This is a genomic window from Gilliamella sp. X-60 (assembly GCF_057063585.1).
Genome location: NZ_JBXSQJ010000002.1, coordinates 57,672 through 173,014, shown reverse-complemented (window position 1 = coordinate 173,014; position 115,343 = coordinate 57,672). Strand labels below are relative to the sequence as shown.

At 37.0% G+C, this 115,343-nt stretch carries 117 protein-coding genes and 1 pseudogene (2 of these 118 cut by a window edge); 96 read left to right on the top strand and 22 right to left on the bottom strand.

The genetic code is table 11. The features are described from left to right. Nucleotides 1-998 carry the 5' portion of a cystathionine beta-lyase gene (gene metC, locus ACYIAM_RS01970; protein ID WP_483747050.1) on the bottom strand. Its footprint begins 220 nt before the window's first position, so the window shows 998 of its 1,218 coding nt (coding positions 1-998); the start codon lies at nt 996-998; its stop codon lies beyond the left edge, outside the window. Nucleotides 999-1,118: 120 nt separating this feature from the next. Between metC and ACYIAM_RS01965 the strand changes: the two genes are divergently transcribed. After that, nucleotides 1,119-1,736, top strand: a complete 618-nt coding sequence (locus tag ACYIAM_RS01965) for a 4'-phosphopantetheinyl transferase family protein (protein ID WP_483747049.1) — start codon at nt 1,119-1,121, stop codon at nt 1,734-1,736. A gap of 58 nt (nt 1,737-1,794) precedes the next feature. Here the strand turns inward: ACYIAM_RS01965 and ACYIAM_RS01960 are convergent, their stop codons facing one another. Then, a complete protein-coding gene (locus ACYIAM_RS01960; RefSeq protein ID WP_483747048.1) occupies nt 1,795-2,568 on the bottom strand; it encodes a tyrosine-protein phosphatase in 774 nt (257 codons plus the stop codon). Between the two features lie 103 nt (nt 2,569-2,671). Between ACYIAM_RS01960 and pepB the strand changes: the two genes are divergently transcribed. Continuing rightward, nucleotides 2,672-3,952, top strand: coding sequence for an aminopeptidase PepB (gene pepB, locus ACYIAM_RS01955; protein ID WP_483747047.1), 1,281 nt, complete (start codon nt 2,672-2,674; stop codon nt 3,950-3,952). A 60-nt stretch (nt 3,953-4,012) separates the two neighbouring features. Here the strand turns inward: pepB and ACYIAM_RS01950 are convergent, their stop codons facing one another. Further along, nucleotides 4,013-4,579: a peptidylprolyl isomerase gene (locus ACYIAM_RS01950; RefSeq protein ID WP_174796550.1), complete on the bottom strand. Its 567-nt coding sequence runs from the start codon at nt 4,577-4,579 to the stop codon at nt 4,013-4,015. A gap of 275 nt (nt 4,580-4,854) precedes the next feature. Here ACYIAM_RS01950 and ACYIAM_RS01945 point away from each other — a divergent pair, with 275 nt between their 5' ends. The 3 genes from ACYIAM_RS01945 (at nt 4,855) to robA (ending at nt 7,221) form a co-directional block, all read left to right on the top strand. Further along, nucleotides 4,855-5,526, top strand: a complete 672-nt coding sequence (locus ACYIAM_RS01945; RefSeq protein ID WP_174796551.1) for a phosphoribosyltransferase family protein — start codon at nt 4,855-4,857, stop codon at nt 5,524-5,526. Between the two features lie 106 nt (nt 5,527-5,632). After that, entirely contained in the window at nt 5,633-6,208 is a 576-nt protein-coding gene (nfuA, locus tag ACYIAM_RS01940; protein WP_174796594.1) for a Fe-S biogenesis protein NfuA, read from the top strand. 95 nt (nt 6,209-6,303) lie between these two features. Beyond that, nucleotides 6,304-7,221, top strand: coding sequence for an MDR efflux pump AcrAB transcriptional activator RobA (robA, locus tag ACYIAM_RS01935; RefSeq protein WP_174796552.1), 918 nt, complete (start codon nt 6,304-6,306; stop codon nt 7,219-7,221). Between the two features lie 45 nt (nt 7,222-7,266). On the opposite strand, the gene trpR is transcribed toward robA, so the two are convergent. Beyond that, nucleotides 7,267-7,557, bottom strand: a complete 291-nt coding sequence (gene trpR / locus ACYIAM_RS01930; RefSeq protein ID WP_483747046.1) for a trp operon repressor — start codon at nt 7,555-7,557, stop codon at nt 7,267-7,269. Between the two features lie 11 nt (nt 7,558-7,568). Continuing rightward, nucleotides 7,569-9,509, bottom strand: a complete 1,941-nt coding sequence (gene sltY, locus ACYIAM_RS01925) for a murein transglycosylase (RefSeq protein ID WP_483747045.1) — start codon at nt 9,507-9,509, stop codon at nt 7,569-7,571. Between the two features lie 164 nt (nt 9,510-9,673). Between sltY and iscR the strand changes: the two genes are divergently transcribed. The 35 genes from iscR to rplQ all read left to right on the top strand — a co-directional run bounded on the left by iscR (nt 9,674) and on the right by rplQ (nt 29,012). Next, complete coding sequence (iscR, locus tag ACYIAM_RS01920) at nt 9,674-10,129, top strand: Fe-S cluster assembly transcriptional regulator IscR (RefSeq protein WP_065638303.1); 456 nt, start codon at nt 9,674-9,676, stop codon at nt 10,127-10,129. Between the two features lie 44 nt (nt 10,130-10,173). Beyond that, a complete protein-coding gene (locus ACYIAM_RS01915; RefSeq protein ID WP_483747044.1) occupies nt 10,174-11,388 on the top strand; it encodes an IscS subfamily cysteine desulfurase in 1,215 nt (404 codons plus the stop codon). Between the two features lie 15 nt (nt 11,389-11,403). Next, complete coding sequence (iscU, locus tag ACYIAM_RS01910; protein ID WP_065586702.1) at nt 11,404-11,790, top strand: Fe-S cluster assembly scaffold IscU; 387 nt, start codon at nt 11,404-11,406, stop codon at nt 11,788-11,790. Then, nucleotides 11,790-12,113 (top strand): iron-sulfur cluster assembly protein IscA, encoded by a 324-nt coding sequence (gene iscA / locus ACYIAM_RS01905; RefSeq protein WP_065638305.1) that lies wholly within the window; start codon nt 11,790-11,792, stop codon nt 12,111-12,113. Before iscU ends, iscA begins: the two co-directional genes overlap by 1 nt. A 15-nt stretch (nt 12,114-12,128) precedes the next feature. Then, nucleotides 12,129-12,647, top strand: a complete 519-nt coding sequence (hscB, locus tag ACYIAM_RS01900) for a Fe-S protein assembly co-chaperone HscB (protein ID WP_483747043.1) — start codon at nt 12,129-12,131, stop codon at nt 12,645-12,647. Between the two features lie 36 nt (nt 12,648-12,683). Beyond that, complete coding sequence (hscA, locus tag ACYIAM_RS01895) at nt 12,684-14,543, top strand: Fe-S protein assembly chaperone HscA (RefSeq protein ID WP_483747042.1); 1,860 nt, start codon at nt 12,684-12,686, stop codon at nt 14,541-14,543. Between the two features lie 14 nt (nt 14,544-14,557). Beyond that, nucleotides 14,558-14,896 carry an ISC system 2Fe-2S type ferredoxin gene (fdx, locus tag ACYIAM_RS01890; protein WP_065638308.1) on the top strand — a complete coding sequence of 113 codons (339 nt, stop codon included), beginning with the start codon at nt 14,558-14,560 and terminating at the stop codon, nt 14,894-14,896. A gap of 374 nt (nt 14,897-15,270) precedes the next feature. Continuing rightward, a complete protein-coding gene (gene rpsJ, locus ACYIAM_RS01885; RefSeq protein ID WP_006120582.1) occupies nt 15,271-15,582 on the top strand; it encodes a 30S ribosomal protein S10 in 312 nt (103 codons plus the stop codon). 31 nt (nt 15,583-15,613) lie between these two features. Then, complete coding sequence (gene rplC, locus ACYIAM_RS01880; protein WP_065634454.1) at nt 15,614-16,240, top strand: 50S ribosomal protein L3; 627 nt, start codon at nt 15,614-15,616, stop codon at nt 16,238-16,240. 16 nt (nt 16,241-16,256) lie between these two features. Further along, nucleotides 16,257-16,859 (top strand): 50S ribosomal protein L4, encoded by a 603-nt coding sequence (gene rplD / locus ACYIAM_RS01875; protein WP_174796559.1) that lies wholly within the window; start codon nt 16,257-16,259, stop codon nt 16,857-16,859. Then, entirely contained in the window at nt 16,856-17,158 is a 303-nt protein-coding gene (gene rplW, locus ACYIAM_RS01870; protein WP_034885052.1) for a 50S ribosomal protein L23, read from the top strand. The genes rplD and rplW overlap by 4 nt, the downstream gene beginning before the upstream one ends. Before the next feature lie 18 nt (nt 17,159-17,176). After that, nucleotides 17,177-18,001: a 50S ribosomal protein L2 gene (gene rplB, locus ACYIAM_RS01865; protein ID WP_065558580.1), complete on the top strand. Its 825-nt coding sequence runs from the start codon at nt 17,177-17,179 to the stop codon at nt 17,999-18,001. Nucleotides 18,002-18,020: 19 nt separating this feature from the next. Continuing rightward, complete coding sequence (gene rpsS, locus ACYIAM_RS01860) at nt 18,021-18,299, top strand: 30S ribosomal protein S19 (protein WP_024496505.1); 279 nt, start codon at nt 18,021-18,023, stop codon at nt 18,297-18,299. 13 nt (nt 18,300-18,312) lie between these two features. Then, complete coding sequence (rplV, locus tag ACYIAM_RS01855; protein WP_034884235.1) at nt 18,313-18,645, top strand: 50S ribosomal protein L22; 333 nt, start codon at nt 18,313-18,315, stop codon at nt 18,643-18,645. Nucleotides 18,646-18,659: 14 nt separating this feature from the next. Next, nucleotides 18,660-19,397, top strand: coding sequence for a 30S ribosomal protein S3 (gene rpsC, locus ACYIAM_RS01850; RefSeq protein WP_065638310.1), 738 nt, complete (start codon nt 18,660-18,662; stop codon nt 19,395-19,397). Nucleotides 19,398-19,409: 12 nt separating this feature from the next. Next, a complete protein-coding gene (gene rplP, locus ACYIAM_RS01845; protein ID WP_034911153.1) occupies nt 19,410-19,820 on the top strand; it encodes a 50S ribosomal protein L16 in 411 nt (136 codons plus the stop codon). After that, entirely contained in the window at nt 19,821-20,012 is a 192-nt protein-coding gene (rpmC, locus tag ACYIAM_RS01840; protein WP_034902373.1) for a 50S ribosomal protein L29, read from the top strand. 1 nt (nt 20,013) lies between these two features. Further along, nucleotides 20,014-20,274 (top strand): 30S ribosomal protein S17, encoded by a 261-nt coding sequence (gene rpsQ / locus ACYIAM_RS01835; RefSeq protein WP_034911151.1) that lies wholly within the window; start codon nt 20,014-20,016, stop codon nt 20,272-20,274. Nucleotides 20,275-20,468: 194 nt separating this feature from the next. After that, nucleotides 20,469-20,840 (top strand): 50S ribosomal protein L14, encoded by a 372-nt coding sequence (gene rplN / locus ACYIAM_RS01830; protein ID WP_025314392.1) that lies wholly within the window; start codon nt 20,469-20,471, stop codon nt 20,838-20,840. A 10-nt stretch (nt 20,841-20,850) separates the two neighbouring features. Then, on the top strand, nt 20,851-21,165 hold the full coding sequence (gene rplX, locus ACYIAM_RS01825) for a 50S ribosomal protein L24 (RefSeq protein WP_065561017.1): 315 nt from the start codon (nt 20,851-20,853) through the stop codon (nt 21,163-21,165). Nucleotides 21,166-21,182: 17 nt separating this feature from the next. Continuing rightward, nucleotides 21,183-21,722: a 50S ribosomal protein L5 gene (rplE, locus tag ACYIAM_RS01820; RefSeq protein ID WP_065558584.1), complete on the top strand. Its 540-nt coding sequence runs from the start codon at nt 21,183-21,185 to the stop codon at nt 21,720-21,722. A gap of 11 nt (nt 21,723-21,733) precedes the next feature. Continuing rightward, nucleotides 21,734-22,039, top strand: a complete 306-nt coding sequence (gene rpsN / locus ACYIAM_RS01815) for a 30S ribosomal protein S14 (RefSeq protein WP_025314395.1) — start codon at nt 21,734-21,736, stop codon at nt 22,037-22,039. 17 nt (nt 22,040-22,056) lie between these two features. Next, nucleotides 22,057-22,449, top strand: a complete 393-nt coding sequence (rpsH, locus tag ACYIAM_RS01810) for a 30S ribosomal protein S8 (protein WP_065567155.1) — start codon at nt 22,057-22,059, stop codon at nt 22,447-22,449. Between the two features lie 11 nt (nt 22,450-22,460). Beyond that, nucleotides 22,461-22,994, top strand: coding sequence for a 50S ribosomal protein L6 (gene rplF, locus ACYIAM_RS01805; protein WP_065638311.1), 534 nt, complete (start codon nt 22,461-22,463; stop codon nt 22,992-22,994). A gap of 9 nt (nt 22,995-23,003) precedes the next feature. After that, nucleotides 23,004-23,357, top strand: coding sequence for a 50S ribosomal protein L18 (gene rplR, locus ACYIAM_RS01800; protein WP_025314398.1), 354 nt, complete (start codon nt 23,004-23,006; stop codon nt 23,355-23,357). A gap of 14 nt (nt 23,358-23,371) precedes the next feature. After that, nucleotides 23,372-23,872, top strand: coding sequence for a 30S ribosomal protein S5 (gene rpsE, locus ACYIAM_RS01795; RefSeq protein ID WP_025314399.1), 501 nt, complete (start codon nt 23,372-23,374; stop codon nt 23,870-23,872). 6 nt (nt 23,873-23,878) lie between these two features. Beyond that, entirely contained in the window at nt 23,879-24,058 is a 180-nt protein-coding gene (gene rpmD, locus ACYIAM_RS01790) for a 50S ribosomal protein L30 (RefSeq protein ID WP_025314400.1), read from the top strand. A 5-nt stretch (nt 24,059-24,063) separates the two neighbouring features. Next, the gene (gene rplO, locus ACYIAM_RS01785; RefSeq protein WP_065567153.1) at nt 24,064-24,498 is read left to right on the top strand and encodes a 50S ribosomal protein L15; all 435 of its coding nucleotides are present in this window, start codon (nt 24,064-24,066) and stop codon (nt 24,496-24,498) included. 8 nt (nt 24,499-24,506) lie between these two features. After that, complete coding sequence (secY, locus tag ACYIAM_RS01780; protein WP_483747041.1) at nt 24,507-25,847, top strand: preprotein translocase subunit SecY; 1,341 nt, start codon at nt 24,507-24,509, stop codon at nt 25,845-25,847. 26 nt (nt 25,848-25,873) lie between these two features. Next, nucleotides 25,874-25,987: a 50S ribosomal protein L36 gene (gene rpmJ / locus ACYIAM_RS01775; RefSeq protein WP_025314403.1), complete on the top strand. Its 114-nt coding sequence runs from the start codon at nt 25,874-25,876 to the stop codon at nt 25,985-25,987. Between the two features lie 169 nt (nt 25,988-26,156). Then, nucleotides 26,157-26,513, top strand: a complete 357-nt coding sequence (gene rpsM / locus ACYIAM_RS01770; protein WP_065638313.1) for a 30S ribosomal protein S13 — start codon at nt 26,157-26,159, stop codon at nt 26,511-26,513. A 15-nt stretch (nt 26,514-26,528) separates the two neighbouring features. After that, complete coding sequence (gene rpsK / locus ACYIAM_RS01765) at nt 26,529-26,918, top strand: 30S ribosomal protein S11 (protein ID WP_025314405.1); 390 nt, start codon at nt 26,529-26,531, stop codon at nt 26,916-26,918. A 41-nt stretch (nt 26,919-26,959) separates the two neighbouring features. Beyond that, on the top strand, nt 26,960-27,580 hold the full coding sequence (rpsD, locus tag ACYIAM_RS01760) for a 30S ribosomal protein S4 (RefSeq protein ID WP_065567150.1): 621 nt from the start codon (nt 26,960-26,962) through the stop codon (nt 27,578-27,580). A gap of 25 nt (nt 27,581-27,605) precedes the next feature. Then, nucleotides 27,606-28,595 (top strand): DNA-directed RNA polymerase subunit alpha, encoded by a 990-nt coding sequence (locus ACYIAM_RS01755; RefSeq protein ID WP_034911133.1) that lies wholly within the window; start codon nt 27,606-27,608, stop codon nt 28,593-28,595. A gap of 30 nt (nt 28,596-28,625) precedes the next feature. Next, the gene (gene rplQ, locus ACYIAM_RS01750) at nt 28,626-29,012 is read left to right on the top strand and encodes a 50S ribosomal protein L17 (protein WP_034884211.1); all 387 of its coding nucleotides are present in this window, start codon (nt 28,626-28,628) and stop codon (nt 29,010-29,012) included. 191 nt (nt 29,013-29,203) lie between these two features. On the opposite strand, the gene ACYIAM_RS01745 is transcribed toward rplQ, so the two are convergent. The 4 genes from ACYIAM_RS01745 to fabI all read right to left on the bottom strand — a co-directional run bounded on the left by ACYIAM_RS01745 (nt 29,204) and on the right by fabI (nt 31,877). Continuing rightward, nucleotides 29,204-29,407, bottom strand: a complete 204-nt coding sequence (locus tag ACYIAM_RS01745; protein WP_085247156.1) for a SlyX family protein — start codon at nt 29,405-29,407, stop codon at nt 29,204-29,206. Nucleotides 29,408-29,466: 59 nt separating this feature from the next. After that, complete coding sequence (radC, locus tag ACYIAM_RS01740) at nt 29,467-30,135, bottom strand: RadC family protein (RefSeq protein WP_483747040.1); 669 nt, start codon at nt 30,133-30,135, stop codon at nt 29,467-29,469. Nucleotides 30,136-30,308: 173 nt separating this feature from the next. Continuing rightward, nucleotides 30,309-30,884, bottom strand: a complete 576-nt coding sequence (gene slyD, locus ACYIAM_RS01735; protein ID WP_483747039.1) for a peptidylprolyl isomerase — start codon at nt 30,882-30,884, stop codon at nt 30,309-30,311. Between the two features lie 204 nt (nt 30,885-31,088). After that, nucleotides 31,089-31,877 carry an enoyl-ACP reductase FabI gene (gene fabI, locus ACYIAM_RS01730; RefSeq protein ID WP_174796563.1) on the bottom strand — a complete coding sequence of 263 codons (789 nt, stop codon included), beginning with the start codon at nt 31,875-31,877 and terminating at the stop codon, nt 31,089-31,091. Between the two features lie 193 nt (nt 31,878-32,070). On the opposite strand from fabI, the gene tehB reads away from it, so the two are divergent. Further along, complete coding sequence (tehB, locus tag ACYIAM_RS01725) at nt 32,071-32,931, top strand: SAM-dependent methyltransferase TehB (protein WP_483747038.1); 861 nt, start codon at nt 32,071-32,073, stop codon at nt 32,929-32,931. Nucleotides 32,932-32,974: 43 nt separating this feature from the next. On the opposite strand, the gene fmt is transcribed toward tehB, so the two are convergent. After that, complete coding sequence (gene fmt / locus ACYIAM_RS01720) at nt 32,975-33,937, bottom strand: methionyl-tRNA formyltransferase (RefSeq protein ID WP_483747037.1); 963 nt, start codon at nt 33,935-33,937, stop codon at nt 32,975-32,977. An 893-nt stretch (nt 33,938-34,830) separates the two neighbouring features. Between fmt and ACYIAM_RS01715 the strand changes: the two genes are divergently transcribed. From ACYIAM_RS01715 to ACYIAM_RS01705, 3 genes are all read left to right on the top strand, one after another. Further along, a complete protein-coding gene (locus ACYIAM_RS01715; protein ID WP_483747036.1) occupies nt 34,831-35,010 on the top strand; it encodes a hypothetical protein in 180 nt (59 codons plus the stop codon). Next, on the top strand, nt 35,004-35,285 hold the full coding sequence (locus ACYIAM_RS01710) for a hypothetical protein (protein ID WP_483747035.1): 282 nt from the start codon (nt 35,004-35,006) through the stop codon (nt 35,283-35,285). Before ACYIAM_RS01715 ends, ACYIAM_RS01710 begins: the two co-directional genes overlap by 7 nt. A 1,352-nt stretch (nt 35,286-36,637) precedes the next feature. After that, the gene (locus tag ACYIAM_RS01705) at nt 36,638-38,233 is read left to right on the top strand and encodes a hypothetical protein (protein WP_483747034.1); all 1,596 of its coding nucleotides are present in this window, start codon (nt 36,638-36,640) and stop codon (nt 38,231-38,233) included. A 386-nt stretch (nt 38,234-38,619) separates the two neighbouring features. Here the strand turns inward: ACYIAM_RS01705 and ACYIAM_RS01700 are convergent, their stop codons facing one another. After that, nucleotides 38,620-40,497, bottom strand: coding sequence for an SLC13 family permease (locus ACYIAM_RS01700; protein ID WP_174796595.1), 1,878 nt, complete (start codon nt 40,495-40,497; stop codon nt 38,620-38,622). A gap of 248 nt (nt 40,498-40,745) precedes the next feature. Between ACYIAM_RS01700 and ACYIAM_RS01695 the strand changes: the two are divergent. The 3 genes and pseudogenes from ACYIAM_RS01695 to ACYIAM_RS01685 all read left to right on the top strand — a co-directional run. Next, nucleotides 40,746-41,134 (top strand): annotated as a pseudogene (locus tag ACYIAM_RS01695) (thiamine pyrophosphate-binding protein); the annotation flags it as partial. 491 nt (nt 41,135-41,625) lie between these two features. After that, nucleotides 41,626-42,927, top strand: a complete 1,302-nt coding sequence (locus tag ACYIAM_RS01690; protein ID WP_483747033.1) for a PAAR domain-containing protein — start codon at nt 41,626-41,628, stop codon at nt 42,925-42,927. 14 nt (nt 42,928-42,941) lie between these two features. Beyond that, on the top strand, nt 42,942-43,262 hold the full coding sequence (locus ACYIAM_RS01685) for a hypothetical protein (RefSeq protein WP_483747032.1): 321 nt from the start codon (nt 42,942-42,944) through the stop codon (nt 43,260-43,262). A gap of 1,333 nt (nt 43,263-44,595) precedes the next feature. Here ACYIAM_RS01685 and edd read toward each other — a convergent pair. Continuing rightward, nucleotides 44,596-46,401, bottom strand: coding sequence for a phosphogluconate dehydratase (gene edd / locus ACYIAM_RS01680; protein WP_483747031.1), 1,806 nt, complete (start codon nt 46,399-46,401; stop codon nt 44,596-44,598). 42 nt (nt 46,402-46,443) lie between these two features. After that, nucleotides 46,444-46,971, bottom strand: coding sequence for a gluconokinase (gntK, locus tag ACYIAM_RS01675; RefSeq protein WP_174796571.1), 528 nt, complete (start codon nt 46,969-46,971; stop codon nt 46,444-46,446). A gap of 288 nt (nt 46,972-47,259) precedes the next feature. On the opposite strand from gntK, the gene gatA reads away from it, so the two are divergent. The 18 genes from gatA (at nt 47,260) to ACYIAM_RS01585 (ending at nt 68,718) form a co-directional block, all read left to right on the top strand. Then, complete coding sequence (gatA, locus tag ACYIAM_RS01670) at nt 47,260-47,715, top strand: PTS galactitol transporter subunit IIA (protein WP_483747030.1); 456 nt, start codon at nt 47,260-47,262, stop codon at nt 47,713-47,715. Nucleotides 47,716-47,730: 15 nt separating this feature from the next. Next, entirely contained in the window at nt 47,731-48,015 is a 285-nt protein-coding gene (gene gatB, locus ACYIAM_RS01665) for a PTS galactitol transporter subunit IIB (protein ID WP_483747029.1), read from the top strand. A gap of 4 nt (nt 48,016-48,019) precedes the next feature. Beyond that, complete coding sequence (locus tag ACYIAM_RS01660) at nt 48,020-49,402, top strand: PTS galactitol transporter subunit IIC (protein WP_483747028.1); 1,383 nt, start codon at nt 48,020-48,022, stop codon at nt 49,400-49,402. A gap of 101 nt (nt 49,403-49,503) precedes the next feature. After that, complete coding sequence (locus ACYIAM_RS01655) at nt 49,504-50,547, top strand: alcohol dehydrogenase catalytic domain-containing protein (protein WP_483747027.1); 1,044 nt, start codon at nt 49,504-49,506, stop codon at nt 50,545-50,547. Nucleotides 50,548-50,641: 94 nt separating this feature from the next. After that, on the top strand, nt 50,642-51,415 hold the full coding sequence (locus ACYIAM_RS01650) for a DeoR/GlpR family DNA-binding transcription regulator (protein ID WP_174796575.1): 774 nt from the start codon (nt 50,642-50,644) through the stop codon (nt 51,413-51,415). A gap of 181 nt (nt 51,416-51,596) precedes the next feature. Further along, entirely contained in the window at nt 51,597-52,541 is a 945-nt protein-coding gene (locus tag ACYIAM_RS01645) for a hexose kinase (protein WP_483747026.1), read from the top strand. A 21-nt stretch (nt 52,542-52,562) separates the two neighbouring features. After that, complete coding sequence (locus ACYIAM_RS01640) at nt 52,563-53,417, top strand: tagatose bisphosphate family class II aldolase (RefSeq protein WP_483747025.1); 855 nt, start codon at nt 52,563-52,565, stop codon at nt 53,415-53,417. Nucleotides 53,418-54,174: 757 nt separating this feature from the next. Further along, nucleotides 54,175-56,697: a type VI secretion system Vgr family protein gene (locus ACYIAM_RS01635; RefSeq protein WP_483747024.1), complete on the top strand. Its 2,523-nt coding sequence runs from the start codon at nt 54,175-54,177 to the stop codon at nt 56,695-56,697. A 3-nt stretch (nt 56,698-56,700) separates the two neighbouring features. Further along, nucleotides 56,701-59,292 carry a T6SS effector phospholipase Tle3 domain-containing protein gene (locus ACYIAM_RS01630; RefSeq protein ID WP_483747023.1) on the top strand — a complete coding sequence of 864 codons (2,592 nt, stop codon included), beginning with the start codon at nt 56,701-56,703 and terminating at the stop codon, nt 59,290-59,292. Nucleotides 59,293-59,295: 3 nt separating this feature from the next. Beyond that, complete coding sequence (locus ACYIAM_RS01625) at nt 59,296-60,039, top strand: T6SS immunity protein Tli3 family protein (RefSeq protein ID WP_174797928.1); 744 nt, start codon at nt 59,296-59,298, stop codon at nt 60,037-60,039. Between the two features lie 11 nt (nt 60,040-60,050). Next, a complete protein-coding gene (locus ACYIAM_RS01620; RefSeq protein WP_174797929.1) occupies nt 60,051-60,920 on the top strand; it encodes a T6SS immunity protein Tli3 family protein in 870 nt (289 codons plus the stop codon). Next, nucleotides 60,920-61,666, top strand: a complete 747-nt coding sequence (locus ACYIAM_RS01615; protein WP_483747022.1) for a T6SS immunity protein Tli3 family protein — start codon at nt 60,920-60,922, stop codon at nt 61,664-61,666. The genes ACYIAM_RS01620 and ACYIAM_RS01615 overlap by 1 nt, the downstream gene beginning before the upstream one ends. A gap of 11 nt (nt 61,667-61,677) precedes the next feature. After that, nucleotides 61,678-62,547, top strand: coding sequence for a DUF5110 domain-containing protein (locus ACYIAM_RS01610; RefSeq protein ID WP_483747021.1), 870 nt, complete (start codon nt 61,678-61,680; stop codon nt 62,545-62,547). A 139-nt stretch (nt 62,548-62,686) separates the two neighbouring features. Continuing rightward, nucleotides 62,687-65,314, top strand: a complete 2,628-nt coding sequence (locus ACYIAM_RS01605; RefSeq protein ID WP_483747020.1) for a T6SS effector phospholipase Tle3 domain-containing protein — start codon at nt 62,687-62,689, stop codon at nt 65,312-65,314. Continuing rightward, complete coding sequence (locus tag ACYIAM_RS01600; protein ID WP_483747019.1) at nt 65,315-66,118, top strand: T6SS immunity protein Tli3 family protein; 804 nt, start codon at nt 65,315-65,317, stop codon at nt 66,116-66,118. It abuts the gene before it with no gap. Next, nucleotides 66,108-67,037: a T6SS immunity protein Tli3 family protein gene (locus tag ACYIAM_RS01595; protein ID WP_483747018.1), complete on the top strand. Its 930-nt coding sequence runs from the start codon at nt 66,108-66,110 to the stop codon at nt 67,035-67,037. The genes ACYIAM_RS01600 and ACYIAM_RS01595 overlap by 11 nt, the downstream gene beginning before the upstream one ends. Before the next feature lie 32 nt (nt 67,038-67,069). Beyond that, entirely contained in the window at nt 67,070-67,333 is a 264-nt protein-coding gene (locus ACYIAM_RS01590) for a PAAR domain-containing protein (protein WP_065638604.1), read from the top strand. Further along, nucleotides 67,330-68,718: a hypothetical protein gene (locus tag ACYIAM_RS01585; protein WP_483747017.1), complete on the top strand. Its 1,389-nt coding sequence runs from the start codon at nt 67,330-67,332 to the stop codon at nt 68,716-68,718. Before ACYIAM_RS01590 ends, ACYIAM_RS01585 begins: the two co-directional genes overlap by 4 nt. A gap of 269 nt (nt 68,719-68,987) precedes the next feature. On the opposite strand, the gene ACYIAM_RS01580 is transcribed toward ACYIAM_RS01585, so the two are convergent. From ACYIAM_RS01580 to ACYIAM_RS01570, 3 genes are all read right to left on the bottom strand, one after another. Continuing rightward, nucleotides 68,988-70,145: an ABC transporter permease gene (locus ACYIAM_RS01580; protein WP_483747016.1), complete on the bottom strand. Its 1,158-nt coding sequence runs from the start codon at nt 70,143-70,145 to the stop codon at nt 68,988-68,990. Then, nucleotides 70,142-71,254, bottom strand: a complete 1,113-nt coding sequence (locus tag ACYIAM_RS01575) for an HlyD family secretion protein (protein ID WP_483747015.1) — start codon at nt 71,252-71,254, stop codon at nt 70,142-70,144. Before ACYIAM_RS01575 ends, ACYIAM_RS01580 begins: the two co-directional genes overlap by 4 nt. A 74-nt stretch (nt 71,255-71,328) precedes the next feature. Beyond that, nucleotides 71,329-71,826, bottom strand: a complete 498-nt coding sequence (locus ACYIAM_RS01570) for a MarR family winged helix-turn-helix transcriptional regulator (protein ID WP_085247173.1) — start codon at nt 71,824-71,826, stop codon at nt 71,329-71,331. A 289-nt stretch (nt 71,827-72,115) separates the two neighbouring features. Here ACYIAM_RS01570 and nirB point away from each other — a divergent pair, with 289 nt between their 5' ends. The 4 genes from nirB to cysG all read left to right on the top strand — a co-directional run bounded on the left by nirB (nt 72,116) and on the right by cysG (nt 77,376). Next, nucleotides 72,116-74,638 carry a nitrite reductase large subunit NirB gene (gene nirB / locus ACYIAM_RS01565; RefSeq protein WP_483747014.1) on the top strand — a complete coding sequence of 841 codons (2,523 nt, stop codon included), beginning with the start codon at nt 72,116-72,118 and terminating at the stop codon, nt 74,636-74,638. A gap of 1 nt (nt 74,639) precedes the next feature. Further along, on the top strand, nt 74,640-74,972 hold the full coding sequence (gene nirD, locus ACYIAM_RS01560) for a nitrite reductase small subunit NirD (protein ID WP_174797938.1): 333 nt from the start codon (nt 74,640-74,642) through the stop codon (nt 74,970-74,972). Between the two features lie 27 nt (nt 74,973-74,999). After that, a complete protein-coding gene (gene nirC, locus ACYIAM_RS01555; protein WP_483747013.1) occupies nt 75,000-75,770 on the top strand; it encodes a nitrite transporter NirC in 771 nt (256 codons plus the stop codon). A 232-nt stretch (nt 75,771-76,002) separates the two neighbouring features. Further along, nucleotides 76,003-77,376, top strand: a complete 1,374-nt coding sequence (gene cysG, locus ACYIAM_RS01550) for a siroheme synthase CysG (RefSeq protein WP_483747012.1) — start codon at nt 76,003-76,005, stop codon at nt 77,374-77,376. 179 nt (nt 77,377-77,555) lie between these two features. Here the strand turns inward: cysG and ACYIAM_RS01545 are convergent, their stop codons facing one another. From ACYIAM_RS01545 to narX, 3 genes are all read right to left on the bottom strand, one after another. Further along, nucleotides 77,556-78,578 carry a DUF4272 domain-containing protein gene (locus tag ACYIAM_RS01545; protein WP_483747011.1) on the bottom strand — a complete coding sequence of 341 codons (1,023 nt, stop codon included), beginning with the start codon at nt 78,576-78,578 and terminating at the stop codon, nt 77,556-77,558. Nucleotides 78,579-78,835: 257 nt separating this feature from the next. Beyond that, nucleotides 78,836-79,489, bottom strand: coding sequence for a two-component system response regulator NarL (gene narL, locus ACYIAM_RS01540; RefSeq protein WP_483747010.1), 654 nt, complete (start codon nt 79,487-79,489; stop codon nt 78,836-78,838). A 3-nt stretch (nt 79,490-79,492) separates the two neighbouring features. Then, nucleotides 79,493-81,301, bottom strand: a complete 1,809-nt coding sequence (narX, locus tag ACYIAM_RS01535; RefSeq protein WP_483747009.1) for a nitrate/nitrite two-component system sensor histidine kinase NarX — start codon at nt 81,299-81,301, stop codon at nt 79,493-79,495. Nucleotides 81,302-81,531: 230 nt separating this feature from the next. Between narX and rplU the strand changes: the two genes are divergently transcribed. From rplU to cgtA, 4 genes are all read left to right on the top strand, one after another. After that, on the top strand, nt 81,532-81,840 hold the full coding sequence (gene rplU, locus ACYIAM_RS01530; protein ID WP_025314436.1) for a 50S ribosomal protein L21: 309 nt from the start codon (nt 81,532-81,534) through the stop codon (nt 81,838-81,840). 15 nt (nt 81,841-81,855) lie between these two features. Then, entirely contained in the window at nt 81,856-82,116 is a 261-nt protein-coding gene (gene rpmA, locus ACYIAM_RS01525; RefSeq protein ID WP_034915250.1) for a 50S ribosomal protein L27, read from the top strand. 88 nt (nt 82,117-82,204) lie between these two features. Further along, nucleotides 82,205-83,170: a DMT family transporter gene (locus ACYIAM_RS01520; protein WP_483747008.1), complete on the top strand. Its 966-nt coding sequence runs from the start codon at nt 82,205-82,207 to the stop codon at nt 83,168-83,170. Next, on the top strand, nt 83,170-84,336 hold the full coding sequence (gene cgtA, locus ACYIAM_RS01515; RefSeq protein ID WP_483747007.1) for an Obg family GTPase CgtA: 1,167 nt from the start codon (nt 83,170-83,172) through the stop codon (nt 84,334-84,336). The genes ACYIAM_RS01520 and cgtA overlap by 1 nt, the downstream gene beginning before the upstream one ends. Nucleotides 84,337-84,685: 349 nt before the next feature. Here the strand turns inward: cgtA and smrB are convergent, their stop codons facing one another. Both smrB and nth read right to left on the bottom strand, forming a co-directional pair. Beyond that, nucleotides 84,686-85,228, bottom strand: coding sequence for an endonuclease SmrB (gene smrB / locus ACYIAM_RS01510; protein WP_483747006.1), 543 nt, complete (start codon nt 85,226-85,228; stop codon nt 84,686-84,688). A gap of 6 nt (nt 85,229-85,234) precedes the next feature. Further along, nucleotides 85,235-85,873 (bottom strand): endonuclease III, encoded by a 639-nt coding sequence (gene nth, locus ACYIAM_RS01505; protein ID WP_483747005.1) that lies wholly within the window; start codon nt 85,871-85,873, stop codon nt 85,235-85,237. Nucleotides 85,874-86,123: 250 nt separating this feature from the next. On the opposite strand from nth, the gene putP reads away from it, so the two are divergent. From putP to adk, 11 genes are all read left to right on the top strand, one after another. Continuing rightward, on the top strand, nt 86,124-87,617 hold the full coding sequence (gene putP, locus ACYIAM_RS01500; RefSeq protein WP_483747080.1) for a sodium/proline symporter PutP: 1,494 nt from the start codon (nt 86,124-86,126) through the stop codon (nt 87,615-87,617). Between the two features lie 50 nt (nt 87,618-87,667). Next, entirely contained in the window at nt 87,668-88,939 is a 1,272-nt protein-coding gene (gene tyrS, locus ACYIAM_RS01495; RefSeq protein WP_483747004.1) for a tyrosine--tRNA ligase, read from the top strand. A gap of 4 nt (nt 88,940-88,943) precedes the next feature. Next, nucleotides 88,944-89,816, top strand: a complete 873-nt coding sequence (pdxY, locus tag ACYIAM_RS01490) for a pyridoxal kinase PdxY (protein WP_174797693.1) — start codon at nt 88,944-88,946, stop codon at nt 89,814-89,816. Between the two features lie 54 nt (nt 89,817-89,870). Then, nucleotides 89,871-90,311 carry a helix-turn-helix domain-containing protein gene (locus tag ACYIAM_RS01485; RefSeq protein WP_483747003.1) on the top strand — a complete coding sequence of 147 codons (441 nt, stop codon included), beginning with the start codon at nt 89,871-89,873 and terminating at the stop codon, nt 90,309-90,311. A gap of 85 nt (nt 90,312-90,396) precedes the next feature. Continuing rightward, nucleotides 90,397-91,506, top strand: coding sequence for a flavodoxin-dependent (E)-4-hydroxy-3-methylbut-2-enyl-diphosphate synthase (gene ispG / locus ACYIAM_RS01480; RefSeq protein ID WP_483747002.1), 1,110 nt, complete (start codon nt 90,397-90,399; stop codon nt 91,504-91,506). Between the two features lie 24 nt (nt 91,507-91,530). Further along, a complete protein-coding gene (hisS, locus tag ACYIAM_RS01475) occupies nt 91,531-92,808 on the top strand; it encodes a histidine--tRNA ligase (protein ID WP_483747001.1) in 1,278 nt (425 codons plus the stop codon). A 17-nt stretch (nt 92,809-92,825) separates the two neighbouring features. Further along, complete coding sequence (locus ACYIAM_RS01470) at nt 92,826-93,518, top strand: YfgM family protein (RefSeq protein WP_483747000.1); 693 nt, start codon at nt 92,826-92,828, stop codon at nt 93,516-93,518. Nucleotides 93,519-93,544: 26 nt separating this feature from the next. Continuing rightward, the gene (gene bamB / locus ACYIAM_RS01465) at nt 93,545-94,717 is read left to right on the top strand and encodes an outer membrane protein assembly factor BamB (RefSeq protein WP_483746999.1); all 1,173 of its coding nucleotides are present in this window, start codon (nt 93,545-93,547) and stop codon (nt 94,715-94,717) included. A gap of 19 nt (nt 94,718-94,736) precedes the next feature. Next, a complete protein-coding gene (gene der, locus ACYIAM_RS01460) occupies nt 94,737-96,203 on the top strand; it encodes a ribosome biogenesis GTPase Der (protein ID WP_483746998.1) in 1,467 nt (488 codons plus the stop codon). Nucleotides 96,204-96,206: 3 nt separating this feature from the next. After that, nucleotides 96,207-96,458: a YfgJ family double zinc ribbon protein gene (locus tag ACYIAM_RS01455; protein ID WP_174797686.1), complete on the top strand. Its 252-nt coding sequence runs from the start codon at nt 96,207-96,209 to the stop codon at nt 96,456-96,458. A gap of 38 nt (nt 96,459-96,496) precedes the next feature. Next, on the top strand, nt 96,497-97,141 hold the full coding sequence (adk, locus tag ACYIAM_RS01450; RefSeq protein WP_483746997.1) for an adenylate kinase: 645 nt from the start codon (nt 96,497-96,499) through the stop codon (nt 97,139-97,141). A 289-nt stretch (nt 97,142-97,430) separates the two neighbouring features. Here the strand turns inward: adk and ybeD are convergent, their stop codons facing one another. Then, a complete protein-coding gene (gene ybeD / locus ACYIAM_RS01445; RefSeq protein WP_174797684.1) occupies nt 97,431-97,697 on the bottom strand; it encodes a DUF493 family protein YbeD in 267 nt (88 codons plus the stop codon). 193 nt (nt 97,698-97,890) lie between these two features. Here ybeD and gss point away from each other — a divergent pair, with 193 nt between their 5' ends. From gss to ACYIAM_RS01385, 12 genes are all read left to right on the top strand, one after another. Continuing rightward, nucleotides 97,891-99,765, top strand: a complete 1,875-nt coding sequence (gene gss / locus ACYIAM_RS01440; protein ID WP_174797683.1) for a bifunctional glutathionylspermidine amidase/synthase — start codon at nt 97,891-97,893, stop codon at nt 99,763-99,765. A 284-nt stretch (nt 99,766-100,049) separates the two neighbouring features. Beyond that, nucleotides 100,050-101,609, top strand: coding sequence for an SrfA family protein (locus ACYIAM_RS01435; RefSeq protein ID WP_483746996.1), 1,560 nt, complete (start codon nt 100,050-100,052; stop codon nt 101,607-101,609). A 9-nt stretch (nt 101,610-101,618) separates the two neighbouring features. Continuing rightward, the gene (locus ACYIAM_RS01430) at nt 101,619-104,645 is read left to right on the top strand and encodes a virulence factor SrfB (RefSeq protein WP_174797681.1); all 3,027 of its coding nucleotides are present in this window, start codon (nt 101,619-101,621) and stop codon (nt 104,643-104,645) included. Then, entirely contained in the window at nt 104,642-107,314 is a 2,673-nt protein-coding gene (locus ACYIAM_RS01425) for a putative virulence factor (protein WP_174797680.1), read from the top strand. The genes ACYIAM_RS01430 and ACYIAM_RS01425 overlap by 4 nt, the downstream gene beginning before the upstream one ends. Nucleotides 107,315-107,444: 130 nt before the next feature. Continuing rightward, nucleotides 107,445-108,446 (top strand): hypothetical protein, encoded by a 1,002-nt coding sequence (locus ACYIAM_RS01420; RefSeq protein WP_483746995.1) that lies wholly within the window; start codon nt 107,445-107,447, stop codon nt 108,444-108,446. A gap of 12 nt (nt 108,447-108,458) precedes the next feature. Beyond that, nucleotides 108,459-110,414 (top strand): vWA domain-containing protein, encoded by a 1,956-nt coding sequence (locus tag ACYIAM_RS01415; RefSeq protein ID WP_483746994.1) that lies wholly within the window; start codon nt 108,459-108,461, stop codon nt 110,412-110,414. 1 nt (nt 110,415) lies between these two features. Then, on the top strand, nt 110,416-111,132 hold the full coding sequence (locus tag ACYIAM_RS01410; protein ID WP_483746993.1) for an ABC transporter ATP-binding protein: 717 nt from the start codon (nt 110,416-110,418) through the stop codon (nt 111,130-111,132). Nucleotides 111,133-111,135: 3 nt separating this feature from the next. Continuing rightward, nucleotides 111,136-112,359: an ABC transporter permease gene (locus ACYIAM_RS01405; RefSeq protein ID WP_483746992.1), complete on the top strand. Its 1,224-nt coding sequence runs from the start codon at nt 111,136-111,138 to the stop codon at nt 112,357-112,359. Then, complete coding sequence (locus ACYIAM_RS01400) at nt 112,316-113,932, top strand: SUMF1/EgtB/PvdO family nonheme iron enzyme (RefSeq protein WP_483746991.1); 1,617 nt, start codon at nt 112,316-112,318, stop codon at nt 113,930-113,932. The genes ACYIAM_RS01405 and ACYIAM_RS01400 overlap by 44 nt, the downstream gene beginning before the upstream one ends. Continuing rightward, a complete protein-coding gene (locus ACYIAM_RS01395) occupies nt 113,932-114,621 on the top strand; it encodes a hypothetical protein (RefSeq protein WP_160431618.1) in 690 nt (229 codons plus the stop codon). Before ACYIAM_RS01400 ends, ACYIAM_RS01395 begins: the two co-directional genes overlap by 1 nt. A gap of 2 nt (nt 114,622-114,623) precedes the next feature. Continuing rightward, nucleotides 114,624-115,106 (top strand): hypothetical protein, encoded by a 483-nt coding sequence (locus tag ACYIAM_RS01390; protein ID WP_483746990.1) that lies wholly within the window; start codon nt 114,624-114,626, stop codon nt 115,104-115,106. A gap of 70 nt (nt 115,107-115,176) precedes the next feature. Then, nucleotides 115,177-115,343, top strand: the beginning of a protein-coding gene (locus ACYIAM_RS01385; protein WP_483746989.1) for a VWA domain-containing protein. 1,216 nt of this gene lie beyond the right edge of the window; only the first 167 of its 1,383 coding nucleotides appear in the window; it begins with the start codon at nt 115,177-115,179; its stop codon lies beyond the right edge, outside the window.

Here is a 115,343-nt window from a genome sequence, read left to right as displayed (position 1 = left end):
ATTGAGAAGTAAGTTAAATGATCAATAAATTCAGATAATTGTACGTCTGTTAATCGTTCTTTGAGTATAAATGAAAATAAGCCACTTGCGCCCGAAAAGTCACGTTTAAAAAATTCGTGTCCTTTACAACTTTCTAATGCAGGGTGATTGACGGTCGCTACTTTTGGGTGACTGGCTAACCATTTTGCTACTTTTAAACCGCTTTCGTGATGCTGTTTTAATCTTATTGCTAATGTGCGTAAACCGCGTGCAGCCATATAGGCGGTATCCGCATCACACATTTGTCCCATTAAGTAAGAACGTTCGCGCAAAGTTTCCCAACAGCGCTCGTTAGCAACCGCGGTACCTATCATAGCATCCGAATGACCGATCAGGTATTTGGTACCGGCTTGTATTGAAATATCAATATCATGCTCTAACGCTTTAAATAAAATCCCGGCGCTCCATGTGTTATCTATCATAATGATGATTTCAGGATTAACACTGCGAATGGCTTTCACAATGGCAGGTATGTCTTGAACTTCCATGGTTATTGAACTTGGCGATTCAAGAAACACGACTTTAGTATTTGGCTTAATATGATTTGTGATATAGCGACCAATTAATGGCGAGAAGTAATCGGTTTGAACACCAAAATCTTTTAAAATGTGTTGGCAAAAATCTTGAGTGGGTTCGTAAACGGCTTCTGATACTAAAATATGATCGCCAGTTTTCACAAAAGCTAAAATGGCATTAGCGATCGCAGCTGCGCCACAAGGGTAGAGATAGCAACCTGCTCCTCCTTCAATGTCAACCAGCGCATCTTGTAGCGCAAAATGGGTCAATGTACCACGACGTCCATAGAATAATGCACCATTAGCACGATTTTTTGTGGCCTCTTTTTGGGCTTCAATAGAATCAAAAACCAGTGATGATGCACGTTGAATAACCGAATTAACCGCACCTTGTGTATATCGCTTTTTACGTCCTGCATGAACTAATTTTGTTGGTAATGACATGATAAGACACCTTTGCTGCTATTTATTAATGTTGGTATTTTGATTAATTTTGATAACAGTTAGCATAGCATGCTGTTAAAATAGTAAAAAATAAATTTTATTAATATTCTCGTTCCGATTATGCTTATAGTTCAACTCGCTAATCTTAATGATGCCGACATTGATGTTTCACTGTTGTCACCCCAGCTTCTTGATGAAGCCAATAAATTACATGGTCAACGCAAAAAACAGTTTTTAGTTTGTCGTTCAATATTGGCTAGCTTACTTAAACTGTATTGTGATATTTCGGAGTTACCCGCTATTAAAGTTGGTGATAATGGACGTCCTTGTTTTTTACAGCAACCGCTACCCGATTTTAATATTAGCCATAGCCAAGATTGGGTGGCTGTCGCAATTTCGTTAACAGATAAGGTTGGTTTAGATATTGAAGTGGCGCGCCCACGTAAAAATTATCTAAATGTGGCTAAAAACTTTTTTGCGGATGATGAGTTTCAATGGATGATTAAGCAAGATGATACATTAAGAGCTTTTTGGCAATTATGGACATTGAAAGAGTCGGCATTAAAACTGTATGCCAAAGGGGTTTGGCAAATAAAATCGGTTAAAGTTGACTTAAACCAGCAGATGATTATAGCTCCTTTTGGGCAAGACTTTCATTATCAATATCGTCAAGTAGGCGATGTTCATCTATCTGTAAATAGTAATCAACCGATTTCTAAATTGATTTTGTTATCTTAATATAGCGTTTTGCTACTATCTATTAGGCTATTAGGGTAAAATAAAGCATTGCTATTTATTAAACTAAATAGATATCTTGGATTTTTTTTCTATTGTTTTCATTTAATTGATATTCCTGTGATAACCAATCATCAATGGTATCATAACGCGTTTTAATTGCGTCAAATGCGGCTGTTAAATACTCTTTTTTGGCGGCAAAAATTAATTTGCGGTTTTCAAACTCCTCAGGAGTCACTTTATGTTGGTATTGGCGTAATAGATTTTCACGATAATCTGCCAATAGCTGTTCAGTCAGTAAATAATCTTGCATGATAGCTTCTTCACTCACACCTAAAGCAAATAACGTTAATGCGACACCAACACCGGTACGATCTTTACCCACTGCACAATGTTGCACTAATGGTTTACCTTGTGAGTTCAGTAAGATTGACGAAAGTTTTTGGTATGCTGGGTTTTTAAATGGTAGAAGCTGGTATAGCTTAACCATAAAATCAAATGGTGCATTTTTTTTCAGTGTTTGGGTGTGATTGCTTAAGTCACTTGTTAAACTTGCGGTGACCGTATCGCTTAAAGGGTTAGCAGGTACGTTAATATAATGAGTGTTTTGCCATAATCTATCTGGGTGTCGGGTAATTTCATCGTGATCACGATAGTCTAAAATATAGTGTAGATTTAACTCATCAGATAAAAAAGATTGCTCTTCTGGCGTGATCAGTGAGAATGCACCTGAGCGATATAGCAGACCCGATCGAATTTGACGTCCATCGGTTGTTTTGATTCCACCTAAATCACGAAAATTAACTCCATTTTTTATTGGTACAACACACGTCATGACTACCCCTTAATTATATTTAACTTTACTTGCTATATTAACATGTTTCTGATTAGAATTAAGCCACTGTTTCTATTATTACGAATGATTTAAGGTACTTATTATGTCCATGTTATCTGTTTTACTGTCTGATAAAGCTGCGCCAACGCAATGGGGAAAAGATGCACTGCTGAGTTTTTCGAACGATACAATTACTATTCACTATAAACCGGAGCATCGCTTAGGGGCGATTCAACGTGCGGGAAGAAAACTTGATCAGCAAGGAATAAATTTGGTTAAACTAAGTGGCGAAAACTGGGATCTTGAGGCTTGTTGGCATTTTTGGTTAGGTTATCGTAATGCCAAAAAAAGCACCAAGGTAACTTGGCCAAAACTCAATAGCAAAGATAAGCAAGAATTAAAACATCGCTTAGCGATTATTGATTGGTGTCGGGACATTGTTAATGAGCAAGCCGAAACATTAAGTCCGTTAGCACTAGCAACACAAAGTGCAAAATTGGTCAGTGCCTATTCAGCTGATATCACTTATAACATCATTTCAGGTGAGGCTTTAAAAGAGCGCGATTATATGGGGATTTATACGGTAGGTAAGGGGTCAGATAGGCCGGCTGCGTTACTTGAGCTTGATTATAATCCCACTAAAGACCCTAACGCACCGATTACTGCTTGTTTAGTTGGCAAGGGGATTACGTTTGATTCGGGCGGTTATAGTTTAAAACCAAGTAGCTTTATGGAATCAATGCGTTCAGATATGGGCGGTGCTGCATTAGTAACGGGAGCTTTAGCGCTAGCGATTGCACGAGGGCTACATCATCGGATCAAACTCTATTTATGTTGTGCCGATAATTTAGTCAGTGGCAAAGCCTTTAAACTTGGTGATATTATTCGTTATCGTAATGGTAAAACAGTTGAAGTTGATAACACCGATGCCGAAGGGCGTTTAGTATTAGCGGATGGCCTGATTTGTGCTGATAATGACAAACCTCATTATATTATTGACTGCGCAACGTTAACAGGTGCTGCTAAAATTGCAGTGGGGAACGATTATCAATCCTTGCTCTCTTTTGACGATAGCTTCGCTAATCAACTGTTAGTGAGTAGCGATATGGAACATGAAGCTTTCTGGCGATTACCATTAGCCGAATTTCACCGTTCTCAATTTCCGTCATCGTTTGCCGATATGGCAAATTCAGGTTTACCGAATACCGCTGGTGCGAGTACTGCCGCAGCTTTTTTATCACATTTTATTAAAAACTATCAACAAAACTGGTTACATGTTGATTGCTCCGCAACATTCCGTAAAAGCGCTACAGCATTATGGGCAACAGGCGCAACGGGAATTGGGGTGAGGACAATTGCTAATTTACTTTGTCAGCTTAAATAATACTGAAAAAACCACTTGAAAAAGTGGTTTTTTATTTTTTTTTAAATAAGTAAATATTGTTTAGTTATTTTTAATAACAGCAACTTTTTTAATATAAATTGGTTCAACAGGAACATCTCTATGTGGACCCATACGTTTAGTTGGTACATTAACAATTTTGTCAACAACCTCCATACCTTTAATCACTTTACCAAACACCGCATAACCGTACCTTTCTGGAGATTGGTAATTAAGAAAATCATTATTGACTACGTTGATAAAAAATTGGCTAGTTGCACTATTTACTTCACTGGTTCTTGCCATTGCAATGGTGCCGCGATCATTTTTTAAGCCGTTATCTGCTTCATTTTTAATGGGTGGGTTATTGTCTTTGAATTTGAGTTGATCATCAGCACCACCACCTTGAATCATAAATCCAGGAATGACGCGATGGAAAGTTAAATTCTCATAGAAGCCACTATTGACATAATCAAGAAAATTTTTAGTGGTAATTGGGGCATGTTCGCTATCTAGTTCAATTTCAATGTCGCCCATGCTGGTTTGTAATAATACTTTGGTGTCTGCTAAAGCAACAGTAGAAAGCAAAGTTAGTAATATTGTAATAAATAATAGTTTGATTTTTTTCATATATTAATTCCTTGAACCTAGGAGGGAGGCTGATTATACCGAATATTTGATTATTATAAATAACTATTATGAAAAATCAGATAATTTTTTGTGTTGTCGATCGTAGAAGTATTTAATTGTGTGCAGTTATAAGATGAATTTGCTTATTATATTGGTCTTGCTTGATAAGAAAAGCAAAAGTCAGGAGTTATAAAAAATGGTTTTTATGAATTTAGTTTTTATATTGCAACGTCATGTTACCTGAAACTTTTTTACCAATAAGTATATAGGATCCTATGCGGTGTATTTTGTGTGATATGCCTTTATCTTTGCCTCATCAGGGTATTTGTTGTCAATGCGTTAAAAATTTACCTAAATTTAATAAGGTCTGTCATCAGTGCTGTTTGCCGCATTCTTTATCGACAGATATATGTTATCGGTGCCGTGCAAAGAAACCATACTGGGATGAGCTTATTGCTGTTTCTGAATATATTAATCCACTAAAAAAATTGATTCATCATTTAAAGTTCTATAGAAAAATTGAACTGAATACGGCATTGGCAAGATTGATGTTTTTAGCTTGGTATCAACGGCGAGAAGTCGATGCTTTAATTAAACCTGATTTGGTCACTTGTGTGCCATTGCACCATATTCGTTATTGGTCTCGTGGTTTTAATCAAGCTGAGTTATTAGCAAAACCGATTGCAAGATGGTTAAATCGTGATTTTTCTCCTTATTTGTTATCTCGACAGCCAACTATGCAAGATCAAAAAAATCTATCGCTTACCGAACGAATCGCGAATGTCGAAACACTTTTTATGTGCCACCAAGATCTTTCTCACAAATCGGTCATGCTTATTGACGATATCGTTACAACTGGTAATACGATTAATGCCATTAGTCAGCAACTAAAAAAATGTGGTGCAACAAGTGTTCATGTAGTTTGTTTATGTCGTACAGTATTGTAAAATCCTGAACAACCCCTATAATAACCAAGAAAGTTAGTCAACTATTATTATCAATGATATTAGGTCTGTTTATTACCTAATTACATTAAAGTGAGGGATTATGTCTATTATCACTATTTCTGAGTCAGCTCAACAGCATTTTAAAAAATTGCTTGCTAATCAACCTGAAGGAACACAAATTCGGGTCTTTGTTATGAATCCCGGTACGCCAAGCGCAGAATGTGGTGTTTCGTATTGTCCGGCTGATACTGTAGAAGATAGCGACATAGAAGAAAAGTTTGCTGATTTTTCTGTTTATATTGATGAAATGAGTGCACCATTTTTAGAGGAAACGGTTATTGATTATGTGACTGATGAGTTAGGTTCGCAGTTAACATTAAAAGCACCAAATTCAAAAATGAAAAAAGTGGCTGATGATGCACCACTTATTGAACGTGTTAATTATGCAATTCAAGCGCAGGTTAATCCTCAGTTAGCCAGCCATGGCGGGCATGTGAGTTTAGTTGAGTTGACCGACGATAATTATGTTATATTGCAATTTGGCGGTGGATGTAATGGTTGTTCAATGGTTGATTACACTTTGAAAGAAGGTATCGAAAAACAATTAATGGCAGAGTTTCCTGAACTTGCTGGTGTAAAAGATATTACTGAACATCAAGCTGGAGCGCATTCTTTTTGCTAAAAATGAAGAAAATAATTTTTATTTAAGCCTTGCTTATTGCTGGGATTAAGTCATAATCGGATGACGTTTGCCATTTGATATTCTGATGGGGTTATATGAATCAAGTGAGTATTATTTCAGATCTTATCGTTTGGATTGAAAAAAATTTGGAACAACCATTATCTATTGATCATGTTGCACAAAAATCAGGTTATTCAAAGTGGCATTTACAACGTATGTTTAAAGAAGTCACAGGCCAAGTTCTTGGTACTTATATTCGTCATCGCCGTTTAACGTATGCTGCACTTGCTTTACGTATGACAAGTAAACCGATTTTAGATATTGCAATGCAATATCGTTTTGACTCCCAGCAAACATTTACCCGATCTTTTAAAAAACAATTTAATGAAACCCCAGCAAGCTACCGGCGAGGGGAGTTTTGGGATCCTACAGGGCTAACACCAGCTATTGAGCTCAATAAAAACAGGCTTTCATTGCCTGAACCAAAATTTATTAATATGCCAAAACAAACTTTTTGGGGTATTACCTTTAAGAATAATTGTAATTTGAGCCAATTATTAGATGAAGAAAATAAACTAAGATCGCAATTTTTTTATAATTATATATCCCGCTGTAATCATAAATGTGAAAATCTACCAGATAAAATTTATGCTTTTAGTCGTATATTGAAAAGCAAAGAGAATGCTAATGAACAAGAGCTTTTTTATACCATTGCTTTAGATCATAATAATAATCTTGAAGGTATTGAACAGGTTGTGAGTGAAGGTGGTTTGTATCTTTGTTTTAAATATATTGGCTCTCCTGATGAGTTTAGTGATTTTATTTCGCAAGTGCATTTAGCCGCTATGCCAGCATTAAAAGTGCGTTTACGTAGCTCTAGTTGTGTAATTGAAATTCATCATAACCATCATGATGGCACCGCCGAATCGGTTAAGGATATCACACGTATGGAGTGTGATTATTGTGTGCCGGTTGTTACTGAAAGTGAAGTCAATATCCAATCCAATTTATAGTATAGTGTGATATAAAAATCGGTTAATAGATATTGACTGATGTATTTAATTATTTGAATTTAAAAAGATATCTTCTAACCATTTTTTGAATTCTGGGGTTACTTCTTTTAGACTGTTCGATCCACGTGTTACAGTTGCAATTCCTATCCCAAGTTGCTCTTTTAGTTGACGTTGATTGATTGAACCATCAAGTAATGAATGTACAATTTTGACGCGAGTAATTAAAGCATCGCGTTCATCAGCGGTCATTAATAATTTTAATATATCAAGTGAATAACCATCGTTAAATGCTTGGTGTAATATTGCAACTGTCTGTTTCCATTCGTTAGTTTTCATTATAATCACCATTAATATTGTTTATTAAATTCATTTGAATTAAGAATATTGACATTTTTTTGCCCTAAGATTATTTGGTAAATGTAATCATATACCAATACATTTTTCACATAATTACGCGTTTCGGTAAACGGTATGCTATCAATAAATGCAATAGCATCCAGTTTTCCATGACTATTATTAAGCCATCTTTTTACACGATTAGGGCCTGCATTATAAGCTGCTGAAGACAATATACGATTATTTTCATTTTGTTGATAAACAGTGTTTAAATAGGAAGTACCTAATTCTATATTCGTTTTAGGATCAAACAATTGTCCCGATGAAACATAAGTGACTGAATTAACTTTTTTAGCGGTTTCTTTTGCTGTCGCTGGCATTAATTGCATAAGTCCGCGGGCGCCGGCAGGGGATTTGGCAGTGGTATCCAGCGCACTTTCTTGACGAGAAATAGCTAAAGCATAAGATAACGCAATCGCTTTATCTTTTAATGCATTGTTATATAAGTCCTTGTACATAATCGGTAAACGTTCAGTCCAGTTATTCCAAAGCTTACCAACAATGGTTGCTTGAATACTAAGATCACCCCAGCCTTTTTGTAAGGCATATTGAGCTAATGCTAAATATTCATTTTTGTTGGTTTGTTTATTTAACATATATCGCCATTCGTTGCTTGATTCTGATACCATACCAAAATAATATAATTCGTTAATTCTTTTTACATAGGGTTGATTATCATATTTGGTTTTTAGTGTTGATATTTCAGATGGTGTAATCTTTTTAGATTGGTTATTGAGCGAATAAGGTTGATTAAGTGTTTGTGCACTTACCATACCATAAAATCCACGTTTGGTTGTTAGTGTTTGTAAAATTTGGTTAGCTTCATTTTTTTGATTTTTATTGAGTAATACTCGAGCTTGCCAATATTGCCATTCTTCTTTCAATTTATCTTCCGGCGATAATTGTGCTAGCCAATGGGCAATGTCAGTAAAGTTATAGGCATCGATAGCAAGGCGGATGCGCTTTTCGACTAATGTTGTATCATGATATTTGGCAATATAGTTATCACGCCATTTAATTTGTTCATCAGTTGCAGAATCTTTAAAGTAGTTGTTAGCCAAACTCTTTTGTAATGCAATTTGCTCAGCTTCACTTAACGTTTGCTGTGTAACCAGTTTTGGCAATAACGATGCCGCTAAGTTGCTATCTGCTTTTACTAAGCGAGAAAATGATGCTAGAACGATCTTTTTAGTGAAAGGGCTAGCTTTAATATTTTTTGAAAAAGCTTCTAATTTTTTAGGATTATCAAGTACAGCAAGTAAATGATTTTTGGTTGTTTTGTAGTTGTCATCAAGTAAGTTAGCTAGATGTCTGGCTAATTTTAAATTATTTGCTTCAATAGCCAGTTCAATACGTAATAGTACTAAATTAGCTGTTCGCTTACCTGCTTGAGCCCATGCGTCGAGTAATGGATCGCATGCAGAAGGAAGTTCTTTACCGGTCATCCAAAGCGATTCAATAGCACTAAAGGCCGCCTCGTTATTTCCTTGCTGTAGCAATGCATATTGATAGCGACAATTAGAGAGTGTGGAATTATCTTTGGGAAATGAAACGATTGTATTCCAATCTTGACGATTGCTTAATTCCGTTAGATAAGTTTGCGTTAATGTAGCGGTTAGCGGAAAGTCATTATATTTTTTGACAAAATCACTTACCATTTGTGGTGAAACTAATCTAATATTATTCTGAAAAAACTGTATGGCAGCATAAGGGTACAATGGATAATCTTTTATGGCAGTGAGCAATGTTTGCTGTTCTTCAAAAGTCAGTGATTGATAAGAATTAAGCCATCTTTGATAATGTTCTCGCAGCGCCTGTTGAGAATCAGTCGCGTAAGTGTTACTTGTGAACAGTAGGCTTATTATTAAAAAATAACGTAAAACTAATTTCATCCTTTAACCCCCTATGAGAATTCATTTTTATTAGATTAGCATATTAAGCTATGATTCGTCGATGATGAACTACCGCTTAATTCCTACTAAAACACTCAACTAAATACTTGACTAAATTAAGAGGATATATACAATAAGCGTTAACAAATATAGGGGAATAATCAATGAAACTGACATCAAAAGGACGATATGCGGTGACGGCAATGCTTGATGTTGCTCTACACGCTGATTCAGGACCGGTATCACTTGCTGATATTTCAGAGCGTCAAGAAATTTCACTTTCTTATCTGGAACAATTGTTTGCTCGATTACGAAAAAATGGTTTGGTTCAGAGTGTCAGAGGTCCTGGCGGTGGTTATATACTGAGCCGTTCTATGGATCAAATTGCTATTAGTTCAATTGTTAAAGCTGTCGATGAGACAGTGCATGCAACAAAATGTCACGGGCAAGATGGATGCCAAGGCGGTGTTAGGTGTTTAACTCATACACTATGGAATGATTTAAGTGAACGAATTGAGGACTTTTTAACGAGCATTACATTGAGTGAACTAGTTAATAATAAAGAAGTTAAAGCCGTAGCTAGTCGACAAAGTAATATACAACACGTTCAAATTAATTAATAAAATACAATATACAATACAGAATTTGTCATTGGGAGTACTTAATGAAACTACCTATTTATATGGATTACGCAGCGACAACGCCCGTAGATCCTAGAGTTGCTGAAAAAATGATGCAATATTTAACGCCAGACGGTATATTTGGTAATCCAGCATCTCGTTCCCATAAATTTGGTTGGCAAGCGGAAGAAGCCGTTGATATTGCACGTAATCAAATTGCCGATCTTATCGGAGCAGATTCTCGTGAAATCGTTTTTACGTCAGGTGCAACTGAAGCCGATAATTTAGCAATCAAAGGTGCTGCTCATTTTAATCAAGCCAAAGGTAAGCACATTATTACTTGTAAAACTGAGCACAAGGCTGTGCTTGATACTTGTCGCCAACTTGAGCGAGAAGGTTATGAAGTGACTTATTTAGCACCAGAATCTAATGGTATACTCGATCTAGATAAACTTGCAGCAGCAATGCGCAGTGATACAACCGTTGTATCAATTATGCATGTTAATAACGAAACAGGTGTAATACAAGACATTGAAAAAATTGGTGAGATGTGTCGTGAGCGAGGCATTGTTTTTCATGTTGATGCAACACAATCGGTTGGTAAATTGCCCATTGATGTGACCAACTTAAAAGTTGATTTAATGTCATTTTCGGGTCATAAGATTTATGGGCCAAAAGGTATTGGTGGGCTTTATGTAAGACGCAAACCACGTGTGCGCATTGAAGCACAAATACACGGTGGTGGCCATGAACGTGGGATGCGCTCAGGTACTTTACCTGTACACCAAATTGTAGGGATGGGCGAAGCATATCGTATTGCTAAAGAAGAGATGGCAACCGAAATGCCACGCTTATTAGCCCTAAAAAACCGTTTATGGAATGGTTTAAAAGATATTGAAGAAGTCTATCTTAATGGATCTTTAGAACATAGTGTGCCAAATATTTTAAATGTGAGCTTTGCTTATATTGAAGGTGAATCATTGATGATGGCTTTAAAAGATTTAGCCGTTTCATCTGGTTCAGCTTGTACATCTGCAAGTTTGGAACCCTCTTATGTACTTCGAGCATTAGGTCTGAATGATGAGCTTGCGCATAGTTCAATTCGTTTTTCTATAGGCCGTTTTACCAAAGAAGAAGAAATTGATTATGTTATTAAATTAATTAAAGAATCTATTGGAAAATTAAGAGATTTATCGCCACTTTGGGAAATGTTTAAAGATGGCATTGATTTAACAAAAATTAAATGGTCAGCACATTAAAATTAGGAGTAAATTATGGCATATAGTGAAAAAGTCGTTGATCATTATGAAAACCCACGTAATGTTGGTTCATTTGATCAAAATGATCCTAATGTTGGTAGCGGTATGGTTGGCGCGCCAGCGTGTGGCGATGTGATGCGTCTACAAATCAAAGTGAATGATAATGGGATTATTGAAGATGCTAAGTTCAAAACTTATGGTTGTGGTAGTGCAATTGCATCAAGTTCCTTGGTTACAGAATGGATAAAAGGTAAATCATTAGACGAAGCAGGAGCGATCAAAAATACGGATATTGCTAAGGAGCTTGCTTTACCTCCAGTAAAAATCCATTGTTCGATACTAGCGGAAGATGCAATTAAAGCAGCTATTGAAGACTATAAAACCAAAAAAGGACAACGCTAATGGCAATCACATTGACTAATAGCGCAGCTGATCGTGTCCAAGCTTTCCTTGCCAATCGAGGAAAAGGTATTGGGTTACGATTAGGTGTTAAAACATCCGGTTGTTCTGGTATGGCGTATGTTTTAGAGTTTGCCGATGTGATTAATGATGATGATAGTGTCTTTGAAGACAAACAAGTCAAAGTTATCGTGGATAAAAAGAGCTTAGTCTATATTGATGGCACTGAACTTGATTTTGTTAAAGAAGGATTAAACGAAGGTTTCAAGTTTAATAATCCTAATGTGCAACACGAATGCGGTTGCGGTGAAAGCTTTAATGTGTAATTGGACACAATAACTATGGTTAATTACTTTGAGCTATTTAATTTGCCGGTTCAATTACCGGTGAATACCGCTGAGCTAACGACTTGTTATCAACAATTGCAAAGGCAATATCACCCAGATAATTTTGCCGTTGCAACCGATAATGATAAAGTGGCAATTGTTCAAAAATCAGCAACCATTAATGATGGTTACCATACGTTAAAAAATCCAATCAAAGCTGCCGAGTATTTTTTATCTCTACAAGGTTTTGATGTGGCAACTGAACAAAATATTATTCATGATGTCGATTTTTTAATGGAGCAATTTGTTTTACGTGAAAGGCTTGATGAAATCGAGAGTAAAGGGAATTTTGAATTATTAGATGATTTTCAAGCTGAGGTTGTTGCGCGACAGAATATTGTTTATAACGGATTATTACAATTTATTGCTAATCAAGATTGGTCAACTGCACTTAATCAGATCTATAAAATCCGCTATCTTGCTAGGTTGATTGAACAAATCGAAAAGTTACAAGAAAAGCAATTTGATTTATAATTTAAAATAAGTAACGTATCGATAGAGATAGATTAAATGGTATTATTACAGATCAGTGAACCAGGGCAAACTCCACTACCACATCAGCGTCGCCTTGCGGTGGGGATTGATCTTGGTACAACGAATTCATTAGTAGCGACGGTTCGAAGCGGAAAAGCAGAGGTATTACCTGATTTAGAAGGTAATTTACTGTTACCATCCGTTGTGCATTATGGTGTTGATTATGATGATAACCCTATTATTACAATTGGAAAAAATGCTAAAGACAATGCCGTTAATGATCCGCAAAATACTGTCAGTTCTATTAAGCGATTAATGGGGCGAAGTTTATCTGATATAGATTTATCGTATTTTCCTTATACTTTTTCGCAAACTGAAAATGGTGTTCCTTTATTAAACTTGTCTAATGTTCAAGTCAATCCGATACAAGTTTCATCAGAAATTCTCACCGCTTTATCTGAGCGGGCAAAAGAGAGTTTGCAAGGTGAAATTGATGGTGTAGTTATTACTGTGCCAGCTTATTTTGATGATGCACAACGGCAAGCAACGAAAGATGCTGCAAAGTTAGCTGGCTTGCATGTATTGCGTTTACTCAATGAGCCCACAGCTGCTGCTATTGCCTATGGTTTAGATTCAGGAAAAGAAGGTGTTATCGCTGTTTATGATTTAGGTGGTGGTACTTTTGATATTTCTATTTTGCGCTTAAATAAAGGTGTTTTTGAAGTCCTAGCAACCGGTGGTGATTCTGCACTTGGTGGTGATGATTTTGATCGGTTATTGGCTGACTATATAAAGAGGGAATTAGGGTTAGTTAATAATATAGATCCTTATATTAATCAAAAAATCAGTAACCAAGCGACTGAAATAAAGATTTTACTGAGTCGTCAAGATTCGGCTGTATTGTCGCTTGATAATCAGTCATTGACTATTACCCGCCAGCAATTTCAACAATTAATTGAGCCATTGGTTAAACGTACTTTGGCCGTTTGTCGCCGAGCGTTAAAAGATGCAGAGATTAGTGTGGATGAAGTGGTTGAAGTTGTTATGGTTGGTGGCTCTACTCGCGTGCCATTAGTACGGCAATCAGTGGGACATTATTTCAAAACACATCCGTTAACATCTATTGATCCTGATAAAGTAGTTGCCATTGGTGCAGCTATTCAAGCTGATATTTTGGTTGGAAATAAACCTGATTCGGATATGTTATTGCTTGATGTGATCCCATTGTCGTTAGGCATTGAAATCATGGGCGAATTGGTTGAAAAAATCATTCCACGTAATAGTACGATTCCGTGTGCAAGGGCTCAAGAGTTTACCACTTTTAAAGATGGTCAAACTGCGATGATGATTCATGTTTTACAAGGAGAACGTGAAAGTGTCGCTGACTGTCGATCGTTGGCTCGTTTTACATTGCAAGGTATTCCACCAATGCCAGCCGGTGGTGCGCACATTAGGGTGACTTTTCAAGTTGATGCCGATGGTTTATTAAATGTTACAGCAATGGAAAAATCAACGGGTATTGAAGCCACTATCCAAGTAAAACCTTCATATGGATTAACTGATAATGAAATTGCTGATATGATTCAAGATTCAATCAGTAATGCAGAGCAAGATAAACAGATTCGAATGCTTGCTGAACAAAAAGTTGAGGCAGCTAGAGTACTTGAAAGCTTACAAAGCGCTTTAGATAAAGATGCTGACTTATTAAATGAAAAGGAATTGAGCCTGATTTTAGCAGCTAAGCATCAATTACAAGTAGCGAGTGAATCAGATAATAGTTACGCAATTGAAAAGCAAATAAAAATTGTTGATAACCTGACACAAGATTTTGCTGCCAAGCGAATGGACAGGTCTATTCGTCATGCTTTAACTGGTCATAGAGTTGATGATATTTAACTAACGAGATTATTATGCCAAAAATTACTTTTTTACCGAATGCCGATCTTTGCCCAGATGGAAAAACTGTTGAGGCGCAAGAAGGCGAATCTATTTTAGAAGTGGCATTGCGCAATGATATTGAAATTGAGCATGCGTGTGAAATGTCATGTGCTTGTTCTACATGCCACTGTATTGTTCGCAAAGGGTTCGATTCTCTAGAAGAAAGTGATGAGCAGGAAGATGACATGCTAGACAAAGCGTGGGGTGTTGAACCTCATAGCCGTTTAAGTTGCCAAGCTCGCGTCACGAATCAAGATCTAGAGGTTGAGATTCCAAGATATAGCCTTAATCACGCCAAAGAAGATCATTAACTTGCTATCATAATGACGAATGATACCCATTATAGTTCACTATAAAAATTAATCTTAAATCTGGTTATTTGATTGAAATTTGATGTTTGTAAATCAATAACCAGAAAAAACGCTTTATCTTTAAACCCAAATATCTGTATTTATTTCTTGCCGTTAGTTAACTAAAGGGGTATAATCCATCCACTTTGTTTATTGCCTTTATATAAGCAAATGATAAAAAGATATAATCGTTATGTAGAAAATAGCTAATTATATCAACAATACTCCCGATTTGGGGGTTACGAAAAAGAACGGATTACACTCTCCTGTCAATCGAAACAGGGAAAGAGGAGTAGTCTTTTGTTATAACTTTTAAATAATGGAGCTCTGGTCTCATGTCGAACCAAAGAATCCGTATCCGGTTAAAAGCGTTTGATCATCGTTTGATTGATCAATCAACTGCTGAAATTGTAGAAACTGCGAAGCGCACTGGTGCGCAAGTTCGTGGTCCTATTCCATTACCGACACGCAAAGAGCGTTTTACTGTATTGATTTCTCCGCACGTTAATAAAGATGCGCGTGATCAATACGAGATTCGCACTCATAAACGTCTAGTTGATATCGTTGAGCCAACTGAAAAAACAGTTGATGCTTTAATGCGTCTAGATCTTGCTGCCGGTGTTGATGTGCAGATCAGTTTAGGTTAATCCTAAGCTGAATGATTGAGAGGTCGAAACAATGATTGGTTTAATCGGTCGTAAAGTAGGAATGACACGTATCTTCACTGAAGAAGGTGTTTCTATTCCTGTCACCGTAGTAGAAGTTCAAAGCAACCGTATTACTCAAGTAAAAACCCTTGAGAATGATGGTTATCAAGCTATTCAGGTTACTACTGGCAGTAAAAAAGCAAGCCGCGTAAACAAACCTGAAGCAGGTCATTTCGCTAAGGCTGGCGTTGAAGCTGGTCGTGGTCTATGGGAATTCCGTTTTGAAGAAGGCGAATTTGCTGTAGGTCAAAGTATTAACGTTGATATTTTCACAGACGTTAAAAAAGTTGATGTTACTGGAACATCTAAAGGTAAAGGTTTTGCTGGCGTCACTAAGCGTTGGAATTTCCGTACTCAAGATGCAACTCATGGTAACTCTTTGGCACACCGTGGTCATGGCTCTATTGGTCAAAACCAAACTCCGGGTAAAGTGTTTAAAGGTCGTAAAATGGCAGGTCACCTAGGTAATGAACGTGTAACCGTTCAAAACTTAGATATTGTGCGTGTTGATGCTGAACGTAATCTTTTATTAATTAAAGGTGCAGTTCCTGGCGCAATCAATAGTGACGTAATTGTTAAACCGGCAATCAAGGCTTAACGTCGAGGAGATAGAGATGGAATTAGTAGTAAAAGACGCGCAAGCGCTTTCTGTTTCCGAAACTACCTTCGGACGTGAGTTTAATGAAGCGTTAGTTCACCAAGTAGTTGTTGCTTATGCATCTGCTGCTCGTCAAGGCTCACGCGCACAAAAAACTCGTGCAGAAATCGCTGGTTCAGGCAAAAAACCATGGCGTCAAAAAGGCACAGGTCGTGCTCGTTCAGGTTCTGTTAAGAGCCCAATTTGGCGCAGTGGTGGTGTAACATTTGCAGCAAAACCGCAAGATCATAGCCAAAAAGTTAACCGTAAAATGTATCGTGGTGCATTAAAGAGTATTTTCTCTGAATTAGTGCGTCAAGAACGTTTAGTTGTGGTTGAAACATTTACTGTTGAAGCACCTAAGACTAAATTATTAACTCAGAAATTAAGTGATATGAACCTTAACGATGTTCTTATTATCGCTTCTGAAGTTGATGAAAATCTTTTCTTAGCAGCACGTAACTTGCATAAAGTTGATGTGCGTGATGTGGCAGGTATTGATCCAGTTAGTTTGATTGCATTTGACAAAGTGGTTATCACTGTTGATGCCGTTAAACAAGTAGAGGAGATGTTAGCATGATTCGTGAAGAGCGTCTGCTTAAAGTCCTGCGAGCACCACATGTTTCTGAAAAAGCATCTATTTCAATGGAAAAAACAAATACATTAGTATTGAAAGTTGCTAAAGATGCTACTAAGAGAGAGATTAAAGCCGCAGTTGAACAACTATTTGAAGTTAAAGTAGATGACGTTAATACCCTTGTTGTTAAAGGTAAAGTTAAACGTCGTGGTCAACAAATCGGTCGCCGTAGCGACTGGAAAAAAGCTTACGTTACTTTAGCAGAAGGTCAAAATTTAGACCTTGCTGGCGTCGCTGAGTAATTCGGAGGAGTAAGAACAATGGCAGTTGTTAAGTGTAAACCTACATCTCCGGGTCGTCGCCACGTTGTTAAAGTGGTTAACCCAGAGTTGCATAAAGGTAAGCCTTATGCACCGTTGCTTGATTCAAAAAGCAAAACTGGTGGTCGCAATAATAATGGTCGAATCACTACCCGTCATATTGGTGGTGGTCATAAACAACATTATCGTATTGTCGACTTTAAGCGCAATAAAGATGGTATTCCAGCAGTTGTTGAACGTTTGGAATACGATCCGAATCGTAGTGCAAATATTGCATTAGTTTTATATAAAGACGGTGAACGTCGTTATATTTTAGCGCCTAAAGGCTTAAAAGCAGGTGATCAGATCCAATCTGGCGTTGACGCATCAATTAAAACAGGTAACTGTTTACCTATGCGCAACATCCCAGTCGGTTCTACCGTGCATAATATTGAAATGAAACCAGGTAAAGGCGGACAACTTGCTCGCTCTGCTGGTAGTTATGTTCAAATCGTTGCGCGTGATGGTGCATATGTAACATTGCGTTTGCGTTCAGGTGAAATGCGTAAAGTATTATCTGATTGCCGTGCTACTATTGGTGAAGTGGGTAATTCAGAGCATATGCTTCGTGTATTAGGTAAAGCGGGTGCAACGCGTTGGCGTGGTGTTCGTCCTACTGTTCGCGGTACAGCAATGAACCCGGTAGACCATCCACATGGTGGTGGTGAAGGTCGTAACTTTGGTAAACATCCTGTGTCTCCATGGGGTCAAAAAGCCAAAGGATTGAAAACGCGTAGCAACAAACGTACTGATAAGTATATTGTTCGCCGTCGCAATAAGAAATAATTAATATAGAGGATTAGCTATGCCACGTTCTCTCAAGAAGGGTCCTTTCATTGACCTACACTTGCTGAAGAAGGTAGAGAAAGCGGTGGAAAGCGGGGACAAGAAACCAATTCGTACTTGGTCCCGTCGTTCAACGATCTTTCCTAATATGATCGGATTGACCATCGCTGTCCATAATGGTCGTCAGCACGTTCCAGTTTATGTTTCCGACGAAATGGTTGGTCATAAATTGGGTGAATTCGCGCCGACTCGTACTTATCGCGGTCACGCAGCTGATAAGAAAGCTAAGAAGAAATAAGTAGGAGAAAGAGATGGAAACAATTGCAAAGTACCGCCACGCTCGTTCTTCTGCACAAAAAGTTCGCTTAGTTGCAGATCTTGTTCGCGGTAAGAAAGTGTCTCAGGCACTAGATATTTTAACGTACACCAATAAAAAAGCGGCTGTACTTGTTAAAAAAGTATTAGAGTCTGCTATTGCTAATGCAGAGCATAACGATGGTGCTGATATTGATGATCTAAAAGTTGCGAAAATTTTCGTAGACGAAGGCCCAACCATGAAGCGTATTATGCCTCGTGCGAAAGGTCGCGCAGATCGAATTTTGAAGCGTACGAGTCACATCACCGTGATCGTCTCAGATCGCTAGGCTGGAGAATAGCAATGGGTCAAAAAGTAAATCCAAATGGTATCCGATTAGGCATTGTCAAGCCTTGGACATCTACATGGTATTCGGGTACAAAGACATTCGCTGATAATTTAGAAAGTGATTTTAGAGTGCGTCAATTCTTGAACAAAGAATTAGCACAAGCATCAATCTCTAAGATTGTGATCGATCGTTCAGCAGAAACTAACGTTCGCATTACTATTCACACTGCTCGTCCGGGTATTGTGATTGGTAAAAAAGGTGAGGACGTTGAAAAATTACGTAATGCCGTAGCTTCTATTGTCAATAAATATAAAGACAAAAAAGAGAAACGTGATGTTGCAGTACAAATTAATATTGCCGAAGTTCGTAAACCAGAACTAGACGCAAAATTAGTTGCTGATAGCATTACTTCTCAGTTAGAACGCCGTGTTATGTTCCGTCGTGCGATGAAACGTGCGGTACAAAACGCAATGAAAGCGGGTGCTAAAGGTATCAAAGTTGAAGTAAGTGGTCGTTTAGGCGGCGCTGAAATTGCTCGTAGTGAATGGTATCGTGAAGGACGTGTGCCTTTACATACATTACGTGCTGACATCGACTATGGATTGTCTGAAGCATTAACTACCTATGGTATTATTGGTGTTAAAGTGTGGATCTTCAAAGGTGAGATCCTTGGTGGTATGGCTGCCGTTGAACAAGCAGAAAAACAACCTGCTGCTCAACCGAAAAAGCAGCGCAAAGGCCGAAAACAATAAGGAGCGTCGCTGATGTTACAACCAAAGCGTACAAAATTCCGTAAAGTGCACAAGGGCCGCAATCGTGGTCTAGCTGTAAGTACTGATGTTAGTTTCGGTACATTCGGTCTTAAGGCTGTAGGTCGTGGTCGTTTGACTGCGCGCCAGATCGAAGCGGCACGTCGTGCAATGACTCGTGCAGTTAAGCGTCAAGGTAAAATCTGGATTCGAGTTTTCCCTGATAAACCAATTACCGAAAAACCACTTGCGGTGCGTATGGGTAAAGGTAAGGGTAACGTTGAATACTGGGTTGCGCAGATTCAACCAGGTAAAGTCCTTTATGAAATGGACGGTGTACCGGAAGAAGTTGCTCGTGAAGCATTTGCGTTGGCAGCTGCAAAACTGCCAATTAAAACCACCTTTGTGATTAAGACGGTGATGTAAATGAAAGCAAAAGAGCTACGCGAAAAAAGCGTTGAAGAGTTAAATACTGAACTTCTTAATTTATTACGTGAGCAATTTAACTTACGTATGCAATTAGCTGGAGGTCAGTTAACACAGACTCATATGTTAAAACAAGTGCGTCGTAATATTGCACGTGTTAAAACATTATTAACTGAGAAGGCGGGTGCGTAATATGACTACTGAAGTAAAAATTCGTACTCAGCAAGGTCGTGTTATTAGCGACAAAATGGATAAATCTATTACTGTAGCTATAGAACGTAAAGTGAAGCATCCGTTATATGGTAAGTTCATTAAACGTACGACTAAATTGCATGTACATGACGAAAACAACGAGTGTGGTATTGGGGATACTGTAGAAATTAAAGAGTGTCGTCCATTATCAAAAACCAAATCTTGGACTCTTGTTCGAATCGTTGAAAAAGCAGTTATCTAATCTTTTTGATTAAAAACTGTACATAATATAATAAACGGCTGAGTGGCCGTTTATTATATGCTATCCATTTTACTTGAGTGGTGTTATACTATCCGCCCTCACGTAAGTGGTTTTTTGGTTGTCTATTCTTATCCATGGTAGTTGAAGTGGATGAAGGTAGATTAGACAATAATTTATTTATACGGAGCATTAAAATGATCCAAGAACAGACTAGGCTAGATGTTGCCGATAACTCTGGCGCACGTAGCGTAATGTGTATCAAGGTTCTCGGTGGATCGCACCGTCGTTATGCAGCGGTAGGTGATATCATCAAAGTTACCATTAAAGAAGCAATTCCACGTGGTAAAGTTAAAAAAGGTGATGTGCTTAAAGCTGTTGTAGTGCGCACTAGAAAAGGTGTTCGTCGTCCTGATGGATCTGTCATTCGTTTCGATCGTAATGCTTGTGTTATTTTAAATAATAACAGTGAGCAACCGATTGGTACGCGTATTTTTGGACCGGTCACTCGTGAACTTCGTTCTGAGAAGTTTATGAAGATCATTTCATTAGCACCAGAAGTACTGTAAGGAGCGGGTAATGGCAGCGAAAATCCGTCGAGAAGATGAAGTTATCGTGTTAACCGGTAAAGATAAAGGTAAACGCGGTAAAGTAAAAAGCGTTTTGTCTACAGGAAAAGTGATTGTTGAAGGTATTAATTTGGTGAAAAAACATCAAAAACCAGTACCTGCATTAAATCAAGAAGGTGGAATTGTTGAAAAAGAAGCAGCAATTAATGTTTCTAACGTAGCAATTTTCAACCCAGCTACAGGCAAAGCAGATCGCGTAGGCTTTCGTATTGAAGACGGTAAAAAAGTCCGTTTTTATAAGTCTACTAATGAATTAATCAATTAAGTAATTTGGAGTGTACGATGGCGAAACTGCATGATTACTACAAAGCACAGGTAGTAAATAAACTGCAAGAACAGTTTGGCTACAAATCTGTCATGCAAGTCCCTCGGATCGAAAAGATCACCTTGAATATGGGTGTGGGTGAAGCAATTACTGATAAGAAATTATTAGATAATGCGGTTGCAGATTTAGCTGCAATCAGTGGTCAAAAACCGCTTGTCACTAAAGCACGCAAATCAGTTGCTGGTTTTAAAATCCGTCAAGGGTATCCTATTGGTTGTAAAGTCACTTTACGTGGCGAACGTATGTGGGAATTTTTTGAACGTCTAGTTTATATTGCTCTTCCTCGTACTCGAGATTTTCGTGGTTTAAGCGCAAAATCTTTTGATGGTCGTGGTAACTATAGCATGGGTGTTCGTGAGCAAATCGTTTTCCCTGAAATCGATTATGATAAAGTTGATCGTGTTCGTGGTTTAGATATTACTATCACAACAAGTGCACAATCAGATGAAGAAGGCCGAGCTTTATTATCTGCCTTTAACTTCCCATTTCGTAAGTAAGGTAGGGCATAATGGCTAAACAATCAATGATTGAACGCGATAAAAAACGCGTAAAGCTAGCAGAAAAATATTTTGCAAAGCGTCAAGAATTAAAAGCGATTATCTCTGATCTTAATGCATCAGATGAAGATCGTTGGAATGCAGTGCTTAAATTGCAAACGCTTCCTCGTGATTCTAGTCCATCACGTCAACGTCGTCGTTGTCGTCAAACTGGTCGTCCTCATGGCGTCCTTCGTAAGTTTGGTTTAAGTCGTATTAAGGTTCGTGAGTCAGCCATGCGTGGTGAGATTCCTGGTCTTAAAAAGGCAAGTTGGTAATCAGGGGAGTGTTATAGATGAGCATGCAAGATCCTATAGCAGATATGTTGACCCGTATTCGTAACGGTCAATCTGCGAATAAAGTTGCAGTCACCATGCCTTCCTCTAAGCTGAAAGTGGCTATTGCCAATGTGCTAAAAGAAGAAGGTTATATCGGGGACTATAAAGTTGTTGGTGACACTAAGCCAGAATTGGAAATTACTTTAAAATATTTCCAAGGCAAAGCTGTTGTAGAAAGTATCAAACGTGTTAGCCGTCCAGGTTTACGTATTTATAAACGTAAAGATGAATTACCAAAAGTTATGGCTGGACTAGGTATCGCAGTTGTTTCTACTTCTAAAGGTGTTATGACTGATCGTGCAGCACGCCAAGCAGGTCTTGGTGGTGAAATTATCTGCTACGTAGCGTAAGGGAGAAAAAGATGTCTCGTGTTGCAAAAGCACCTGTCGTTGTTCCTGCTGGCGTAGAGGTAAAACTCAATGGTCAGGTAATTACGATTAAAGGTAAAAATGGCGAGTTATCTCGCACAATAAATAATGCGGTTGTGATTAATCAAGAAGAAGGTCAAATTAAATTTGCTCCTCGTGATGGTTTTGCAGATGCTTGGGCTCAAGCAGGTACTGCTCGCGCATTGATTAACGCAATGGTTATTGGTGTTACTGAAGGTTTTACTAAAAAACTTCAGCTAGTTGGTGTCGGTTATCGTGCACAAGTTAAAGGTAATGCAATTGGTTTATCTCTTGGATATTCACATCCAATTGAACATCAATTACCTGCAGGTGTAACAGCTGAATGTCCTTCTCAAACTGAAATCGTGCTAAAAAGTGCTGATAAACAGTTAATTGGACAAGTAGCTGCTGATATCCGTGCTTATCGTCGTCCTGAGCCTTATAAAGGTAAAGGTGTTCGTTACGCAGATGAAGTTGTGCGTACTAAAGAAGCTAAGAAAAAGTAAGGTAACACTATGGATAAGAAATCAGCTCGTATCCGTCGTGCAACTAAAGCGCGTCGCAAGATGCATGAACTACTTGCAACTCGCTTAGTGGTTCACCGCACTCCGCGTCATATTTATGCGCAGATTATCGCACCAAACGGATCAGAAGTACTGGCAGCTGCTTCTACATTAGAAAAAGCTATCAGTGAAAGTTTAAAATACACCGGAAACAAAGATGCAGCGGCGGCGGTTGGTAAAGCAATTGCTGAACGTGCATTAGCGAAAGATATCAAAGAAGTTTCATTTGATCGTTCAGGTTTCCAATATCATGGTCGAGTTCAGGCGCTAGCAGATGCTGCTCGCGAAGCTGGCCTACAGTTCTAAGGTAGGAGTTAAAGATGTCAAACATCGAAAAACAAGCTGGTGAACTGCAGGAAAAACTAATCGCAGTTAACCGAGTTTCTAAAACCGTAAAAGGTGGTCGTATTTTTAGTTTTTCTGCACTAACAGTTGTTGGTGACGGTAATGGCCGCGTAGGTTTTGGATATGGTAAAGCACGTGAAGTGCCAGCAGCAATTCAAAAAGCAATGGAAAAAGCACGTCGCAATATGATCAATGTTGCATTAAATAACGATACATTACAGCATCCAGTTAAAGGTGCTCACACAGGTTCTCGTGTTTATATGCAACCAGCATCAGAAGGTACTGGTATTATCGCTGGTGGTGCAATGCGTGCCGTTTTAGAAGTTGCTGGTGTTCGTAATGTTCTAGCTAAAGCATATGGTTCTACTAACCCAATTAATGTGGTTCGTGCAACGATTGATGGCTTAGAAAATATGAAATCACCCGAAATGGTTGCTGCTAAACGTGGTAAAACCGTCGAAGAAATTTTGGGGTAATTAACCATGGCAAAAACAATTAAAATTACACAGACTCGTAGTTCTATTGGTCGTCTACCGAAGCACAAAGCGACGTTAGTTGGTCTTGGATTACGTCGCATTGGTCATACTGTTGAGCGTGAGGATACTCCGGCTATTCGCGGTATGGTAAACCAAGTTTATTACATGGTTAAAGTAGAGGAGTAATAGTAATGCGTTTAAATACTTTATCTCCTGCGGAAGGTTCAAAGCATGCACCAAAACGTTTAGGCCGAGGAATCGGTTCTGGACTAGGTAAAACCGGTACTCGTGGTGTTAAAGGTCAAAAATCTCGTTCAGGCGGTGGCGTTCGTCGCGGCTTTGAAGGTGGTCAAATGCCTTTATATCGTCGTTTACCAAAATTTGGTTTTACCTCACGTAAAGCTCTAGTTACAGCTCAAGTTCGTCTTTCTGATTTGATGAAAGTCGAAGGCGATATTGTTGACCTAAATAGCTTGAAAGTTGCTAATGTGATTAATTCACATATCGAATATGCAAAAATTATGTTATCTGGTGAGGTAACTAAACCAGTAACTGTTCGTGGTATTCGGGTAACTAAAGGTGCTAAAGCTGCAATTGAAGCTGCTGGCGGAAAAATTGAGGAATAATTAGAAAGATGGCAAAGCAACCAGGATTAGATTTTCAAAGTGCACGAAGTGGTAGTGGTGAGCTTAAAAGACGTTTGATGTTTGTGCTTTTAGCACTTATTGTTTTTCGTCTTGGCTCTTACATTCCTGTTCCTGGTATTGATACTAAAGCGTTATCGGACTTACTAACACAAGCATCGTCAAATGGTATTGTGGGTATGTTCAATATGTTCTCTGGTGGTGCTTTAAGCCGTGCTTCAATTTTTGCTTTAGGGATAATGCCTTATATTTCTGCGTCAATTATTGTGCAGTTATTAACGTCAATTAGCCCTAAACTAGCAGAATTGAAGAAAGAAGGTGAATCAGGTCGTAAAAAAATTAGTCAGTACACTCGTTATGGCACGCTTGCTTTGGCAATTGTACAGGCAGTTGGTATTGCGACTGGTTTGCCAAATATTCCTGGTTATGAGAAAGTTGTGATTAATCCAGGATTTTCTTTCTATTTTGTTGCATCGGTTAGCTTAGTTACTGGCACTATGTTTCTTATGTGGCTAGGTGAACAGATCACAGAGCGAGGTGTAGGTAATGGTATTTCCATCATTATCTTTGCGGGTATCGTGGCTGGTCTACCTCATGCAATATATGAAACAATTGAACAAGCTCGTTCTGGTTCATTGCATCCGATTTTATTATTAGTAGTTGCTGCATTGGTGGTAGGTGTAACCTATTTTGTTGTGTTTGTTGAACGTGGTCAACGACGTATTGTTGTTAACTATGCACAAAGGCAGCAAGGTCGTCGTGTTTACGCGGCACAAAGTACACATTTACCATTAAAGATTAATATGGCAGGTGTTATTCCAGCAATATTTGCCTCAACAATTGCTATGTTACCGTCTATGATGGCTTCTTGGTTTCAAGGAGATGGTGAAGGATGGAGATATATTATTGTACTTATTGGGCAATATTTTTCTCATGAGCAACCATTATACATAATCTTTTTTGCAGCAGCGATTGTCTTCTTTTGTTTCTTTTATACAGCATTGGTTTTCAATCCAAGAGAAACAGCAGATCAGCTTAAAAAATCTGGTGCATTTATTCCAGGTATTCGCCCAGGTGAACAAACATCTAAGTATATCGACAAAGTAATGATTCGTTTAACGCTAATTGGCGCAATCTACATTACTTTTGTATGTTTGGTACCAATGTTTATGACAAGCGCAATGAATGTTCCTGTTCAATTTGGTGGAACGTCTTTATTAATTGTTGTTGTTGTAATCATGGATTTTATGGCACAAGTACAGACTTTAATGATACCAAATCGTTATGAGTCAATGTTAAAGAAAGCGAACCTTAAAGGCTACGGTCGATAAGTTAGCCAGAAGTTACGGAGAAAAAAATGAAAGTTCGTGCTTCAGTCAAGAAATTATGCAGAAATTGTAAAATTATTAAACGTAATGGCATTGTTCGTGTTATTTGCGTTGAAGGTAAACACAAGCAACGTCAAGGTTAATTTGTTTAGCCGAAAAGTTGCGCTTTTGCATATTTTTCTTGCCAAAGTATAGTAAAGCTGGCTAGAATAGCCAGCCTAGTTTTATTTGTGAGTTCACTGTTTGAGTATCCTGAAAACGGGCTTTTCAGTATGGTGAATTCGCTAAACATTAACAATAAAGGAGTGCATAGTGGCCCGTATAGCAGGCATTAACATTCCTGATCAACAACATGCTGTAATTGCTTTACAAGCAATTTATGGAATTGGAAGTACTCGCGCTAAGACTATTTGTGCTCAAGCGGGTATTCCTGAACATGTGAAGATCAGAGAACTATCTGAAGATCAGATTGAAACGTTACGTGAACAAGTCGCTAAATTCACAGTTGAAGGTGATTTACGTCGTGAAGTAACTATGAGTATCAAGCGTTTATTAGACCTTGGTTGTTATCGTGGCATGCGTCATCGTCGTGGACTACCGGTCCGTGGCCAACGCACAAAGACTAACGCTCGTACCCGTAAGGGACCGCGTAAGCCAATCAAGAAATAATTGAGGTATAATTAAATGGCAAAGACACCTGTTCGTACACGTAAACGTGTAAAAAAGCAAGTTTCTGATGGTATAGCTCATATTCATGCATCATTCAACAATACAATCGTAACTATTACCGATCGTCAAGGTAATGCGTTGGGTTGGGCAACCGCTGGTGGTTCTGGTTTCCGTGGCTCTCGTAAGTCAACTCCGTTTGCAGCTCAAGTGGCCGCAGAACGTTGTGCTGAAGCCGTGAAAGATTACGGAATTAAGAATCTAGAAGTTATGGTTAAAGGACCTGGTCCTGGTCGTGAGTCAACAATTCGTGCATTAAATGCAGCGGGTTATCGCATCACTAACATTACTGATGTTACTCCGATTCCTCATAACGGTTGTCGTCCACCAAAGAAACGTCGTGTTTAATTTTTTAAACATTGAATGTTTAGGATTATTGGAGAAATAAAATGGCAAGATATTTGGGACCAAAACTCAAATTAAGTCGTCGTGAAGGTACAGATTTATTCCTTAAGTCTGGCGTCCGAGCGGTTGATAGTAAATGTAAATTAGAACAAGCTCCTGGACAACATGGTGCGCGTAAACCGCGTTTATCAGATTATGGTGTTCAGTTACGTGAAAAACAAAAAGTTAGACGTATTTATGGAATTTTAGAACGTCAATTCCGTAATTACTATAAAAGCGCTGCGCGTATTAAAGGCAATACCGGTGAAAACCTACTTGGTCTTTTAGAACGTCGCTTAGATAACGTTGTTTATCGCATGGGATTTGGTGCGACTCGTGCTGAAGCCCGTCAATTAGTTAGTCATAAAGCTGTTCTTGTTAATGGTCGCGTTGTTAATATTGCATCTTATCAAGTTTCACCAGAAGATGTGATTAGTGTTCGCGAAAAATCAAAAAAACAAGCACGTATTAAAGCCGCTTTAGAGTTAGCTGAACAACGTGAAAAACCAACATGGTTAGAAGTTGATGCTAGCAAAATGGAAGGTGTGTTTAAACGCTTACCAGAACGTTCAGATTTATCTGCTGACATCAACGAACATTTGATCGTCGAACTTTACTCTAAGTAAAGTTTAGCACTTAAGAGAGGACATAATGCAGGGTTCTGTAACAGAGTTTTTAAAACCTCACCTAGTTGATGTTGTTCAATACAGCCAAACACATGCTAAAGTGACTTTAGAGCCACTTGAACGTGGTTTTGGTCACACTTTAGGTAATGCACTGCGCCGCATTTTATTATCATCTATGCCGGGATATGCAGTAACCGAAGTTGAAATTGACGGTGTTCTGCATGAGTACAGTACTAAAGAAGGTGTTCAAGAAGATGTGCTTGATATTTTGCTTAATTTAAAAAAATTAGCTGTACGAGTACATACTAAAGATGATGTGATGCTGACTTTAAACAAATCAGGTATTGGTGCCGTAACCGCATCTGACATCACTCATGATGGTGATGTTGAAATTGTTAATCCTGATTTAGTAATTTGTCATCTTACTGATGCCAATGCTTCAATTAGTATGCGTATTCGTGTACAACGAGGACGTGGTTATGTCCCTGCTTCTGCTCGCGTTAAGTCAGAAGATGAAGAGCGACCAATTGGTCGTCTGTTAGTTGATGCATGTTATAGTCCTGTCGAGCGTATTGCTTATTCTGTTGATGCTGCTCGTGTGGAACAACGTACGGACTTAGATAAACTTGTTATCGATATGGAAACCAATGGTACTATCGATCCTGAGGAATCTATTCGTCGTGCATCAACTATTTTGGCTGAACAACTTGAAGCTTTCGTTGATTTACGTGATGTGCGTCAACCTGAAGTGAAAGAAGATAAACCGGAGTTTGATCCAATCCTTTTACGTCCAGTAGATGATTTGGAATTAACTGTTCGGTCTGCTAATTGCTTAAAAGCAGAAGCAGTTCATTATATTGGTGATTTAGTGCAACGTACCGAAGTTGAGTTACTTAAAACCCCTAATCTTGGTAAGAAATCGCTTACTGAAATTAAGGATGTACTCGCATCTCGTGGTTTATCTTTAGGCATGCGTCTTGAGAACTGGCCACCAGCAAGTATTGTTGAAGACTAAGATAAAATTTATAATAAGAAGGATAAAGTTATGCGCCATCGTAAAAGTGGTCGTCAACTGAACCGAAATAGCAGCCATCGTCAAGCAATGTTTCGTAACATGACTAGTTCACTTGTTGAACATGAAATCATCAAAACTACATTGCCTAAAGCAAAAGAGTTGCGTCGTGTTGTTGAACCGTTAATTACGCTAGCCAAAAGCGATAGCGTAGCTAATCGCCGTCTGGCTTTTGCTCGTATCCGTGATAAAGATACAGTTAAAAAATTATTTTCAGATTTAGGTCCACGTTTTGCTACCCGTCCTGGTGGTTATGTACGTATTTTAAAATGTGGTTTCCGTGATGGAGATAATGCTCCAATGGCTTATATTGAATTAGTTGACCGCCCTGCAGTAGAAGCAGAAGCAGCAGCTGAATAATTATTAAATCATTGTGTATTAAAACCGGCTATATGCCGGTTTTTTATTTTCTAATTTAGATTGATCGTCACTACCTGATTTTACAGTTCGTTAAACTTATTAAGGGATTGCTATCTACTAAGTGGTATCCAAGATATTAATGATTTGGTAGATAAATTTCCAAATGACAACGATTTACTGTATAAGCAGCATTAATAATGCGGTGGTGGTGTTTCTTCAGATAAATTTGCAATATTTGATGGCTGAGTAGCTTGCAGTTTTTGGGACAATAACGTTAATTGTTCTTTTAATTTACTAATGTCTGCCTGAAGGTGTGTCACCATTTGGTTTAACTCTTCAATGGTGACTTCTTGAAAGGCAACTTTAGTTTCAAGTAGTTCTAGTTGTTTATTCATAAAATATGTTCATGTATAAGTTATTAGATAATAAACTACATTGTAAGTAAAAATAGCGATTAAATCCATCCGCGTTCAGCAAAAGAGACGTACTCACCTTTTCCGATCACGATATGATCAACGATTCGAATATCAATTAAGTCACATACTTGTTCGATTTTTTGGGTAAGAATACGATCAGCTTGACTTGGTTCTGACACTCCTGAAGGGTGATTATGCGCTAAAATTAATGCTGCTGCATTATGTTGTAATGCTCGCCTTGCTATTTCGCGTGGATGAACTTCTACACAATTATAGGTACCGATAAACATCTCTTCTGAATAAATCACATAATTTTGATTATCTAAAAAAATCACCATAAAAACTTCTTGATCTTTATTCGCTAATCGACTCGCTAAATAGTGATGTGTTAGAGTTGGTGAGGTAAGCGAATTTTCTTTGGTCATTTTAACTTTTAAATATCGATGTGAAAGTTCAACAACCGCTTTTAATTGTGTGTATTTGGCTGTACCTAATCCTTTTTTTTGGCAAAAATCATTATGGCTTGCATTTATTAGATGATAGACTGAACCAAACTCATTTAATAATTTTTGCGATAACTCTAAAACCGGTAAATTACGTGTGCCAGTGCGTAAAAAAAGAGCCAGTAATTCTGCATCACTGAGTGTTTCAACCCCAAATTTCAAAAGCTTTTCACGTGGCATTAATGCAACTGATTGTGAAGGCATAATTGTTAGGTTCCAATAATTGTAAAATTCAGATTATTATAGGAAAAATTAGCAAGGTAAAATTGTAATGTAAAATATTGGGAGTTATTTCACAACTTATTAAGTAAAATTGAATAGATGGCAAATAAAAAGCGCTATACAGCGCCTTTTATAATTTCATTTTAATAGGTGGATTAGTGACAACCACATCCTCCATGACCACCGCCACAGCACCCAGTGCTTTCATCATCTTCGTCTTCATGAGCATGACCACCACAGCCACAACCACCATGTCCGTGATCATGTCCATGCTCACCATGAATATGACCATGAGCGATTTCATCTTCTGTTGCCTCACGGATAGCTAATATGTCAATATTAAATTTTAGATCTTGCCCAGCAAGCATGTGATTGCCATCAATGGTAACGTTATCGCCATCAATAGCGGTAATTTCAACTGGTAAAGAACCCTGATCAGTATCAGCAAAAAAGCGCATGCCCACTTCAAGTTCATCAACACCGACAAACACATCACGAGGAACATTTTGTACAAGTGCATCGTTAAAATCGCCATAGGCATTAATTATTTCAACGTCAAATTTATCACCAACTTGATGACCTTCTAGCGCTTTTTCAAGATCTTGTAATAGATTACCAGCACCTTGTAGATATTCAAGTGGTGCAGCAGCGGTTGCTTCGTCAACTAAGACGCCGTCTGTAGTACGCACTTGATACGCCATACTCACTACTGTATTTTTTGCTATTTTCATTTTTTCTCCAACAAACTGTTACCGTGCAAATTGGCATAGATTTTAACGGAAAAAACAGTATATGTATTCTAAATTATATGTTTTTGTTCAAAACTTACGAAAAGAATAATATAAGTAACTAAGATAGTAATTTGATATTAAATATAATTAAAAAGGCGCAACCATTAATGGTTTAGCGCCTTTTTTATATATAATAAGGATTACTTATTTAAGTTCTAACTCATTCATTGCTGCGATACTAAATCCGCCGTCGACGTGAATTACTTCACCGGTAATGCCTGATGCTAAATCAGAACATAAAAATGCTGCTGAATTGCCGACATCTTCAGTAGTCACTGTGCGACGAATTGGGGTTACTGATTCACAGTGCGATAACATCTTTTTGAAATCTTTAATGCCTGATGCGGCAAGTGTACGAATTGGTCCAGCTGAAATGGCATTCACACGTACACCTTCTGGTCCCATGGCATTTGCCATATAGCGTACATTGGCTTCGAGTGATGCTTTAGCAAGCCCCATCACATTATAGTTAGGAATTGCACGTTCAGCGCCAAGGTAAGAAAGCGTAACCAATGCAGATCCTGGGTTTAACATTGATCGACATGCTTTAGCCATGGCTACAAAGCTGTAAGAGCTGATATCATGAGCAATTGAAAACCCTTCACGAGTCACAGCATTAACATAATCACCATCTAATTGATCACCAGGTGCGAAAGCGATAGCGTGGACAAAACCGTCGAATTTATCCCATGTTTTTGCAAGTTCAGTAAATAGTTCTGTGATGCTTTCATCATGTGCAACATCGCAAGGTAGAACGATTTTTGAACCAAAATCAGCGGCAAACTCCTCAACACGACCTTTTAATTTATCGTTTTGGTAAGTAAAAGCGAGTTCAGCACCCTCACGATGCATAGATTGTGCAATACCGTAAGCAATAGAACGGTTACTTGCAACACCCGTAACAAGTATACGTTTGCCTGTTAAAAATCCCATAAATTGTTCCTCTAATGGTTTCACTATATAGTCTAGGATGATGAAGATTATATGTTGATCAAGCCAACTTCGCTACAATAAATTTATATTTCGCGATTTGTTATTATTTTATCTGGTATCAGTCAAGTTGTTTAGACGTTTAATAATTGACTATAATAGTCAACTATTGAACTATTTTAAGGATGATATTATTTTGGAAAATTTATTTAATTATAAAACGTTACCCGTTTGGGATGTTAAAAAATTACCACAAGTATTTTGTGAAAAACACCATACCCAAGAGGGCACATGGGCAAAGTTACACATTATTGCGGGTTGTTTAGATTGTGAGATATTAACTGAGCAAGGCGAGATCAAAAGTCAATACCATTATGATATGTTGCATCAGCCACCATTCATATCACCGTTGCAGTGGTACCGTATTGCCAAGGTATCAGATGATCTACAGTGCCAGTTGGCGTTTTATTGTCAGCCTGAGGACTATACTCATAAAAAGTACCAGATGACTAAAACACATTCTGAAGTGGTGTCAGCTTGTCAATTTATCCCTAAAGGTAAAGTATTAGATCTTGGTTGTGGCTCTGGCCGTAATTCGCTTTATTTGCAATTATTAGGTTTTGAAGTCAACGCTGTTGATAAATCGGAACAGAGTATTAATAATTTACAGCAGATTATTCATAATGATAATCTAAACCATATCAATGCTTCTTTCTATGATATTAACCAAGCCAACTTAAAAGGTGAATATGATTTTATTATCTCAACGGTTGTGATGATGTTTTTACAACCAGATAAAATCCCAGATATTATTCATAATATGCAGGCTATCACCAAACGTGGCGGTTATAATCTTATCGTCTGTGCAATGTCAACGGCTGATTATCCTTGTTCTGTGGGATTTTCATTCACATTTAAAGAACAAGAATTACTCAATTATTATCAAGATTGGGAAATTCTAAAATACAATGAAAATATTGGTCAATTACATAAAACTGATATTCATGGTAATCGTATAAAATTGAGATTTGCAACACTGTTAGCGAGAAAACGATAAATATTACAGGATTAAATATCCTGTAATATTGTAGTTTGGATACTTAATCCATACTGAGCTTTTCGCCAACAACAAACCAAGACTGACGAGAATTTAATAAATCTTGTGCTGACATTGGTTTTTTACCCGCTGGTTGGAGCTTTGTCATATTTAATGCCCCTTTGCTTGTTGCGATGCAAATGCCGTTTTTGTCTGCTTGCAAAATCGTGCCAGCAGGCTGTTTTGAATCAATTTTAACGACTTGAGCTTGCCATACCTTAACCGGTTCGCCATTAACGACAAAATAGCTAACCGGCCATGGATTAAAAGCGCGAACACAACGTTCGAGTTGCTCGGCAGATAAATTCCAATCAAGTTTGGCTTCTTGTTTTGAAAGCTTTTCGGCATAGGTAACTTTCACTTCATCTTGCTTTTCTGGTTGGATTTTCCCTTCACTGATTAACGCTAATGTATCAAGCAAGCCTTGCGGACCAAGCTTTGCTAGTTTTTCATACAGCGATGCGCTAGTATCGGCTGGCTCAATTGGGCAGGTAAGCTTATAAAGCATATCGCCTGTATCAAGCCCTGCATCCATCTGCATAATGGTAATGCCCGTTTCTTGATCTCCTGCCCAGCAAGCACGCTGAATCGGTGCTGCGCCACGCCAGCGCGGTAGTAATGAACCATGTACATTTAAACAACCCAGCTTAGGCATATCAAGCACAGCTTGTGGCAAAATTAAGCCATAAGCAACAACTATCATAATGTCAGCATTAAGTTCAGCAATGATTTTTTGATTTTCTTCTTTTTTGAGGGTTACCGGTTGATAAACCGGCAGGCTATTTTCAATCGCTAATTGTTTAACAGGGCTTGCGGTTAATTTATTACCACGACCCGCAGGGCGATCCGGCTGAGTAAAAACCGCTATCACATTATGCTTCGCATCAATAAGCGCCTTTAAATGGGTAGCTGCAAAATCAGGTGTTCCTGCAAAAATGATATTTAATGGTTTAGTTGCATGTGGCATAAGTATTATGTCCATAATCGAAAAATTATAGGGATTATACCTGAAATTTTAGTGAGAATCTTTAATCAAAATAAGTCAGTTTTGAGACACGGCAGGGTTTCAGACGTTTTGGCCTTTTGGAGAAATAATTAACGACGGTGACAACGCCTGAAACCTAACTGTGCCCAAATTAGCTGAACCAAAAGCTCTAGACTATTAAAAAAACTTATTTATCACATTGATTATTATAATTTTATTTGATTGTCATTTTTGATAAAAAAACAACAAGTTCGGCCCATTAAAGTTTTACCTAATCGTTTAACCGGCTAATCTTAATAAATCTATATAAAAATTGGATTAGCTACACTAAATCATACAACTTTTTAAACGGTTATACTTTAACTAGTTGAAGATTTTGCTTATTTAATAAGTATGTAAAAAAGTTAAAATAAATATAAATTTGCTTTGCGGGTAAATCATAATACTTTGTCATTTTAAACACCAGCACTGGCATATGTCTTAAACTTATCGAATAGACACCTTAGACGGGTTTTAGCTCTTACTTCGTGTATATCCTCGAAATTATCTTTCAAATTATCATCAAAATTATCTCGAAAAATCTTGTTGGCATTGGCTGTGTTATTATTGTCTTTTTCATGGAATTCGCTGGCATTAACGGGTAAAAGTGGTCGAGGGGGGTAATCGAAGTGATGCTATAATACTGCTATCGTCTCAATGGGGGGGATCCTCAAATCCGTAAGACCTAATCTTGATTTCGGCGGGTCTCACTTCGCGGGTCTCGCTGACATATGGAATCCCGATTATGGATTCCTAGTTCAATCAACGGATCCAGCATCATACGTGCTTAATTTTCCAACTACGGGGCTGATGGATTATATTTTGATTTCATCATAATGGGAAAAGCAAGTGAATTGACATGGGGAGCGCCAGTTACGCATGAGGGAATTACTGTCACAGTCATGCGAAAAACAGAATGTAATGACGAAGGCTATGTCGAGTTTTGTGTGACGTTAACAGGTCTAGGGCAAGAGCTCAATGGGGTGATCCCTACCCTAATCAAATTACCGTGCTAAGGTTACCGCAGACCTTTGAGTTAGTGGGTAGAGATAGAGAGGGTAAAGAGATAGTGAAATATGGATTTGTCCTACAGAAATGGTTTTTGAACCGAGGAGCTGAATTATATTACTATCCTGATATGGTAACTTGGTGTAGTCGTTTGGGTTATCGTGTGCCACAGGTCAAGGACCTGACTAATGCAATTTGTTCTGGTCTTGGCTCAGATTTGCATTGCCAAGGATCCATTGGCACAACGCACCATCAAGTGGTAATCATTATCAGCGTCAAATAGGTGCTGGATTGTTTACAGAGTGGGGCTTTATGCATCATTACACTAGTGCAAATTTCGTCCTCCAAAACTACTGGACAAGTGACACGACGAGGAATAGTAACTGTCAGTTTGATGTGGGTGCGGACAACGGTGACATTTATTTGTTCTGCTTCTCTAGCAATTACGGTGTTTGCACCGCTCCTTAGTCTAATAGTTAGTTCTTAATCTTTGGCGTGCGGGTCGAACTGATGGCACTAACTAAGTATAAGCAATCTTGCGTTTGGTAGCAGAATGTGGACTACGGCTAAGCGATTTGTATCATCCTGATACTTGTTTCTTCAAAGCCATCTTCGCTTTGCTGAGATGTTCATAATTTTTCGAGAAAAATTTGTCCGTCTGTGTTTTTTATTTGGATACTTTTTTCATAAAAAACAACCTAAGTGCTATTCAAAGATAGGTTAGTAAAAATATTGATTTTATTTTATTGGGTTTGTTTTGACTTCAAAACCCTCAGAACCCTTTTTTTATCGGCAATTTAAAATTCAATAAAATCAAAATATTGTAAAACAGCTCAAAAAAAGGGTTTTCAAAACTAAAATTGTTGTTTATCTTTATACAGCAAGATTTATAGAATCTTAAGTTCTACTTTAACGCCGCATAGGCGGTTTAGAAATGCTAGCAGCTTAGCCATACCAAGCATAAAACCTTTAACGCCGCATAGGCGTTTTAATTCATATAAAATTAACTCGATAATTATAAGAACAATAATCAATTAAAAAATAAGAGGTTATTTTGTTTATCTTATTTCGGTATCAGAATGCGCCGACAACTAAGCGAGGTTAGCACGCCAAACAAAGGTGTTTGTCGTGTTTGCGCTTTGTCAGAAACACAAATTTGTCTAGAATAAATTTAGTCATCTGAGCAAAGTGAATATGACATCAAACAGGCGAGTATCATGGATGGTACGAGTAAATATAAGTCGGTCATATTTTGCAACTAGATCGGGGGGATAGGGGATTGGCTACAACTCTCTAGCTCGGATGTTGTCACTGTCGCTATTTATTCCACCAACAGCTCAAAACGTCCGAAATTCAATCAAGCAAATTGTAACCAAACACTGCCACTCAAACTCGAAAATTATAAAAATCATTTATAATATTGATTTGATTTTGTTTTTTAACAAAAAAAATTCAATCTATTAAAGCTTAATATGCCTTTTTCTTTATATTTCTTTACAAAAAATCCCTAAAAAACTAGCCAAGCTTTTTTTTTAACATTATAATTTTGACGGTGAAAATTAAGTTATCTTATTTTATAGGGTAACACATAAAAAAGTAAAGTAAAACAATATTTTAATTAACATACAGGATGTTATGAAGTATAATTATGGACAACAGACATGGCAAACCTATGTCTTAAATTTATCAAATAATCGCGTTAAACGGTTTTTTATCTTTCCCTCGTTTATATCATCAAAATTATCCACAGAATTAATTGCAAAAATCCCATTGGCATGGGTGTCTTTGTTATCATTGCCGTATTCGCTCAGCTCACAGGCATTAACAGCGCATACTAGCCAAGGGATTCAGGGTAGTGCGCCGTATTTAACGTTTGATGGGGGACAGACTAAGGCAACAAGTACTGACATGTTATTGTCTATTAAGTTGCAGGATGGTCGAGTAATCACGCCATCGACGAATACATCAAGTTCGACAAATCCGATAAGGTTAGCTGATGGAAATACTTTTAATGATATACACATGGTGGTGCCGTCGGGGGCAACTTCAGTAAGTTTAAATGATTTAGTGAACACCTATCATTATTGGGGAGATGCTGATGGAGATGGAGATGGAGAGGGGACCAATGGTGTAATGGCATCAGGAAGTATATCGGTGAGTTTTACTGATAAGAATGGTAATACAGTAAGTCGTAGTGATGCATTAGATATATGTAATGCGCCTTATAAGGTAACATTAAGTAGTGAAGGAGGACGTTTAATTACCCAGTATGGTGTGCCGAATAGCAGTACTTTTAGTGGTAGTTCGGTGGTGTATTATATCAACCTGAATTCACAACAGCCTAAAGTTTGTTACGCAAGGCCGAATTTGAAATTTGGCTCTAATTTCTATGGCGACAATCTTGATTACGCTGGCCCATCTAGCATTTGGAACCGGAGGAAGGGTTTTTTAGTTCAGTCAACTAATCCGTCATCTTACAATCGTAATTTTCCTACTACGGGTGCAGATGGATTGTATTTTGATTTACTCATAGAAGGGGTTGATGAGAGTCAGTTGACGTGGTATCCAGTCACGCGTGGTGGAATAACTGCAACAGTGAGCTGGACAAGGCCGCATTCTGGTTCATTCCCACTCCCAAATGGAGGTACAACACAAGCCGATAGCTGGATTATTGATAAATCCAAGAATGTAACACGGGTAACGTTAACGGGTCCTAGGGCGGATAGCACTCAGATACAGTCAGCTAATCCTAGTCGGCTGACTCGCCCCTCTTTGCCACAGACCTTTGAGTTGGTGGGTAGGGATAGTCATGGTAATGAGGTGAAGTATGGATTTGTGTTGAGGCAGTGGTTTGTCAATAGAAGGAATCAAATGGATACTGCGTCTAATCATATATCTTGGTGTAGTCGTTTGGGTTATCGTCTTGCTAAGGTCAATGATTTGACTAATGCGAAGTGTGGTGTAGATAATAGTTTGTTCCCATGTGTAAATGACATAGATGGCACCACACCATCCTCAGGTGGTAATTATTACCAGCGTCACATAGGTGCTGGTTTTTTCACTGAGTGGGGCCTTATGCACAATTACGTCGATGGGGGCTTCGTCGTCACCTTCTACTGGGCAGGCGACACACCAAGACCTGTCAGCAATGTCAGCGCGTACAATGGCAAGGTCTACTTCTATAGCGATAGCAAATCCTACATGGATCGTGCTGTTTGCACAGCACCTTAGCATTAGTCCTTAGGCGGCGGGGGCAATTATGGTACAAATAAGAGGATAATCTAACAAAGAACAGCGCCCCTGCGTAGTTGGGGCGCTGGGCAGGCAAGGACTGCGAGCTTTGCGCTTTAATGACGGAAAGTTAAAAAAGCGCCTCTCCCCCGCCCGATGAAGTCGAAAGCGTGGTTGGCTGCCCTAATGGATTACGCTGTTGCGGTTTAAATTCGTGGTCACTGTAGTTATTTTAAACATCCAAACTACAATCATCCAAAACCACTGCACATAATCCATTCTAACCATCAAATAAAAAAGGCTTTATTGCCCGCCAAAAATCAGTAAGGAAATTATTGATTTTATTAAATTTTTATTTGACGGTTTTTAATCAAAAAAACTAAAGACTAAAACGGAAAAAACACTGGTACTAAAGCAATATCTACCGCCATAACCAAAAAGGTTAACGGCACGCCAATTTTGACAAAATCCCCAAAGCTATATCCACCCGGTGCAACCACCATGGTTTTAATTGGTGATGATACAGGGGTAATAAATGATGCGGATGTGGCAATGGCAACCGTCATGGCAAATGGGTAGGGCGAATACCCAAATTTTAGTGCTAAATCAATGGCGATTGGTGCAATTAAAATGGCGGTTGCGGTATTGGATATAAATAATCCAATCGTTGAGCATAATAAGAAAATAAAGGTTAGTACCATATAAGGGCCAAAAGAACGCAGGTGAACTTCAAGCCAAGCAGATATAAGCGAAATCCCGCCCGTTTTATTGAGAGCGAGGGCAAAAGGCATCATACCGATAATTAAAATTAAGGTTGGCCAGTGTATGGATTTATAGGCATTGGTCATATCAATACAGCGTGTCGCGCCCATTAATAAGCAGGCAATTAACGCAGCAACCACATTGGGCACAATGCCGGTCACCATTAACGTAATCATAATCGCTAGGTTAATTAACGCCAGCGGCGCTTGTGAACTTGCTGGTGCGATATCATCAATATCCGATGGATAGTCTAATACCACAAAATCACTGGTTCGCGTTTGTAATTTTTGTATTGATCCCCAGTCACCACAAACCAATAGTGTATCGCTCATTTGTAACCGTTCTTGGAATAAGTTGTTTGTTTCAACGGGGGCATGATTACGCCAAATGCCAATTACTGTTAGGAAATATTTTCCTCTAAAATTAATTTCATTGAGTGTTTTTCCACATAGTGTGGATTCGGGCAGTAGGGCGACTTCGGTCATACCGACTTGTTTTACTTGTTCTGAAAAATACTCACCGCGTAAAACTTTGGGTTCAAGGTTATTGGTGGTTAAAAAGGTGCGATAATCTGCCTCGGAGTGTGACATATCCAGTAGTAAAATATCATTTTCACGAAACTCAGTTGAACCATTAACGGGAATTAATACTTTGTGAAATTTGCGCCAACGTTCAATACCAATAACATTTACGCCATGTTCACTACGCAAATGCAAGCCATCAATTGTGCGACCAACAAAAGGCGATCCCGCTAATATTTGTGCACGGTGGGCACGGCCAATTAATTTATAGTCACGGATTAAATCGGTAATTTTTCGTCTTTGCGGTTGGGTGTTGGTTGGGGTGACTTGTTCAGCTGTGAGCAACCAATTGCGTGTTAACACACAATAGATGACCCCAACAACTAAAACTCCTAAACCAATTGGTGTAATTGAAAAAAAACCAAACTCGTTTAATTTAAAATGATTGAGTTCACTGTTAACAACAAGGTTTGGTGCGGTTGCAACTAAAGTCATCATGCCACTAATTAAAGCGGCAATACAAAGTGGCATCATTAATTTTTTAACGTGAATACCTGTGTGATTCGCAATACTAATGGCAACAGGGATGAAGATGGCAACTACTCCTGTTGAACTCATCACTGAGCCGAGTAATGCAGCGCCTAACATGATATAGATAATAATACAAATATCGTTTTTGCCAGCTATTTTAAGGATATATTCGCTCATTTTGTACGATATGCCGGTTCTAACTAAGCTTTCCCCAATAATAAATAATAAAGCAATTAAGATGATATTGGGATCACTAAAGCCAGCTAATGCCTCTGATGGTGTTAACACGCCACTAATAGTGATAGCTGTAATGGTGAGTAAGGCAATAATGTCCATTCTCAACTTACTAAATGAGAATAGTAAAATGGCGATAAATAACAATAAACAGACGATAATAAAAGGAAAATGTTGGCTTAAATAATCAGGCAAAAAAGCAGTAATCGACGACATTAAACTATGTCCAGATGACGATTGTTCCACGGGATATGACTCTATTATTTCAATAAGATTTTCGACATAATACCTTGATTTATTGCGATAGGGAATATGTTTCCTTAAACTTTGTTGTGCAACATCGTAACAACGGTTGTGTTTTTAGCATTTATTGCTGTTTATGTTAAATCCTATTCGCGTTATTAAAATGTGGGTGTAATTTATGCAAATGAGCGAATACATTCAAAGACCTTTTAGGAGATTATATGTCATCAAAAAAAACAGTTGCACAAATTATTGTTGATATTTTAGCTGAGGTTGGGGTTAAGCATTGCTATGGTATTGTCGGAGATACGTTAAATCAGATTTCATCAGCTATTAAAAAAAGTAATATTGAGTGGGTTCATGTTCGTCATGAAGAAGTGGGGGGGCTTTTGCAGCAGGGGTAGAAGCTTATTTAACAGACCAAATTACGGCTTGTGCTGGATCTTGTGGGCCAGGAAGTTTACATTTTATTAATGGTATTTATGAAGCACAACGTAATAAAGTACCTGTTATTTTATTGGCAAGCCAATTGGTGACTTCGCAACAAGGTACCGATTTTCCGCAAGAAGTGGATTTTCAATGCACCATGAAGTGCAATTCGTCTTGTACCATAAGACTGATAGCTCTGATGAAATAGCGTCACGATTTTATCAGCATAAAGCCCTACTGATTTTTGTTTATTCAATTCACACTAATAATAAGCATAATATCTTGATAATCCTAAATATTGACATAGTTTTGTTATGCTATAACGATGTCGATTTGCTTTTAGGATAGTGATTTTCGCCCTATTATCAGTGCTGCTTGCTTTAGAATATCGTTTTCCATACGGAGTTGTTTAAGCTCTTTACGCAAAGCGATTAACTCTTGCTCTTGTGGACTGCGATTATTTTTTGTTTTAAATGAACCACTTTGGCTTGCTTACGTTATCCAACGATCCAAAGCTGATTAGGTATTGTAAATAAGTTATTGTGTTATTTTTCGGTAAGTTAAAATAAATTTACTGCTATAAAAATCGCATGACTACAGTTTTTCCGTTGGTTTTTTAATTTATTTGATATAGTATTAATTGTTTAAAGTTTGTTAAATGGAAATATTGTAATGAGTAAAAAAATTGCTGTAATGGGTGATGATACTACAACCGGTGGTAAAGTTATTTCGTCGTCAGTTCTAGCTTTTAACCATCTCGATGCTATAGCCTGTTTAGGGGATTATGCTTCATGTCCTAAGTGTAAAAGTTCTGGAAAAATTATTGAGGCGACTGATAAATTAATCATTGATGGCAAACCAGCTGCTTATGATGGGTGTATTATTGCTTGTGGTTGTCGGCCTATAGGTGTTAATCGAATTATTGCAACCAAAAGTCTGATATTTGTTGATGTGACAACCCCCTATTATACAAATAAGTCAAATCCTATTAATAATACATTTTCAACAATCGCGCAAAATGATATTCACACACAAATTAATTCATTAGTAGCATCAAATGAAGATAAAACAAAGATTCGTCTTGACGCTCAAAATTTACTTGATTGTGCGCATGAAGTTTGTGAAAAACACCTTTACCATAATGATATAAAACAAGATTTTATTGATGATATTAATAATTTTGCCACGCACATTGTAAATCAAGTCGAAAGCGGAGCGATGAGTTATGAACAAGGCTCAGAAGCGATAAAATCTGAAGAAAAGAGTTTATGGGATCAAAGCCTGCACTGGGTAGGTCGGGGACTAAGTGTTTTAGGTGGTGCAGGCTTGATGATGACGGGGTTTGCAATGTGCACAACTGGTATGGGTTGTATACTTGGCTCATATGTAGCAGCGCATGGAGTTAATAGTATTCAAGAAGGGATAACCGATGAGGATGGTTTTTTAAAATCATTGTATCAAGATGCGGCGGTAGGATTAGGAATGTCTAAAGAGGCAGGTTCTTTGGCTTATGATTTAGTTGATATCGGTATATCCGTACATGGTAAACTTAAATTAGTTCCTAAAATTGATAAAAGTTTTGCAATTAATCAATTTAATCGTGCTAATTCAGCTAAATTCAAATTATTTCATTATGGTAGAAAGGATTTGACACGAGCATATAGACAGATGAATAAATGGTTGTTAAGTTCTGAAATAGTAAGTGATGTTATGTCTTTAAGTGAAATTTATCAAGAGGCTAAAAATATATTAGTTAAAGATAATGAAAGTAGTGAGACAAATCTATATATTTCAAACCCAGAAAAGATTGATAATATAGAGAAAATTGTAGATAGTTGTGCAATAGTAATACGTATTACAGGTAGTGAATCTGATGTAGATGACCAACCTAATTATTCATTGTGTACGCGCTTGGATGGTACTACATATCGGCAATATTTTGATGGCCATATTGAAGAAGGTTCTATTGAATAACAGGAATAACACAGATGATTATATTGATTTACATTGCGTATTACTTTTTCTCAATTATACCTATTATTATTACTTATCGCTTTAGAAAATATACAATAAGTGATTATCAATATAATAAAAAGTTGAAATGGCAAAGGCGCATTATGTTGTTTTTAAATTATATCGTTGCTTTTTTCGAGGCGTTTATTGCCGGACATAGAAAAACAATCCATAACTATAGTTCTGACTATGAGCTTTTACTTTTCTCATCAGGAATATTTATTTGTATTTACATTTTTAGCATAGGGTGGTTAGAAAGCCCAAAAGAGTATTTAAAAAAGAAAAAATGGAAATAATAATGAATTTAGTGAAGTTCGCTTTCCACCATTAACAACTAGAGAAATAACACAGATGATTATATTGATTTACATTGCGTATTACTTTTTCTCTATTTTGCCTATTATTATTACCTATCGCTTTAGACAATATACAATAAGTGATTATCAATATAATAAAAAGTTGAAATGGCAAAGGCGCATCATGTTGGTTTTCAATTATGTTGCTTCAGTTGTTCAAATTATAATTGCATGTGAACTCAAACGTATCGTTCGTTCTAATCAAGATTATGGCCCTCTTTTATTATCAGCATGTATATTTCTAATTATTTATCCTTTTCCAATATCCTGGTTAGAAAGCCCAAAAGAGTATTTAAAAAAGAAAAAGAAAAAATGGAAATAATAATGACTTTAGTGAAGTTAGCTTTCCACCATTAACAACTAGAGAAATAACACAGATGATTATATTGATATACATTGCGTATTACTTTTTCTCTATTTTGCCTATTATTATTACCTATCGCTTTAGACAATATACAATAAGTGATTATCAATATAATAAAAAGTTGAAATGGCAAAGGGGCATCATGTTGGTTTTCAATTATATTGCTCTGGGTATCCAAATTATAATTGCATGTGAACTCGAACGTATCGTTCGTTCTAATCAAGATTATGGCCCTCTTTTATTATCAGCATGTATATTTTTAATTATTTATAATTTTTTTACAATATCCTGGTTAGAAAGCCCAAAAGAGTATTTAAAAAAGAAAAAGAAAAAATGGAAATAATAATGAATTTAGTAAAGTTAGCTTTCCACCATTAACAACTAGAGAAATAACACAGATGATTATATTGATATACATTGCGTATTACTTTTTCTCTATTTTGCCTATTATTATTACCTATCGCTTTAGACAATATACAATAAGTGATTATCAATATAATAAAAAGTTGAAATGGCAAAGGTGCATTATGTTGGTTTTCAATTATATTGCTCTGGGTATCCAAATTATAATTGTAAGTGAACTTAAAATTATAGTACGTTCTAATCAAGATTATGGTCCTCTTGCATTATCAGCATTTATATTTCTAATTGTTTATAGTCTTTTTCCAATATCCTGGTTAGAAAGCCCAAAAGAGTATTTAAAAAAGAAAAAGAAAAAATGGAAATAATAATGAATTTAGTGAAGTTCGCTTTCCACCATTAACAACTGTCGCATTACCTTCCAAACAAATTGTAGAAATTCCTCGCGTTGTTTACAGTGCATCTCAAAGCGCTATAAACAACGAGAAGAATTTCTACAGTGAGACTGATTGGTCAGTTTCTGCCGCAATATGCGGCAGATTTTTAGTATTAAAAGCTTACTGCGCCTTCTTCGGCTGAGGTTAAGTTTTCACGAATAACGGTGAACAGTTCGCGACCATAGCCATGATGTGACTCGGTCAAATCGAAAGGATAAGGTTGACGTTTAGCCAGTTCGGCTTCGTCGACTAATAATGTTATTTCGCCTGTTTGACCATTAACTCGAATCATATCACCTTCTTGGACTTTACTTAATAAGCCACCATCATAAGCTTCAGGGGTAACATGAATGGCTGCTGGGACTTTACCAGATGCTCCTGATAATCGACCGTCAGTTAACAAGGCAACTTTATAGCCTTTATCTTGTAGTACACCTAGTGGCGTTATAAGTTTATGTAACTCTGGCATGCCGATTGCTTTTGGCCCTTGATAACGCACAACAACTACACAGTCTTTGTCTAATTTACCTGCTTTATATTCAGCATCTAAATCATATTGGCTATTAAAGATGACAGCTGGCGCTTCGATAATTTGATGTTCTGGTGCTACCGCAGAGGTTTTCATAATGGCACGGCCAAGGTTGCCTGACATCACTTTTAATCCACCATGTGAATTAAACGGTTTTTTGATTGAGGCAATGACACTTTCATCTAATGATTTTGTTGGGCCTTCGCGGAAAATGAGTTTGCCATTTTCTAAAATTGGCTCTTGCGTATAACGGCTAAGTCCACGTCCAACCACAGTTTCAACATCTTCATGCAATAAACCACCAGCTAATAATTCTCGAACCAATAAAGATGTGCCACCAGCGGCTTGGAAGTAGTTAATATCAGCAGGACCATTTGGATAGATTCGACAAAGTAAAGGCACAACGGTTGATAAGTCTGAAATATCATCCCAATTGATAATAATGCCGGCAGCTTTCGCCATGGCAACAATATGCATGGTTAAATTTGTTGATCCACCTGTTGCAAGCAGTGCAACTAAACCGTTGACAATCACTTTTTCATCGACCATTTTACCAACAGGCATATAATTTCCTGATTGGTTGGTGAGGCGAGTAATCTGTTTAGCAGCAGCATTAGTTAATTCAAAACGTAATGCGGTTTCAGGATGAACAAAAGCCGCACCAGGCAAATGTAATCCCATTAATTCAATCACCATCTGGTTACTATTGGCTGTACCATAAAAAGTACAAGTCCCGCTGGTGTGGTAAGAGGCGGATTCTGACTCCAGTAAATCTTCACGCGAAGCTTTACCTTCTGAGTAAAGTTGACGGATACGAACTTTTTCTTTATTGGATAATCCCGATGGCATCGGGCCTGCTGGCACAAAAATAGCAGGTAAGTGGCCAAATGTTAATGCACCAACAAATAATCCGGGCACGATTTTATCGCATATGCCAAGATATAGCGCACCATCAAACATATTATGTGAAAGGCCAACTGCAACCGACATTGCAATTACATCGCGGCTCATTAATGACAGTTCCATTCCCGGTTCGCCTTGTGTTACACCATCGCACATAGCTGGCACACCACCCGCCATCTGCCCAACGGCGCCCACTTCGTGCAATACTTTGCGAATTTGTTCCGGATAAAATTCGTAAGGCTTGTGCGCTGAAAGCATATCGTTGTAAGAACTAATAATACCAATGTTACTTTTTAAGATATTTTTTAGATCCTTTTTGTCATCAGTACAACAAGCAGCAAAACCATGCGCTAAATTGCTACATGGCAAACTAAATCGCGTTACTTGTTTACTCATAGCATGTTCTATTTTTTGTAAATAAGCAGCACGAGAAGCCTTAGAACGCTCAATAATACGTTGGGTTACAGCTTGGACAGTCGGATTCACATTAACCTCTTCTTTCAATTGTATCGTTTTTTTATTGTTTTTTTAGCAATGGCATATTGCGCGTATTACTTGTTCAGTATCGTGCACAACTTCGTTTAATGATTGTTCAATGTTGATGTTGTAAACATCTTTCTCATCGGCGGTTGGTTCTTCAAGCGTATCAAATTGCGATTGAAGCATACCGGTTTTTTGGAAGTGACCTTTGCGTTTCGCCAGACGTTCAGCAATGACATCATAGCTACCTTTTAAATAAATAAAATGTATGTTTTCGTTTTCACCACGAATAATATCTCGATATTTTCGCTTTAATGCCGAACAGATAATAATTGAAACATCATTGACATTACTCATTGCAAATGCAGCATTACTGATTAAATTAAGCCAAGGCATTCGGTCTTCATCGTTTAATGGTGTACCGCTACGCATTTTTAGAATATTGGTCTTTGGATGTAAAAAATCGCCATCTAAAAAAGCAGCCTCTAGGTTGTACGCTACTTGTTTGGCAACCGCTGATTTGCCGCATCCCGATACACCCATTAATACAAAAACTTGTTTATTTTTTTTAGTCATTATTGATCCTTTGTATACCTTTGCTTGTTACGGGTAACATTTTTACACGTTCATCTTTTTTTGCAATCTAAAAAAGTATCTTTTGTGATCTGGATCAGATTTTATTTAATTCTTAAATAGAGAGTCAGTGATTTATTTGTTGATCTTTACAGTGAAAAATAGATTTCGATCACAAAAATAAAAAATCTCATTTGCTTTTTAATTCGAAAGAAAATAATCTTTCGATATGGTTTTTGTTTTCGAAAGTAATAATTTAAAACCTTACATAAAAAACAATAGTGGAGAACAATGATGAATAAATGTCAGCTTCTTTTCGAAGACAATCTTAAATTTGACAATGAATTAGAGGCATTAACTTATATTAGCGAGCAATTACAACAAAAGGGGATTGTCAAAGAAAGCCATTTGCAAGCTTTAATTGAACGGGAAGCATTATTTCCAACAGGTATTGCTTTTGATGGGTATGCTGTGGCGATTCCGCATTGTGAAGCAACGCATGCTAATACACCGGCAATTTTTATTGTTCGCACTCAAACACCGGTTGCTTTTCATCGAGCCGATGATGACAGCACCGTTGATGTTTCACTGATTATTTCACTTGTTGTTACTGCTCCAGAAGATCAAATTGAACTATTAAAAGCACTTTTTTCAAATCTACAAAATGAAGACTTCTATCAGTTTTTATTAAATGCCCCGCAAGATGAAATAGTGGTGCATTTTAATAACGAGATATTTAACCAATAAGTTTCAGGAGGCATTATGAAAAAAAAGATTATTGTTGCTTGTGGCGGTGCGGTTGCAACATCAACTTTAGCTGCAGAAGAGATAAAAGAGTTGTGTAGCGAAAATAATATTCAACTTGACCTGATTCAATGTCGTATCAATGAAATCAATACGTTTATTGATGATGTTGATTTGATTTGTACTACAGCCAAAATGGATCAACATTTTGGCGATATTCCAATAGTTCATGGCATGCCTTTTGTATCTGGCGTGGGTATCGACCAGTTAAAAGAAAAAATTTTATCTATTTTAAAAGGATAAATCTATGTTTACTGAAATAATGCAGTACATTTTGGATCTTGGTCCATCGGTGATGTTACCCATTGTGATTATCCTATTTTCGTTAGTGCTAAGAATGAAAGTAGGTGATGCATTAAAAGCGGGGATTCATATAGGGATAGGATTTGTTGGTATCGGTCTAGTTGTTGGCTTGTTAACCAGCTCGGTTGGGCCAGCAGCTCAAGCGATGGCCGAGCGATTTGATATTAGCCTAAATGTTATTGATGTCGGTTGGCCGGGGGCAGCACCTATGACTTGGGCATCACAAATTGCTTTAGTTGCCATTCCTATCGCAATTGCAGTGAATATTGTTATGTTAGTTTTAAGGTTAACTCGCGTGGTTAATGTGGATATTTGGAATATATGGCACATGACCTTTACCGGCGCGCTTGTTTACATTGCAACTGGTTCTTACTGGCTTGGTATTGCAGGGGTTATTGTTCATGCCATTATTGCTTATAAACTCGGTGATTGGTTTGCCAAAGATACCAAAGATTTTTTTGAGCTTGACGGTATTGCGGTTCCTCATGGTACGTCTGCATATTGTGGCCCAATTGCTGTTTTTGTTGATGCTGTCATTGAAAAAACACCAGGCATTAATAAGATTAATTTTAATGCTGTTGATATGCAAAAACGGTTTGGTGCGTTTGGTGAGCCGGTTACTGTTGGCTTATTTATGGGCATCATATTAGGTTTATTAGCTGGGTATGGTGTGAAAGAAACGCTACAACTAGCGATTCAAACTGCAGCGGTAATGTTATTAATGCCACGGGTAATTAAACCTATTATGGATGGATTAACACCGATCTCTAAACAAGCACGTAAACACTTGCAATCCAAATTTGGTGGGCAAGATTTTCTTATTGGTTTAGATCCCGCATTGTTATTAGGGCATTCAACGGTGGTATCGGCGAGTTTAATTTTTATTCCATTAAGTATTTTTATCGCCATCATCCTACCTGGTAATGAAGTTTTACCTTTTGGTGATCTGGCAACTATTGGCTTTTTTATTGCAATGGGGGTTGCGGTGCATCAAGGGAATCTGTTTAGGATCATTGTTTCAGGCTCTATTATTATCGCCATTACACTTTGGATTGCTACCCAAATGGTTCCATTGACTACTCAACTAGCCATTAATGCAGGCACGATGACTACAAATAATGGCGTTTCGGTTGGGGCAATGGATCAAGGTGGGTCACCCATTACTTATCTTATGGTTCAGTTGGTCAACTTGAAACAACCTATTGGTTTTGCCCTTATTGGATTGTTTTACCTTTTCTGCTTATTTTTGACATGGAAACGTGCCCAAAAATACCAGTTATTTCTAAAAAATCAATCATTAGCTCAAGAAGATGGAGTAATAAAATAATCCCAAAACAGTCATCACCAAAATCAATCAGAATGCTTTCACTCAGTAACGAGTGAAAGCAATACATCAACGTAATTTGTTTACCAATAAAGGAAAATAACATGAAAGCGGTTGTTGTCAACGAAGGGGGAGCTTTATCTATACAAAATATAGAAATGCCCAAAATAACATCTCCAGATCAAATTTTAGTTAAAGTGGCTTATTGTGGATTATGTGGTTCAGATATTCCGCGTATATTTCACCATGGTGCTCATTTTTACCCGATTACACTTGGTCATGAATTTAGTGGCACAGTTGTGGATACGGGGCATGGCGTGACTGAGTTTGACAATGGTGATTTAATCTGTTGCGTACCATTATTGCCATGCTTCAAATGTGATGAATGTCAAAAGCATTACTATTCACTCTGTAAAAATTACACTTTTGTGGGTTCAAGGATAGCCGGTGGCTTTGCGGAGTATATTGTATTAGATAAGAAAAATGCATTTAAATTACCTAAAGGTATCAGTCCGCTTGAGGGTGCTTTTTTTGAACCAATGACCGTTGGTATGCATGCTTTGTTATTGGCTGATGGATGTGAGGGCAAAAATGTTGTCATCGTTGGCGGTGGCACAATCGGATTACTTGCTATGCAATGTGCCAAGGCAATGGGGGCAAAATCAGTTGCGGTTATTGATATTAACCAGCAGCGCCTCGAGCTAGCCAAACAATTAGGCGCTGATGCGGTATATCATTCTCAAGATCTTAGCGCCGACGCGATTTACCAAGCTTTATCTTCATCACGCTTTGATCAAATTGTATTAGAAACGGCGGGTTCACCCGTTACGGTCAACTTAGCCATTGCAATTGCAGGCCCTAGAGCGAAGATAGCCTTGGTGGGTACACTTCATCATGATATTACACTTACAGAAAAAACATTCGGACTGATTTTACGAAAAGAGTTACAAATTTTAGGCAGTTGGATGAACTATTCAGCGCCATGGCCAGGTAAAGAGTGGCAACTAGTAAGTCAGTACTTTATAGATGGAAAAATTAAACTTGATGAGCTGATTGCTGGCATGGGTGACTTTGATTCATTTATTAAACAAGTGACTGCCTTAAATGGTCGCCCTATGAATGGCAAAATTTTATTAAATTGCATGTAATTATTTTGATTTAAGTCAGCCATTGAAAATGAAACCTTATCTTTTGATTCTGTTTGTTATACACTGCTAAAAAATTTTCGAAAAAGGAAATAGTATGAATGCAAGTGAAAGACGCCAACAGATAGTAGAACTTCTTAATATGAAAGGAACGGTATTAGTTTCTGATTTGTCGGAACAGTTCAATGTTTCGGAGGTTACAACCAGAACCGATCTGAGATTGCTAGAAAAACAAGGAGTGCTAACACGATTTCATGGCGGAGCAACCAAAATCATAAATAACGGTGACTTAAAATCATTTAAAGAACTGCAATTAGAAGAACGTTATCAGCGATTTATAGAAGCTAAAAAACGTATTGCAATTGAAGCGGTTAAACATGTTAAAGAAGGTGACACTATTATTTTAGATAGTGGTAGTACAACCATGTTGATAGCTGAAGAACTCGTAAAATTGAAGCATATTACTGTGATTACCAATAGTCTTACTTCTGCATTTATATTATCAGACAATAGTGACATTATGCTATTTATGTGTGGTGGTACACTTAGACATAAAACGCGTTCTTTTCATGGAAAAATTGCTGAGCAATCGTTAACTGGCATCTCTGCTGATATTTTGTTTGTTGGTGCAGATGGAATTGATGCAAAAAGAGGAATAACAACGTTTAACGAAGGTTACACTATCAGCAGTGTTATGGCTAATGTCGCCAAAAATGTGATTGCCGTGCTCGATTCATCAAAATTTGGTCGTAATGGGATTAATGTTGTGTTACCACTTAGCCAACTTGATACCATTATTACTGATACTGATGTTGACAGTAGCTGTAAACAAGAATTTGTGGCAAAGGGTATTAAATTAATAGCGGTTTAATATTTGTGCATACACTCGTGTGTTTTTATATCTTAATTGGTCATAAATATTAAAAAACATTACTCGTTTAGGTTCGATACCCTAAACGATAAAAATTTTTGCTTCTAGCCAAGTCGATTTAATGGTAGTGATCATTTAAGCTTGTTATTTCTCCCAACGATATCAATGCGTAGGAGAGAATATGATATTAACAATTACGATGAACCCTTCGGTGGATATATCGTATCCATTAAATAAATTAGCGATTAATGATATTAATCGAGTCTCAGAGGTAAAAAAAACAGCAGGAGGTAAAGGGCTTAATGTAACTCGAGGCATTAAATACTCAGGTATTCCTGTTCTTGCATCAGGCATTATTGGTGGAACAACAGGCGAGTATATTCAAAAACAATTAGATAACGATAATATTAATTACAACTTTTATATCACCCAACATGAATCAAGAAACTGTATTGCCATTTTACATGAGGGAAATCAAACTGAAATCCTAGAGTCAGGGCCAGTATTAGATAATCATGATGTCAATGTTTTTCTGGAACACTACCAAAATTTGCTTAGCCAAGCGCAGGTTATTGCTATTTCAGGGTCATTGCCACAAGGATTTCCAGTCGGTTTTTATACTCAATTAATTGAAAAGGCAAATAAGTATCAGATCCCTGTATTGCTAGACTCATCCGGTAAGATGTTATTAGAAACGCTCATGTCTAAAAATAAACCTTTTTTAATCAAACCCAATAAAGATGAACTACAGCAGATTATTCAAATGGATATCGATCCAAATGATGTAACTTCATTAGTTAAAGCCGTTAATCATCCTTTACTAAATGATATTGCTTTTATCATCATCTCATTAGGTAAAAACGGCGCTTTTGCTCGTTGTCATCACAACTATTACCAAGTTTCAATTCCTAAAATTAACGTGGTGAATCCTGTTGGATCGGGTGATGTTACGTTAGCTGGGCTTGCTGTTAGTATTCATGAAAATGAAGCTGTAGAGGTAATGCTTAAACGTGCGATGACTATGGGAATGCTAAATGCAATGGAATCGCAAACCGGTTTTGTCAATATGGATAATTATGACAAGTATTATCAACACGTTAAAGTCACCAAAATCATTGCAAAATAACAGATTAATGAGGATTAAATTATGTATCTTATTTCTAGTCAAGAGATGTTAAAAAAAGCTCAACGTGAATGTTATGCTGTGCCCGCATTTAATATACACAACCTTGAAACTATCCAAGTTGTTATTGATACCGCTAAACAGATGCAATCCCCCGTGATACTTGCAGCAACGCCAGCAACTTATAGTTACGCAGGAATACAGTATTTAATCAGTATTTGTGAAACAGCAGCAAGCATTCATCATTTTCCTTTTGCGTTACATTTGGATCATCATGAAGATATCAGTGATATTCAAACAAAAATAGAGGCAGGAATTAGATCGATTATGATTGATGCTTCGCATCACCCCTTTGAAGAAAACATTGACATAGTTAGTAAAATGGTTGCTTTTAGTCATAAATATAATGCCAGTGTTGAAGCCGAACTAGGTCGATTAGGCGGGCAAGAAGATGATCTTATTGTCGATCATAAAGACAGCGCTTTTACTGATCCCGATGCCGCTAAAGAATATGTTGAACGAACTCGGATTGACTCTTTAGCGGTGGCAATCGGTTCAGCACATGGCTTATATAAAGGCGAGCCAAAACTGGATTTTGACCGTTTAGCAAAAATCCGCGCTAAAGTTGATATTCCTTTAGTCTTACATGGTGCATCGGGCATTCCCGAACAAATGGTTAAACAATCGATTTCTTTGGGCATTTGTAAAGTGAATGTGGCAACCGAATTAAAAATTGCCTTTTCAGATGCTTTAAAACAAGATTTTAAACTCCATCCTGACGCCAACGATCCAAGGCACTATATGCAGCCAGCAAAAGCCGCCATGCAAAAAATTGTTGAAGATAAAATTCGCATTTGCGGTAGTGCAGGTAAATTATAATATGGAAGATTAAGGCGTTGCTTTGAGTTAGCTAGAACGTTAATCAATTCATTACCAGCAGTTGATCGCTGCTGGTTAAAATACGTTAAGTAACAGAAATTTAAGTATTTGTAGGAATGACTCGCGTTGTTTAGCGTAATTTAAAAAACGATTGTAATGCATAGACATAACCCAGCATCCCAAACAGGCGATATGGCGCCTATATCATAAAGAAAAACCACCGTCACCGATTTGGCTAACCGCTTTATGAGCAGTCATCCAGCCATTTATTGCACCGAAAGACCTCATTAAACATTAAATAACCAGCCCCCATTGAATATAAAACACAAAATACAGATAGCGTCATTTTCTAGGTGAGTTGTGTGCTCACTATCAGATATTTACCCAACTATTCACGTTTAAGCGCTATTTTTGTAAAAAATATTCAGGATTCTATACCGTTTCGTGATGAATTAAGGCTTCTTTTGTATCCCATTTAGTTGTGATACTTGCCATGAGCTATATTTATTTTTCTTGTAAATAAATGGTGTATATCAATTTTTACCCCAAATTTTATATTTTTATCTAAAAGGGTTAATACGTCATATTAACACGACAAATTACCGTTTAAATCTATTACTTAATTGAGTAACTCATTCTATTAATAGCATAAAAAAAACCTTGACTGTTCAAAAAAAATACGTATTTTAAGGGTGTAGATTACCTTATGATTTATTTTAGATAACCAAAATTATAAATATAAAACAAGGACTAAGCTATGGGCATAATAGATCAGTTAGCCAGTCATCTTGATTCACTTGCCAGAACCACCCCGTTGAATCGTTACTCGCTTTCGATAGATGGACTTGAGATGACAACAGATATTTCGGTCTTATCACTCGAAGGCAAAGAGCAGTTAAATCAACCTTGGCAATATTACATTGATTTTACTAGCGCAAATCGTCAGATATCCATCGATTCAGTACTCAGCCAAACCGCATCACTAACTTTTCATCCCAACCCCTTACCACTTACACTCACCCAAATAAGCTCACTGGATATTGAAGATAAACCCCGCACACTCTATGGGGTAATTACTGAATTTAGTTTTGTCTCAATGAGTGAAGACCAAGCACACTATCGGGTAGTGTTTGAATCTAAACTGGCATTGCTAGCTAACCATCATCAAAGTGCTATTTTCCAAAATAGAAGCGTCGTTGAGGTCGTCGAAGAGGTGTTGCGTAATCACGGTTTTATCGGGATTGATTTTCGAATGGAGTTAAATGAAACTTACCCTGTTCGTGAGTTTATTACCCAGTGGCAAGAAAGTGATTTAACCTTTATTCAGCGTTTATTAGCTGATGTTGGTATCTGGTTTTATTTTGAAACGCATCCAAAACATCGCTGTGATGTCATGGTCATGAGTGATTATGAACAGGGATTAAAAAAGGCGGGTAACATTGCAATTAAGCAGCCCAGTGGTTTAAATGATAGTCGCCGTCATAGCGTATGGGATTTGCAATTTAGCAGTAAAACCAAACCCAATCAGGTGCGTATTAATGATTACAACTACCGCACAGCAAATAACAACCTTCACATCACCGACAATAGTCAACAAAAAGATATCACAACTCGTGGCGATGACTATCGTTATGAAGAGCATCATAAAACAGAGGGAGATATTCAAACTGTTGAAAGTGGCCAATGGTATGCCCACATCCGCCATCAACAACATATTACCCAACAGTTAACCATTTATGGCAAATGTAATGATTACCAGTTAGCGCCGGGGCAACTTCTTATTATTGATAGCTGCCCAATTAACGATATCAAAGACGGCATTATCATTGTTGCAACCCATAGTCATGGCGACCGAACCGAATCATATCAAACCCACTTTACCGCTATACCGTTTAATGTACTTAAACCTTATCGTCCTGCGCCATTACCGTGGCCACAAGTGAGCGGTACACTACCGGCAAGAGTGACCAGTCCTAATCACGATACCTATGGCTATATTGACCCTCAGGGGCGCTATCGTATTAAGTTTAACTTTGATTTAAAAAACTGGAAAAAAGGCGAAGAAAGTTTATGGGTTAGGCTTGCCAAGCCTTATTCAGGAAATACTTATGGTTTTCATTTTCCCCTTATTGAGGGTACCGAAGTTGCCGTTGCCTTTACGAATGGCAATCCTGACCGCCCCTATATTGCCCATGCAATGCATGACAGTGCCCACCCAGACCATGTGTCTACCCGCAATAAGCACCGCAATGTGATTCGAACACCCGCCAATAACAAATTGCGCATGGATGATAAGCGCGGGCAAGAGCATATCAAACTTGCCACCGAATACGGTAAAACACAACTCAATCTAGGGCATTTAGTTGATAATAAAAAAAGTAAGCGAGGTGAAGGCTTTGAACTGCGCACCGATGAGTGGGGAGCAATCCGAGCAGGTAAAGGGGTTTATGTTACCACCACAGCGCAAGAAAAAGCCGCTGGTCAACAGCTTGAAATGCAAGATTCAATAAAACAAATCGAAAAATCTTTAAATATTTCTTATGCGCTAATTGAGTGTGGAAAATCAAGCGGTGCCGATCCTGCCGAAATCAGCCAACAACAAGCATTGCAATCAGCAACCAATCAATTACAGCAACCAACGGTTGTTATTCATGGTGATCAAGGCATAGCGCAAACTTCATCAAAAAGCATTCAAAGTGCAGCCAGTGAAAATATTATTGTTACTGCCGGTAAAAACGCTAGCATTAATATTTTCAAAAAGCTGTCAATGGCAGCCGGTGAAATGGTCTCTATTTTTGCGCATAAATTGGGGATTAAGCTCATTGCCGCATCGGGCAGGGTTGAAATTCAAGCGCAGTCAGATGAATTAGAACTTACTGCAGAAAAAAATATGTTTATAACCAGTAGTGACGGTAAAGTAACCATCAACGCTCAACAAGAGTTATTACTACTTAGTGGTGGCGCTGGCATTCGTATTAAAAATGGCACGATAGAGTTAATTGCGCCAACTAGCATCTTACAAAAAACAGCTTTACTCTCTTATTCTGGTGCCGAAAGTATTAAAGAAGTGACCCCTTCATTTAATAAAGGCGACTTTTCACGTAAGTTTAAATTACATTTCAATGGTTCATCATCGCAAGTATTAAAAAACCATCCTTATCGAATTCATTTTAGCGATGGTAGCACACAAGACGGGATGACTGATGAAAATGGTGAAACACAAATGTTACCAATGACAGAATTAGAACAACTGAAAATAGAAATATTAACCAAGGATTAACCGATGTCTAATACACATACTTCAAATGATAGTATCACCGAGGTTGACGGTGTGATTGGTTTACCCGCAAACTCTACTGATGCCATGCTAACCCAAAATGTTTGCGTGCCTGCGCCATTGCCATGTATTGTGATTTTGATTCATGGCGTGAATGATGTTGGCGAAGCATTCCCAAATTTAGATAAAGGGATTTGTGAGGGATTAAATAAGCGTTTAGGGCGTTGTGATTTAAAGCCTAACAAGTGGCAATGGGCTAAAGTTGATGATGACGACTTTTCACCCAGAATGCAGATGTTAACTGAGTGGGAAGAAACAGCAAAAATTAATCCACCACTAAAACCTAAGGTAGAAAAACATAAAGGTAATTCGCCTGTTATTCCATTTTATTGGGGTTATAAACCGGTCGATGTTGATACTTACTATAGTGAACAAGAAGCCTATAAAGCCAGATTAGAAAAAGGCAAGCCAGATGAACTACCTTATGATGCCTATTGGATTGAACAAGAGACTAAAGAACTGGCTGAAATTTATGGTTTTTCAAAATTAAATCATGATCATTTTGGTAATTGGATCGATTACCATTTTACTCGCAATGGTGGTCCTTTTTCGGATGCAACCACCTGCATTCCCGATATGTATGGTCCAGGGTTTACCTCGTTTACTAATTTAGTTGCCCGATTGGGATCACAAAAAGGGGCTAAAGCTTATTACAATCCACATCGCATCTATATGGTGTTTGCCGCTCGTCGCTTAGCCAATTTAATTATTAAAATTAGAGAAGATAAAAAGTTGAAGGAAGCACCAATCAATATTGTGGCGCATAGTCAAGGGACAATTATTACCATGCTAGCTAATATGATGCTAGCTGAGGAAGGTTATTTACCGGCTGATTGTGTGATACTTGCACACTCACCGTATGCTTTTGATTACACTTTTTTAGAATCACAATCGAAAGAATCTGGCATGGGGGTGCAAACTAACAAAGCGCGTAAGCAAACCTTTATTAATTTTGTGCAAGCCATAAAAGATGGGCAAAAGTTAAGAATAAATAAATATGAAGATCCCGAAACGTTAATTGAAAAAGGGGTTGCTGCTAAAACTATTAAAGGCGGTATGCTCAATCCTTCAAAGCAGGATTATGATTTTACCAATCCGCTTTATTGTCGAAATAACTTTGGCAAAGTGTATAACTACTTTAGTCCCAATGATCAAGTGGTTTCATTGCGTAGTGTTGAGGGCATGGGCTGGCAAGGTATACCTAATCACGTATTTAATCAATGTGGTGACAATTTAAAGCAACGTGCATTTGGTCATCGTATGACTGTGGGTGAAGAGCCCGCTAAATTTATCTGTTTCAGACCAAAAGGAGCCTTTGAAATAGCCGTGCCTGAATACCTTGATAAAAAGGCGTTAAAGGATAGACAGATCGATATTATAAAAAAATATGATGCCGAACAAGAAAGCTTTTCTTTTATGTATAAAATGCATATTTATTTAACTAAAGATGAAATCGCGTTAGTCAATCAACATAACCCCATTGAGAATGGCAGCTTTGTTCACGGCTATTACGATAATATTAAAGATAAAATTATTATTTATTATAAAGTAGATGACAAAATTATTGCGCAATTGGAACAAGATAAGGAGCATGGTGTTTATTCGCCAACTGAAACGGGATCGGTTAGTAATGCGAGATATCAAGTTAGAGAAAAGTTGAATATTAATGGTGAACAAGTTCCTGAACCAATTATTTATACCGGATGTGGAAAAAGTGCGAAAACAAAATTAGCTAAAGCGATTTATTATAATGATCTGTTTTTAGATAAAAATAAATATGATGAACATGAAAGGTGGTATAAAGAATCTGACGAGTATAAACCTTATCCTAAATATGAATTTTATTATCCTTATCCAGATAGACCCAAAAAACGCATCGGTAGTTCTAATCATTCACTTGATAGTGTTTATTATTATCCATGGCCTCGAGACAGATTAAAAGAGCATCCGGAATGGTTGCCAGGATTTGCCCATTTTCGTTTTACAGATGATCCGCATAAATTCGAGGTATGGTGTTTTCCGTCTGGTGAAGAACTGAAACAAAAGGTTTATGAATATGTCCAAAAACAGACAGAGCAAGCTGAAGACAGTTCCCATCATTCAGGTATTACCTTAAACGAGCAAGTCCCTTCTCATATAATGGCATTTGATCTTGCGTTGGGCGAAGTCAATATTTGCAGTAAACAAAACCGCCGAACGTGGCAACAATTAATTCACCTTGCCGATTGGCGATCACCAGAAAATGAAGACTCAGACACAATAAAGTATAAAAATGATGGTATTTTGCCAACCCCAATTAAGTCGATGATGCATCTATTACAGGGGAAAGTCCCAGACGGTGTAATAAATGAATTTAAGCAGGTTGAAACTATTTATCAAATGGCTTTGCTTGTTGGTGGTGGAAGTATTATAACGAAAGTCGCTGCTAAACAAGTCGTTAAACTAGCGGTCACAGTGGGTGGTAAAGTTTTTGGTTTCTATATTAATCCAGAACAACAATGGCCACTGCCAGTGCCAGATACAGAAAGGAGAAGTTAACCGATGATGTTAGCAATACTATCGACCCTTATTGGGGGAGCATTATTTATTATTATGCTAATTAAGCAATATCATGAGCGATGGCAAATGGTGAGTTATCTGTTCTTTATCTTGGGGATATTGGCACTTTCGCCAGTTAATAATATACGAAAGCCTACCATTGTTCCTCCTTCGCAAATTGTGTACCGTTTTGATGAAAACCGTTATATTTTATTGACAGGTTATCGATGTGAAGGGCAAGCTTATTTTATTGACGATAAAGAACAAGTTTATTTCAGCATAGCACCTCATTCTTGGCGTATTTACACTGAACCCTATCGACATCCAGCTAAAAATTATATTTCTATTCCTTATTCTGATCTTGCAGGCTTTGAAACCTCAATTGATGGGGGGCGTTCATTTAGAAGTACCCATTTAGGGGTTGGTCATTATTTAGGTAATCATGATTCACCGCAATACGATGTGGTTAATGATCAGGCTTTTATTTTAGGCAAAGATGGTCAGCTTTATGTATCAGAAGCGCCATTTGGCACCAAAGGTTGGAGTATGTTATCGAAAAAAAAACAGCTTGAACAAGAAGCTATTTTAGGCAGAAGCCAAATTATCCCCGAAAGTATTCCCCCAATTCCAAGTGACTATACCGGTTGGGATAAAATGCGCTGTGATTATAATGCCAAAGGAACTAAATTGCCCGATAACCATACTGTGTTAGAGGTCTATCAACACTTGTTAGGCACAGCGAAATAAGGAATTAAGGCATGAAACAGAAAATAACTAAATTGTTGATAATGTTATTTGTTGTACCCGTGGTTTTGGTTGTGATTTTATCGACTTTTGCTCCATTCCCCTCCACCGAGCCAATGCCACTTATGCGGCCTAAACCATTACCTAAAGAAGGCTATCAACTCTTTTATTATGTAACCAATAATGGATTTGTTGTTAAAAATTCCTTTTATTATGTCAGTAAAAAGCGGCAGGTGATTTATCGTTATGATGCCGATCGTTATTTAGAGCTACAAGGCGAAAATTGCAGTGGATTGATTTGGTATCATGATGATAAAAATAATATTCATACCTTAATTACCAAACGATTTTATACAGCTTATCATTTACCGAAATTTAACTACTATAACCCCGGCAAACAGTATATTGCCATTCCCACCAATGATCTGTCTGATTTTGTTTTTTCAGTCGATGGTGGCAGACATTTTATAAAAGCGATGGTGTCCCCAATGGCAGCTGTACCAGGAGAAGAGGTTGATTATTTTATTGGGGTGGATGATTCGCCTATTCAGGAATTTTATACTTGGCTTGGGAAAAAAAATACGCCGATTACTATTTCGGGTAATACCGGCTATTTTGTTTTAAAAAATCATGAGGTGATATTTGGCGCATCTTATGAATATGATGACTTTGATTATGAACATGGGTTAAGAAATTTTCAGATTTTTTACCCATCATCGGCGTTTTCTGATAAAAGAGTTAGAGATGGCTCTAGATTTGGTGCCTATGATAGCCTTATTGATAATAAAGAATATCAATTACGGGTAAATTCAATAAAAAATCTAAAACCCGAACCTTACCAAGGTTGGGACAAAATACGTTGTGAGGTTGGGGCGGAAAGGTAATGATGATGTTAGCAATACTATCGACCCTTATTGGGGGAGCGTTATTTATTATTCTGGTAATTAAGCAATATCGTGAGCGATGGCAAATGGTGAGTTATCTGTTCTTTATCTTGGGGATATTGGCACTTTCGCCAGTTAATAATATACGAAAGCCTACCATTGTTCCTCCTTCGCAAATTGTGTACCGTTTTGATGAAAACCGTTATATTTTATTGACAGGTTATCGATGTGAAGGGCAAGCTTATTTTATTGATGATAAAGAGCAAGTTTATTACCTTTTAGCCGCTCATTCTTGGGATCTATATACAGAGCCTTATCGGCATCCAGCAAAAAACTATCTTTCAATCCCATTGTCGGATGTGTCAGCAATATATACTTCCATTGATGGGGGGCGTTCATTTAGAAGTATCCGTTTAGGGGTTGGGCATTATTTAGGTAATCATGATTCACCGCAATACGATGTGGTGAATGATCAGGCTTTTATTTTAAGCAAAGATGGTCAGCTTTATGTATCAGAAGCGCCATTTGGCACCAAAGGTTGGTATATGTTATCGAAAAAAGAACAGCTTGAACAAAAAGCTATTTTAGGCAGAAGCCAAATTATCCCCGAAAGTATTCCCCCAATTCCAAGTGACTATACCGGTTGGGATAAAATGCGCTGTGATTATAATGCCAAAGGAACTCAATTGCCCGATAACCATACCGTGTTAGAGGTCTATCAACACTTGTTAGGCACAGCTAAATAAGGAATTAAGGCATGAAACAGAAAATAACAAAATTGTTGATAATGTTATTTGTTGTACCCGTGGTTTTGGTCGTGATTTTATCGACCTTTGCGCCATTCCCCTCCACTGAGCCAATGCCGCTTATGCGCCCTAAACCATTACCCAAAGAAGGCTATCAATTATTCCATAGTATTGCCAGAAATGGTGATGTGCTAGATTATTCCTTTTATTATGTCAGTAAAAAGCGGCAGGTGATTTATCGTTATGATGCCGATCGTTATTTAGAGCTACAAGGCGAAAATTGCAGTGGATTGATTTGGTATCATGATGATAAAAATAATATTCATACCTTAATTACCGAACGATTTTATACAGCTTATCATTTACCGAAATTTAACTACTATAACCCCGGCAAACAGTATATTGCCATTCCCACCAATGATCTGTCTGATTTTGTTTTTTCAGTCGATGGTGGCAGACATTTTATAAAAGCGATGGTGTCTCCAATGGCAGCTGTACCAGGAGAAGAAGTTGATTATTTTATTGGGGTGGATGATTCGCCTATTCAAGCAATTTATGATTCAATTACTAAGGCTAATGAGCCTATTAGTGTTTCAGGTAATACTGGCTATTTTGTTTTAAAAAATGGTGAGGTAATATTTGGGGCTTCACATAATTATCGTGATTTTGATTATGAAAATGGTCTTTGGAATTATCAGATTTTTTACCCATCAGCGGCATTTTCTGATAAAAGAGTTAGGGATGGTTCTAGGTTTGGTGCTTATAAAAAAATGCTCAATAATAAAGAATATCAATTACGGGTAAATTCAATAAAAAATCTAAAACCCGAACCTTACCAAGGTTGGGACAAAATACGTTGTGAGGTTGGGGCGGAAAGGTAATGATGCTAGCAATTTGTTATTTATTTTTGATTTTAAGCCTATTTATCTATAGCCACTAGAAACATATTACGATGGGCTTGTGTTACCAATGACAGAATTAGAACAACTGAAAATAGAAATATTAACCAAGGATTAACCGATGTCTAATACACATACTTCAAGTGATAGTATCACCGAGGTTGACGGTGTGATTGGTTTACCCGCAAACTCTACTGATGCCATGCTAACCCAAAATGTTTGCGTGCCTGCGCCATTGCCATGTATTGTGATTTTGATTCATGGCGTGAATGATGTTGGCGAAGCGTTTGAAAATCAGGATCAAGCAATTTGTAATGGATTGAATAGACGATTAGGTCGAACGGATTTAACCCCTAATGAATGGCATACCATTCAAACGGATGCTGATAATTTTGCACCAAGAATAGCGATAAAAAAAAGCAACTATTCACCAATTGTCCCTTTCTTTTGGGGGTATCGACCCGTTGATAAAGAAAAATATCATGAAGAGCAACTTGCTTATGAAAAACGGCTTAAAGATGCCTCGATCACCGATCCTGAATTACCGTATGATAGTTATTGGATAGACAAGGATTTTCAGCTTGATACTGGCACAGTTGCATTTAATAAACTCAATTGTGATAAGTTTAATAACTGGATTGATTATGGTTATCATCGCAATGGGGGGCCGTTTGCCAATGCAACAACTTGCATACCAGATATGTATGGCCCTGGAATGGCAGGTATACTTGCCGAAGGTGGAAAAATGGCTACCCCACCTGGCTCAAAAAGCTACAATAACCCTCACCGCATCTATTTTGCTTTTGCGGCACACCGCTTAGCCAATTTAATCGAGAAAATTAGAGAGGATACCAAAGAACAAGATATCCCTATTAATATTGTGGCACATAGCCAAGGCACAATTATTACCATGTTAGCTACCTTTCTATTAGCTAAGAAAAACGTATTGCCGGCCGATTGTGTAATATTAGCGCACTCACCCTATGCCTTTGAACCAGCAATAGCTGAAGTATTATCTAAAGATCTACTAATGGGAGTACAAAGTAAAGAGGGGCGTGAAGAAACTTTTATTAATTTTGTTAATGTTATAAAAGAATCGCAAGGATTAAGAAATAAAGAGTTTAATCCAGAAATATTAAAGCAAAACGGGGTAATTAGTACCGCAGTAAACCCTGACGAAAAGTATGTGCAAGCAGATGATACCGTAAAGCAGTATGATCGCCTTGGGAAAGATGAACAACTGTTTTATCGAAATAACTTTGGCAAGGTATATAACTATTTTAGTCCTAATGATCGCGTTGTTTCATTGTGGAATGTGCAAGGTATGGGCTGGCAAGGTATTCCTGACCATATTATCCATGCATGCCAAGACAATTTAAAACAGCGTATTTTTGCTCAGCATGTGATTGTGGGGAATGACACGCAAAATAAAAAATTTAATATTCCATTGATTAAATTCGAATTAACACAACAACAGTACCCCGATTATATTAGTATGGAGGATTATAATCAGCGTGTAACCTTTATTAATTTTCGAGGTAAAAAAGTGCCTAACTCGGTAGTATTACTGCCCGAGCAGCTTGAAAAATTAAAACAAGAGCCTTTATTTAAAGAAGTAAAAGGCACATTAGAGCATGGTAATTACTATGATTCTGGTCGAAAAGTTGCCATTTTTTATAAACCGTCGTTGGCAGAAACACAAAAAGATCACCCAGAATGGATTTATAAAAAAACAACATCCAAACAAGTAGAATCAATTTGTCTTGATAAAGAGCAAAAATCATCAAATGGAAAAAGTTCAGGAATAATATTAAGAAAAAACGTACCCGACTCGCTTTTAGTGGCAATTAAACAATGTAAACAATATCAGACAGGTGATGTACAGACCGCGCCTTTTTGGTCGACAGAACGGATCATTAATGGTGAAGAAGTTCCCGAAACCATGATCTATACCGTTGATGACCCAACCGGTAAAACTAAACTGAGTCGAACGGTACATTATAATGATATCTACCATGTTAAGCCTGAACAGTTGGAGGAACTAAAACAACGTACTTATGAAACAAAAATACAGCGACCAAATTATATTCCGCCGATAACAAATCCTTATGACATTATTGGGCAACCGTTAATCACAGATGAAATTTTATTACAAAAACTCAATGATGATTTACAACTATCCGATAGGGGTATCAAAGGCTTTCGATATATAGGTAACAGCGATATGGGGAAAGATAAAGATGAAATCAAAGTCTATTATTATTTATCCCAACAACAGTTCCAAGAAGCTATCGGTGATCTTGTTGATAGTGAAGCCGATGTCAGTTCCCATCACTCAGGTATTACCAATAATAAAGAGGCACCGGCTAAAATTATGGCTTATGATTTAGCCATTGGTATAGTCAAAGATATTACCCCCAAAAAACAGCAAAAACTTTATGAATGGCGAGCATTAGCCGATTGGCGTCATCCCGAAAATACAGATAAAGAAACGACACAATATGTTCGTTATGGTCTGTTGCCGCCAGACTTAAAAAAAGCGATGCATTATCCAGATAAGCATATGCCCATAGGTGATAATTTTGTTGAAAATAGTTTTTATCATGGCAGTATTCGACCTGATTATTCTCCGGTAGTTAGTATTTCTATTGAGGTAAATCGTGGTATAGAACTGTCTAAAGAAAAATATAAAAAATTAAGCAAAGCCGCACAATGGTTAATGCCCGAACCTGATTTAAAGGAGTCCTAAATGCTGGCAATATTCTATTTATTGGTGACGATTAGCCTATTTATATACAGTTTTAACAACCAAAATCGGTTATTACAGAGACTGAGTTACAGTGCTTTTTTAATCTGCTTTTTAGCAACAGTGCCTTTGCCGGGTAAAGATAGAATCGCTTTCGGATCGCCAACACAAGTGGTATTTCGCTTTGATAAATACCGCACACTTCAGCTTACAGGTTCAAGGTGTCAGGGGCGGTTATATTATATTGATGAGCAAAAGCAAATCTATTCAGAATTAGCACTCCATTCTGCACGGGTAATCACTGAGCCCTTTGCCCATATGGCTGAAGATTATATTTTTATTCCCGATGAACAATATTCCTCAATAGATTATTCCCGAGATGGTGGACGAACATTTACAACGACACATATCAAAGTTGATTATAATCCAAATTATTATCGTCCTGAACCGGAAACAATTGAAAAAATAATGGTAGTGAATAATCAAATGTTTTTGCTGGATAAAAATAAAGGGATCTATCACTCGCCTAAACCATTTGGTACCAGTATTGGTTATGATTTATTGTCAAAATATATATTGGCTTCATTCGAGGGATATGCGCGTTATATGGGCGCACGTTGGGATAATCCACCACAAGCTATGCCAAGTATGCCAGCTAGTTATCAAGGTTGGGACAGTTGGCAATGCGATCTCAATTTAAAACAAGAGATGATTATCCATAATCGCTACACACCTTTTCATCATTTACAAAAAAGGTTACGCAGTTTAATGGGATTAAGTTTTAATGAGGCAGAGCATGACGTATAAATTGAAGGCTTATTTTATCTATTTGGTTTTAATACCCGTACTGATTTGGATTGGTATTTATCTTATTGGCTTTGTTTTACCAGAAGATATTGAAAAAAAGGGGTTAGATATACCCATGCCAGAGCCAAGGGCAGGTTATGAAATTATCTTTCCTTATACCTTTAATACCCATAGCACAATTAGTCATTACCATGTGGCAACCTTTTATTATTTAAGTGAAAAACGGCAAGTGATATACCGTTATGATGAAAATCGCTATTTAGAGCTGCAAGGCGAAAATTGCGAAGGGTTGATTTGGTATCATGATAAGGCAAATAATATTCATACCCGAATCAATACGCCATTTTTTACCTACGATAAACTTCCCAAATTTAACTATTATAATCCCGGTAAAGACTATATTGCCATCCCCGCGAATGATATGTCGTTTGTGATGTTTTCGTTAGATAAAGGTAAAACATTTATTCAAGCTGAAGTGACCAGTTATGCTGCCGTGGCACCAGAGCTAGTGGAACGTTTTATTGGGGTGGATGATAAACCATTAACTTCTACATTTACCGATTTTTCGCGTTCAAACACCTTTACTAATTCAATTACTGTTTCAGGCAATACCGGTTACTTTATTTTAAATAATGGCAATGTACTCTTTGGTGAAACGGTTTTTTATGATAATGGAATATCGTTGATTGATAAAAAACCTCGCAATCATCATAAGCAAAAATTTCATTCATTGTTTGGTATAGATCCTAGTTTTTTACTTAAAAAAGATCCTGATATGAGCGGAGTACAATTCGGTAAGTATTGGGAAATTTATTATCAACCCGTTTATTTGGAACGTATTAAATCCGCTAGAAATATTAAGCCCGAACCTTACCAAGGTTGGGACAAAATACGTTGTGAGGTTGGGGCGGAAAGGTAAAAATATTTTAGACTAATTTTAGGAATAACTTTATGAAAGGTGTAATTCGATTAGGCGATCCGCATTCCCATGGAGGATGTGTGATAAGTGCATCTGGTGCTATTTTTGACGGTAAGCCAGTTGCATTAGTTGGCGATCAGGTATCTTGTCCAATAAAGGGGCATGGTGTAAATAATATTGTTGACGGGCATCCGACTTGGAAAATGTATAATCGATCTGTTGCCATCAATGGTTGTAAAGCCGCTTGCGGCTGTGAGCTTATTTCAACATTATCTGTTGTAGGGAGTGAAGCATGAAATGGAGAGTACCTAACATACCAGAAAAAGCACTACCTAAGAATTTTTCTATCTGGATTTATTTATTGGTTTTTGTGTTGAGCACCATTTTTTTTGAATTTATAGTGTTACTCATTAATGGAAATAGTGTGCTATCTAATTTATTATTAGGGGGTTTTTATCTTGTTATTGTACCGCTAATTTTTAGTTTATCTATAACGGGGTTTATTTATAGTTATTACCATTCACAATTAATTAAAGCTCTATTTTTTAATTTAAATATTAAAAATAAACTAGCAAGATGGCAGATATGGGCAAGAAAATCAATTGGGTTAGTTGATTATTGTTATTTAACAGAAATCGATAATCTTGCTTTAAAAGTTATGGGGCTAGAAGGTAGTCAACCAATGAACCCCGATAAAGTAATGCCGATTTCAGCTATACATGAAATGAGTAGTTCACCACTATTTTATGTGTTTGAAAGAATTATTATGCCAATGAAAGCTAAAATTAATAGCTTGTCAAAAATCAAAGTGCTATTAAATATGACTCAAAGTTCAGAGGCTGCGGTTATGATTTTAGCTAATTATTGTCATTCAAATCATATTAATATTAACGAGTCTGATATTGTGTTATCCGATTGCATACCTTCGCCTGAAATCATCCATGAATGGATAGATACAAAATATGATGAATCTATTTTAATGATTAATTTAGTATACGATGTTAAGAACCAATTATCTTTTAGTGAATATTGCTGTGCATTATTATTTTCTAATGTTAAGAAAGCATTAAATCTTTCCAAATTAAGAGTGTTTCGACCTCTTAAAACCGAACTTACTGATTTAAGTGATGATATTGGTTATTTAATTAAAGCCGAGCAGGTTGAAAAGAAACGAGTTAATCAATTATGGACGACATCTTTATCTTCTTCTGCATTAAATATTTTAAAGGAGACATTTTTTGATATTAATGGTGAAATTATAATTGCGCCAAATAAAGTTTATCCATTAGATCTTAATTTAGGTAAATTAAGCGAAAGCCATGCATGGCTTGCATTAGCACTGGCTGCTGATGGGGTAAATCAGGGACAAAAGGGGCAAATGATTGCTGCGCAAGGAAGTAATGAAATTTATATTATGCAATTATCGGATAGAACCGTCCAACGTATCGAAGAAAATGATGAATTATTGATTTTCCCAACGGCTTATTTTTTTAGTCTTGTTTTTTGCCTGTATTCTATTGTTGCCTTATTGGCTGTTAATTATATTGAATTAAAGGAAATATTATCAATACTCGTTTTGAGTACTTTTTTATCGATGATTGCAGTTTGTATTTCTCTTTATTTTAAAATACAGCGTTATCAAGAAGAGTTTGATGAAATTTGGTTTGAATCGTTTAGATGATAACTTAAAGGTCGTTTGTATGGGGTAAGTGATGTGAGTTGCTGTGTGAGTGGTATTCCACTTGGCACAGTAATTTGGATTTTGAAATTGGATAAGTGACGTTAGTTAGCCTCAGCTTTATAAAGTTATTGTTGTGATACTCTAAAAAGGAAATACCAACTATAAATTTAACCCTCGTTGAACATTCATCGAGGGGGTAAAAATAGATGTGGTGTGGTATCAAGTTTTTACTGAAACGTAGGTGTTATCTGAAACTTTTTGACAAAAAATTAGTTTTTTGCTGTCTTTTTGACTCGCTCAACAAACATCATTACCACAAAAGCAATAACCGTTAAATAGATGATGTAAGCCCCATAAGTTGCTAACATATCAATCAGTGAACGCCCTCGCATGGCAAAATCGCGGAAAAATCGAAATAACCAAACTAATGGAAATGCGTGGCTAATGTAGTATGTCCAAATTGGCATAATACCCACTGCCATTGTCGATCCCCCCATAATAAATCCCGGCGGAACCAAGAAGATCATTCGGCTTGCACCTTCGCCCGGATTTTTTGTTGTCCAAGAAAGTAAAAAGGCTAACCAACCAAAAGCAAGCCCTGTCATAAATACACTTGGTACAAAAGCAAAATAGTTACCTTCAAAACGCAGTTGTCCAAATATTACCAGTATGGCGGTAATAAGGGTTAATGCGGTTGTGTAAAATAGTGCATAAGGAATTGTTCTTGCTAATAAAGATAAGAAGCCTCTTTCTATGGCCATTTGCCACATGCCGGTTACTTTTAATCGACCAATAATCATTAATGAGGTTAACCCGTAAGTTAATGATGAAAAAAAGTAAACAAAATAAATAATTGTTGAAATTGTCGATGAACTCGCTGGATTAAACAGGTAGCGTGTTTTAAGTTGCATGGGTGATAAGGTCGCTTCAATGCCTTCTTTACCAAGCCCTAATGCGGCGATTTTACCAACACTCAGTTCGGCGCCTAATTCAGGAATATATTCATTAAGACTTTGTAGTACTTTGGCATTTTGTGCATCATTGGTGTCATCAGCAAAATAACCTAGGCGAACGGTTTGCTCGCCTTTTTTTAAGCTTTTTTCTAAGCCTTTAGGAATATATAAAACACCTAAATTACGATCGTGTGAAACTAAGGTTATGGGGTTTACTGGCGATCTTATGACCTCGGTTACTTCAATGTAAGGTGATGTATTGACTTTACTAATTAATTCCGTCGAATAATTTGAGCCGTCAAGGTCAATCACTGCAATTTTACCTTCAAATACGGCTCCGTGACTTAATACAATAGAAAACACCAGCGAAACAATGGCCACTAAGCCAAGCGAAACTTTATAATAAGGGATAAAGTGACCTGACAACATGGCGTCAAGTTCTTCAAGCATAGATTTAATGATGTTTTGCATCATTGATCCACCTCAAGTGTCATTCCGGTTAATAGTTTTGGAATCGATTCTATGTAAATTCTAACTTGATAAGAGGTTAGATCGGCTTGACCACGTTCTCGTGTCATACGTAAATCGGCAAATGATGGCGCAGCGGTGGCAAAGCGGACTTTACCTTTTACTTCTTTATTTAGCGCAATCACATTAGCGGTGATAGTTGTGTCAGGTTGATAATCATTCACCATTTTTTCATTCACATAAATGTCGATATATTTGCGGTTAGTCTCTAACAATACTGCTGGCGCACCGTTGGGTACCATTTCGCCATCTTCAAACATCAGTTTTAATATTTTTCCATCTTCAGGTGCTGTTAACGTTAGTCGTTCATAATTGAGTTGTAACTGTTTTAATTCAGCTTCACCTTGCGCAAGTTGTGCCTTAAGCTGTGTTAGTTGATTTTGGCGATTTTGGAGCTTTTGCCGTGCAATTAAGATGGACTTTAATGTCATGCCGGTTGCATTTTGTGTTTGTTCAAATTGGCTTATTTGTTCTGGTGTTGCGCCAATCATTAAAGTCGATAATTGACTTTCAATTTGCACAACTTGCATTTTGGCATTAATAAATGCATTACGTGCATTATCAAGTTGTGACTGTGAGTTGCCACCTGTTTTGCGTAATTGTGTTTGGCGATCAAATTCAGTTGTCGCTAAATTGCGAGCAGATTTTGCTGCTTCTAAATTGGCTTGTACTTCTTCAATTTTGCGCCAAGTTGTTAATTCTGAAAGGTTAGTCTCGTTTTGCGTAATTTCAATAGCGGCTTGTTCTTGATTGACTGCTGCTTTTTGGCTATCAACTAAAGCTTGTAAGCGATCGATAGCCAGCTTGGTATCGATATCTTCTAATTGCATTAACCGATCACCTTTTTTAACCATTTGTGACTCTTGCACAAATCGTTGGGTGACTTTTCCGCCGACATTTTGAAAGGCAATATTAATTTCGTCAGCCGTTAATACGCCAGATTTAATGCTTTTGGCAACAGATACCGCATCATTTCTTGAACCTACAAAGATTAAAAATGAGCCCAAAATGAGTAGAAGTAAAAAGATAACAGGAATTTTGACATTTTTTTTCATATATAGCTTATTTTCCATTTATTTAGTCAGCTAACTATTTAAGTAAAAAGAATGACTTTAATGATTAAAGTCTGTTATTTTCGTAATAATTTGCGCAACATCGCGATTAAAGACTCTTGTTCTTGCGAGTTTAGCACCTGCGCAAAAGCGCGAATCGATTTAAGGTGGTTAGGCAATGCCTCTTGAATCAGCCTTTCACCGGCATCTGTTAAAGTGATTAGGCGAGAGCGACCATCTTCACCACTTTTTGTCATCGAGATTAAAGGTGCTGGAGATGCCAGCATGCGTTTAACCATGACAGATACCGTCGCCGGTGTGACGCCAATGCGCAAAGCAAGATCGCTGGCACAGGTTTCACCTTCTGAATACAGTGACATCAGTAGGGCAAATTTACCCTCAGAAACGCCATAATCTTTATCTAATTGTGCATAGATATTCGCGCGAATGAGATCGGCGGTTGTGATTAAACTTAAAACCAGATCAACACCGGAAACTTCAACAATGTCATTATTAAATCTTTGTGCACGTGCTAAGGTTTCACGTGAAGGAAGCTTTCTTGAATTGTAATTCAATTATCATTACTCGATTTATTTAGTCGGCTAATTATAAACATTTAATTATGGTTGGCAACTTTTTTAGCTGTTTTTATTGATTTGCTGGGTAATTAAGTCGGGTATTTTGATAGGTATTTTTGATTTTTATCTATTTTTAAACAAGCCTTAACTTCAAATTATGACTTCAACAATCACTTTTACTACTAAAGTGGTAATCCTTGAGGGTAGTTATAATCTGTACCAAGTTTCATACAATGTTATCAAAATAAAATTAAATCATTAAATTAAAATAAAATTGGAGTTTTGTATGAGTAAAACCAATCTCGTTATTATTGGTAATGGGATGGTTGGACATCGTTTTGTCGAAGAGTTAATTGATAAAAAGCAGTCCAATCAATTCAATATTACTATTTTCTGTGAAGAGCCACGTCTTGCCTATGATCGGGTGCATCTTTCTTCTTATTTTTCTGGGCATACTGCCGAAGCGCTTTCTCTGGTTCGTGAAGGATTATACAAAGAGAATAATATTAATGTTTTACTTAATGAACGGGCTATTTTAATCAATCGTCAGCGTAAGGAAGTCCATTCTCAACAAGGGCGAATTGTTGCTTATGATAAATTGATTATTGCGACAGGCTCTTATCCTTGGGTGCCGCCGATTAAAGGTGTTGAGGGATCTGATTGTTTTGTTTATCGTACGATTGAAGATCTTGATGCCATTCGCGAATGTGCAAAGCGTTGTAAAAAAGGCGCTGTTGTGGGCGGTGGGTTGCTAGGGCTTGAAGCTGCGGGGGCTTTGAAAAACTTAGGTATGCAAACGCATGTGGTTGAGTTTGCCCCAGTGCTTATGGCTGAACAGCTTGATGTGCAAGGCGGAGAACAATTACGTCGTAAAATTGAGGAGATGGGGGTCGGGGTTCACACCAGTAAAAATACCCAAGAAATAATTCATACGCCTGAAGGTAAAATCATGCAATTTGCAGATGGTTCTTCACTTGAAATCGATTTTATTGTTTTTTCAACCGGTATTAGAGCAAACGATAAATTAGCTCAACAATGCGAGTTAGAAATCGGCCCTCGTGGTGGGATTGTAATTAATGATTATTGCCAAACATCAGATTCTGATATTTATGCTATTGGTGAATGCGCTTGTTGGCAAAGCAAGGTTTTTGGTTTGGTTGCACCCGGCTATAAAATGGCTCAGATTGCTTTAGCGCATTTAATGGGTCAAGCCGATAAATTTGAAGGTGCTGATATGAGCGCTAAGCTAAAACTGATGGGTGTCGATGTTGGCAGTATTGGTGATGCTAAAGCGAAAACAGTGGGGAGTCGTAGCTATGTTTACTTAGATGAGACAACGCCAGTTTATAAAAAATTGGTTGTTTCGAGTGATAATAAAAAGCTCTTGGGTGCGGTATTAGTCGGCGATACGTCGGATTATAGTAATTTATTACAATTAATGCTTAATGATATGGATCTCCCCGAACACCCAGATACGTTGATACTACCAGCACATGCAGGCGCAAAGCCGACTATGGGTGTTGATGCGCTTCCCGATTCAGCACAAATTTGTTCTTGTTTTGATGTGACTAAAGAAAAAATTATCCATGCGATTAATGCAGGTTGTCATACAGTTGCAGCCATTAAGGCAGAAACAAAAGCCGGAACGGGATGTGGTGGCTGTATCCCACTTGTTACGCAAATTCTTAATTTGGAATTAGCTAAACAAGGGATTGAGGTCAGTGATGCCTTATGTGAACATTTTAAATACTCGCGCCAAGAGTTATATCATTTAATTCGTGTTGAGGGCTTAAAGTCATTTGATGAAGTGATTAAAAAACATGGTAATGGCTACGGTTGTGAGGTTTGTAAACCCACGGTTGGATCGTTATTAGCCTCATGTTGGAATGATTATATCCTTAAAGATAATTTGATTCCTTTGCAAGATAGTAATGATATTTTCTTAGGTAATATTCAAAAAAATGGCACTTATTCTGTGATTCCTCGTAGTGCCGGTGGCGAAATTACACCAGAAGGATTAATTGCCATTGGTCAAATCGCTAAAAAATATCAACTCTATTCTAAAATTACCGGATCACAGCGCATTGGTCTATTTGGTGCACAAAAAGATGATCTACCGGCTATTTGGAAAGATCTAATAGAAGCAGGGTTTGAAAGTGGTTATGCTTATGCTAAAGCGTTAAGAATGGCAAAAACCTGTGTGGGTAGCACTTGGTGTCGATTTGGTGTAGGCGATAGTGTGGGATTGGGGGTAGAACTCGAAAACCGCTATAAAGGTATTCGTGCACCACATAAATTTAAACTGGGTGTATCTGGTTGTACGCGTGAATGTGCCGAAGCTCAAGGTAAAGATATTGGGGTGATTGCCACTGAAAAGGGATGGAATCTTTATGTTTGCGGTAACGGGGGAATGAAGCCTCGTCACGCCGATTTACTTGCTGCGGATCTCGATAAAAACACACTAATTCAATTTATTGACCGTTTTTTGATGTTCTATATTCGTACTGCAGATAAATTACAGCGAACGTCAGTTTGGCTTGAAAATCTAGAAGGTGGTATTGATTATTTACGCAGTGTCATTATAGACGATAAGTTAGGTGTTAATGCAGAGCTAGAAAGTGAGATGGCGCGCTTACGTAAATTAATGGTATGCGAATGGAAAGAAACGGTTGAAAATAATGCAAACCAAATTCGATTTGCGCACTTTATTAACAGCAGCAAACGTGATGAGAATGTCCAAATTGTACCTGAACGCGATCAGCATCGACCAGCTACAGCCGAAGAACGTAAAGTAATGTTAGGGGAATAATATGAGTCAATGGATAACTATTTGTAAACTTGATGATATTTTGCCAGGCACTGGCGTTTGTGCTCTTGTCGGTAATGATCATGTTGCTATCTTCCGTCCTTATAATAATGCTGAGCTTTATGCGATTAGTAATATTGATCCTTTTGCTAAGGCAAGTGTTTTATCTCGTGGCATTATTGCGGAGCATGAAAATCAGTTATGGGTGGCAAGCCCGCTGAAAAAACAACGTTTTCGTTTAAAAGATGGCTATTGTTTTGAAGATGAACAATACTCGATCGCTCATTATGAAGTCATCGTCAATGATGATGGGATGGTACAAGTAAAGTCGCACTAAACCTATTTTTAAAAGGATAAAGTTGTTATGTATACTGAAACGATTAATAAATGTGCAGCCAATGCTGCGCGCATTGTTCGTTTGGCAAAAACGAATCCATTTAGTTTTTGGGTAAGTTCTGCTATGGCAGGGGCTTATGTAGGGCTTGGTATTATTTTAATTTTTACTCTAGGAAATCTCGTTGATCCTGCAATGAGACCGTTAGTTATGGGAGCAACGTTTGGTATTGCATTAACGTTGGTTGTTATAGCCGGATCGGAATTATTTACTGGGCATACCATGTTTTTAACGCTTGGTGTTAAATGCAAAAAAATTACCCATGGCCAAATGTGGTTGGTATTACCGCAAACATGGTTAGGTAATTTATTAGGATCAATTTTTGTAGCTGCATTGTATTGTTATGCTGCAACACCTTTATTATCCACAGATACCAGCTTGGTTCACGCCGCAGCTTTAGCCAAAACATCGGCTACGGCGTCCGCATTATTTTTTAGAGGCGTGTTATGTAACTGGTTAGTTTGTTTAGCAATTTGGATGGCTAATCGAGTTGAAGGCTCGGCAAAATTTATTGCTATCTGGTGGTGTTTATTAGCATTTATTGCTTGTGGTTATGAACACTCGGTTGCAAATATGACCTTATTTGCACTTTCGTGGTTTGGTCATCATAGTGATGCTTACACATTAACTGGAATTGGTTATAATTTGTTATGGGTCTCATTAGGAAATCTTGTTTCTGGTGCGTTATTTATGGGGCTAGGATACTGGTATTCAACGCCGAAAGCAGAGCGCCCAGCATAACGATTTAATTAGCGAGATGTTATTACCATAATCAACCTAGGGGGGAATGTATAGTGAATAATTCCCCTTCTTTAAAAAAGTGCTAAATTATTTAGTCTTCTATTTTGTTTTCATTGCTATTAGTGATACAAAATAGCGGTGCGATTAAAAATAGGATAAGCAATAACATTCTATTATTAGAGGCTAGGTGTTGATAAATTTTTAAACAGAGAGTGTTCTATTTTGAGGTGCTATGGATTATTTTCCCCTATTTTGTAAGTTAGAAAACCGTGATTGCTTATTAGTCGGTGGTGGTGAAGTCGCTGAACGTAAAGCGCGATTATTGCTTGAAGCAGGTGCTCGCCTGACGGTAAATGCGCAAACCTTTAATGAACAATTTATGTGTTGGCATGAGCAAAAGCAACTTACCCTAGCTCAAGGGGCATTTGATGCTGAATTACTTGATAATAAGTGGTTAGTCATTGCTGCGACAGATTGTCAAGAGACTAATCAAAAAGTAAGTATGGAGGCTGAAAAACGATGTATTTTTTGTAATGTTGTTGATGCTCCTAAAGCGGCAAGTTTTATTATGCCCTCGATTATTGATCGTTCTCCTATTATGGTTGCCGTCTCTTCGGAAGGACATGCTCCTGTTTTGGCCAGATTATTGCGCGAAAAACTAGAGTCTATATTACCCCAACATTTAGGTAAATTAGCTAAATATGCTGGTTATTTACGCGATAAAGTTAAACTAACCTACCAAACAATGACAGAACGACGACGTTTTTGGGAAAGACTATTTTCGCATGATAGATTAGCTCAAGCGCTTGCTAATAATGATTCTGATGATGTTGAAAAACTCACGAATGAGTTATTTGATACATCACTTGATGCTCGTGGCGAAGTGGTTTTAGTTGGCGCTGGGCCTGGTGATGCGGGATTATTGACGCTAAAGGGGTTACAACAGATCCAACAAGCGGATATTATTGTCTATGATCGATTGGTCTCAGATGACATTATGAATCTTGCTCGTCGAGATGCTAAGCGTGTATTTGTTGGTAAACGCGCAGGATTTCATTGTGTACCGCAAGAGCAAATAAACCAGATTCTTTTACAACAAGCGCAAAAAGGTAAACGTGTTGTACGCCTAAAAGGCGGAGATCCCTTTATTTTTGGTCGTGGCGGTGAAGAGCTTGAAACATTATTTAACGCTGATATTCCTTTTTCCGTCGTCCCGGGAATTACAGCCGCTTCGGGTTGCTCTGCCTATAGCGGAATCCCATTAACGCATCGAGATTATGCCCATAGTGTGCGTTTAATCACTGGTCATTTAAAGGATGGTAGTCATCTTGATTGGCAAAGCCTAGCGGCTGAAAAACAAACGTTAGTGTTTTACATGGGATTGTCGCAAGCTGAAAATATTGAAAAACAATTAATTAAGCATGGTATGAATGCAAATACGCCGGTAGCCATTGTTGAAGAAGGCACCACAACAAAACAAAAAGTAGTATCGGGCTTATTATGTGATTTAGCGCAATTATCTTTGCGGGCTGGTAGCCCAAGTTTAATTATTATTGGACCTGTTGTGGCATTACGTGAAAAACTGAGTTGGTTTTCTGAACATTAATTGGAATAGGTAGGTCAGTTTTAGTGGTGCGCAATTCTACGATTGTATTTTTTCGCCACTTATAAAAGGTGCAATTATTCACTTTAAAAAGTGGCTAATGAAATAGATCATTAGCCAATGAATAAAATATCTATCAATTTAATACGGGCATGATGCCTGCTAAATAATAAGACAAAATATCAGGTCGGTGTATCAACATCATCCCAATCCGCATTTTCAAAGCAAGTTAACCAATTTAATGCATAATGGCGCTCTTGAATAACACCACTTATAATTGATGCGGGTGGTTGCTTATCTTTCATCCTAAAATCTCTGGTTATCCAATGTAAGCGGTAGTGCAAATCTAAAGCATCTAACAATTCACTAATAGGTCTTAAGGTCACTGTAGAAATATCTTGCTCACTATGTTGCATTCCTCCGTCAACTAGCGATGAAACATTACAGATAGTATCAGCAAAAGGGAGCTCACATTGCCAATTGATTGCCCATTGTAAAGGTAATAATGCTTCGTATTTCCAAGACATATCGATGACATCTTGCTCTGTTGGCTGCCCGCTATAAATAAAGTCACGTTCATTATTTGATAAAGCCGCAAACCCCGTTGGGCAACGCTCTTTAAATTCCATCGGATTAATCGGATCATTTTCTCGAAAGCTTTCGGCTTGAATGCCTGTTAACATTATCGCTAAAGCACGTTTAGCTACTTCTTCAGGTGTTCTAAGTATTACTTCGGATTCAGCAATAACCGGTGGTAAATGTGTCGGCGTATGCAATCCTAATTTGGCTAAATACTGCTCAGTTTTTGTTTTGCGCTTTAATGCTTCTGGTGGGTAAGGGATAACTGCATCTAAATCAATATCACCATCAGGATATTGCAATACTTCTCCATCAGGATTACGAATAGTTCCATCCGGCATTAATATAATGGCATTTGCCTGCCAGCCCCAAGTGGTAAACTCACTGAAATTATCTTCTTCAATCTCAAAGGCAAATTGATGTTTAACTCGTTGGATATGGCGATACAAAGCATAACGATGTGAATTTATCTGCCCATCTCCCGCTTGCATGACATAACCGATAAAACCATCAAGGTGTTTCATCAATTCAGAATCATCTAATCCGCGATGATATAAACGTTCACAAGGGAAATCAATGGCTGGTGGATGAGTGACTGTAGAATAAGCATTAATCAATATTGGCATTTCAAACATTCCTATTTCAGATTTTGTGTGTTTTATGGCTATAAATAGCGGCTATTTGTTTGTGCAATTCTATTATAAGTTATCGTACCTTTCTAGTTTTCAATGCTCTGTTTCATTTTTTATGATGCTTGTTATTTTTTTGAATAAATAATGTTATTTACCAAATCGCCGAACAAGAAGATTTGGTGTTATACATCGTTTTGCCCTATAAGGTAACGCATAAAGATTTATCTATTTTTATTTTTCAGTGGATAAGATTATTCCTTACTTTGTAGATACCATACGGTCATTTCCATTCGTGATTTAAAATTAAGTTTTTTGAATATACTTTTGATATGTACTTTGACTGTGCTTTCTACGATACCAAGCTCTTTGGCGATCAGTTTATTTGATAATCCTTGGACTAATAAATTAAAAATTTCATTTTCTCTTGGTGTTAACAAGCTGACATCATGTATTTGCTTTGTGGTTGGCTCTTTGTTATGACGCATGTAATTGAGGATAATATGTGAAATAGCATTATCCATAATGAGCTTGCCAACCGAAATATCCTTTAGTGATGTTAAAAAATCTTCGGGCTCCATATCTTTTAATAAATAGCCATCAGCACCAGTTTTTAGTGCGGTGATAATATCTTCTTTCGCATCTGATACCGTAAATATAATGATACGGCTAGAGATGTTTCTTTCTCGTAAATAGCGTAATATTTCTAGTCCATTAACATCTTGCATATTGATATCAAGCAGAATAATATCGGGATCAAGCTCTTCTGCTAGTTTAACGCCTTCTATTCCAGAGCCAGTCTCACCAACAATTTCAAAATGGTTGACAGTATTGATTAACTGTTTTACGCCATTTCTTAACATTGGGTGATCATCAATAAGCAGTATTGAGCTATTTATTTGTTCCATTTTTTACTCTTTTATTGCCTTAAATGGAATGGTTTTATTGGCTTTAAATGTTACCATAATTTGTGTCCCTTTGTTGGGGAGGCTATCTATTATTAAATTACCATTTAGTGTTTCAACTCTATCACGCATAATGATCAAACCATAATGATTGTCTTGTTTAATATCATTTTGTAAGCCAATGCCATTGTCTTTTATGTAAACAGAGATAATTTGATTGTCATCAATTTTTAAACTTACAATGACATGTGTGGCTTTAGCATGTTTGTATATATTATTAAGTCCTTCTCGAATAATCTGTAATAAATGAAATGCATATTTACTATTGATAATATTTAATGGTAAATGGTATTCAAACTGAATGTTGAGTTGTAATTTTTGATTAAATTCTTCAATTAATTCTACTAAGCTTGCATAAAAGCCAGTTTGATTAAGGCGTAAGTGAAAAGAGGTAATCAGTTCTCTTAACTGAGAATAGGTGATATTGATCTCTTTGCGCATAGTTGCTAATAAATCAATACTGTTTTGAGATGTTAAATCTGACTGCATTTGTAAGCAGCTAAGGTGTATTTTTAAACAAGATAGCGATTGAGCGATGGAGTCATGTAGCTCTCTGGCCATGGCTGAGCGTTCTTTCATTAATAAATATTGCTTTTGTTGTTCTATTTTTCTTTCTAGCTTCATTGCAGTGGTCATTTGCTCAATCAATCCCATAATTAAGTTTTCTTGCTCATTGGTTAATATGACTTCTTCTGATTGTAAAGCGAATAATATCCCATATTTTTCGTCGTTCTCTTGAAGATACCAATGACGTTGAAAACCATTTTTTTGATCAGGTTTTGATGAGATCAAACATGCACTGCAAGTGGAATTTTGGCAATAGGGTAATTTTTGCTCATTATCATAACTGATTTGTTGATAATGCTTAGGATCATCTGATTCATAAAAGCGAATTTGAAATTGAGTTAGTGGGACTAATTCCTCTAGCTCGCGTAATATTTTTAAAAAACGTTCACATAATGGTTTTGAAGTATGTAGTTGCTTGGTTGCTTGATATTGAAAGGAAACGATCTTATTGGTTTGTTGTAATTTAGCAGTTTTTTCAGCAACTTGTTGTTCTAGCAATAGATATTGTGACTCGATCTGAGTTAACATTTTATTGAAGGCCTGCCCTAATAGATCAAATTCATTCTTTTTGGCTCTAATATCAAAACGCGCTTTAAAATTGTGGTTCGAAATAGCTTCGGCCATATCAATTAGTTTTTTCCATGGAGCAAGAAGACAGTAACGTAAATAGTAGATCTGAGCGATAAGAAATAGAGCAATGATAACAATAAATAATTGTTGTATTTGGGAAATATGTTGAATCTTTTTCTCGGTATTTTGATCAATTTTATGTACTAACTCATTAATACGAATAACATAATTTTCAATGTCACTTTTTATATCATCCATTTTTTGTGCTTGCTTTATTTTAGTTGTAAGTCGAGTTTGCCAATCAGTTTCTAACCGATTAAATTCATTCATTAAGCCATAGCGTTTTAAGAGCATGAGATGCTGCTTGGATGAAGATATATCCATAAAAATGTTCAAGTGGTCATACTCTTTTTTGTTAAGAGGAATCATGGTAAGCAGTTGGTAGTTCTTCATTCTTAGTAAACCTAATTGATTAACCATATATGCCCCACCTGTTGCATCATTAGCAACCTGAATTGAAAACGATAAGGCGATTAAAGCAATAGTACCTAAAAAAAACATTAATAGTGTTAAACGATTAATAATTGATGCACTGTAGCCAATTTTTCTTTTCGACATAAAAAACTCAACATTATTTTATAATTTTATTTCAGATAAATAGCAATTTATGATTATTGTAGCCTGAAAAGAGTATACCTCTGATTTTTTTTGTCACTTTTTGCGATCTTTTGGTAAACAGCGCTTGCAACAAGGATAAATTTTGCGTAAAATTCACGCCCTATAAGATTAATCGCGCAGACATATATGTTTAATCAAGTAATCGTCTGCTTTTTATTGCGGAGTTAAGTATGTACGCAGTTTTCCAAAGTGGTGGTAAACAACACCGAGTTAGCGAAGGACAAGTCGTTCGCTTGGAAAAAATTGAAGTCGAAACAGGTGCAGAAGTTGTTTTCGATAAAGTTTTAATGGTAGCAAATGGTGAAGACATCAAAGTTGGTGCTCCGTTTGTTGAAGGTGCAACAATTAAAGCAGAAATTGTTGAGCACGGTCGTGGTGACAAAGTGAAAATTGTTAAATTCCGTCGTCGTAAACACTATCGTAAACAACAAGGTCACCGTCAGTGGTTCACTGATGTAAAGATCACTGCAATCGCTTAATAGGAGTATCGAACAATGGCACATAAGAAGGCTGGTGGTTCATCACGTAATGGTCGTGATTCCCAAAGTAAACGTTTAGGTGTTAAACGTTATGGTAGTCAAGAAGTTCTTGCTGGTAATATTTTAGTTCGTCAACGTGGAACTCAATTCCACCCAGGTACTAATGTAGGTTGTGGTCGTGACCATACTCTATTTGCCTTAATTGATGGACAAGTAAAGTTTGAAGTTAAAGGACCTAAAAACCGTCGTTATGTTAGTGTAGTTGCTAATAGCTAATTTAAAAGCGGTTCAAAAGTTATAGAAGCCTCACAGTTATTGTGGGGCTTTTTTCATTTCTTGAAATTCATATAAAATTGATGGCGATATGATAAAACAGCAAAATGTTAAATTAGGTTTTGCACTTGCCATGTTAACTGCAGTGATGTGGGGCATTGTGCCAATTGCAATGAAATATGCACTAGTCGTTGTTGATCCATTAACATTAGCTTGGTCGCGATTGGCTATTTCAGCGCTTGGTATTACTATCTGGCTGGCTTACAAAAAGCAATTCCCTAATTTAATGATGTTTAAAAAACGTCGTCGTTTTATTTTATTGATGATTGCTGGATTTGGATTGCTGGGTAATTTTGCATTATTTGCAAGTGCTGTTCAGTATCTTTCTGCCACAACAGCGCAGGTGGTTGGGCAAACTGGCATTGTGATATTTATGATTTCAAGTGCTTTTATTTTTAAAGAGCGACTAAGACCGACTCAGATTATTGGTATCTTAGTATTACTCACAGGGCTTGCACTATTTTTTAATAAAAATATTGTTGACCTTTTTTCTAATATGTCTGCGTATGGTATTGGTGTTTGGCTTGGCTTATTGGCTTCTGTATCGTGGGCTTGTTATGCACTTGCTCAAAAAGTGCTATTACGAAAATTGCGTGCAGAACAATTACTTTGGTTAATCTATCTTATTTGCACTGTATTTTTGTTGCCTTTTACTTCACCAAGTAAAATAGCCAATGCTGATGTAACGCAACTGTTCGCTATCATATTTTGTGGTTTGAATACCATTATTGCTTACGGTGCGTTAGTGATGGCAATGGAACGGTGGCAAGGCGCACAAGTGAGTGCAATAACAACCTTAACACCATTATTTGCACTGATCTTTTCAGATTTGTTTGCATTAATTTGGCCTGAAAAGTTTGCTATGCAGTATTTAAATATTTTAGGTTATATTGGCGCCGTGTCTGTTGTTGCGGGCGCAATGTTTGCGACCATTGGGCATTATCTTTGGCATCCAAGAAAAGGCTGGCTAATTAACCGCAATAAAGGGGAAGAATAATGAAATTTGTTGATGAAGCATCAATTCGAGTTGAAGCAGGAGATGGTGGAAACGGTTGTGTCGGTTTTCGCAGAGAAAAGTATATACCCAAAGGTGGTCCTGATGGTGGCGACGGTGGTGATGGTGGTGATGTCTTTTTTATTGCCGATGAGAATTTAAATACACTTGTTGATTTCCAGTTTGAAAAAAATTATCGCGCAGAAAGAGGTCAAAATGGACAAGGTTCTGATTGTACGGGAAAACGCGGTCGAGATATTACTGTTAAAGTGCCTGTGGGAACACGTATCACGGATAAATATACAGGTGAAGTTATTGGTGATTTAACGCATCATCTACAAAAAGTGTTAGTTGCCAAAGGTGGCTTTCACGGTTTGGGTAATGCGCGTTTTAAATCTTCGGTGAATCGTGCCCCAAGACAAAAAACCGATGGTACTCCAGGTGAAAAACGCGATGTATTATTAGAACTATTATTGCTTGCTGATGTTGGCATGTTAGGTTTACCTAATGCTGGTAAGTCAACATTTATTCGTGCAGTTTCGGCCGCTAAACCGAAAGTTGCCGATTATCCATTTACGACCTTAGTACCTAGTTTGGGTGTTGTTCGAATGGATAATGAGCAAAGTTTTGTTGTTGCTGATATCCCTGGTTTGATAGAGGGTGCATCAGATGGTGCAGGATTGGGCATTCGTTTTTTAAAACACCTTGAGCGTTGTCGTGTTTTAGTTCATTTAATTGATATGGCACCAGTAGATGAATCAGATCCGATAGAAAATGCTAAAGTAATTATTCAAGAAGTTCAGCAATACAGCGAAAAATTAGCGAATAAACCGCGCTGGTTAGTATTTAATAAAATGGATGTATTAGGGCCTGAGGAGAGTGCTAAACGTGCGGCTGAAATTGCTAAGGCGCTTGACTGGCAGGATAAATATTATGTTATTTCTGCCATTAATCAAGAAGGCGTAAAAGCGTTATGCTGGGAATTAATGGAATATATCAATGCCCATCCACGCGAAGCCGAACAAGAAGAATCATTACCCGAACGAGTTGAATTTATGTGGGATGATTATCATCAACAAGCAATGGATGAAGCTTTTGATGATGACGATGATTTTGATGATTGGGATGAAAGTGATGAAGAGGGCGTAGAGTTTATTTATCAAAAATAGTCATTATTACGGTCTTTTTATCTGAATTTAGCTATTGTATAAAAACGTTTTATAAAAGTAGAAAGACAATCTTCTGCTTATTTTTTTTATTTTTTAACAAGTTGAATATAAAAACAGTTTTATGAAATAAGTGAGTCAGGTATTTATTTTCGTCTAATTTAGGAAAGGCCAAAAAATACTTGCTTTTAGTAATGAGAATCATTATCATTATAATGTACTTTGTTAGAGCACTAAACTGCTTCTGAAAAAGTATGACATTGCTCACATTGCTTCCAATGTTTGCCAGACTAGCATCGCTAAGCTGGCTTTTTTATTTTTGGGTGATTCATAACTATTTTATTTTCAAGTACTAGTTATTTGCTAATTCATTGTTGATGTCAAATAAAATGAGTAATGCTGCGCTGCCGCCAAACTCTTTGGGTGCTTGGTGAAAACACATAATGCGAGGGTGTTGTGCAAGCCACATTGGCGTTTGTTTTTTTAAGATATTCTTTCCATGTCCATACATGATACATGCGCAATGAGCTCTTTCACGTAAACATGCGGCGATAAGCGCTGCAATCTCTTTTTTAGCTTCTTGCTGAGTGAGTCCATGTAAATCTAAAAAAAACTCTGGCTCATAAAATCCTCGTCGTAATTTTTTTACTTCATAGGGATCGGCATTTTCTCGACTATAGCTGATAGGATCTTGTTGCAATAGAGGTTGATAATTATCGGAAAAATAAAACTCAGCATGCGTTTTTTCATGCTGTAGTTTTTGTTTTTCCATTATTTTTTTGGAGCGTTTCACCGGTTTATGAATAACCGTATCTTGTTTTAGCTTTTTGGTGTTACCAATACTATTTTGAAACAAGTTTATGTCATCTTGGTCTAAATTAAATTTATTTGGCATTAATTTTCACTCTGGGTAAACTTTTTCTTTAAATTCACACAAATCTTCTATAACACAAGAACCGCATCTAGGCTTTCTGGCAATGCAGGTATAACGACCGTGTAATATTAGCCAATGGTGGCAATTTATTTTATATTCTTTCGGTACGACCTCCAGCAATTTTTCTTCAACTGCTTCGACAGTTTTACCTGGTGCAAAACCTGTACGGTTACTTACTCTAAATATATGCGTATCAACAGCAATGGTCGGCCACCCGAACGCCGTATTTAACACAACATTGGCTGTTTTACGACCCACTCCCGGTAACTCAATAAGTGAATCAAAATTTTCTGGTACTTCGCCTTGATATTTATCAACTAAAATTTGACATGTTTTTATAATGTTTTCAGCTTTACTATTGTAAAGCCCAATGGTACGAATATAAATTTTTAATTGATCAACGCCAAGTGCTAAAATTTGTTGTGCTGTATTGGCTACAGCAAAAAGCGGTTTTGTTGCTTTGTTGACACTTACATCGGTTGCTTGAGCCGATAGAACAACAGCAATAAGTAATTCAAATGGCGTTTGGTATATAAGCTCGGTGGTTGGATCTTTAATATGATCTTTTAGCCTGTCTAAAATTTGAATTCGAGTTGATTGTTTCACAAAATAATTAATATCCCCAAATAGTTTGTTTGATATTATATACTGTATTTGCAGTTTATCTGTAAGTTAAATTTAGTTTTTATAGACGTTTTAGTTTTGGCTATCAATGATATATGTAGATTGTAATTTTACCAAATAACAATCTTATCTAATTTGTATTCACTCAAATACATAAATCGTCTGCTTTTTAGCATGGGCTTTTTGTGATAAGCTAGCCCACTATTTTTAATTTCATAATACAAGGTTTGTTATAAAAATGTCGTTACCAATGATTGTCACCTTTGCTGTGTACATTTTAGGGATGATTGCGATTGGTTTTTTTGCGTTTCGTGCAACGCAAAACTTTGGTGATTATATTCTAGGTGGACGCCGTATTGGTAGTGTTGTCACAGCACTTTCAGCGGGTGCTTCAGACATGAGTGGTTGGTTATTAATGGGACTACCTGGCGCGGTTTTCTTGTTTGGTATATCACAAAGTTGGATTGCCATTGGTTTGATAATTGGCGCGTATCTCAATTGGTTACTGATTGCTGGAAGGTTGCGTGTTTTTACCGAAATCAACCATAATTCTTTAACATTACCCGATTATTTTGCTCGTCGATTTGATGATAAAAGTTCTTTACTTCGCATTATTTCTGCGGTGATTATTCTTATCTTTTTTACTATTTATTGTGCATCCGGTGTGGTTGCTGGCGCAAAATTATTCGAAAGTACATTTGGTATGAGTTATGGTTGGGCAATGCTTGCAGGTGCTGGTGCAACAATTGCTTATACTTTTATTGGTGGTTTTTTAGCTGTAAGCTGGACTGATACTATTCAAGCAAGTTTAATGATGTTTGCACTTATTTTAACCCCTATTATGGTTATGGTGAATGCTGGGGGCTTTTCTGATGCAATGGCATATATTCAATCGCTTAATCCTAATTACACCAATTTATTTGCTCACATGGATTTGATCGCCATTATTTCATTGTTAGGTTGGGGACTTGGTTATTTTGGTCAACCACATATTTTAGCCAGATTTATGGCAGCTGATTCCCATGAAGTGATGAAAAATGCACGTCGAATTAGTATGACTTGGATGATTTTATGTTTAGCTGGAGCCATTACGGTTGGCTTTTTTGGTATTGCTTTTTTCTCTAATCATCCAGAATTTGTCTATTTGGTTAATAACGGCAAACATGAACGCATTTTTATTGAGCTTTCAAAGTTATTATTTAATCCTTGGATTGCTGGTGTATTGCTTGCAGCTATATTAGCGGCAGTAATGAGCACATTAAGTTGCCAACTATTAGTCTGTTCAAGCGCTATAACGGAAGATTTCTACCGCGCCTTTTTTAGACCAAAAGCAAAACAAAAAGAACTTGTTTGGGTTGGGCGTATAATGGTGTTATTAGTTTCAGTTATTGCGATTTTATTAGCCATTAATCCAAATAATAGCGTACTTGATTTAGTTAGCCATGCTTGGGCTGGATTTGGTGCAGCGTTTGGTCCAATTATTGTTTTTTCGGTATTTTGGTCACGTATGACACGTAATGGCGCATTAGCAGGTATGATAATTGGTGCTGTAACCGTATTGCTTTGGATTAATTTTAATTGGTTTAATCTATACTCTCTCATTCCTGGGTTTTTATTTGCTTCAATTGCGATTGTCGTGTTTAGCTTATGTGATAAAAAACCTAATGAAATAGTGGAAGATCATTTTAAACAAGCGTATAAACGTTATCATAATAAAACAGTATAAATTTCATTAAAGTAGAATATAAACGTAATAAAATTTAATAGGTAAAATATATGACGAAAAATGTGATCAAACAACTGCAAGAGCGTGGACTGATTGCGCAGCTTACTGATGAAAAAGCACTAATAGAACAAATTGAACAAAATCCTATTGCGCTTTATTGTGGTTTTGATCCAACAGCCGATAGCTTGCATCTTGGACATTTGGTACCGTTGCTTTGTTTAAAGCGCTTTCAATTAGCTGGACATAAACCTGTAGCTTTAGTCGGTGGAGCAACAGGATTAATTGGTGATCCAAGTTTTAAAGCCGTTGAGCGAAAACTCAATACTGAAGAGACAGTTGTTGAGTGGAGTGAAAAAATTAAACAACAAGTTTCACCATTTTTAGATTTTAATTGTGGTGAAAATGCGGCAATTGTTGCCAATAACTACGATTGGTTTAGTGGTATGAATGTGCTGACATTTTTACGTGATGTTGGTAAGTATTTCTCGGTTAATGCGATGATTAATAAAGAATCAGTTAAGCAACGTATTGATCGTGACGAGGTAGGGATCTCATTTACTGAGTTTTCTTATAGTTTATTACAGTCGTATGATTTTGCTTGTTTGAATAAATCGCATGACGTTGTTTTACAAATAGGTGGATCTGATCAGTGGGGAAATATTACCGCTGGTATAGATTTGACTCGCCGCTTACATCAAAAACAGGTTTATGGTCTGACCGTGCCATTAATTACTAAATCAGATGGGACTAAATTTGGTAAAACTGAAAGTGGTGCAGTATGGCTGGATCCTAAAAAGACAAGTCCGTATAAGTTTTATCAATTCTGGATTAATACTGCAGATGCGGATGTTTATCGATTCTTAAAATTCTTTACATTTATGCCGTTAAATGAAATTGACGCATTGGAAGAAGAAGATAAAAATAGTGGTGTTGCACCAAGAGCTCAATATGTACTTGCGGAACAAGTTACTCGTCTAGTTCATGGTGAGGATGGACTCATTGCTGCAAAACGTATTACAGAAAGCTTATTTTCTGGTAAGTTGACGGATTTGTCTGAAGCTGATTTTGAGCAGCTAGCCCAAGATGGTATGCCAACGTTAGTTGTTGAAAGTGAAGTTGATTTACAGCAAGTAATCGTTAATGCGCAGTTTGCACCGTCAAGAGGTCAAGCAAGAACGATGATTGAATCTAATGCCATTTCAATTAATGGTGAACGCAATACAACAACAGATTACCGTTTTTCGGATAGTGATAAGCTTTTTAATCGTTATACTTTGCTTCGTCGTGGTAAAAAATATTATTGCTTATTAATTTGGAGCTAATTTCATGAAAAATATTTTATCGATTCAGTCTCATGTTGTATTTGGTCATGCAGGAAATAGTGCTGCTGAATTTCCTATGCGTCGATTAGGGGTAAATGTTTGGCCTTTAAATACTGTGCAATTTTCTAATCATACTCAATATCGCCAATGGACTGGAACGGTAATGTCAGCATCTCATTTAACTGAGATTGCTGATGGAATTCATGAAATTGATGAACTAAAACGTTGTGATGCGGTATTAAGTGGCTATATGGGATCTCCTGAGCAAGGCAATGCTATTATTGAGATTGTTAAAAAAGTAAAATCGGTTAATCCTAATGCTATTTATTTTTGCGATCCTGTAATGGGGCATCCTGAAAAAGGTTGCTTTGTTGCCCCAGGTGTATCAGAGTTTTTATGCAATACTGCGCTGCCTATGGCAGATATGATGGCACCAAATATTTTGGAGCTTGAAGAGCTAAATGGTAAACAACGTGTCAATAATGTTGAAGAAGCTATTCTAGCTTGTCGAGAATTATGTAAAAAAGGACCTAAAGCGATTTTAGTTAAACATTTAAGCCGAGCTGGATATAAAATTGATCGCTTTGAAATGTTACTTGTGACTAAAGATGATGCATGGCATATTGATCGCCCATTAGTTGATTTTGGCGTAAGACAACCTGTTGGTGTTGGTGATATGACAAGTGGATTATTTTTAGCTAATATTTTACTTGGAAAATCATTGGTTGAAGCCCTAGAACATACTACTTCGGCGGTGTATGCGGTTATGCTTGAAACCTTAAAACAAGATGAATATGAATTACAATTAGTTGCAGCTCAACATGAAATTGAAAAACCAACACAATGGTTTAATGCAAAAAAAATTGATTCATTGTAAAATTGTGTGAGAATGAAATTAACTAGCGTTTAGTATTAAATTTATGAGGGGATAATGGACAATATTTCATTAGGAGTGATGCTTGCTGATTTACGAGAAGAAATGGGATTAACTCAGGATGATGTTGCCAATAAAATTCATGTTCGTAAAACTGTGATTGACGATATCGAAAAAAATCAGTTGCCTCATGCCCCTCTTGTTTTTGTAAAAGGTTATATTCGTTCTTATGCAGAAATTGTCGGCTTATCAGCTGATCAGTATCAACCTCATATCGATGAATTAACCAAACAATCTAAGTCACAACAAAAAAAAATTCAACCGCACACGTTTATAACAAAAAAACAAGGAAAGGCACCATTTATCTTAATCGGTATATTTATTCTTCTTTGTGCGCTTGGTATAACTTTATACTATGTTAATAAGGACGATAAAAATAATCTTATTGAAGTAAGTCATTATATTTCTCCATCCCCTATTACCCGTGTTAATAGTTAGCAAATTTTCTTATTCTCATACAGACATTTGCCTTAAATCTTGTTAAGATTGCGGGCTAGTTATTTTGTAATATGGTTAAGTGTGTATGAGTCATCAGGAGTCGCCCATCGTTAGACGAGAATCTACCCGAATTTATGTCGGCAATGTTCCTATTGGTGGCGGAGCCCCAATAACTGTTCAATCGATGACAAATACTCGTACTACTGATGTCGAAAAAACGGTAGCTCAAATTCAAGCACTTGAACGTGTTGGAGTGGATATTGTGCGTGTTTCTATTCCAACAATGGATGCGGCCGAAGCGTTTAAATTGATTAAACAACAAGCTAAAGTTCCACTGATTGCTGATATTCATTTTGATTATCGTATTGCTTTAAAAGTTGCTGAATATGGCGTTGATTGTTTAAGAATTAACCCCGGCAATATAGGCAATGAGTCAAGAATTCGTGCCGTTGTCGATTGTGCGAAAGATAAAAACATCCCAATACGTATTGGGGTGAATTCGGGATCGCTTGAGAAAGATATTCAAGAAAAATATGGTGAACCTACTCCAAAAGCGATTGTTGAATCAGCGATGCGTCATGTTGATATACTTGACAGGCTTAATTTTGATCAGTTTAAAGTTAGTGTAAAAGCATCTGATGTGTTTACTGCGGTTGATGCTTATCGTTTATTAGCTAAACAAATTAAGCAGCCATTGCATTTGGGCATAACTGAGGCGGGTGGAGTGCGCAGTGGTGCAATTAAATCGGCCATTGGATTAGGATTATTGCTATCGGAAGGGATTGGCGATACACTCCGCGTATCCCTAGCTGCCGATCCTACTGAAGAAGTTAAAGTTGGATTTGATATCTTAAAATCACTGCGTATACGGTCTCGTGGTATTAATTTTATTGCTTGTCCAACTTGCTCCCGTCAAGAGTTTGATGTGATTAATACCGTCAATGCATTAGAGCAGCGATTAGAAGATATTATTACACCAATGGATGTGTCAATTATTGGTTGTGTGGTTAACGGTCCGGGCGAAGCGTTAGCTTCAACCATGGGAGTTGCTGGCGGTCATAACAAAAGTGGTTTTTATGAAGATGGTGTGCGTATTGGCCGTATTGATAATGAAAAAATGATTGATGAATTAGAAGCTAAAATTCGGGCTAAAGCATTAATATTGAAAAACAGAATTACAGCAACTGAATTATAATTTTATTAGATAGCGAATAAATAAATGACAGAGAGAAAGATCCAATCTATACGAGGAATGAATGATTTACTCCCAACAGATAGTGCAAGTTGGCAACAGATTGAAAACATTGTTAAAGGTGTATTAAACAGTTATGGCTATAACGAAATTAGAACGCCCATTGTTGAAGACACTGCACTATTTAAGCGAGCAGTCGGTGAAGTGACCGATATTGTTGAAAAAGAGATGTACACATTCAATGACCGTAATGATGAAAGTATTACTTTACGTCCAGAAATTACCGCAGGTTGTGTCCGTGCTGGCATTGAACATGGTCTTTTTTACAATCAAGAACAACGCCTTTGGTATCTAGGGCCTGCTTTCCGTTATGAAAAACCGCAAAAAGGGCGCTATCGCCAATTTCATCAATTTGGTGTTGAAGTCTTTGGGCTTGAAGGACCAAATATTGATGCTGAACTTATCCTTTTAACTGCACGTTTCTGGAAAGCTTTGGGTATCGAACAGCATACCTCTCTTGAGCTAAATTCAATAGGTTCGATTGAAGCTAGAGCCAATTATCGAAATGCATTAGTTGCTTTTCTTGAACAACATAAAGATAAATTGGATGAAGACTGCTTACGTAGAATGTATACTAACCCATTAAGAGTACTTGACTCAAAAAATCCACTTGTGCAAGAGCTACTCAATCAAGCACCAAAATTGTTCGATTATTTAGATGAAGAATCTAAACAGCACTTTGAGGGGTTATGTCGCTTATTGGATAACGCTGGAGTAAAATACAATATTAATCAAAGATTAGTCCGTGGTTTAGATTACTATAATCGTACGGTTTTTGAATGGGTAACCAGTAGTTTAGGTGCGCAGGGTACCGTGTGTGGTGGTGGTCGTTATGATGGGCTTGTAAGCCAACTAGGTGGACAACCAACACCAGCAGTGGGTTTTGCAATGGGCGTTGAGCGTTTAGTGTTATTAGTTCAAGCCGTTAATCCATCGTTTAATCGCGATAATTTGATTGATGTGTATATGATATCTTCTGGTGATGAAAGAACAATTTCAGCAGCACAACGTATTGCAGAGCAGTTGCGCGATGGCTTACCGGATTGGCGAATCATGACAAATTACGGTAGTAGTAATTTTAAGAAACAATTTGCCAAAGCCGATAAGTTAGGTGCTAAAATAGCAGTCATTATTGGTGAAAATGAATTAGCTAATCAGTCAGTAATGATTAAAAATTTACAAACAGGCGAACAAGTTGAAGTTGCACAAAAAGAAGTTGTTCAAACTTGCTTGTCGATTAAGTAAAGTAATAGGAGAAAAACGTGAGTCATCAGTTATCAAGTGAAGAACAACTTGAAGATATAAAAGGCTTTTTTGCTAAAACGTGGAAAATTATGGTTGCGATTCTTGTAATCGGGCTATTGGCCTTTTACGGCTGGCGCTATTGGCAATCATATAAAGCTGAAAAGGCGATTGAATCGTCAGATAAGTATGAACAGTTAATAGCTCAATTAGATGATAATAAACCAGATTCTGTCAATGAATTAATCGCTTTTGCTAAAGACAACGATACTATTTATAGTGTGTTTGCTAATTTACGTGCTGCAAAATTTTATGTTGAAGTATTAAAAGATTATTCTGGTGCGCAAACATTATTAGTCGATGCATTAAAGAAAACCGATTCAGAGCCAGTCAAAGCAATTACCAATATTCGTATAGCGCGTTTACAGTACCAACAAGGTCAATATCAAGATAGTTTAACATCGCTAAGCCATGTGACTAGCGAAAGCTGGGGACCTGTAATTAATGATCTTCGTGGTGATGTGTTAGTTAAAATGACTCTTTATGCTGATGCAGTGAGCGCTTATAACGTTGCTTTAACTGCTAATCCAACCAAAGATTTAGAAGAAAACATTAAAATGAAGTTGAATCAAGCTGAATATTTAAAAGCAAAGCAACAAGCAGAACAAGAAGCTCAGGCAAAAAAAACTGCAACGGAAGAAAGTAAAAATTAATTTATCCTGCTATAAGGAGCTATACAATGAAGTTATCAAAATATCTTTTTACTGGTGTTTTTATGTTTTCACTTGCTGGGTGCTCTTTATTCGGTGGGGAAGAAGAGATTGTTCAAATTTCACCTTCACCAGCAGTGAATAATCAATTTCCTATTCAACAAGTATGGCGAAATAGCACTGCTGGTAATACTCATATTTATTCATTATTAGGTCCGATCAATTATGATAATGCTATTTATGTTGCAAGTCGTAGTGGACAAGTTAAAGCAATTGATTTAGTAAGTGGTCATACTTTATGGGATGTAAATTTATCGCAAAGTACGCTTTTTAGCAGTAAAACGGCACTATTTTCAGGTGGTGTAAGTGCTGATGATAAATATGTTTACGTAGGTAGTGAACGCGCTGTTGTGTATGCGTTAGATCGTAACAATGGTAAAGTGGTGTGGGAAAAAACCGTAAAAGGTGAAGTGCTTGCTCGCCCAGTACCTTCTGAAGACAAATTGATAATTCACACTGCAAATGGCATTCTTCAAGGTCTTAATCGTGATACAGGTGATTATTTGTGGGATGTTTCTTTCGACGTTCCCGCACTGTCGCTAAGAGGCAACTCTACACCGACTATCGCTCATGGTGCAGCTATTGTTGGCGATGATAATGGTCGAGTAAATGCTTACTTTATTAATGATGGCCAATTAATTTGGCAGCAACGTATTTCACAGCCATCAGGCTCTACTGAAATTGCAAAATTAAACGATGTTGATTCAACCCCTATAGTTGAAGGTAATTTAGTTTATTCCGTTGGTTATAATGGCAGTTTAGTTGCGCTTGATTTGAGTAATGGTCAAACTGTTTGGCGTAAAGGACTTGGTTCTACTCATAGCTTTGCGGTTGATACTAATCGATTATTTGTTGTTGACCAAAATGACAATGTTCAAGCTATTGCCAAGAATGGTGGCGGTGAGCTTTGGACGCAATCAAATCTTACACATCGTCAGTTAACCGATCCTGTTATCTACCAAAATTATGTGGTATTTGGTGATTTTGAAGGTTACCTATATTGGTTAAATGCTGACAATGGAGAGCTTGCAGCTAAGACTCAAGTGAGCAGTAGTGGATTAATATCGAAACCAATTGTTGTGGACAATAAATTAATTGTTCAAGCCAAAAATGGTGATATTTACGCTTTTACAAAAAATTAAAGTAATTTAGAGAAGAAACATGGTACCTGTAGTAGCACTTGTTGGTCGTCCAAATGTTGGAAAGTCGACTTTATTTAATCGGTTAACGCGAACCCGAGATGCCTTAGTGGCTGACTTTCCTGGATTAACTCGTGATCGCAAATATGGACGAGCAGAAATCAAGGGCCATGAATATATATTGATTGATACTGGCGGTATTGATGGATCTGAAGATGGGGTTGAAAGTTTTATGGCTGAGCAATCCCTGCAAGCAATAGAAGAAGCTGATATTGTTCTTTTCTTGGTTGATGCCAGAGCTGGTACCATGCCTGCCGATCATGCTATTGCTAAGCATTTACGCTCTCGTCAAAAAGCCACTTTTTTAGTGGCTAATAAAATTGATGGTATTGATGCGGATACTGCAATTTCTGATTTTTACGGATTAGGATTGGGCGAAATTCATCCCATTGCAGCTAGCCATGGTCGAGGCGTAAGCTCGTTAATTGAAACGGTATTAGATCCTATTTTTCAGTTTGATAATAACGAAGAAAGTTATTTTGAGAATAAAGAACAATTTGAGGACTTAACTGAATCTTGCGATGATTTTGTCGATGAAACACAATCCCTTATTAATCAACCCATCAAAGTTGCTATTGTTGGTCGTCCAAATGTAGGTAAGTCAACACTAACTAATCGAATTTTAGGTGAAGAACGAGTCGTTGTATATGATATGCCAGGCACCACGCGTGATAGCATCTATATACCAATGACACGTGATGAACGTGAGTATATCTTGATTGATACCGCTGGTGTTCGTAAGCGAGGAAAAGTCACCGAAACCGTTGAAAAATTTTCTGTCATTAAAACCTTACAAGCCATTGAAGATGCTAATGTTGTCATTTTAGTTATAGATGCCCGTGAAGGTATATCCGATCAAGACTTATCATTACTAGGTTTTATTATTAATAGTGGGCGCTCACTTGTTATAGCAGTTAATAAATGGGATGGTTTATCACAAGATATCAAAGAGCAAGTGAAAACAACACTAGATGATAGGTTAGACTTTATTGATTTTGCTCGTGTACATTTTATTTCTGCCTTGCATGGTAGTGGTGTCGGTAACTTATTTGACTCCATTCAAGAAGCGTATGATTGTGCAACGCGCCGTGTCAACACTGCCTTATTGACTAAGATTATGCAAATGGCACAAGACGATCATCAACCACCTTTGGTGCGAGGACGCCGCGTTAAATTAAAATATGCGCACGCAGGTGGTTATAATCCACCCATTGTCGTTATTCATGGTAATCAAGTTGAAGATTTACCAGATTCCTATAAGCGTTACTTGATGAACTATTTTAGACGCTCGCTAAAAATTATGGGTTCACCAATTCGAATTCAGTTTAAAGAAGGAACAAACCCATTTGAAGGGAGAAAAAATAGTTTAACCGCATCACAGCAACGCAAACGTCGTCGATTGATGAAACATGTTAGAGGTCGAAAATAATTTATGTCTCAAAAGAAGGTGGTTGATGGTGGACAAGAAGGTCTTTGCCCAAAGTGTCATCATAAAATGAGTATTGTTTCGCCTCAATATTTTAATTGTCTTCATTGCAAGCAACATTATTTTGAACAATATATTTGCCCGACTTGTCTGCAAAAAGTGCAGATGATTAAGGGCTGCGGGTCGGTGAACTATATTTGCCCAACTGATGGTTTAATCTCCAGCAGTAAGGTGATATTTCATTATTTACCAGAATAGAAGATATTATCTATATTAAAGCCATAAGAGGTTATTTTATGCGAATTATTTTATTAGGCGCACCAGGAGCAGGAAAGGGAACCCAAGCACAATTTATTATGCAAAAATATGGAATTCCCCAAATTTCAACTGGTGATATGTTGCGTGCAGCAGTAAAAGCGGGTACAGCGCTTGGTTTGCAAGCAAAAGAATTAATGGATGCAGGTAAATTGGTTACTGATGAACTTGTTATTGCATTAGTGAAAGAGCGTATTGCGCAAAGCGATTGTGCTAATGGCTTTTTATTAGATGGCTTTCCTCGTACTGTTCCTCAGGCTGATGCTATGAAAGCAGCTGGTATTAATGTTGATTATGTGCTTGAATTCGATGTACCAGACGCTGTCATTATTGATCGTATGAGTGGGCGCCGTATTCATGCTGCTTCAGGTCGTGTTTATCATATTCGTCATAATCCACCGAAAGTTGAAAATGTGGATGATGTGACAGGTGAACCATTAACCACTCGTAAAGATGATAGTGAAGATATTGTGCGTAAACGCCTTGTCGAATATCACGATTTAACTAAACCACTGATCAATTATTATCAGCATGAAGCAAAAGAAGGGCGTACACACTATTTCCGTGTAGATGGGACGCAGCCTGTTGCCGAAGTAACAAAAGAATTAGCTAAAATTTTAGGATAATTGGTTATCTATACAAAGCGCAAGGTAGTGTTAACTATCTTGCGCTTTTTATTTCAAATAGATTAATATTGCTGCTTATATAGCGATCAACTAAAAGCTGAGCCACGATAAACATCGCCTAAACACCTTCAGAAAACGCACTAATTTTATTCGATTTTTTTCAAGTCATTTTTGTTTTAGCAGGGATAGATACTTCAGAAAAAATATTTAGGTAGAATGTTGATTTTATTTTTTATGAAAAGCCTTATCTATAACAGTAAGGCTCTATTTTTAGCAAAAAAGTAAAGTATTATAAAACCATTCTTACAATATCGATTTCGCCTAATTCTCTATAAAGATTTTCGATCTGATCAATATGCGTGGCATTAATAGTAATTGAAACTGAATGATAATTGCCTTTACTGCTCGGTTTGATTGATGGCGTATAATCACCCGGAGCATGACGTTGAATGACTGATACCACTTTGTCAACAAGTTCAGGTTTGGCTTCGCCCATTACTTTGTAAGTAAAAGAACATGGGAACTCTAATAATTCATTTAATTTTGTTGGTTGCATAATCTTATTTTTCTCAGTTAATAGGTTCAATGTATTGGTATCAAGAATGATTACTATATATAGGCTGTTTATGACTCTTCAAGTAACGAATAATAAACATTGCTTTTTAAAGTATATATTTTGAGCTATGATAAGAAAATTCTAACATAGTGAAATAAGCGTTTTTACTATTTACCAATAAGGCTAAAACAATATGTCATCTAAATCCAAAAATAAAGAACCTTTTGGCACATTATTAGGTTATGCACCGGGCGGGGTTGCTATTTATTCTTCTGATTATGAAACATTAGATCGAAATCAATACCCGAATGATGGATCATTTCGTAGCTATTGTGGCTATGAGTATATGGGATATAAATGGCAATGCGTTGAATTTGCAAGGCGTTTTTTATTCTTAAATTACGGTATCGTTTTTACTGATGTAGGAATGGCGCACGAAATTTTTTCACTACGTTTTTTAAGGCAAGTTGTTAACGAGGCGATTTTACCTTTGCAAGCATTTGCTAATGGTAGCAAAAAAATGCCAGAAGCAGGCTCTTTGTTGGTATGGGATGATGGTGGTGTATTTGACAGAACAGGCCATATAGCTATTATCACTGAAGTATTTGAAGACAAAGTCCGAGTTGCTGAACAAAATGTAATACATACCCGTTTACCCATTGGACAGCAATGGACACGTGAACTTAAAATGACAGTGTCTAGTGAAGGTTATCATTTACATGATACGTTCGATGACACGAAAATTTTAGGTTGGATGATTCAAACTGATAAGACAGAGTATAGTTTACCTCAACCTAAAATTCCTCAGCCTTTACTTCAAATTCATAGTGCCCATATTAAAAACGAAGGTCAATTTGATAAAAAATGGTTAGATGAATCAGATCCATTAGAACATGCGTATGTATTAGCGGCAGGTCATGCGATTAGCCATGATGATCATTATCGTTATTTCACTATTTCAGAAAGTGCTGAGCAAGAATTAATTCGGGCTACCAATGAATTACATTTAATGTATTTACATGCCACCGACAAGGTATTAAAGGATGACAATCTATTACTTAATTTTAATATTCCTGAAATATTATGGCCAAGATTAAGACTTTCGTGGCAACAACGTCGTTATCAAATGATTACAGGACGATTAGATTTTTGTATGGATGAACGTGGCTTTAAAGTCTATGAATATAATGCCGATTCGGCCTCTTGTCATACCGAAGCAGGGAAAATATTAGCAAACTGGGCGACACAAGCAAGAATCAGTGTAGGAACAAATCCGAGTGAGGGTTTACTTAATGCTTTGGCTAATTGCTGGAAGCATAGTGATGCGCAAGCATTTGTACATATTATGCGTGATGATGATAGTGAAGAAAATTATCACGCTTTATTTATGCAAAAAGCTATGACTTTGGCTGGAATAGATAGCAAAATTTTACGCGGACTAAGTGGACTGAGATGGGATAAACGTGGACGGTTAGTGGACGATGAAGATCGCCAAGTCACTTGTGTTTGGAAAACATGGGCTTGGGAAACTGTTTTAGAACAGCTTCGACAAGAAAGTGAAGCACAAGTTGCAGGTTTGCCGATTCGTACTTGGCATCCTGATAATACCGTAAGATTAATTGATGTGCTTTTACGGCCTGAAGTATCTGTTTTTGAACCTTTATGGACCGTTATTCCAAGTAATAAGGCGATTTTGCCGGTATTGTGGTCATTATTCCCTAACCATCGTTATTTATTAGAATCGACTTTTGAACTCAACGATAACTTAATAAAAAAAGGTTATGCGATTAAACCTATTGCAGGGCGAAGGGGCAGTAATATTGAATTGGTGAACAGTAAAGAGCAAATACTCGATAAAACACTTGGCAAATTTGCTAAACAAGAAAATATTTATCAAGAGTTATGGTGTTTACCTAAAGTTGATGAAAGGTATTTGCAGTTATGTACTTTTACGGTTGGTGGCCATTATGGTGGTACTTGTTTACGTTCAGATCCTACATTAGTGATAAAAGGCGAAAGCGATATGCAACCATTACGCGTATTAACAGATCAAGATTTTTTAAAATAATTTTGTAAAAAACTTTCAGAAAAGTATGCGTTTCAGTATAAATTTGTAACAGGCTAGCAGAGTTATAATTAACTTGAAAAATTTTATAAACCAAATGGTTATAAATTTTTATGTATGGTTTATATAAAGCGTTTTATTAGTAGTGGAACTTATCAAAAATATGAATAAAAATTCATAATATCCATAATGATATCAATTACAATGATAGTGTTTTCTGTTAAACTTATTTTTGTTGCGTACAAATGCTGAGAAATAAAATAATAGAAAGAAATAGAAAGGAACATATGGCAAATACATTACTTCGAAGCGGTGATATCAAAGACTTTAAAATGCTAGGGCATGATGGTAAAGCCGCTTATTTAGTTGCAGCTCAAATCCGTGAAATGTTTAGAGTTAAATTAGGTAAACAATATGCTGATTATTTAGCTATTCCACAACGCAATGATCACGGCAATATTATCGATTGGTATATTCCTTTTGATTCAAATCAGCCTGATGGGCAATATGATATTGTTCCTTGGACTTCAGCTAGTGAATCTGAGCAACAGTCAGCGCTGGCTTTACTGAAAGAATTTGAACATAAAGTGATGAATTTTGGCAAACAACTAGCCAGTAATCCTAATTTAGAAGGTGATCAACTGCTTTTTAGCCGTCTTATTTATGATCCCAAAAATAATGTTGATAGTGCCGAACCTAATTTGATGGCAATACGTTTTCCAAGTAATCAATTTGTTTATATTGTTAACGGTAAACCGGTGATTACTTTCTGGGGATTTGTGTATCCGCACACCTCTCAAGGCAATTCTCCATTCTATAGTTTAGAATCGGTAGCAAAAGTTGCACAAGCAGCTGCCGTTACTTCTGCCACGCCTATTGATAATAAACCATGGTGGAAGCGTTGGTGGATATGGTTGCTGGGATTATTACCGTTATTGTTGCTTTTATTAGCCTTGTTTTTGCTACGCGGTTGTTGGTTAAAACCTGAGATATCGATTAATCCGAATGTATCTTTAGATAATAACAATATTAGTCAACCTGAAAAGGATGACAAGCAGGATAAAAAAGCGACAGAACCAGAATTAAAAACTGAACCAAGAGGTGTGGTTGTTGATAATCGGTTAGGTGTCACGGGTAATGCTATACCAAATGGTACCATTTTAGACAATACAACCAATACCCCGACTAATGCCGATGTAGCAAATGATTCGGTTGATCATTCTGTAGCACCAGATAATGCAAATGAGGGGAATAATACTTCAAATCCAGATGCGCAAGATAATAAAAATGATCAAGTGACTCCGCCTGATATAGGTAAAACAGATGATAAAGATGAAAAATCAACACCTATCGATCCCGATAAAGAAGATAATACAGATGTTCAAAATAGACAAGACAAAGATAGCGCTGACCAAACTTCTTCGCCATTAGATAAAGATAATAAAGCAGATCCTAACGCTGGAGTTGATCAAACAAATAATTTAGCTTTACCAGCAGATGCAATCAAGCAAGGAACCACAAAATTCTTAGATGGACAATGGTCTGTCAATGGTGGCATTCAAGACAAAGCCACAGGTAAACCATTGCAATTAAGTTATAACTTTAAAGATGGTAATGGCGAAGTTACTATAACGCGTAGTGACGGTGTGAAATGTACGGGTAATGTTGGCACTGATATTAAAAATGCTAATTTAGGTATAGCAGGTAATACAGAGGCTGTTTGTAGTGATAACACCAAATATCAATTACCCAAAATTCAATGCACACCAGGCAAAGATAATAAAGCCAATTGCCAAGGAATTTATAATAATGGGACTTCATTCCCAATAACGATGAAAAAACAATAAAGGTTGTATATGCTTCCAGAATTACGCAATTATGGTCAAGAAGTGACACTGATTATGAATAGTGGCATTCAGTTTCTTGATTTTGCACTTAAAATCGATTGGAAAGATAATCGATGGCGCAGTAAAGTTAATGGGGCTTTTATTGACCCATCAGAAAGTGGTGCACTTATCAGGTTGATTGAAGATGTGGAAAGTGGTCAATTTTTCACACCTGATAATCCAACATTTGCTGTCAAACCAACACAAGAAATTAGTGTTGATCAGTCGTTAAAATTATATGATGGTATTTGGTTACCTGTGCCTGTTTTGCGTTCAATACCGCCAGAACGCTTTGATCAAGGGCCGCATAATTGGAGCCGAGTTCGAATTGTTAGTATTCCTGAAGGTGAAGATCCTGATGGCAATACACATCGAATTACGTTTGCTTTTGATACAAAAGTATTCGCTAACTTACAAGATGTGGCTTACCTTGCTCCAACCGAAAATGATGTGATGACTGGCGCAGTTTTTAGTTTAGCGCATCGTTCAGATCATGTTTCATGGTATTTAGAGCTTAAATGGATAACCAGTTGGTTAATTGATCTCTTTCAAGAGCTGGCGCCACAATCTGAGCGGTTAAAGATCCATAAAGATGATCTTAATCAAGAAATTAAAAGCAAATCTTATTATGGACACTACCTAAATATCATCCATTTACTTGCCGATTCATTGCAATTACCGACAATTAAAATTGTGTCAAACAATAAAGATGATGTGGTGAAATCAATTCCTGTAGATATGATTTTAGATGTGGGTAATTCACGCACTTGTGGGATTCTAATTGAAGATCATGCTCAAGATAAAGATAGTTTAAATCATCGTTATGAGCTTGAAATCCGTGATTTAACACAACCTGAGCATATCTATAACGAACCGTTTGAAAGCCGAGTAGAATTTGCCCAAACTTTTTTTGGCAAGGAACATTTTTCTTTGCAAAGTGGACGACGCGATACTTTTCGTTGGCCAAGTATTGTCCGTGTTGGTCAAGAAGCAAGCCGACTTGCCAGCCGGCGTGAAGGCAATGAAGGCGCAACGGGACTTTCAAGCCCAAAACGTTATTTGTGGGATCAAGATAAATATGAACAAGGATGGCGTTTTAACTCTCATTATGTAAAAAGTGATCATGAACCATTTGCAACAGCAGAACCTTTTTCTAGTTTAATTAATGAATATGGTGAAGCGTTGCATATTCTTAGCAATGATATTCAAGACGAGTATGATCGCAAAATGCCGGTTTTCCACCCAAAATACTCTCGTAGCTCCTTGATGACGTTTATGTTATGTGAAGTATTAATGCATGCATTAATGCAAATGAATAGTGTCGCTCAGCGTAATAAACTAGAGCATGCGAAAACACCACGTAATTTACGTTCAATCATTTTAACGATTCCGCCAGCCATGCCAAAACCCGAACAAGCAATATTTAAAAGTTGCGTATATCAAGCCATCGGTTTGGTTTGGAAAAGCCTTGGTTGGGATAGTTCAGATGACAATATTGATTTCAATAATCCTGAGCAATTAAAAAGCGTTTGGCCAAATATTCCTGAAGTTTATATCCAATGGGATGAAGCGACTTGTGGCCAAGTTGTGTATCTTTTTAACGAAACACAAAATAATTATAATGGGCGATGCGAAGAGTTTATTGCATCAATGATCCGTCCGGATAAAACCAATAAGCAAAAGTTAACTATTGCAACGGTTGATATTGGTGGTGGTACAACCGATTTAGTGATTAACGATTATCAATTAGACTACGGCGTTAGCGGGCAAGCCAATAGCAGTAATGCCTATATTGTGCCAACACAGCGTTTTCGTGATGGATTCAAAGTGGCGGGTGATGATATTTTACTTGATATTATCCAAGATACCGTTATAACAGCTTTAACAAATGGTTTGAAACAAGCTGGAATTACTGATCCTAATCCTATTTTGTCCATAACGATTGGTTCTCAGCAACTATCAATTCAAGATGCGGTATTGCGCCAGCAACTTACCTTACAGCTATTTATACCAGTTGGGTTACAAATATTAAAAGCATATGAACTTTATGACCCATTACACGCAGAGCAACATGTCTATTGTTCTACTTTCGGTGAATTATTACAACACAATATGATGACCGATAACGTGCTTAATTTTATTAATGAACCGATTAAGCGCGCATTAAATAATCCTGATTTTTCAGTACTTGACTTAAGTATTGAGATTAACCTTAAACGTATTCATTATTTGTTTATTCGGGGCGATTATTACAATATTTGTAAAACGTTTGATGCGTTATCAGAGATTATTAGTTGTTATCAGTGTGATGTTCTTTTGTTAACTGGTCGTCCTTCGCGTTTACCGGGGATTCAAAGTTATTTCCGATCACGCTTATCCATGCCTGCAGGTCGAATTTTGCCTTTGCATGGTTATTATACTGGTGGTTGGTATCCTTTCCATAAACAAGAACGAATTGATGATCCTAAAACAACGGCAGCCGTGGGGGCGATGCTGTGCTTTTTAAGCAAGAATTTACGATTACCTAATTTCTATTTTAGATCCTCTAATATAGATTTATATTCAACCGTTAAGTACATTGGACTTTTAGATAATCTTAATATGATTAAAAAAGAAAATGTCTATTACCAAGATATTGATCTGGATAATCCTGATTATGATTTTCCTAATCTCTCATTTGAAATACGAGGCACCACAAGACTTGGTTTTAGGCAACTTGAAGTTGACCGTTGGCCAGCATCGCCTATCTATATTTTAACGATTGAAAGCAGTGAAGTGGCTAAGCGATTAAGCGCTGAAGGCGTCGTGCTAGAAGTAACTTTAGGCATAAAAAATAAACAAAAAATGGTCGAAAATTTTTATATTAAAGAGGTAAAAGCCTCAGATGGTCGAGCCTGTAATAAAAATCAGGATATTAAACTAAGTTTAAACACCATGGTTAACTCGGGGTTAATAAGTACGCAATATTGGCTTGATAGTGGAATGATAAAACGATGAAAAACTTAAACGAACAACTGCCTAAATCTTGGGATCAGGTCTATCAAGCATCTGCAAAGGCCATTGAGTGGGTGAATCAAACACGCCATTCATCTAAACGTTTAAATAGCGAAGCGGATAACTTAATTTTGGATTTGCGGCGGTTACGTAACAGCGCAAAACGATTGGGAGATGTATCAAAGAAATCTGTTGCAGTTGGTTTTTTTGGATTATCACAGGCAGGTAAATCTTATTTAATTTCAGCACTTGCAGCTGGTGAAAATGGTAAGCTTGAAACGGTTGTCGATAATGAAGTGTTAGATTTTATTGACCATGTTAATCCCGTGGGTAGTGGCAAAGAGGCGACGGGGCTTGTTACTCGCTTTAGCCGCATTGCCAAAGGTGGCATACCTAACTATCCGTTAGAGTTAAAATTGTTTAAAGAGATCGAAATTGTCAAAATCTTGATAAATGCTTATTTTAAAGATTTTGATCAGCAAAAAGTATCTAATAAAATCGAGTTTGCACCGTTAAATCAGACAATCCAACGCTTGGAAAATCAGAAACAAACTAATTATGTCGGTGGTGTTAGCGAGGATGATATTGTTGATCTTTACGATTATTTATCTGAAAACTTTGGTAACTCACTTGAAGAATTAAAAGGCGGATATTGGGAAAAAGTAACGTACCTTATTCCTTATTTATCAGTAGTAGAGCGTGGCGAGCTGTTTTCTGTCTTATGGGGGGGAATTACTGAACTGACGATAATTTACACTCAATTAGCCACCACATTATCAAGTTTACACCATGCTGAAACTGTGTATGCGCCGCTTTCAGTATTAGTGAAAGATAATAATGGCACCAAGTCGCAAATTGACAGTATTATGAATGTCGATATTCTTGAGCGATTAAATACCGACAAAGATTCATCGATTACTATAACGCCGTTAAATAGTGAACCAACATCAATATCTTTAGCGCAATTGGCTTTTTTAACCGCCGAATTAATTTTCCCATTAGTCAATAAAACCAGAGTGCCAACTTTTGAAAATGTGGATTTACTTGATTTTCCTGGATATCGAGGGCGTTTAAATTTGATATCGATTTCAGATGTGAAAGAAGGCAACCCTATTGCTCAGCTTTTATTACGGGGTAAAGTTGCTTATCTTTTTGAAAAATATACTGATAGCCAAGAAATGAACGTGCTAGTTGTTTGCACGCCGTCAGATAAACAATCTGATGTTAATGATGTTGGTCCAGTACTTGAGCGTTGGATCGATAAAACCCAAGGTGAAACAGCTGAAAAAAGAGCAACGAAAAAAGCGGGGTTATTATGGGCAATCACCATGTTTGATAAACGTATTGGCACCTCATTAACTCTATCAGAAGACAATCTTAAAAATAGCTGGGGTAAAGGTGGGTTACTTCAGCAAACTATTTTAGAACGCTTTGGTAGTTACGATTGGTTAAGTAACTGGTCTAACGAACATAAATTTAATAATGTCTTTCTTGTCCGCAAACCAGGATTTGATGTACCGTTTTTAAATGTCGAGCCGAACACTTGCCAAGAGCAATCTTATAATGAAAATTATCAAGATAAAATGAATGTATTAAGAAATACATTTGTGCAAAATAGTGATATCAAACAGTATGTGTTCCAGCCAGAAGAAGCATGGGATGCCATGTTAAAACTCAATGATGGTGGTATAGGGCGAATTAGCCAATACTTAGAACAAGTTGCTATTACTGAAGTCAAACAGCAACGAATTGTTGAACAGCTTAATGAAAAAATTGAATATATTATTAATATGCGTTTTGATACTTGGTATCAAGCGGACAATGATGAAGAACTAGCCAAGAAAAAACAAATCATTGCTGATGTTGTTAAAGAGTTACAGAGCAAAGCACTATTATTAGGTGAGCTACTTAAAGCGTTTGAATTGCCAGATCAAACCATTAGAGCGCTTTATCATTCCAATACTGTAGAAAATGAAACGCAGCAAGCAGGTAATGATAATGTGTTAGATAACTTATCTAATGATTTTGGTTTAACTGCTGATTTTGAACTATTTTCTGATGTGAGTTCATCACCAACCACCAAACAAGTCGCTATATTATCGAATGAATCTAAGTTTGCAAAAACGGTTTTCTCGGCATGGTTAGAGCATTTAAGAAATATTGTGCTAGATAAGCATATCTTGCAGTTTTTCGGTATCAATCAAAAATCGCTCTCTTTTATGGTAGAAGAATTGATTACTGCTGCGAATCGAATGAAACTTGAAGCAAGTTTAAGCGAACGCATTTTGAATAATGAAAACACAGGTAGTAAACGTGATGATCTAGAGTCTAGACAAGTCAGTACTATTCATACTTTACTGGCAGACTTTATTGCTTGGCTTGGTTTTATTCAAGGGCAAGCAAGTGATATACCAATGAGCAAAGTTAATCAGGGGAAACCAATATTTTCTTCACCACTAAGCGAATTTAATGTGCAATCATCGCATTTATTACCAAAACTGGACGATAACACTAAAAATTATTCTCAGTATGCAATATTTGATTGGTTTATTGCGTTTGCTATGCTTGCGCAAGAAAATGTAGGGCATCATGCAGGACGCGAAATTAGCCAAGAACAAAATAGCCGATTGGGTGAAATTCTTGCTTTTTTTAAGCAATCGCGGATTAATTAAAATTAAATAACAACATATTGAATAAATAACAAAGTATAGTAGGAAAGTCTTTTTGAGCGAAAAGAGCTTTTCCAATTAATAGCTCAGATAAACAATACTCACATATTCGAGTATAAAAATAGAGGATATCATGGCATTAAGAATAGAATTAGATGGTTATAAACCCGGTATTGCGAAGTTTTTAGCTCAAAAATGGAGTGGTAGTTCTGAAATTGATATGCTTATACAACGAAATCAAGATGGTTATTATTTATTAGGTCTAAATCAATGGAGCCCTGAAAAAAATTGGCACGCCGTTGAAAATATGTCTGTTGATAATGAACAATTAACCGGACAAATTGGTGAATGGTTGATTGACTCTTTATTATCACAAGAAAGCCAGATTCGATTTCTTATACAAATTCGTGATAAGCAAAATGAGAATTATGTTGATGGGGGGGTTGTGAGTATTGCTGATTCGGTTCTTGCATCAACAGCATTAAACTTGCAAGCTGCACTACCCAATGACGAACAAACTATAGCGCAGCCGGATCCTGTTAGTGATTCTATTATTGAAGATCAAACACCATTAATTGAAGAATCTAGCCTTGGCGCTGAAAATGAAACGTTTGCCGAATCCATCGAACCAGAAATCATACCAGAAGAGCCAGTTAAATCGAGAAGTCGCCTAGGGTTAATTATGACTATTATTATCGGTTGTATGGTGCTAATTGGACTTGGTATGGCTGCATGGTATTTATTATTTTACAAAAATCAATCACAACCAACACCGCCAACTCCAGCAGTGCAAATTAGTGGTCAATGTAATTTGAACAACGCCTCTACTGATGATTTAACCTTTATTCAACAATGTTTACAGACCAAGCCAGAGACAGATGCCATTATTCAGATCATTACTGAGGCTAAAAAAAATGAAAAATGTAATATTGCTCAGCGGTTATATGCAAATCAGGCTCAAACTAATCCTAAAATTGCGATGTTATATGCAAAAGAGTATGACGAAAAATATTATGAAGCAAATAATTGCTTTAAAGCAGATAAAGAAACGGCTATTTATTGGTATGAAACGTCTTTGACTAACGATGCAAATAATACGTTCGTTAAAGATCGTTTAACTGAATTACAAAAATAGTGAGGATCAAGAATGAATAAGCTAGCTATCTCGAAACTCATTGTCACACTAGGTCTAACATGCCTGCCTTTGATAGGGTTTGCAACAGAGCCACTTAAACAGGCTGGAAAAACAACCCTATACCAACGAGTATTAAGTACCCCAACGTGTGAATTAAAAAACAATATTACCGATGCTACAGGCAAATCCTTGCCTGCATTTTCCCGTTATTATGTTTATGAACGCAAAAATGACAATAATCAAGAGTGGCTTAGTGTTGGTCCTGATTCTTATGGAAAAACCATTGGTTGGATTAATAATTCATGTGCGATTGCTTGGAATATGCAAATGACATTGGTTTTTACAAATCCAGTTGATCGTGATCCTTTGCTCTTTTTTAAAGATAAAGCCACATTAACGGCGATTATTGATGCAGACAAGCCTGAAGCTTTATTAAAACCTATTCGTGACGCATTAAAAGCAAATAAACCCGCTTTAGAAGTGGTGGCTCAAGAACCTAAAGAGTTCGTTGATTTTAAAAGTAATTTCTATTTATTACCTATTTTACAAGGTGAAGAAGTGATGAATGGGCAAGGGTTTTATGAGCGAGTGTTAGAAGTTGCCTCAGTCAGTAAACAAGAATCATTGATAAAAAATAACACAAAATCAACAACGACTGATGATAGTGCTAACCAAGTAGCCCCTTTTAAAGCCGCCATAGTGTTTGTTATTGACTCGACTATTTCTATGGATCCTTATATTTCAAGAACTAAGGAGGCAGTAGCGCGAGTTTATCAACATATTGAAAAAGAAAATTTGCAAAATCAAGTTAAGTTTGGATTGGTTTCATTTCGGTCAAGTTTAAAGGCTTCCGATAAGCTTGAATTTGTGAGCAAAATTTTTGCGGATCCCAATAAAGTTAAAGATAAAGAAGACTTTAAACAACTGAGTTCTTCGCTTAAACAAGCTTCTGTTTCTACCTCGTATTTTGCCGAAGATTCCTATGCGGGTATCGCTCAAGCATTAAATGATATTAATTGGAATAGCTTTGGGGCGCGTTATATGATTTTGATAACCGATGCGAGTGCAATTCCTGGTGATGATAAACTCTCTAGTACTGGTATGGATGCGGCGCAGTTAAGACTTGAAGCTCAGCATAAAGGTGTTGCGATTTATGCATTACATTTAAAAACGCCAAGTGGTGCAAAAGATCATCAAATTGCGGCAGAACAATATTCGGACTTAACGTATAACGATTTTATTCATAAATCACTTTATTACCCAGTGAATGCAGGTGATGTAAATGAGTTTGGTCAAAAAGTTGATTTGCTAGCAAAAGCATTGTCTGAACAAGTTAAACTTGCTTATAAAGGTGAAGCTTCTGTTGGTAATGCCATCAATGCAAAAGATGATAATTCAGACATGTTAAAAGATGCATTGCTACTAAGCAAGGCAATGCAACTGGCTTATTTGGGAGATGTTAAAGGCACTCAAGCTCCGTCAGTTTTTAAAGCATGGATTGCCGATAAAGATTTTGTCAAACCGACTATTCCAACAGCAGAGCCACGTATATTATTAACAAAATCGCAACTAAGTGATTTGAGCGATGTGGTTAGCAAAATTGCTAATGCGGCTAATGATGGATTGATTTCTGCCGATGATATGTTCTCTCAACTTCGTTCTGTTGCGGCTGCAATGGGGCAAGATCCAAGTAAATTAAAATCTGATTCCGTCACAAAAATTGCTGACTTAGGTTTGCTGGGTGAATATTTAGATAATATCCCTTATAAAAGCGATGTCACTGGACTTGATCAAGATACATGGAAAAGTATGAGTGGGCTTGAACAAGAAAAATTTATCCGTAATTTAAACAGTAAGATTCGCTATTATCAAAAATGTAATGCGGATGTCGATCGTTGGATTTCATTAGCTGACGGTAGTGATCCTCGCGAAAATGTTTATCCTATACCATTAGAAATGTTGCCGTAACATGTTAAATATTAATCGATTATCGATTTCACGCTCAACAGGTAAGTCTTTTTTTAGCGTTTGCCTGCCGACGCTTACTATCCAAGCGGGGGAAGTTGTTGTTATTCAAGGTGATAGTGGCTCGGGTAAAAGTACTTTACTTGAAATGGTAGGAATGATTTTAAAACCAGACCAAATTGATGGTTATAACTTAATTGTTGATAATTATGATATTGATATCGCAAAGCTAATCAAGCAAGATAAAATTGAAGAACTTGCTGATATTCGCGCTCAACATTTAGGATTTATGCTGCAAACAGGTGGATTACTGCCATTTTTGACGATTCGTGACAACATTTTATTATCATTAAAGTTATTACAAAAAAAAATGGATAATAGCCGGTTTGATTATCTAGTGCAAAAACTCAATATCGTTCATTTGCTCAATAAATATCCTAAACAGTTATCAATTGGTGAAAGGCAACGAGCTTCTTTTATTCGTTCGATTATTCATAAACCAGCGTTGTTACTTGCCGATGAGCCGACTTCGGCATTGGATCCCTATAATGCGAATTTATTGTTTGATTTAATTATTGAACAAGCTCAGCAAGATAACATTGCTGCCATGATTGTCACACATGACTGGCAACGCATAGCTGACAAAGGATTATTGACTTTATCAGCTAAGTTAACCTCGGCACAATCATCAGAATTTTCACCGTTACAAGATAAGGCGTAAAAAATGACTAAAGCAATATCAAAATGGTTACTTGTTACTCGTTTATCGTTAGCGGACTTATGGTATGACAAAAAAGTATCATTTTGTATTATTGCCTCAGTAATATCAGTGATTACTCCCTTGTTATTGTTATTTAGTTTAAAGTACGGGGTTGTTTCGCAGCTTCGAGAACAATTACTCAGTGATCCGCAAAATTTAGAAGTAAAAATTGTGGGGAATTTGCAACTTAAAGATGAAATGTTTGAGTGGATAAAACAGCAACCTGAAACAGCTTTTGTGATTCCACTCACACGTTCATTAAATACGCAAGCTGATTTAATGAAAGATACTAGCCATTTCGTCAATAATGCCGAAATTATTCCCACGGCTATAGATGATCCAATAACAAAAAATTTGCCATTACCGAATAATAAAAAGCAAATTTTATTAAGTTCATTATCAGCCGAAAAAATGCAAGTCATGATGGGAAGTCGTGTGAAAATGGTGATCACAAGGCAGCTTGATGGAAAACTTGAAAAAGGAATGACTGAATTAGAGGTAGTTGGCATTATTCCCGAAAATCGTTATAGCCGTGCAGCGGCTTTTGTCTCTTTAGATTTACTGATTGATATGGAAAACTATTATGATGGTTATCAAAGTGATGTTTTCCTAACCTCAACGGGGCAATTAAATCCACCTAATCATACTTCGTTTGCGCGAGCCCGTATTTATGCGGACTCGTTGGATAATGTCGCACCATTAGCATACAAATTACGAGAAAAACATATTGAAACGCGTACTCAAGCTAATGCAATTGAAAACATGCAAGCGATTGATCGAGTGCTTAATTTTATTTTTAGCGTTATTGCCATTACGGCAGTATTGGGATGTGTTTTATCATTTACTGGTTCATTTTTATCGAATATTGAACGTAAACGTAAAGATATTGCTTTTATGCGATTACTTGGATTTCGCTCTAAAGGCATTATGCTTTATTTGATTAACCAAGCAATGATTTTGAGCTGTTTCGCTTTTATAATCTCTTGTGGACTGTTTGCAGTAGGAAATTGTGCTTTTAATTTAGTTTTAGGTAAAAATTTGCTTTCACAATCCGTTGTGAGTCAATTACAATTTTATCATCTTGTTATTGCATTTTTACTGACTTTATTTATTTCAGCGGGCATTGTGGTTATAGGAGGGCGACGTGCTATTCAAATTCAACCAGCAGAAAGCTTACGTGAAGCATAATTATACCCGATTAGCTTGTTGGGGATTGGCTACAATTAGCTTACTACCGGCATTAAGCTTTGCTGAACCTTGGGATAGTAAATTTTATAATCCCAAGCCTACAAAAGATGATGTGATTTTACCGATGCCATGTGACGGTAGTTTAGTGATGAAAAAGGTATTTACCCCTACCAATAAACCGCTAGATGATGTCAAAGTCATTTTAGGGAGTAATCAAAAAGAGCTCGGTTTTGCTGAGTATGCCACGCCCAATTATATTGCTGGTAGCTTTTCCGATTCAGGTAAAGAGCGTTATTATTTGATAGGTAAATATGAGATTACCACATTGCAATATCAATCCGTCATGAATGATACTTGCCCAACTCCTAAAGTGAATCTTGCCTTTCCTATCACGGATATTAGCTGGTTTGATGCTATTGCTTTTACAGATAAATATAATCGTTGGTTAATTGAAAACCAGTCAAAAATAAAATCAATTAATTTACCTAATGGCTATGTCCGTTTACCCAATAATACGGAATGGGAATATGCCGCGCGTGGTGGTTCAAAAGTGACAGAATCAGAATTTCGTGAATCACGGTTCCCTATGAGCAAGAATCTTGAAAATTATGCATGGTTTTCTGGTGCCAAGTCAGCTAATGGTAAATTGCAGCTTATTGGTAGGTTAGATCCTAATCCGCTAGATCTGTATGATATTTTAGGTAATGCGAGCGAAATGATGTTTGATTCGTTTAGAATGAATAAACTTGATCGCTACCATGGTCAACAAGGGGGAATGATTGTCCGTGGGGGGAGCTATTTAACGCCCGAATCTTCAACTACCAGTGCTTTTCGTATTGAAAAGCCTTTCTATGATGATAAAAGTGCTTATAAAAGTAAAGATGTTGGATTTCGCTTAGTTTATACAACTGAAGTGATGAATTCGAACGACAAAATCAAAGAGCTAGACAAAGAATGGAGTCAATTAGGTAGTGAAACGGACAGCGCAAAAAATGGTAATGTTGTCAGCGAGCTTGAAAAAATTACTAAACAAGTTGACGATGAAAAAACAAAAAAAGAATTAAATCAACTCAATGCTCTTTTACGTAGCGCCAATCAAGCGCGCGATGAACAACGAGATCGTTCTATTCAATCAGCATTACAATTAGGTGCATTTTTGTGTGCTAATGTTTCAGATTTGAACGGCAAGTTTGAGTATAATGATAATTTATACAAAACAATGATTAATGAAGTTTGTGATCTAAAAGAAGCCAATACTGTGGCCGATGACAATATGTGCTCAAAAGTGAAGCTAGATAATTTAAAGCAGGTTGTTGATGAGTCTAAAAGTGCTCGGGATTTTATATTGAAATATTATTCCGATACGATTGTTAATACGGCATCAAATTATGAGAAAAATACGATTAATGAGCAAGTTAAATCAACACAATTTATTCTAGAAAATAGCGGTAAAGCGAATATGAGTGATTATTTAAAACTCTATTTCAAACATATTAATCAATATATTGAATCGGGGAAGATCGAGCGAACAGCTTGGCTACAAACGTGTAATGAGATAAAAGGAAAAAAATGATGAATAAAATTATAGTAACACTGACTTTATGTATATCGCTTATTTTAACAGGGTGTCAAGGTTCTGGAGGAGTAAGTTCTAGAAATGTTGATCCTGCATTAACAAAAAGTAATACGGCTAAATTTTTTAGCAAATCAGCATGGCAATCTTGTGCTGTCGGTGCTGGTTTAGGCGGTATTGGCTGTATGTTGGCAGGTGGAAAAACAGGGGTATGTCTTGCGTCTGCGGCGGTTGGTTGTGGTGTGTTGATGGGGGCTAACTATTATCTTGACAGTAAGCGAGCTGAATATGCTAATGACGAGATGCGTCTAGATGTTTATATCCAAGACGTGCAAAAGAACACCTACGAAGTACAAGCGGTGACCGAAACAGCTAAAGCGGTATTGGATAAGAATTTAGCAACACTTAAAGTATTAAATAATCAAATAAAAAATGACACGCTCAATAAAAAACAAGCACAAAATGATTTGACACAAATTGATGCAAATATTGCTTATTTAAGAGACAAATTAAAACGCATGAAAAAAGTTGAAAATGATTGGGTTTCAATCTCATCTCAAGAACGACAATCAGGTGTTAGAGTATCGAAACTGGATCAACAAATCAGCCAGTTACATAAACAAATTGCAGTACTTGAAAATCAAATTAATCTTGTTACTAAACAACGTTCAGCAGTTAAGGTGAGCTAATTATGAAAAAAAAATATCTTTTATTACTCAGTCCATTTATTTTTTTAGCCGGTTGTTCAACTACGCCTGAACAGTGCGATCCAACTAATACCAACATTGGGATTATGGATAAAATCAGCTGTAATTATTCAGGGAATTATCAGGCTCGAATTGATCAAAAAAAACAAATTCTAGAAGATGAAGTAAGAGCTAATCAGCAGTTTAAAGAGATTTATGCCACTATCGAGAAGCAAAAAAACGCTACCTCGTTAAGCATTAAACAAAAAAAGGCACAGCAGCAAAAGTTGAAAACGGATTTAACTAAACTAACCAATGAAGTAAAACAAAAAGCCAAAGGACGTGACGACCTACAAGCTCAAGTGAAAGATATTGAACAGCAACTGAATAAAGTGAACAATTCAAATAGTTCTGAACTTGAAAAACAAGTTGAGTTAGATAAGTTAAATAAAAAACTTCAACAATTGCAAAAAGCATTAAACATATAAATATATTTCTTGCTTAATCAATGTTATAAATAATAAAAGCAGACGTTAAATAAAAGGAAATAAATTAGCAATGCAGCGCATAACAAGAATTATCTGTGATCATCATCATACCGAAAAGATGTCTTTATTTGATCAATATAATTCTTTGCTAGCATTGCTAAAACCGTATTTGACTGAGCGCACTTTTTCCATTTTAGCAATAGCAAGATTGATTGATGATAATCAATATATTGGTTG

Bases quoted from the DNA above. Each gene is read 5' to 3' on its own strand.
- rpmJ (WP_025314403.1), top strand. From the start codon at position 25,874: ATGAAAGTTCGTGCTTCAGTCAAGAAATTATGCAGAAATTGTAAAATT.
- ACYIAM_RS01630 (WP_483747023.1), top strand. From the start codon at position 56,701: ATGTCTAATACACATACTTCAAATGATAGTATCACCGAGGTTGACGGT.
- ACYIAM_RS01635 (WP_483747024.1), top strand. From the start codon at position 54,175: ATGGGCATAATAGATCAGTTAGCCAGTCATCTTGATTCACTTGCCAGA.
- cgtA (WP_483747007.1), top strand. From the start codon at position 83,170: ATGAAATTTGTTGATGAAGCATCAATTCGAGTTGAAGCAGGAGATGGT.
- ACYIAM_RS01605 (WP_483747020.1), top strand. From the start codon at position 62,687: ATGTCTAATACACATACTTCAAGTGATAGTATCACCGAGGTTGACGGT.
- rpsH (WP_065567155.1), top strand. From the start codon at position 22,057: ATGAGCATGCAAGATCCTATAGCAGATATGTTGACCCGTATTCGTAAC.
- ispG (WP_483747002.1), top strand. From the start codon at position 90,397: ATGAGTCATCAGGAGTCGCCCATCGTTAGACGAGAATCTACCCGAATT.
- ACYIAM_RS01395 (WP_160431618.1), top strand. From the start codon at position 113,932: ATGAATAAAATTATAGTAACACTGACTTTATGTATATCGCTTATTTTA.
- ACYIAM_RS01435 (WP_483746996.1), top strand. From the start codon at position 100,050: ATGGCAAATACATTACTTCGAAGCGGTGATATCAAAGACTTTAAAATG.
- fdx (WP_065638308.1), top strand. From the start codon at position 14,558: ATGCCAAAAATTACTTTTTTACCGAATGCCGATCTTTGCCCAGATGGA.
- rpsN (WP_025314395.1), top strand. From the start codon at position 21,734: ATGGCTAAACAATCAATGATTGAACGCGATAAAAAACGCGTAAAGCTA.
- rplE (WP_065558584.1), top strand. From the start codon at position 21,183: ATGGCGAAACTGCATGATTACTACAAAGCACAGGTAGTAAATAAACTG.
- adk (WP_483746997.1), top strand. From the start codon at position 96,497: ATGCGAATTATTTTATTAGGCGCACCAGGAGCAGGAAAGGGAACCCAA.
- rplN (WP_025314392.1), top strand. From the start codon at position 20,469: ATGATCCAAGAACAGACTAGGCTAGATGTTGCCGATAACTCTGGCGCA.
- ACYIAM_RS01415 (WP_483746994.1), top strand. From the start codon at position 108,459: ATGAATAAGCTAGCTATCTCGAAACTCATTGTCACACTAGGTCTAACA.
- ACYIAM_RS01650 (WP_174796575.1), top strand. From the start codon at position 50,642: ATGAATGCAAGTGAAAGACGCCAACAGATAGTAGAACTTCTTAATATG.
- rplD (WP_174796559.1), top strand. From the start codon at position 16,257: ATGGAATTAGTAGTAAAAGACGCGCAAGCGCTTTCTGTTTCCGAAACT.
- rpsC (WP_065638310.1), top strand. From the start codon at position 18,660: ATGGGTCAAAAAGTAAATCCAAATGGTATCCGATTAGGCATTGTCAAG.
- narL (WP_483747010.1), bottom strand. From the start codon at position 79,489: ATGGAACAAATAAATAGCTCAATACTGCTTATTGATGATCACCCAATG.
- ACYIAM_RS01960 (WP_483747048.1), bottom strand. From the start codon at position 2,568: ATGACGTGTGTTGTACCAATAAAAAATGGAGTTAATTTTCGTGATTTA.
- trpR (WP_483747046.1), bottom strand. From the start codon at position 7,557: ATGAAAACTAACGAATGGAAACAGACAGTTGCAATATTACACCAAGCA.
- ACYIAM_RS01700 (WP_174796595.1), bottom strand. From the start codon at position 40,497: ATGTCGTCGATTACTGCTTTTTTGCCTGATTATTTAAGCCAACATTTT.
- ACYIAM_RS01405 (WP_483746992.1), top strand. From the start codon at position 111,136: ATGACTAAAGCAATATCAAAATGGTTACTTGTTACTCGTTTATCGTTA.
- rplQ (WP_034884211.1), top strand. From the start codon at position 28,626: ATGCGCCATCGTAAAAGTGGTCGTCAACTGAACCGAAATAGCAGCCAT.
- ACYIAM_RS01520 (WP_483747008.1), top strand. From the start codon at position 82,205: ATGATAAAACAGCAAAATGTTAAATTAGGTTTTGCACTTGCCATGTTA.
- ACYIAM_RS01615 (WP_483747022.1), top strand. From the start codon at position 60,920: ATGATGATGTTAGCAATACTATCGACCCTTATTGGGGGAGCGTTATTT.
- rpsD (WP_065567150.1), top strand. From the start codon at position 26,960: ATGGCAAGATATTTGGGACCAAAACTCAAATTAAGTCGTCGTGAAGGT.
- ACYIAM_RS01715 (WP_483747036.1), top strand. From the start codon at position 34,831: ATGGGAAAAGCAAGTGAATTGACATGGGGAGCGCCAGTTACGCATGAG.
- rpmD (WP_025314400.1), top strand. From the start codon at position 23,879: ATGGCAAAAACAATTAAAATTACACAGACTCGTAGTTCTATTGGTCGT.
- hisS (WP_483747001.1), top strand. From the start codon at position 91,531: ATGACAGAGAGAAAGATCCAATCTATACGAGGAATGAATGATTTACTC.
- nirD (WP_174797938.1), top strand. From the start codon at position 74,640: ATGAGTCAATGGATAACTATTTGTAAACTTGATGATATTTTGCCAGGC.
- smrB (WP_483747006.1), bottom strand. From the start codon at position 85,228: ATGCCAAATAAATTTAATTTAGACCAAGATGACATAAACTTGTTTCAA.
- hscA (WP_483747042.1), top strand. From the start codon at position 12,684: ATGGTATTATTACAGATCAGTGAACCAGGGCAAACTCCACTACCACAT.
- rplV (WP_034884235.1), top strand. From the start codon at position 18,313: ATGGAAACAATTGCAAAGTACCGCCACGCTCGTTCTTCTGCACAAAAA.
- ACYIAM_RS01620 (WP_174797929.1), top strand. From the start codon at position 60,051: ATGAAACAGAAAATAACTAAATTGTTGATAATGTTATTTGTTGTACCC.
- rpsS (WP_024496505.1), top strand. From the start codon at position 18,021: ATGCCACGTTCTCTCAAGAAGGGTCCTTTCATTGACCTACACTTGCTG.
- ACYIAM_RS01685 (WP_483747032.1), top strand. From the start codon at position 42,942: ATGATTATATTGATTTACATTGCGTATTACTTTTTCTCAATTATACCT.
- slyD (WP_483747039.1), bottom strand. From the start codon at position 30,884: ATGAAAATAGCAAAAAATACAGTAGTGAGTATGGCGTATCAAGTGCGT.
- rpsQ (WP_034911151.1), top strand. From the start codon at position 20,014: ATGACTACTGAAGTAAAAATTCGTACTCAGCAAGGTCGTGTTATTAGC.
- ACYIAM_RS01430 (WP_174797681.1), top strand. From the start codon at position 101,619: ATGCTTCCAGAATTACGCAATTATGGTCAAGAAGTGACACTGATTATG.
- sltY (WP_483747045.1), bottom strand. From the start codon at position 9,509: ATGAAATTAGTTTTACGTTATTTTTTAATAATAAGCCTACTGTTCACA.
- ACYIAM_RS01585 (WP_483747017.1), top strand. From the start codon at position 67,330: ATGAAATGGAGAGTACCTAACATACCAGAAAAAGCACTACCTAAGAAT.
- rpsK (WP_025314405.1), top strand. From the start codon at position 26,529: ATGGCAAAGACACCTGTTCGTACACGTAAACGTGTAAAAAAGCAAGTT.
- ACYIAM_RS01455 (WP_174797686.1), top strand. From the start codon at position 96,207: ATGTCTCAAAAGAAGGTGGTTGATGGTGGACAAGAAGGTCTTTGCCCA.
- ACYIAM_RS01705 (WP_483747034.1), top strand. From the start codon at position 36,638: ATGAAGTATAATTATGGACAACAGACATGGCAAACCTATGTCTTAAAT.
- robA (WP_174796552.1), top strand. From the start codon at position 6,304: ATGAATCAAGTGAGTATTATTTCAGATCTTATCGTTTGGATTGAAAAA.
- iscR (WP_065638303.1), top strand. From the start codon at position 9,674: ATGAAACTGACATCAAAAGGACGATATGCGGTGACGGCAATGCTTGAT.
- cysG (WP_483747012.1), top strand. From the start codon at position 76,003: ATGGATTATTTTCCCCTATTTTGTAAGTTAGAAAACCGTGATTGCTTA.
- ACYIAM_RS01485 (WP_483747003.1), top strand. From the start codon at position 89,871: ATGGACAATATTTCATTAGGAGTGATGCTTGCTGATTTACGAGAAGAA.
- ACYIAM_RS01965 (WP_483747049.1), top strand. From the start codon at position 1,119: ATGCTTATAGTTCAACTCGCTAATCTTAATGATGCCGACATTGATGTT.
- ybeD (WP_174797684.1), bottom strand. From the start codon at position 97,697: ATGCAACCAACAAAATTAAATGAATTATTAGAGTTCCCATGTTCTTTT.
- rpmC (WP_034902373.1), top strand. From the start codon at position 19,821: ATGAAAGCAAAAGAGCTACGCGAAAAAAGCGTTGAAGAGTTAAATACT.
- ACYIAM_RS01915 (WP_483747044.1), top strand. From the start codon at position 10,174: ATGAAACTACCTATTTATATGGATTACGCAGCGACAACGCCCGTAGAT.
- ACYIAM_RS01600 (WP_483747019.1), top strand. From the start codon at position 65,315: ATGCTGGCAATATTCTATTTATTGGTGACGATTAGCCTATTTATATAC.
- ACYIAM_RS01390 (WP_483746990.1), top strand. From the start codon at position 114,624: ATGAAAAAAAAATATCTTTTATTACTCAGTCCATTTATTTTTTTAGCC.
- nirC (WP_483747013.1), top strand. From the start codon at position 75,000: ATGTATACTGAAACGATTAATAAATGTGCAGCCAATGCTGCGCGCATT.
- rpsE (WP_025314399.1), top strand. From the start codon at position 23,372: ATGTCAAACATCGAAAAACAAGCTGGTGAACTGCAGGAAAAACTAATC.
- rplW (WP_034885052.1), top strand. From the start codon at position 16,856: ATGATTCGTGAAGAGCGTCTGCTTAAAGTCCTGCGAGCACCACATGTT.
- gatA (WP_483747030.1), top strand. From the start codon at position 47,260: ATGATGAATAAATGTCAGCTTCTTTTCGAAGACAATCTTAAATTTGAC.
- ACYIAM_RS01640 (WP_483747025.1), top strand. From the start codon at position 52,563: ATGTATCTTATTTCTAGTCAAGAGATGTTAAAAAAAGCTCAACGTGAA.
- ACYIAM_RS01545 (WP_483747011.1), bottom strand. From the start codon at position 78,578: ATGCCAATATTGATTAATGCTTATTCTACAGTCACTCATCCACCAGCC.
- rplU (WP_025314436.1), top strand. From the start codon at position 81,532: ATGTACGCAGTTTTCCAAAGTGGTGGTAAACAACACCGAGTTAGCGAA.
- ACYIAM_RS01660 (WP_483747028.1), top strand. From the start codon at position 48,020: ATGTTTACTGAAATAATGCAGTACATTTTGGATCTTGGTCCATCGGTG.
- secY (WP_483747041.1), top strand. From the start codon at position 24,507: ATGGCAAAGCAACCAGGATTAGATTTTCAAAGTGCACGAAGTGGTAGT.
- ACYIAM_RS01420 (WP_483746995.1), top strand. From the start codon at position 107,445: ATGGCATTAAGAATAGAATTAGATGGTTATAAACCCGGTATTGCGAAG.
- hscB (WP_483747043.1), top strand. From the start codon at position 12,129: ATGGTTAATTACTTTGAGCTATTTAATTTGCCGGTTCAATTACCGGTG.
- radC (WP_483747040.1), bottom strand. From the start codon at position 30,135: ATGCCTTCACAATCAGTTGCATTAATGCCACGTGAAAAGCTTTTGAAA.
- ACYIAM_RS01610 (WP_483747021.1), top strand. From the start codon at position 61,678: ATGAAACAGAAAATAACAAAATTGTTGATAATGTTATTTGTTGTACCC.
- rplR (WP_025314398.1), top strand. From the start codon at position 23,004: ATGGATAAGAAATCAGCTCGTATCCGTCGTGCAACTAAAGCGCGTCGC.
- rplB (WP_065558580.1), top strand. From the start codon at position 17,177: ATGGCAGTTGTTAAGTGTAAACCTACATCTCCGGGTCGTCGCCACGTT.
- ACYIAM_RS01950 (WP_174796550.1), bottom strand. From the start codon at position 4,579: ATGAAAAAAATCAAACTATTATTTATTACAATATTACTAACTTTGCTT.
- fabI (WP_174796563.1), bottom strand. From the start codon at position 31,877: ATGGGATTTTTAACAGGCAAACGTATACTTGTTACGGGTGTTGCAAGT.
- rpmA (WP_034915250.1), top strand. From the start codon at position 81,856: ATGGCACATAAGAAGGCTGGTGGTTCATCACGTAATGGTCGTGATTCC.
- rplX (WP_065561017.1), top strand. From the start codon at position 20,851: ATGGCAGCGAAAATCCGTCGAGAAGATGAAGTTATCGTGTTAACCGGT.
- ACYIAM_RS01595 (WP_483747018.1), top strand. From the start codon at position 66,108: ATGACGTATAAATTGAAGGCTTATTTTATCTATTTGGTTTTAATACCC.
- ACYIAM_RS01745 (WP_085247156.1), bottom strand. From the start codon at position 29,407: ATGAATAAACAACTAGAACTACTTGAAACTAAAGTTGCCTTTCAAGAA.
- gntK (WP_174796571.1), bottom strand. From the start codon at position 46,971: ATGACTAAAAAAAATAAACAAGTTTTTGTATTAATGGGTGTATCGGGA.
- bamB (WP_483746999.1), top strand. From the start codon at position 93,545: ATGAAGTTATCAAAATATCTTTTTACTGGTGTTTTTATGTTTTCACTT.
- ACYIAM_RS01755 (WP_034911133.1), top strand. From the start codon at position 27,606: ATGCAGGGTTCTGTAACAGAGTTTTTAAAACCTCACCTAGTTGATGTT.
- rplP (WP_034911153.1), top strand. From the start codon at position 19,410: ATGTTACAACCAAAGCGTACAAAATTCCGTAAAGTGCACAAGGGCCGC.
- pepB (WP_483747047.1), top strand. From the start codon at position 2,672: ATGTCCATGTTATCTGTTTTACTGTCTGATAAAGCTGCGCCAACGCAA.
- tyrS (WP_483747004.1), top strand. From the start codon at position 87,668: ATGACGAAAAATGTGATCAAACAACTGCAAGAGCGTGGACTGATTGCG.
- ACYIAM_RS01580 (WP_483747016.1), bottom strand. From the start codon at position 70,145: ATGATGCAAAACATCATTAAATCTATGCTTGAAGAACTTGACGCCATG.
- gatB (WP_483747029.1), top strand. From the start codon at position 47,731: ATGAAAAAAAAGATTATTGTTGCTTGTGGCGGTGCGGTTGCAACATCA.
- iscU (WP_065586702.1), top strand. From the start codon at position 11,404: ATGGCATATAGTGAAAAAGTCGTTGATCATTATGAAAACCCACGTAAT.
- ACYIAM_RS01425 (WP_174797680.1), top strand. From the start codon at position 104,642: ATGAAAAACTTAAACGAACAACTGCCTAAATCTTGGGATCAGGTCTAT.
- narX (WP_483747009.1), bottom strand. From the start codon at position 81,301: ATGTCGAAAAGAAAAATTGGCTACAGTGCATCAATTATTAATCGTTTA.
- ACYIAM_RS01645 (WP_483747026.1), top strand. From the start codon at position 51,597: ATGATATTAACAATTACGATGAACCCTTCGGTGGATATATCGTATCCA.
- fmt (WP_483747037.1), bottom strand. From the start codon at position 33,937: ATGCCACATGCAACTAAACCATTAAATATCATTTTTGCAGGAACACCT.
- pdxY (WP_174797693.1), top strand. From the start codon at position 88,944: ATGAAAAATATTTTATCGATTCAGTCTCATGTTGTATTTGGTCATGCA.
- rpsJ (WP_006120582.1), top strand. From the start codon at position 15,271: ATGTCGAACCAAAGAATCCGTATCCGGTTAAAAGCGTTTGATCATCGT.
- ACYIAM_RS01945 (WP_174796551.1), top strand. From the start codon at position 4,855: ATGCGGTGTATTTTGTGTGATATGCCTTTATCTTTGCCTCATCAGGGT.
- ACYIAM_RS01575 (WP_483747015.1), bottom strand. From the start codon at position 71,254: ATGAAAAAAAATGTCAAAATTCCTGTTATCTTTTTACTTCTACTCATT.
- nirB (WP_483747014.1), top strand. From the start codon at position 72,116: ATGAGTAAAACCAATCTCGTTATTATTGGTAATGGGATGGTTGGACAT.
- ACYIAM_RS01625 (WP_174797928.1), top strand. From the start codon at position 59,296: ATGATGTTAGCAATACTATCGACCCTTATTGGGGGAGCATTATTTATT.
- rplC (WP_065634454.1), top strand. From the start codon at position 15,614: ATGATTGGTTTAATCGGTCGTAAAGTAGGAATGACACGTATCTTCACT.
- der (WP_483746998.1), top strand. From the start codon at position 94,737: ATGGTACCTGTAGTAGCACTTGTTGGTCGTCCAAATGTTGGAAAGTCG.
- rplF (WP_065638311.1), top strand. From the start codon at position 22,461: ATGTCTCGTGTTGCAAAAGCACCTGTCGTTGTTCCTGCTGGCGTAGAG.
- ACYIAM_RS01655 (WP_483747027.1), top strand. From the start codon at position 49,504: ATGAAAGCGGTTGTTGTCAACGAAGGGGGAGCTTTATCTATACAAAAT.
- iscA (WP_065638305.1), top strand. From the start codon at position 11,790: ATGGCAATCACATTGACTAATAGCGCAGCTGATCGTGTCCAAGCTTTC.
- gss (WP_174797683.1), top strand. From the start codon at position 97,891: ATGTCATCTAAATCCAAAAATAAAGAACCTTTTGGCACATTATTAGGT.
- ACYIAM_RS01590 (WP_065638604.1), top strand. From the start codon at position 67,070: ATGAAAGGTGTAATTCGATTAGGCGATCCGCATTCCCATGGAGGATGT.
- ACYIAM_RS01410 (WP_483746993.1), top strand. From the start codon at position 110,416: ATGTTAAATATTAATCGATTATCGATTTCACGCTCAACAGGTAAGTCT.
- ACYIAM_RS01690 (WP_483747033.1), top strand. From the start codon at position 41,626: ATGAGTAAAAAAATTGCTGTAATGGGTGATGATACTACAACCGGTGGT.
- rplO (WP_065567153.1), top strand. From the start codon at position 24,064: ATGCGTTTAAATACTTTATCTCCTGCGGAAGGTTCAAAGCATGCACCA.